The organism is Actinocorallia aurea, from assembly GCF_054783995.1.
Window position 1 is genome coordinate 1 of sequence record NZ_BAAGPQ010000018.1, and the last position, 99,317, is coordinate 99,317.

Here is a 99,317-nt window from a genome sequence, read left to right on the forward strand (position 1 = left end):
TTTGTGAGTGTCAAACCGGCGCGTTTTCCGTGCCCATTCCACACTTCGGCCCATTTCCACGGACAGCAATAACCCCGAACTTCGAAGAGTTCGCGCTTTTCTTGCTGGAGTGGAGTCCCACCGGGGCCGGCCGCCTTCCGGCGTCCTGCATCCCCTCAACGGACCGATCCTGATCAGGATAACCCAGGAGCATGTCGCTCGCACGGGATTTTCCGAACCCGGAATCGCCAAGTTTACGCACCACGGCCCGCTGGGTCAAACCGGCGGCGACGTTATCCGGCGAAATGCCGTCTGACCTGCGGATTCACGACACCCGTCACCTACCCGGGAGTGGCGCGACGGCGGAGCGCACCCGTCGGGGGCTTCGGTGGCAGGCTTGTCGCGGATCGGAGACGAGGGCGGGGAGGGCCGATGCGAGGCGGGGTCATGTTCGACTTCTCGGGGACGCTCATGCGGGTCGCGTCGGCCGAGGAGGCGCTGCGGGGCGTGCTCGGGCCGGACGGCGAGGTCGGCGCGTGGGCCGAACGCCTTGAGGAGATGGGGGCGATTCCGGGTGGTGCGGCCCCGAGGGAGGTGCCCGCCGGCCTCACCGCGCTCTGGCGAGACCGCGATCTGAGCGCCGCGCACCACCGGTCCTGCTACACGGGCCTGGCGCGCGCGGCAGGGCTGCCCGACCCGGCTCTCGCCGACTCCCTCTACGAGTGGTCCTTCAGCCCCGCGGCCTGGCGCCCCTACCCCGATGCCGAAGTGACCCTCAGAACGCTCCGCGAGCGCGGGATCCGGACCGCGGTCGTCAGCAACATCGGGTGGGACCTGCGGCCCGTCCTGGAGTTCCACGGCCTGGCCCGGTACGTCGACGTGTTCGTGCTCTCCTACGAGGTCGGCTTCCAGAAGCCGGACCTCCGCATCTTCGAGACCGCCTGCGCGGAACTCGGCCTCTCGCCCGCCGAGGTCCTCATGGTCGGCGACGACAAGGTGGCCGACGCGGGGGCGTCCGCCCTGGGCTGCCCGGTGCACCTCGTCGACCACCTGCCGGTCCAGGCCCGTCCCGAGGCGCTCCTCCCCGTCCTCTCCCTCCTCTGACCGCGCCGCCGGGGTCGACAGGGAGCCGCGTCGCCGCGCAGGATGGCGCAATGCGGGCAACGAGCGGGGACGGTGTCGAGATCGCCTTCGAAGTGGTGGGGCAGGGGCCGCCCGTGGTGCTGCTGCACGGATTCTTCGGGGACCGGAGCACGTGGCGGGACGCCGGGTACGTGGCGCGGCTCGGAGGCTTCCGGTTGATCCTCGTCGACGGCCGGGGCCATGGGGAGAGCGGAAGGCCGTATGAACCCGCGGCCTACGACGTCGCCCGCCAGGCCGACGACGTCCTGGCCGTACTCGACGCCCTGGGCCTCGCGAAGGCGTCCGTGTGGGGCTCGTCGATGGGCGGGATCGTCGCGCTGCACCTGCTGGCCGGGAACCCGGAGCGGGTCGACCGGGTGGTCGTGACCGGAGCGCACGGCGAGGAGGTCCCCGTGGAGGAGGACGACGCTCTCGCCGAGACCCTGCGGACGCGCGGGATGGAACCGCTCATCCCCGGGCCGGACACCGTCCCGGAGTGGATGGCCGCGACGATGCGTGCGGCCGATCCTCTTGCGCTCGCCGCCTTGGCCGTCGCGTTGCCCCGGCGTCCCAGCGCGCTGGAGGAACTGGCGAAGGTCCCGAATCCCGTGCTGCTCCTCGCGGGCGGGGACGACGGGGGCCTGCCCGCGATCCGCCGTACCGCCGGCGTTCTTCCCCAGGGCGACCTCGCGGTGCTCCCGGGATGCCACCATTTCGCCGCGTTCGTCCGCGTCGACCTCGCGCTGGCGGAAGTCCTCGGTCGCGGCGCCCTCGGCGACCCAGCGCACTAGCGGCGCTGCGCGCTCGGCAACCGACGCGCACGGGGAGCTCCGGGACGCGGGCGTCGTTCCGCGCTCGTCAACCGACGCGCGCACGGGGAGCACCGGGACACGGGCGGCGTGCCGATGCGCCCCGGTGAGGATGCGGGGTTCGCTCGCGCGCTCCTGGGTGGAGTGCCTGTGCCACGGGTGAGGCGATACCGACGGGACAGGCGCGCAGGGTGGCCGGGTGCGGGCGGTCGAAGGTGACGAGGCAGTGAGGAATAGGTGGCATTTGGTCGGATTCGACGTCGACACGATGGTTCAGGTGCTTATGATGCGGGGTCGGTCGGAGATCCGAGGGGGCTTGGATGGCCTATCCCTATATCGGGGCGTTGAAGCACGGCGGTAAGCAGGGCAGGATCCAGCGGATCGTCATCCACGCCACGGTCTCGCCCTGCGTGAAGGGCGGTGCCCGGAACGTCGCGAAGTACTTCCAGAGCGCCTCCGCCGGAGGCAGCGCCCACTACGTGGTGGACCCGGGCGAGATCATCCAGTGCGTCAAGGACGACGTGGTCGCCTACCACGCGCCGCCCAACACCGGCACGCTCGGCGTCGAGCTGTGCGATCCCCAGGCCGGCTCGCCCAAGCGGTGGAACGACGACGCGCACCAGGCGATGCTCGTCCGCGCGGCCAAGCTCGTGCGGGAGCTCGCGGCCGAGCACGACGTGCCGCTCGTGCGGGTGACCGCGGCGCAGCTCAAGGCCGGCAAGCGCGGCATCTGCTCGCACGTCGCGGTCAGTGACGCCTTCGGGCAGTCCGACCACGGCGATCCCGAGGTCGCGGGGCCGTTCCCCTGGGCGAAGTTCATGCAGCTCATCACGGAGGAGGACGACATGCCGTCGCCGCAGGAGATCTACGACTCGGTCTGGAAGCTCGACCGGATGCCCGCGCCGGACGGGAACCCCAGCGGAAAGAACGCGAACTGGGAGCCGTCCAGCGTCCTCACCGACGTGAACAAGAAGGTCCGCGCCCTCCAGCACCAGGTCAACGACCTCGAAGACCAGCTGGCCAGCACCAACGCCAAGCTCGACCAGGTCCTCACCCTCCTGCGCGCCTCGACCTCCTGAAGCCCGCGACCCCGCCTCCGGTCGGGGCCCTCCCGCGTCCGGGCCGCCGTCCCCGACGGGGCGAGCCGTACCCCTCCGGTGTTCCCGCGCCCTGAGCGGGCCCGCGCCTTACCGGGAGCCGTCGCGTGCGGCCCTTCCCTAGGTCCCGACACGCCGCGCGGTTCAAGATCCTTACTCGGCTCGGCCAAGATTCTTCGGCGTTACGTCCGTTCCGGGCGGTCATGGGCATGACCGGCCTGGAGCGGGAGGGCCGACAGGGATGAGTACGGCGAGAACGGCCGGGGCGCAGCGTGCCCCCGGGGCGATGCTGGCGCTGGCGACCGTCGGGTTCGCCGTCAACTTCTGGGCCTGGTCGCTGCTGAGCCCGCTCGCGTCCCGGTTCAAGGAGAACCTGGGGCTGAGCCCTTTCCAGCAGTCGCTGCTGGTGGCGGTGCCGGTCATCGTGGGTTCGCTCGGCCGGATCCCGGTCGGGCTGCTCACCGACAAGTACGGCGGCAGGGCCATGTTCACGGCCGTGTCGGCGGTGACGATCATCCCGGTGCTGTGCCTGGCCTGGTTCGGGCACTCCTCGCTCGCGGGTCTGCTGGTCTTCGGGTTCCTGCTGGGCGTCGGCGGGACCGCGTTCGCCGTGGGCGTGCCGTTCGTCAACGCCTGGTATCCGCCGGAGCGGCGCGGTACCGCGATCGGCATCTTCGGCATGGGCATGGGCGGCACCGCGATCAGCGCGTTCACGACGGTCCGGCTGGCGGACGCGTGGGGGTTGGCGGCGCCGTTCCTGCTGGTCGCGGCGGTCCTCGCGGTGTACGCGGTGGCGGCTTGGTTCATGCTGCGGGACTCGCCGGCCCGGCCCGTGCCCTCGGGGTCGGCGCTCGCGGGCCTGAAGGCGACGTGCGGGCTCGGCGTCACCTGGCAGGCATCCGCCTTGTACGCGGTGGCCTTCGGCGGGTATGTGGCCTTCTCGGTCTACCTGCCGACCTATCTGGAGAACGCCTACCGCCTGACGGCCTCGGACGCCTCCAACCGGATGGCGGGGTTCGTCATCCTCGCGGTCGTCATGCGTCCGGTCGGCGGCTGGCTGTCGGACCGGATGGGCGCGGTCAGGGTCCTCACGGTGGTGCTGGCCCTCGTGGCGGTCGGCGCGGTCGTCCAGGCGTTCACGCCACCGCTCATCCCGCTCGGCACGTTCGCGTTCCTGCTGATGGCGGCGGCGCTCGGCGCGGGCAGCGGCGCGGTGTTCGCGCTGGTGGCGCTGCTGGCCCCGGCCGGGAAGGTCGGCGGGGTGACGGGCGTGGTCGGCGCGGCGGGCGGTCTCGGCGGTTTCGTCCCGCCCCTGGTGATGGGCGCGGTCTACGAGGCGACGGGCGGGTACGGCATCGGCCTTGCCCTGCTCGCGATCGTGGCCGCCGCGGCCGCAGCCTTCACCGCGACGTACGTCAGCAAACGGGTCGCCCGACGCACGACGGAAGGGGGCCCCGGTGGCCGCTGACGAGAAGGCGGGCCTGGACGGGCCGGTGAGCGACGTCCTGGTGCGCACCCGAAGGTTCTTCACCAAGGGCGAGGTCTCCAAGGACCTCCGGACGCTCCGCAAGGAGGGCGGCCGTGACGCTGACGTCTTCTACCGCGACCGCTGGTCCTACGACAAGATCGTCCGCTCCACGCACGGGGTGAACTGCACGGGCTCGTGCTCGTGGAAGGTCTACGTCAAGGACGGGATCATCACCTGGGAGACGCAGCAGACGGACTACCCTTCGGTCGGCCCGGACAAGCCGGAGTACGAGCCGCGAGGCTGCCCCCGTGGGGCGGCGTTCTCCTGGTACACCTACTCGCCGACGCGGGTGCGCTACCCGTACGTCCGGGGCGTTCTGCTCGACATGTACCGGGAGGCGAAGGCCAGGACGGGCGACCCGGTGACGGCTTGGGCGTCGATCGTGTCCGACGGGGAGGCCGCGCGGCGGTACAAGTCGGCCCGCGGCAAGGGCGGCCTCGCCCGGGCCTCCTGGGAGGAGGCCGTCGAGATCGTCGCCGCGGCCCATGTGCACTCGATCAAGGAGTACGGGCCGGACAGGATCGCGGGGTTCTCGCCGATCCCGGCCATGTCGATCGTGTCGCACGCCTCCGGCGCCCGGTTCCTGTCGCTGATCGGCGGCACGATGCTGTCGTTCTACGACTGGTACGCCGACCTTCCGGTGGCCTCGCCGCAGGTGTTCGGCGACCAGACCGACGTGCCGGAGTCCGGCGACTGGTGGGACGCCTCCTATCTCATCATGTGGGGCTCGAACCTTCCGGTGACGCGTACGCCGGACGCCCACTGGATGGCAGAAGCGCGCTACCGGGGCCAGAAGGTCGTCGCGGTGTCGCCGGACTACGCCGACAACGTGAAGTTCGCCGACGAGTGGCTCGCGGTCGCGCCCGGCACGGACGGCGCGCTGGGCATGGCGATGGGCCATGTGCTGCTGCGGGAGTTCTTCGTCGACCGCCAGGTCCCGTACTTCACGGAGTACGTCACGAAGTACACCGATCTGCCGTTCCTGGTGCGGCTGGACGAGGACGCGACGGGCGGGTACCGGCCGGGCAAGTTCCTCACCGCCGCCGATCTGCCCGGCGACCTGGCGCGCGGTGAGAACGCGGCGTTCAAGACCGTCGTGCTGGACGAGGCGTCGGGCGCTCCGCTGGTCCCGAACGGCTCGCTGGGCTTCCGGTTCGGCGCGGAGGGCGAGGGCCGCTGGAACCTCGACCTCGGCGACGCCCGGCCCGCGCTCAGCCTTCTCGGTGAGGGCGCCGAGCGCGTCGAGGTGGGTCTCGCGCGCTTCGACGCGCCGGGCGAGCTGCGCCGGGGCGTCCCGGCGAGGACCGTCGCCGGGCATCTGGTGACCACCGTGTTCGACCTCCTGCTCGCCCAGTACGGCGTGGGGCGGGAGGGGCTGCCCGGGGTGTGGCCGCAGGGCTACGCGGACGCCTCGGTGCCGTACACGCCCGCCTGGCAGGAACCCATCACGGGCGTCCCCGCGCAGGCCGCGGCGCGGATCGCGCGGGAGTTCGCGGCCAACGCCGAGGACTCGCGTGGCAGGTCGATGATCGTGATGGGCGCGGGCACGAACCACTGGTTCCACTCCGACACCATCTACCGCACGTTCCTCATGCTCACCACGCTGACCGGGTGCCAGGGCGTCAACGGAGGCGGGTGGGCGCACTACGTCGGGCAGGAGAAGTGCCGGCCCATCACGGGCTGGGCGCAGATCGCGAACGGGCTCGACTGGTCGCGGCCCGCCCGTCAGATGGTGCAGACGGCCTACTGGTACCTCAACGCCGACCAGTTCCGCTACGACGCGTTCGGCGCCGACGCGCTCGCCGAGGCCCGTCCCGGAGGCTCCCTCGCGGGCCGGACGACCGCCGACGTGATCGCCCTTTCGGCACGGCTCGGCTGGATGCCGTCGTATCCGACCTTCGACCGCAATCCGCTGGATCTCGCCGACGCCGCCCGCGCCTCGGGCCGACCGGTCGGCGAGTACGTGGTGGACGAGCTGAAGTCGGGACGGTTGCGCTTCGCCTGCGAGGACCCGGATTCGCCCGAGAACTACCCGCGGGTCCTGTCGATCTGGCGGGCGAACCTCTTCGGATCGTCCGGCAAGGGCACCGAGTACTTCCTGCGCCACCTGCTCGGCGCGGCCGACGCGCTGCGGGCCGAGGAGGCTCCGCCGGAGGCACGGCCGAAGGACGTCGTCTGGCGGGAGGACGCCCCGGTCGGCAAGCTCGACCTGCTGCTCACGCTCGACTTCCGGATGACCTCGACGACGCTGCTGTCGGACGTCGTACTGCCCGCCGCGACCTGGTACGAGAAGCACGACCTGAACACCACCGACATGCACCCGTTCGTGCACTCGTTCAATCCGGCGATCGCCCCTCCGTGGCAGACCAGGACGGACTGGCAGGCGTTCCAGACGATCGCGCGTGAGTTCAGCAGGCTCGCCGAAGGCCACCTGGGCGTCCGGGAGGACGTGGTGGCCGCTCCGCTCCTGCACGACACGCCCGACGCGATGGCCAACCCGCACGGCAGGGTCCTGGACTGGAAGGCCGGCGAGTGCGAGCCGGTCCCGGGCAGGACGATGCCGAAGCTCATCGTGGTCGAGCGCGACTACGGCGCGATCGGCGCGAAGATGGCGGCGCTCGGCCCGCTCGTGGAGGAGCAGGGCGCGGCGACCAAGGGCGTGGTGTTCCACCCCGAGCGCGAGGTCGAGTACCTGCGGTCGAAGAACGGGGTGATCCGGGGCGGCCCCGCCGACGGACGGCCCTCCCTGCGCTCGGAGATCGAGGCGTGCGAGGCGGTCCTCGCCCTTTCCGGGACGACGAACGGGCGCCTGGCCGTCCAGGGCTTCACACAGTTGGAGAAGCGGACGGGCGTGCGGCTCGCCGACCTCGCGGCCGAGCGGGAGGGCGAGCGGATCACGTTCGCCGACACCCAGGCGCGGCCGACCCCGGTGATCACCTCGCCCGAGTGGTCGGGCTCGGAGTCGGGCGGGCGCAGGTACTCGCCGTTCACGGTGAACGTCGAGCGGCTGAAGCCCTGGCACACGCTGACCGGCCGTCAGCACCTCTACCTCGACCACGACTGGATGGCGGAGCTGGGCGAGCAGCTCCCGGTGTTCCGGCCGCCGCTGAACGTCGCGGCGCTGCGCGGCGAGCCCGCGATCGGGACGGTCGGGGGCCTGGGGGTGACGGTCCGGTATCTGACCCCGCACAACAAGTGGTCGATCCACTCCGAGTACCAGGACAACCTCCTGATGCTCTCCCTCTCGCGCGGCGGGCCGAACATCTGGATGAGCCCGCAGGACGCGGCGAAGGTCGGCATCCGGGACAACGACTGGATCGAGGCGGTGAACGCCAACGGCGTCGTCGTCGCGCGGGCCGTCGTCTCGCACCGGATGCCGGAGGGGACCGTCTACATGCACCACGCCCAGGACCGGCTGATCGACGTGCCGCTCGCGGAGACGTCCGGCAAGCGCGGCGGGGTGCACAACGCGCTGACGCGGATCCTCGTCAAGCCCAGCCACCTCATCGGCGGGTACGCGCAGCTCGCGTTCGCGTTCAACTACCTCGGCCCGACCGGCAACCAGCGGGACGAGATCACCACCATCCGCCGCAGAAGCCAGGAGGTCACCTACTGATGCGCATCATGGCCCAGATGGCGATGGTGATGAACCTCGACAAGTGCATCGGGTGCCACACCTGCTCGGTCACCTGCAAACAGACCTGGACGAACCGGACAGGCGTCGAGTACGTGTGGTTCAACAACGTCGAGACCAGGCCGGGGCTCGGCTATCCGCGCACGTACGAGGACCAGGACCGCTGGCGCGGGGGCTGGAAGCTCACGAAGAGCGGAAGGCTCACCCTGGTGGCCGGCGGCCGAATAAAGAAGCTGCTCAGCATCTTCGCCAATCCCGTCCTGCCGAGCATCCAGGACTACTACGAGCCTTGGACGTACGACTACGCGACGCTCACGAACGCGCCCCTTCAGGAGCACATGCCCGTCGCGCGGCCGAAGTCGCTGCTCACCGGCGAGGACACCAAGATCGCCTGGTCGGCCAACTGGGACGACGACCTGGGCGGATCGCTGGAGCACGCGCGCGGCGACGTGGTGCTGGCGAAGGTCTCCGAACAGGTGCGGCTGGAGTTCGAGAAGACCTTCATGTTCTACCTGCCGCGGATCTGCGAGCACTGCCTGAATCCGAGCTGCGCCGCCTCCTGCCCCTCCGGGGCGATCTACAAGCGGACCGAGGACGGGATCGTCCTGGTCGACCAGGACAAGTGCCGCGGTTGGCGGATGTGCGTCACAGGCTGTCCGTACAAGAAGGTGTACTTCAACCACCGCACAGGCAAGGCCGAGAAGTGCACGTTCTGCTACCCGCGCGTAGAGGTCGGCCTGCCTACCGTCTGCTCCGAGACGTGCGTAGGGCGGCTGCGCTACATCGGCCTCGTCCTGTACGACGCCGACAAGGTGCTGGAAGCGGCCTGCACGCCTGAGGACACCGACCTGTACGAGGCGCAGCGGAGCGTCTTCCTCGACCCCGAGGACCCGGGCGTCCAGCGCGCCGCGGAGGAGGCGGGGATCCCGCACGACTGGATCGAGGCCGCCCGCCGGTCCCCCGTCCACGCGCTGATCAACACCTACAAGGTGGCGCTGCCGCTGCACCCGGAGTACCGGACGCTGCCCATGGTCTGGTACATCCCGCCGCTGTCGCCCGTGGTGGACGTCGTCCGCGACACCGGGCACGACGCCGAGGACGCCGGCAACCTGTTCGCCGCCCTCGACGCGCTGCGCATCCCGATCGGGTACCTCGCGGAGCTGTTCACCGCGGGCGACGCCGCACCCGTGGAAGCCGCCCTGCGGAAGCTCGCCGCGATGCGGGCGTACATGCGCGACATCAACCTCGGCCGCGCCCCCGACGCGGACATCCCGCGCCAGGTCGGGATGGAGCCGGAGGCCATGTACGAGATGTTCCGGCTGCTGGCGCTGGCCAAGTACGACGAGCGCTATGTCATCCCGGCGGCGCACGCGGAGCAGGCTCACAGCCTTGAGGAGCTGGCCACGGACTGCTCCTTGAACTACGAGGGCGGCCCGGGCATGGGCGGGTCAGGACCCTTCGGGGAGGCGTCGGGCGCGCCGGTGCCGGTCGCGGTGGAGAACTTCCACGTCCTGAAAAACCGGCAGACGAGCGACGCGCCGACGGGATCGTTCGACCGGGCGACCCGGGTCAACCTCCTCAACTGGGACGGCAAGGGCACGCCCGAAGGGCTGTTCCCCGACAGAGGGGACAAGGAATGAGGCCCAAGGGCCCCGCCCCGGCCGCCGCGGCCGCCGCCTGGCAGACGGGTTCGGTGCTGCTGCGCTATCCGGACGGGCTGCATGACCTCGTGCCGGAACTTCGCGACGTCCTCGCGAGCCTGCCGCGCGCGATCGCCCGGCCGTACGGGCGGTTCCTCGACCACGTCTCGGCGACGCCGCCGCAGGAACTGGCCGTCGCCTACGTGGAGACGTTCGACCACCGCAAGCGCGGCTGCCTGTACCTCAGCTACTACGCCTACGGGGACACCCGCAAGCGCGGAATGGCGCTGCTGCGGTTCCAGCAGGCCTACCGGGCCGCCGGGCTCGTCCTCACCGGCGAGGAGATCGCCGACCACCTTCCCGTCGTCCTGGAGTTCGCCGCCTTCGACGCCTCAGGCCGGAACCTTCTCCTGGAGCACAGGGCGGGCCTGGAACTGCTCAGGCGGTCTCTCAAGGAGTGCGGCTCGCCCTGGGCACAGGTCCTCGACGGTGTCCACGCGACCCTGCCTCCGCTGACGGGAAGGGCCGCCGACGCCGTCGTCAGGCTCGCCGCGCAGGGGCCGCCCGAAGAGGAGGTCGGGCTCCCCGGATACGGGCCGGACTCACCGGGCCCGGTGCAAGGACGCCTTGGGAACCCGGTTTCTCCGGGGCACGCCGAGCCCTTCAGAAAGGGAGTCCGCCCGTGAACACCTTCGTCTGGGCGGTCCTGCCGTACGTCGCCATCCTGGTGTTCGTGCTCGGGCACATCTGGCGGTACCGGTACGACAAGTTCGGCTGGACCACCCGCTCGTCGGAACTGTACGAGCGGCGGCTCCTGCGCTGGGGCAGCCCCATGTTCCACTTCGGGATCATCTTCGTGTTCCTCGGACACGTCGGCGGCCTGCTCGTCCCCGAGTCGTGGACCGCCGCGATCGGGCTGAGCGAGACCGCCTACCACTGGATCGCGGTCGTCCTCGGCGCGGTCGCGGGGGTGCTGACCGTCTGCGGCATGGTGATCCTGATCTACCGGCGGCGCACCACCGGGCCGGTCTTCATCGCCACGACCTGGAACGACAAGCTCATGTACCTTGTCCTCGCGGTGACGATCCTGCTCGGCCTCGCCGCGACGGCGCTGGCCAACGTGGCTGCGGGCGGCTACGACTACCGGCACACGGTGTCTCCGTGGTTCCGGTCGATCTACCTGCTGCGGCCCGAGCCCGATCTGATGGCGCATGTTCCGCTGCTCTACAAGGCGCACGCGCTGAGCGCGATCACCCTGTTCGTCATCTGGCCGTTCACCCGGCTCGTCCACGTGCTGACCGCCCCGGTCGGCTACCTGACCAGGCCGTACATCGTGTACCGGTCGCGGACGGCGCGACCCGCCGCGCGCGGATGGGCGCCTTCGCGTGAACCGGGCAGGGGCCCGCGAGTATGATTTGAGTACAGCGGTCTCATAATGTGCGCCAGCTCACACCGGCTGGCCGGGCATCCGATGCCCCTTCCCCCGGAGGTGACGGCCATGGCCATCGTCGAAACGGAACGTTCCCCGCGGACACTGCGCTTCTCCGGCGCGTCCGGCAACGAGCTCGTCGGCGATCTCTGGGGACCCGAGGAAGGGCCTCTGGTGGTGCTCATGCACGGCGGCGGGCAGACCCGGCACTCCTGGCGGCGCGCGGGCGCGGCCCTGGCCGCCGAGGGCGTGCGGGCGCTGGCGCTGGACGCGCGCGGCCACGGCGACAGCGAGTGGGTCTCCGACGGGGACTACCGGGGCGTCTCCATGGTCGAGGACGTCCTGCGGGTGCTCGACTCGGTGCCGGGGCGTCCGGTCATCGTGGGCGCGTCCATGGGCGGGCTGACCGGCCTGATGGTCGCCGATCGGCTCGGCGCGGAAGGCGCCGCCGGCCTCGTCCTGGTCGACATCGTGCCCGGGTTCGACAACGCGGGCGGCGAGCGCGTGGTGGCGTTCATGAACAGCCGCCCGGACGGCTTCGCCAGCCTGGAGGAGGCCGCCGACGCCGTCTCGGCCTACCTGCCGCACCAGGAGCGCCCCAAGAGCGCCAACGGCCTGCGCCGCAACCTGCGGCAGCGTGAGGACGGCCGCTGGTACTGGCACTGGGACCCGGCGTTCCTCACCCCGCACGACGGCGACGTCCAGTCCTACCGGGCCTATGTGGCCGACATGGACCGGGCGGCCCGTGATCTTCCCATCCCGCTCGCCGTCATCCGGGGCGCGCTGTCGGACGTGGTCGGCGAGGACGCCCTCGCCCGGTTCCGCGGGATCGCCCCGCAGGCCGAGGTGGTGGAACTGTCCGACGCCGGGCACACCGCCGCGGGCTCGGACAACTACACCTTCACCCAGGCCGTCGTGGCCCTCGCCACCGGCATGCTGGGGTGACACACTGTGGGTATGAGCGATGAGTCGCGTTTCGCCCGGCTTCCCGAGCGCGTCCGCCCCGAGGACATGACCGCCTCCCAGCCCGTCCTGGAGCACGGCGAGCCCCTGCCGGACCAGGTCGAGTTGGACCGCGAGTGGGCGGGCCGCTGGTACGGCTGACGGCCGGGCAAGGGTAGCCCGGACACTTGGCCGGAGGCGGATTCCGCGCTCCGGCCGTGTCCGGGCCGTGTCGGTTCCGGCGCCCTGAGGGCCTCGCCGGATTCGGCTCAGCCCACCAGGTCCACCCGGCGCAGCCGCAGAACGCCGAGGTAGGCCGCCACGATGAGCAGGCCGATGTAGACGTCGTTCTCGAACCAGCCGAAGACGGTCTGCTGGTGCGGTTCGAACGTCTGCGGATAGTAGAAGACGCCGATGATGAGGACCAGCACGAGGAAGGCCTGGACCGACCAGCGCGCCCAGGTCCGCTCGCTCAGGGACAGGCCGGTCATCGCGACGGCCACCGCGTAGAAGATCCAGGTGAGCGGTGTGCGGACGGTGAAGTCGGGGTTCTCCAGGTCGGCGGCCCACGCGTAGAGCGTGTGCCCGATGGAGAGGGTGAAGGCCGCGGCGAGGACCGCGAACATCTGGCGGGAGAAGGTGGCCTGGCGACGGGCCCGGGAGACGGTCGGCGTGTCGGTTGCGAGGTGCATGGTGGTTCCTGTCGAGATTCGTCGGTGCCGGTGGATCGAGTGCCGGTGGATCGAGTGTCGATCGGCGCCGCCCGGCCCGACACCCACAGCGGACCCACACCGCGTCCACATCGTGTGCCCTCCGGTCCCGGCATGAGGTCCGCGGGCGCGTTCGCCGCGCATCTCCGCAGGTTCCGCCAGGCGGCGGCGCTCAGCCAGGAGGAGCTCGCCGAGCGCGCGGGCCTGACCGCCAAGGCGATCGGCGCCTTGGAGCGCGGCGAGCGGAGGCGCCCCTACCCCACCACCGTCCGCGCGCTCGCCGACGCGCTCGGGCTGGACGAGGCGGACCGCGGCCTGCTCGCCGAAGCCGCACAGGACAGGCCGGCACCGCCCGCCCCGACACCGGCAGCGCCGCCGTCGGGCCCGGTGCCCGGCCGGTCCCCGATCCCCCTCCCTCCGACCCCGCTCCTCGGACGGGACAGGGAACTCGCCGAGGTCGTGGCCCTGCTGCGGTCCGGTCCTGCCCGCCTCGTCACCATCACCGGACCAGGCGGCGTGGGCAAGACCCGGCTCGCGTGGGAGGTGGCCGCGGCGCTGCGCGGGGACGGAGGCGCTGAGGCGGCGGTCGCCGAACTGGCCGCCGTGCCCTCCCCCGACCTGGTGCTGCCGACGGTCGCCAGGGCGATCGGGCTGCACGCCCCCACCGGTGACCTCGCCGCGGCCGTCGCGGGGTTCGTCGGGGATCGCGCGCAGGTGATCGTGCTGGACAACCTCGAACACCTGCTGGAGATCGCGCCGGACATCGCCGACCTGCTCAGCCGCTGCCCCGGGCTGGTGCTCCTGGCGACGAGCCGGGCCCCACTGCGCATCCGGGCCGAGCAGGAGTACCCCCTCGCGCCCCTCGGACTGCCGCGGGAGACCGAGGTGAACGCCGTCACCTGGTCGGCCGCGGCGCAGCTGTTCGCCGACCGGGCCCGCGCGGTCGCACCGGGCTTCGCGATCGACCACCGCAACGCCGCCGCGGTGGCGGCGATCTGCCGTCGGCTCGACGGGCTGCCGCTCGCTCTCGAACTCGCCGCGTCGCATCTCCGGTACGTGCCTCCCGCGCAGCTCCTCACCAGGCTCGACAAGGCTCTCAGCACCGCCGGGCCGCGCGACCTCCCGGCGCGGCAGCGCACTATGGGCGCGACGCTGGACTGGAGCTACCAGCTGCTCACCGGTGCCGAACAGACGCTGCTGCGGGGCCTGTCGGTCTTCCGCGGCGGATTCGACCTCGAAGCCGTCGAGTTGATCCTGGGCGCCGACGGCACCGACGTGTTCGCCGCCCTGGACGGCCTGGTCGAGCAGTCGCTGGTGGCCCACAGCGACCCCGTCGGGCGGCGCGCTCCGGCCCGCTACCGGCTGCTGGAGCCGATCCGGCTCTACGCCGCGGCGCTGGTGGATTCCGGCGAGACGGCCCACCTGGCCGAGCGGCACGCCCGGTATCACGGGGCGCTCGGCCGGGACGCCAGGGCGGGGCTGCGTGGGCCCGACCAGGGCGCGTGGCTGGACCGGTTGGAGGGGGCGCACGCGAACCTCCGCACGGCGCTGCGCTTCCTGATCGGGTCCGGCGAACTCGGCGCGGCGGCACGACTCGGCGGCGACACCTGGCTGTACTGGGCGCTGCGCGGGCACGCCGGCGAGGGGATCACGTGGTGGGAGCGGATCCTCGCCCTGGGCGGCGAGGATCGGCTCGACCGGCGCGGGCGCGCCGCGGCGCGGGTCGCCCTGGCGGGGCTGCGGCTCGCGACGGGCGATGTCGGCGGGGTACCGGCCCTGGCGGAGGCGGCCATCACCGACGCGCGCGCGGCCGGGGACCGGGAACTGCTGGCCGACGCGCTCATCCTGGGGTCCACGGGATCGGTCTTCGCCGACGACCAGGCCGAGGCCGGCGCCCGGGTGGAGGAGCTGCTCACGCTGGTCGGAGCGATGGACGACCCGTGGGTGACGGCGCACGCGGGCATCGCCCGGGCTCAGCTCCTCCTCCTGCGCGGCGACCGCGACGCGAGTGCCGCCGCGCTGGACGCGGCCGAGGCGGTCGCGCGCGGCGCCGGGGCGTCGTTCACGCTGGCCACCGCTCTCAACATGCAGGCCACGCTGGCCCTGCAGGCCGGCGACGACGCAGCGGCCCTGCGGCACCTGACGGAGTCCACCCGGCTGGCCGCCGAGGTCGGAACGACGTGGACCCTGGTCTACTCGCTGTCCGCCCTCGCCGGCGTGGCCGCGCGCCACGGGGACCCGTCGCTCGCGGCCTCCCTCTTCGCGGCGGCTTCGGCGACCGCCGAGGCGACGCTGCTCGCCGTGTCCTACGGCCCCGACGCCGAGGCCGCCGGCGCGCAATTGGACGCCGTGCGCCGGCGGCTGCCGGAGGAGGAGTTCCGCCGCGCGTGGGAGCACGGCAGGACCCTCCGCGTCGACCAGGTGCTCGACCTGATCTCCCGGGTCAGCCCCGGACCCGGCTGACGTACCGCCGGTAGGAGCGGGCGCCCCACGTCCGTAGCAGCAGCCGCACCGGCAGGGGCAGGACGCCGAGCATCTCCTTGCGCTCGTCGGGCGTCGCGTCCTCCAGGACCATGCCGAACATGATCGGCAGCTCGGCCTTGGTCATCTTGGCGACCCCGGCCTGCCCGACCGCCGCCCATTCCTCCTGGCTCATGCAGCGCGCGGCGAGCGGCAGGACCGCCCGCTCCTCCTCGTCGAGGTGTTCCAGCACCGCCGTGTCCAGCCGGTGCAGGAGGGCGGCGACCTCCTCGCCGACCGCGGGACGGGCCTCGGCCTCCCACCGCGCGAGCGGCGGCTCGATCCGGGTGACCAGGGCCTCGACCGCCCCGTGCTGCGCCTCCATCCGGGCGATCAGCTCCGCGGACGGCGCGGCCCGCTCCCGGAGCAGCGGCCACAGGAGGTCGTCCTCGCTGGTGTGGTGCAGGGTCAGGCCGGTGAGCACGAGCCGGACGTGGGCGCCGAGAACGGCGGCACGGTCCAGGTCACCGGCCGGAGCGGCGCGCAGGAGCTCCGCCGCGAGCCGCAGCTCGCGCCGGAACGCGCGGTGGACCACGACCATGTCGTGGACGTCGATGAGAGCCGATCCGGAAGTCACTGTGGTGTCCATGCCGCAAGCCTGCGCGCGCCGGCCCGCCCCGGGAACCCACAGCACCACCCCATCACACCCACAGCTCGTGGGTTCGTCGTCGCCGGTCGACGGGCCATGATCAGGGGTCCGTCGACCGGGTATTGACGCCCGCCCTGCTGGCACGGTCCAATGAGCCGCCACAGCTACGGGAGAAATAGTAACTAACTGGTACTATTTTCTCCTGGTCAGGGCGAGAAGCGGGGTCCGGTGGGCGTAGGGAACGGGGGGCTCACCAGAGATGGCGCCACCTGGCTGTTGTATCTGCAGGTCGGCGTCTACGCGACGATGCTGTACGGGTTGAGCGCGGCGCTGCCCATGCTGCGCGCCGAGCAGGAGACGTCCCAGGCCGTCGCCGGGCTGCACGGCACCGCGCTCGCGGTCGGGACGATCCTGTGCGGGGCGTCCCTCGGCCGGCTCACCCGGCGGTTCGGGCGGCGCAGGGTCGTGTGGGCGGGCCTCGCGGGCATGAACGCGGCGGTCCTGATGATCGCCGCGCTGCCGCTGCTCCCGGTCACCCTCGCGGGATACTGCCTCGCCAACGCCGCGGGCTCCTTCGTCCTGTATGCGGGCATGGCCGCGCTCACCGAGCACCACGGACCGGGCCGCGGCGCGGCGGCCATCAGCGAGGCCAACGCCGTCGCCGTCACCATCGGGATCGGCTCGACCTTCCTGCTCAGCATGCTCGCCCAGTCGGCCTTCGGCTGGCGGGCCGGACTGCTCGTGCCGCCGATCGCCTCCGTGGCGCTGGCGCTCGCGCTCGGCCGGCACTGGGCGCACGAGCGGCCCGCCGCGAAGACCGCGGCACGGACGGGCGGAACCGCGCTCGGCGCGCGCTTCCAGATCATGGGCATGGTGCTGCTCTGCATCGCCGCCGTCGAGTTCTGCTTCAACCTGTGGGGCGCGGAACTGTTCGCGCGGCGCACCGGACTCACCCTGGAAGCCGCCGCCACCGGGCTGACCGCGTTCACCGCGGGCCTCGCCGTCGGGAGGTTCGCCGGCGCGCGGCTCGCGCTGCGGTACTCCCCCGCCGTCCTGCTGGTCGCCGCGCTGGGCGTCACCGGGGCGGGCTGGCTGGTCTTCTGGCTGGCGACCGATCCCGTCGCCGGATACGCCGGGCTGGCGCTGTCCGGGCTGGGCGTCTCGGTGCACTTCCCGATGTGCGTGGCCATGCTCGTCGAGGCGTCCGGCGGGCGGACCGACCTCGCCAACGCGAGGGCGTCGCTCTTCGCGGGCGTCGGCGTGGGCGCGGGCCCCTTCGTCCTCGGCGCCCTCTCCGACGGCTTCGGGCCCCACCCCGCCTTCCTCATCGTCCCCTTCCTCCTGGCGCTGGCCATCGCAGGCGTCGTCTGGCAGCACCGCGTGCACGCCGCCTCCGCGACGAGCCCCGCGATGCCCTGAACGCTCAGTTCTCCAGGGCTCTGCGGGCGTAGGCCCTGACGTCGGCGTCGGAGTCGGCGAGGGCGCCGGTGAGGGCCGCGTCGCGGGCTTCGGCGGCCGGATGGGCGGCGAGCGCGATCACCGCGGCCTTGCGAACGTCCAGGTGCGGGTCCGCGAGCGCGCCGGCCAGATCCCCGCCTCGGGCGGGGGCCGCGGCGAGCGCCGCGGCGGCTCCGGCCCTGACCTCCCACGACGGATCGGCGAGCGCGTCGACGGAGATCTCGGGCGCCCCGTCATAGGCGGCGAACGCCTTCAGAGCCGCCGCGCGCACGAGCGGATCGGCGTCCGCGGCCAGGGTGCGCAGGGCCTCGCGCGCGGCGGGAGCGGCGAGCTGGCCCAGCCCGGCCGCCACAGTGATCCGCACCTCCCTTGACGGGTCCGCGGCGGCCTGCGCGACGCCCCCTGCCGCGTCCAGTGACACAAGACCGCGCACCGCCTGGAGACGGACCCGCTGGTCCTGGTCGGTGAGTGCGTCCTGGAACAGGCCGGGGTCGCCCAGGCGCAGCGCGCGCAGCACGTCCAGGCACGCGGCGCGGGCCACCGGGTCGGCGTGCGGGGCGCACAGCGCGGCGGCGAGATCCGGGCCGGGCGGGACCACCTCGACGAGCTCGCGCAGCGCGGCGGCGGCCGCGTGCCGGACCGAGGCGTGCGCGTCGTCGAGCGCCCCGGCGAGGACGGGCGCGAACCCCTCCGGGACGGTCTCGGTGAGGGTCGCGACGGCGGCGCGCCGGACCTTCGGGTCGGGGTCGGCCAGGTAGGGCGTGAAGGACGCGACGCCCGGTGCGGTCTCGGCGAGGGCGAGGAGTTCGAGGATGCGGGGCGAGCGCGCCGCCGCCGGCGCGCCCCCGCCCGCCGGGATGCGGGAGGACGGGGCGAACTCCATGGGTGCGAAGCTCTCCAGGACGGTCCGGTCGCCCTGGCTCGGCACGGTGAAGCCGTCGACCTCGACGAGGTAGTCGGCCACCGGGACGCGGACGAACTCCATCCGTCCGTCGGCAGCCCGTCGCACGTTCAGATGGGCGAACCAGGCGGCGTCGTCGCGACCGGGCAGGTCGGCGCGGTCGTTCGATGTAGACGGCCGGCCCGCCTTCGGGCAGGCCGAGGCGGGCGCTGATCGCGGCGGGCGGCGTGATGACGCCGCCCGCCCGCAGCTCGTTGACGATCTCGCCGTGTTCGCGCAGGGTCTCGTTGAGGCCGAGCAGCCGGTGCAGCCCGTGCGGGACCTTGACCGCGGTCACGAGCGTGCCGACGCCGGGCAGGCGCTCCACGAGCCCTTCGGCACGCAGGAGGTCGAGGGCGTCGCGGACGGCGTTGCGGGTCGTGCCGAACTCGGCGACGATCCGCTCCTCCTTGGGCAGCACGCCGCTCTCGAAGGCGCCGCGCTGGATCTGGCACCGAAGCAGATCCGCCACCTGCCGGGCCCGGTCCGCCCGCAACCGCCGTGCGTCATTGAGATCAAGTGCGCTGGTCACGCCGTTAACCTACCGACCAAGTAGGGAAACTTGTATAACGGCGAAGTCACGCCACCCCCGCCCCAGCGCACCCCTGCGCAAACCCCAGAAACCCGCCCACTTCCGCCACCCCGCGCACCTCGTACTCGTCCGAGCAGTTCAACCAGACGCCTTCCGGGCTGAACTCCCAGAAGTAGACCCGGAAGTCCGACGCCTTGAGCACCGGCCCCTCCGGCACGGGCGCCACCTCGAAACGCACCACCTGCCCAGTCCCGTCATCTACGGCAGGTCTCCGCTCGCCCGCGCCGACCGTAGCGTCCGCTTACGACCCTCCCACCCGAATATGCGCGCCGACTTCCGATCACGGAGGCGCCGCCGCGGGGAAGATCGCGCGCGGCCGGGCACAGGCCCGTCAGCCGCCCTCGCGACGGGGCGCGCCGTCCGCGCGCTCGTGGACGCGGGGCTCAAGACGGTCAGGGTGTGGTGAGGGCGGTGTGGAGGGCTGCGGCCTCCTTGGCGGTGCGGGAGGTGCGGGAGGGCGGGGTCCAGGTGGCGAGGGCGGGGAGGGCGGCGCGGACGCGGTGGGTCTCGGCGGTGCGGGTGGCGAGGGCGAGGAGGTCGTTGAGGCCGCGGACGGGTGGGTCGCCGGGGGACGGCAGGAGGGCCGGGACCGCCTCGGCGAACAGGGGCCACAGGGGGACCCCCGCGCGGAATGCTTCGGTGAGGGCTCCGACGATCCGGGGGAGCACGACCTGGTCGGACGCGGCGAACATCCCCAGGAGGACGCCGATGTCGGCGGCCGGAAGGGCGTCCTGGGCGGCGAAGGAGACGACGGCGTCAAGGGCTCCGGCGCGCTCCGCCGCATGCCTGGACGACAGGGCGAACAGCAGGACCGCCGCCGTCGCCCGGCCGGTGGGGCCCGTCGCGTCGGCCAGGCCGAGGGCGACGGCGCCCTGGCCGTGGCGTTCGTCGGGCCAGCGCCCGATCTGCCCGATGAGGTGCGCGGCCGTCAGCTCGCGGTGCGAGGGCAGCATCGACGGCCACCAGGAGGTCGTGGCCTGATCGCCGAACAGCCAGGGCCTGGCCTCCAGCAGCACGGACGCCTCGGGCAGCGGCTCGGGCGCTGCGGGATGCCGGACGGCCTCGGCGAAGCGCCCGCCGGGCCGCGCCGTCAAACCCGCGACACGGCGGGCGATCGCGGCGCAGAACGCGGCGTCCGGCTCCGGTGGGCCGCCGGAGGCGAGCCAGGAGCGGGCCTTCTTCGCGGCGGGTGAGCCGAGGCCGGCGAGGGCGGGCAGCGGGCCGGTGCCGTGCGGGAGCCGCAGCAGCGCCTGTGCCAGGTCCGTCGGGCCGGGCTCGGTGCCCGCCTCTTCCAAGGTGCGCAGCCGGGCGGCGAACACCTCAGGATCGAGGTGGCCCGTGGAACTCGTCGGGGTGGCGAGCAGGAGAGGGTCGCCCAGGTGCAAGGCGGCTTCCACGAAGCGCCCGCGCAGGAACGCCGCGGGCGCGGGCCGGGAGGACGGGCGCGCGGCGTTCGCGCGACGGGTCGTGAGCTCCTCGTCGAGTGAGCCGCGCGGTCTGTCCCGGACGAGCGCGTTGAAGACGATCTCGACGCCCTCCATGTGGCCGTAAGGGTCCCCGCGCAGGAGCCAGGGATGCTTCTCGGCGTGTGCGCGCGCTTCACGGAAGACTCCCCTGCCGTGCGCGACGAGCCCGGCGACCAGGCGCTCGACCTCGGCCCAGGGGGCGGCGTCGGGCTCGCGCAGGTGGGCGAGCACCTCGGGCAGGAGCGCGGCCGGTGAGGCGATCGGAGGGTCGAGCTCCCGTGGCGCCACCGGGTGCGGCGCCGGGAGAGCGTCGCGGACGGGCCCGGCCGCCCCGCCGTACGCGGCGGCGACCTTGGCGCGCAGGGCGCCGGGCAGGTGGCGAGCGGCCTCCCGGACCGCTTCTGCGGTGCGGGGATCGACCGCGCCGCGGTGGCGCACGGCGAGCCGCACGGCGCGTTCGCGCGTGTCGGCGTGGTCGATCGCGAAGGCGTCCGCGGCGGCGGAGACCGCGGCGCTCTCCCGTCCCGAGGCGGTCCTGTCGAGCCAGCCGAGGACCGATCTGAGCAGTTTGCGCTCGGGACGGAACAGCAGTGCGCCCGCGGCCTCGGCGAAAGCCTCCTCGGTGAGGCCTACCGCGGCGTCGACCGCCTTGACCTGGGCGAACGCTGCCTCGACGACGGGCGGCGCGGCGTTCGGCAGCAGCCTGAGGTAGTCGCGCAGGCGGGCTGCCGACTCCGCAGCGGTGGGCGCGAGGCGGGCGTGCAGCGTGACGTACCAGGCGATGCGCATCCCGTCGCCGCCGCGCAGCAGCCTGCGCACGCATCCTTCGAGGAGGTCCTCCCGCGGCGTGTGCGCGACGATCTGCTCGGCGAAGGCCGACGACGCGGAGGCCTCCGGGACCCGCGGGCGTGCGAACGGCGCCTGCTCGAAGAGGATCCGGCCCAGGCCGTCCTCGGCGAAGAGGACCGGCGCCAGGGTGGGGAAGAACGGGTCCGCCGAGGCGGGCTCGTCCGGCCGGAAGAGCACCCAGCCCGCGGCGAAGGCCGCCGTCGCCGGCGGTGGCTCGCCCTCCGCGCGCAGGAGGCCGGCCGCGACGTCCCACAGGATCCGGTCGGCGTCGTGGTCCTCCATCTCGGACAGGCGCAGGCGTGCCGCCAGCCGCCCGGCCAGGTCGAGCCGCCAAGGACGCGGCCGGTCTTCCAGCACGGAAAGGATCGCGTGCGCGGTGTCCTCATCGGCGTCGCGCCAGGACGGCATCCGCAGTTCCCTGCGGTTCAGCCACGCGGCCACGGCCGCCGCCCCGCCCAGGCATCCCGCCCCCGCCACCCGGAACGCCCCGGACCTGCGGTCGCCGCCCCAGGAGTCGAGGCCGAGTTCCCGCACCAGGACCGGCAGCCTCGCCCCGGCCTCTTTGCGCGCCCCCGCGTCGAGCCCGCCCACGATCGCGACCACGTCCGCCGTCCTACCCGCCCTGACCGTTCGCGCGACCCGCTCCCACACGTGGTCCACCCCCGCTCCGTCTCGGAACCGCACGCTAGTGCGCGGCACCGACAGAACCGCGGGACCCGGCGGCTCCGTGTCCGACCCGCACCGGCGCGATGCTCACCCGCCCTGGATCAGCCGGGTGAGCGTGGCGGCGAAGGCGTCGGGGGCCGCCTGGTGGGCGGTGTGGCCCTGGCCGTCGAGGAGCGTCGTGGTGAGGCGCGGGACACGGGTGAGGACGGCCTCGGCCGTGCGGGCGGTCGGCGGGCTCTCGGCGCCCACGAGGAGGTCGACGGGCATCGCCAGGTGCCGGTACCGGGCCGGGTCCGGCGGGATCTCGTGCACGGCGGCGGCCTCCTCGATGACGTGGCGGGCCATCCCGACGAGACGTCCCCAGACGCGCAGGTCGTCGCGGGTGCGCTGCGGGACGGCGACGCCGGGCATCGAGGCGAGCAGGAGGGTGAGCGCCTGTTCCAGGCGGCCTTCCTCTTCCAGCGCGGACGCCCGGGCGAGGACCTGCCGGGGAATCGAGGAGAACGCGGGCTCGTACAGCATCAGGCGGCCGATCGCGCCGGGTCGGGCGCGGACCGCCGCCTCCAAGGCGACGCGCCCGCCGTAGGAGTGCCCGAGGAGGGCGACGGGGCCGTCGAGATGGTCGATGACCGCGAGGAGGTCGGCCGCCTCGCACTCCAGATCGCGGACCCGACCGGAGTCGGAACGGCCGTAGCCCCGCCTGTCGGGCAGCACGACGCGGAAGCGGTCCCGGAGCAGGGCGGCGACCGCGCCCCATTCCAGCCCGTCGCTCATCGTGCCGTGCACCACCACCAGCGTCGCCCCAGCCCCCACGGCCAGATACGCCACCCCGATCCCGCCGGCCCCGGCGACCCGCCCGCCCTCGATCACGCCCCTGCCCGTCCCCTCTCAGCCTTGCGCATTCGGCCTGGCTGACCCTGCCCGCGACATGCCGTCGCGCGCCCCGGACACCGGCGGTCCGCCCGCGTCGCCGCGCAGAACCCGGTGGCGACCACCGGGAAGGCCGGCGGCCCCATCCTCCGAACCACCGGGGACCCTGTCAATGCGCTTCCGGGGCGAGGTGCGGGTTCTGCGGTGAGGATCATGGAATTGGGGGATGTCGGCACGGATGCGCGGGCGGGATCGTCGTGGGATGGGACGGGATGCGCGAGCGGGAAGAGGGCGGGTCCTGGGCCCTTGGCGGCGGCCCCGGCCCGGGCGGCCGCCGGGGGTTCGTCCGGGGTCGGTGCGGCCCGGGAACGCGTGACGGGCGGACGCTGGTCCGGAAGGTGCGCGATGAGGCGAGATCGGCGAGGGAGGAGGCCGGTCTGCGCCGCGTTCGGGTCCTTCATGAAGAATGGGATGATCCGCGCCGAGGGTGCCGAGTTCGGCGAGGTCGAGTGCGTCACGATGGGGACGGCATGGTCGGCTGGTGCGGAGCGAGCGCTAGGCGAGGAGTGGGCGTGGGGGCGATCGGTACGGGTGAGGGCGCGGTGGAGTTCACCAGCGCGGCGGAGATGTTCGAGGCGGCGGTGCGGCGGGGGCCGGAGGAGCCGATCGTGCGGTACTTCGACGGGGTGCTGACGCGGCGCGGGCTCGACGAGCTGTCCGACGCGTTCGCCTGCGGGCTCCTCGACGCGGGAGTGCGGCGCGGCGACCGGGTCGCGCTCCACCTCCAGAACGTGCCGCAGTTCGTGGTCGCGCTGCTCGGCGTGTGGAAGGCCGGGGCCATCGCCGTGGCGGTGAACCCGATGTGCAAGCCGCGGGAGGTGGACGGGCTGCTGCGCGACAGCGGCGCGAAGGCGGTCGTCTGCCTGGAGGGCCTGTACGCGGGCGTCAGGGAGGTCTTCGACGGGACGGTCTTCACCACCTCGGAGCTGCGGTACCAGAGCCGGGACGACCCGCGTGCCTTCGCCGGTTCGGAGCGCCTCGCCTGTCCCGGCGCGCTCGACCTGGAAGAGGTGATCGAGCGGTGCGCGGGCCGACGGCCGCCGAAGGCGCGGCTCGTGCCTGACGACGTCGCGGTGCTCACCTACACCTCCGGGACGACCGGCCCGCCCAAGGGCGCGCTGAACACCCACGGCAACATCGTCTTCACCGCCGCGGTCTACCGCGACTGGACGGGGACCGGCTCGGCCGACGTGATCCTGGGGGTGGCCCCGCTCTTCCACGTCACGGGGCTGATCGGGCACATCGCGCTCTCCCTGCTGACCGGCGCGCCCCTGGTGCTCTTCCACCGGTTCGAGCCCTCCCTGGCCGTCGACGTGATCCGCGCGTCGGGCGCGACGTTCACGGTCGGCTCGATCACCGTCTTCCGGGCGCTGATGGGCGCCGCGAACGCCGACGGCGAGGCGCTGCGCACGCTAAGGACCGTCTACTCCGGCGGGGCCCCGATCCCGCCCTCCGTCGTCGAGGAGTTCGCCGACAGGTTCGGGGCGTACATCCACAACATCTACGGCCTCACCGAGACCACGTCGCCGGCGCTGGCCGTCCCGCTGGGGTCGGCCGCGCCCGTCGACGCGGCGAGCGGGGCGCTGTCGGTCGGCGTCCCGGTCCACGGCACCGTCGTCCGGGTCGTCGGCGACGACGGCGCGGCGCTGCCCGCCGGGGAGGTCGGCGAGATCGTCGTCTCCGGGCCGCAGGTGGTGCCGGGGTACTGGGAGAAGCCCGAGGCGACCGCCGCGACCTTCCGCGACGGCGCGCTGCACACCGGCGACGTCGGCTACCGGGACGCCGAAGGCTGGTTCTACATCGTCGACCGCAAGAAGGACCAGATCAACGCGGGCGGCTACAAGGTCTGGCCCAGGGAGGTCGAGGACGTCCTCTACGAGCACGCCGCCGTGCACGAGGCCGCCGTCGTAGGCGTCCCCGACCCTTACCGGGGCGAGACGGTGCAGGCCTTCGTCAGCCTCCGCCCGGGCCGCCATGTGACGGAGGGCGAACTCATCGCCTTCTGCAAGGAGCGCCTCGCCGCCTACAAGTACCCGAGGCAGATCGCCTTCCTTCCCGAGCTGCCCAAGACCGGCAGCGGCAAGCTGCTGCGCCGCGAACTGCGGGGAATCCGACCTTCGTGATCTAGATCGCCCTAGAATTGCAGACCATGACCGACTGGGGCTCGTATTCTCGGGCGTTGAGTGAATATCTGCGGACCATGCCGCAGGACGCCGTTCTCATCCTGTACGCGCCCGGCGACCGGCATGTCAACCTCGGCCTGATCGACGGGAAGCTGATCGCGACGCTGACCGACCAGCACTGCCGGGACGAGCGGCTCAAGCTCGACGAGGCGGGCCGGAACGCGCTCCGGGAGATCGGCTGGTTCGACACGAATCCCTCCTGGGGGATGTCGATCGCGCATCCGTCGCCGGAACAGATCGCCGACATCGCCGACCGCGTCGTCCGGTCGCTGACCGACGCGTTCCGGCTGGGCGCGCCGCACGAGGTGAACGCGCGCTGCCGGATGGGCGGAGGCGGGTCCGAGGGCTGGGACGTCGACGCGTCGGCGCTGCTGTTCCCCGCGCCGGAGCCAAGCTTCGCGCAGCCGCAGGGGCACGGCGGCTACCAGGCGCCGCTCCAGCAGCCCCCCTCGCCCTTCCAGCAGCAGCCTCCGGTCCTTCCCTACCAGCAGGCAGCGCCGCCTTACGGCGCACCCCAGCAGCACACTCCCCCGCCCTATCCCCAGCCGTACCCTCCGGCCCCCGCCTATGGCACCCCGCAGTACCCGCCGCCCTACCAGGCCGCGCCGCCGCCGCAGTACCCCGCGCAGTATCCGCCGGCTCCGTCCTACCAGGGGGTGCAGCCGCCGTACCTGACGCCTCCGTACCCCGCCGCCCCCTACCCCGCCGGGCCGCCGCAGCAGGCCGCTCCCCAGTACCCGGCGGCCCCGCCGCAGTACCCGAGCACGCCGCCGCAGTACCCGAGCCCTCCCGGCCCGCCCCAGTACGCGGCCCCGCCCCCGCAGTACCCCGGCGCGCCCGCGCCGTCCCCGCAGTACTCCGGCGCGCCCGCGCCGTCCGCGCAGCCCTACCCCGCGCCGCCCGCGGCCGCCGCGCAGCAGTACCCCGCGGCTCCCGCGCCGTCCGGGGACGCCGCGACGCTCAGCACAGCAGGGCTCCAGGACGGCGGCGGCGGGATGTGGATCGATCCCGCGACGGGCGCGAAGTCGGGGCTGAAGCTCCAGGACTTCCCGCTCACCGAGCCCCACTGGCTCGACGCGCTGGACCAGGCGCGCCGCAAGCTCGCCGAGGACTACGGCCAGACCGGGTGCCTCATCGAGGCGAACGAGGCCCGGGTCGGCGGGAACCGCGGCATGGCGCAGGTCTTCAAGGTGCCCCACCCTGCGGGCAGGGGCCTCATCTTCGCCGTCTCGGTGTTCTTCGCGAAGGCGACGCAGACCGTCGTCGTCACGTACATGCAGGACGAGGGCCCGGTGACGGGCATGCGCGAGGCCATGGTGATGGCCCAGACGGGCATGTCGTTCGAGCCGCACCCGTACGCCCCCGACCTCAACGGCAAGCTCCCCGCCAACCGCGCGGACTCGCCCCAGTACGACGCCCAGTTCCCCGACCACCCCTTGACGCAGGCCCGCGCCTGGCTCCGCACCCTGGACCAGCGCCTCACCTTCAGCCCCGCCTTCACCGCCCTGCCCGACTACCGGCCCGGAACGTAGCGCGAGCGGCTCCCCGGCACGGAAGCCGGGGAGCCGCTCGGGTCAGGCCATCACACGGGTCAGGCCGGTACGCGGATCAGACCATGTACTGGTCGTGCCGCCGGCACAGGTCGGTCCATTCCTCGGCGGTGAGGTTCCGGCCGGTCTCGGCTATCTCGGCAAGTTCCTCGAAATAGCCTTCGCGGGGTGCGCCGGGCGCGAAGAGCAGAAGCATGCTGGCCGGGCCGTCGGGGTTGCGGAACGCGTGGACGCCGCCGGGCGGGACGAACAGGAACTCGCCCGGTGACGCGGTGTGCCAGGTCTCTCCGTTGTAGAGGGCGACGGTCCCGTCGAGGACGTAGAAGGCCTCGGAGATCGTCTTGTGGAAGTGGGCTCCGGGCCCTGAGGGCGCCTCGCCCATCTCCCACCGGTAGAGCCCGTACTGGCCTCCGGTGCTCGCCCCGGTGGCCAGGTAGTGGACGCCGGTCGTGCCGGCGATCGACAGGTCCGCCGCCGCGTCGGCGGCCCTGAGCACCGCGCTGACCTCACCCGTGTCCGCCGGGTACAGGGTCTCTGGATAGGACATCTCGCATCCCCTCGTCGGAGCCGGGCCGATGTCAAGGCCCGGCTTTCACCCACCTACGATCATCACGGCACCGGGAAGGTTCGGCCCGCGCCCCGGGAAGATGATCAGAGGTCGGGGATGCCCATGTCGAGCGGGGGCGCGCCGATGCCTCCGTCGACCTCGAGGACCTTGCCGGTGAGGTAGGAGCCCGCGGGCGAGGCGAGGTAGAGGACCGCCGCGGCGATGTCCTCGGGGTCGGCGATCCGGCCGAGCGGGGTGCCGGCCTCCATCGCGGTGCGCAGTTCGTCGCTGGACATGACGATGTCGAGCGCGGAGGTGGCGACGGAGCCCGCGGCGACGGCGTTGATCCGGATCTTCGGCGCCAGGTCGAGGGCGGCGAGCCGGGTGTAGTGGGCGAGCGCGGCCTTGGCGGTGCCGTAGGCGAGGTAGCCGCGCCCGGCGATCCTGCCGACGGCCGAGGAGATGTTGATGACGCTCCCCCGGGTCTCCAGCAGGTGCGGCACCGCGGCGCGGGTGAGCGCGTGCGCGGTCGACACGTTGAAGTGGAACGCGTTCTTGAGCGCCCGGTCGCTGGTGGCCGTGAAGGCGTTCGGCATGGCGCCGCCGACGTTGTTGACGACGATGTCGATCCGGCCGAACTCGGCGGCGGCGGCCTCGGCCAGCCCCGCGGCGGCGGCGAGGTCGCTGAGGTCGGCCGGGACGACGAGGGCGCGCCTGCCCAGCGCCTCGATTTCGGCCGCCACCTTGCGCAACTGCTCTTCGGTCCGGGCGGACAGGACCACGTCCGCCCCGGCCTGCGCCAGCCCCAGGGCGCTCGCCGCCCCGATGCCCCGTCCCGCTCCGGTCACCACCGCGACCTTGCCCGCCACCGAAAACCGCTCAAGGATCATGCCGCCAACCTAGGCCAAACTAGAACACGTTTCAATCGAAGGTTTCAGCGCGGCAGGCCGAGGACGCGCTGGGCGACGATGGTGCGCTGGATCTGCTGGGTGCCGCCGAAGAGGGACTGGGCGCGGGACCAGAGGTAGGCGTCCAGGACGGGGTCCTCCTCGACGAGTGCCGACGCGCCCCGGACGTTCACGATCACGTGCCCCAGGAGCTGGTCGGCCTCGGTGAGCAGGAGCTTGTCGATGGAGCCTTCGGGGCCGGGCGGGGAGCCGTCCAGGCGGGCGGACAGGGTGCGCCGAACGTGCAGTTCGAGCGTGCGCAGGGACACCCAGGCGCGCGCCACCGCGATCCGCGCGGGCCGGTCGGCCGCGACGGCGCCGGTGCGGATGTCGCGCTCCAGGAGGGTGAGCATGCGCCCGAGCCTGGCGACCCAGCCGATGTCGGCGGGGCCGCGCTCGTAGCCGAGCAGCCGCATGGCGATGGCCCAGCCCTGGCCGGGCTCCCCCAGCACGTTCTCGGCGGGGACCCGCGCGCCGTCGAAGACGACCTCGGCGAACTCCCGGGTGCCCGACGCGGTGGTGATCGCGTCGCGCGAGACGCCCGGGGCGTCGAAGGGCACGAGCAGCATCGACAGGCCGCCGTGGCCCGCGCCGCCGGTCCGGCACAGCAGCAGGCACCAGTCGGACCACATCGCCTCGCTCGTCCAGATCTTCCGCCCGGTCACCCGGTAGTCGGCGCCGTCGAGGACCGCCCTGGTGCGCACGGAGGCGAGGTCGCTGCCCGCGTCGGGCTCGCTGAAGCCCTGGCACCACCGCTCGGTGCAGGCGAGCATCCCGGGCAGGTGCCGAGCGCGCTGGGCGTCGGTGCCGAAGATCCGCAGCGCGTGGGTGAGATGGCCGATGGCGGGCGGCGGGAGGTGCCCGCCCGCGCCCAGTTCGTCGTTGAGGATCGCCTCGTGGGTGGGCGGCAGGCCGCGGCCTCCGTAGCCCTCGGGGAAGGAGAGGCCGACGTATCCGGCGGCGGCCAGTTCCCGGTGCCAGCGGTGCAGGGCGGCGGCCCGCTCGTCGGGATCGCGGGGCAGGTCGGCAGGCTCGCGCGCGGCCAGCCAGGCGCGCAGTTCGGCGCGGAACGCGGCTTCGCCCGGGGTGTCGTGGAAGTCCATCAGCCCGCCAGGCGGTGGTCGGCGATGGCGGCGTACTGGGCGTTCTCGTCGCCGAGCAGGGCCCGCGAGAGCAGGACCCGGCGCAACCGGACGTGGCCGGGGTGCTCGCGGGTGAGGGCGATGCCTCCGAGCATCTGCACGGCGGTCTCCGCGACCTCAAGGGCCGCCTCCGAGCAGTAGGCCTTGGCCTGGCGGGCGGCCAGGAGCGCCTCGGCGGGCGGCAGGCGCGTCGCGGCCCAGGCGGCGTGCCACATCGCGGCGCGCGAGCCCTCGGTGCGGGTCGCGGCGTGCGCGGCCATGTGCTGGACCGCCTGGAACGACCCGACGGGCACCCCGAACTGCTCCCTCCTCGCGACGTGCGCGACCGCCTCGTCGAGGGCCTGCCGCATCGTCCCGAGCAGATCGGCGGACAGGACGGCCAGGGCCGTCGCCTGGACGCGCACCGCGTCCGCCTCGGTGATCGGACGGCCCAGCGGCAGGCCGAGGTCGATCTCGGCGGCGTCCGGGGCGACCGGGCGCAGGGTCCGGGTGAGGTCGGCTCCGCGCGTCGGCGGGCCGAGGGCCACCGCGCGCAGGTCGCCGTCCGCTCCGCTCAGCAGCCCGGCGACCGCGCCCCGGGCGTCGACGGCGATCCCGGCTTCCCCGGCGACGGCGGGCGCCGACAGGTCGGGCCGCAGCACCGGCGCGAGCCGCAGCCCGCCCCGGTTGACGGCCAGGAGCGCCGCGTCGGCGCCCGCCGCGGTGAGCAGGGCGGCGCTCCACGAGGCCGCCAGGTACGGCGCGGGCGACAGCGCGGCGGCGAGCTGTTCGGCGACCAGGGCGGTCTCGACGGCTCCGGCCCCGCCTCCCCCGCACGCCTCGGGCGTGTGCAGGCCGAGGAGGCCGGTCTCGGCGAGGTCCGCCCAGGCCCGCGCGTCGTCGTCCGGGCCCGGCTCCCGGGTGTGCCCGGCCGCCAGCCGTCCGGCGACCTCGCGCAGCATCCGCTGCTCCTCGGTGAGGCGCACGTCCACGGGTCTAGGTCGCCTGGAACGGGCCGCGGCCCATCTGGTCGCGGACGGGCACGACGGGCGGATTGGTGAGGCTGCGCCGCTGCCAGTTCGCGCCGTCCACCACGAGGGTGTGACCGGAGACGAACCGCGCGTACGGGGAGGCGAGGAAGGTCGCGGCCCAGCCGAGTTCGCGCAGCCGGCCGACGCGCAGCGCGGGCTGGCAGGCGTCCTTGGCGCTCGTCCTGTCGAGGTTGCCCCTGATGTCGGCGGTCATGTCCTCGTGCGGGAACATGCCCGGCACCAGGCCGTTGACCTGGATGCCGTACGGGCCCCATTCGACGGCGAGGGTCTCCACGAGGTTCTTCACGCCGGCCTTGGCGGCGGCGCTGTGCGCGAACCCGGGGCCGCCGGTCCAGGCGTAGGACGCGCCCACGTTGACGATCGAGCCGGGCGTCCCGGCCTCCAGATGGCGGCGGGCGAACTCGCGGGCGCAGAAGAACGTCCCGTTCAGGGTGATGTCCACGACCGTGCGCCACGCGTTGGGCGACATGTCCTCGGCGGGGACGGGGAAGTTGGCCGCCGCGTTGTTGACGAGCACGCCCGCGAGCCCGAACGCCTCGGTCGCCGCGTCGAAGGCCGCCGCGATCCGCTCGGGGTCGCGGATGTCGCAGGGGACAGCGAGCACCCGCCCGCCGAGGGCGCGGAGCGCCTCCGCGCCCTGGTCCAGGTGCTCCTGCTTGCGGCTGGCGATGACGAGGTCGGCGCCCAGCCGCGCGAACTCGGCGGCGATCGCGCGGCCCAGCCCGGTGCCGCCGCCGGTGACGAACACGCTCGTGCCCTCGAAGGTGCCCGGCGGCAGCGCGCTGGCTCCGGCGGGAGGGGGCTCGGGCAGGCCCTGCGGGGTCTCGGTCATGGTCAGCTCCCGGTGTAGTGCGGCGGACGGTTCTCGGCACGGGCCCTGCGCATCTCGGCCAGGTCGTGGGACGTGCTGAGGAACGTCTGGGCGATGAGCTCCTCGGCCATCGACGCCCTGACCTGCGGCTCGGCCAGGTGGGCGAGGGTGCGGCGGGCCATGTTCACCGTCGCCTTGGGCGCGGCGGCGATCTTCTCGGCCATCTCGCGCACGACGGCGTCGAGTTCGGCCTCGGGGACGACCCGGGAGACGACGCCGTGGCCGAGCGCCTCGGCGGCGGGCATGACGCGTCCGGTGAGCACCATGTCGGCGGCCACCCCGTGCCCGCAGATCTGGAACAGCCGGGCCGTCCCGCCGGTGTCGGGGACGACCCCGTGGCCGACTTCGGGCAGCATCATCCGCGCGCCCTCGGCCGCCACGCGGAGGTCGCAGAGCAGCGCCCGTTGGAACGAAGCGCCGATCGACCAGCCCTTCATCGCGACGATGACCGGTGCCTCCAGCTCGAAGAGCCGCTGGATGCCGCGGTGGCCGCGTTTCATCAGCTCGTGGTGGGTCAGGGCGACCCCGCCGCCGCCGATCGCCGCGACGTCCCGGCCCGAGGAGAAGGACTTGCCTTCGCCCCGCCAGATGACGGCCCGGATTCCGGGGTCGCCGCCGAGTTCCGCCAGGATCGCGAAGAGCCTCGCGTCCATCTCGTCGTCGAACGCGTTGTGCTTGGCCGGGTTGTCATTGGTGATCGTGGCGATGGGTCCGTCGACGTCCAGCCGCACCCGCTCGGTCACAGCGACCTCCTATTGAATACTTTATACAAATAGGAGTTCTAACATCACGTGCCGCGTCCCGCAACCGCACCGTCAGGGGGCGTCGGGGGCGAGGACGACGGTCGTGGGGATGCCGTGCTCCGCGAGCTTCGCGTAGGGGCAGCGCGCGACCGCCCGGGCGAGGAGGCGGGCCGCCGCGTCGCGGGCGACACCCGGCCAGGCGACCTCGACGGACGCCCGGAGGACGTGGCCGGGGGCGGACGGGTCCGGGCCCACGGCGACGGTCGCCTCGACCGTGATCGGGGCGGGGTCGAGCAGGTGGCCGCGGGCGAGCAGGGCGAGTTCGGCGTGCAGGGAGGCGGCGAAAGCCGCCGCGAGGAGCTGCTCGGGGTTCGGGCCCGCGGCGTCGCCGCCCAGTTCGGCGGGCATGCGCAGGTCGAAGGCGAGCGTCCCGTCGGCGGAGCGTGCTTCGCCGCTCGCGCGGCCGTGCGCGAGATCGCCGCCGCCCACCGCGACGCGGGCCGTGTGCAGCGTCCGGAACCCGGCGTCCCCTGGCGGATCGCTCAAGTCCCCGTCTCCTCTCGCGGGACGGCGCGCTGCCAGTGCCGCAGCTTGTCCGGGTTCAGCATGATCCATACGGCGATGACGGTGTCGCCCGCGACGCTGGCGCTGACCACCGCCACGGTCCGGTCCGCCGCGCGCAGCACCACGCCCGCCCGGCCGTTGACGGAACCGACGGAGGCCGCGGGCCTCGGTTCCCCGGCCAGCAGTTCGGTGACGAACCCCGCCACCGCCGCCGCTCCCCGGACCGGTTCGACCGCCGCACGCACCTTGCCGCCGCCGTCGGTCACCGCGATCGCGTCCTCGGCGAGGAGCCTGCGCACAGCCGCCGCGTCCCCCACGGCGCAGGCCCCGGCGAACCTGCGCACGGCGGCGTCGTGCCCGGCGAGCAGGCGCGGGTCGGTGTGCTCCCGCTGGGGGTTGCACCGCAGCCACTCGGCGACGGGATCGGGGCCGGGCGGGCGCGGCGGCGCCGGATCGTCGGGGAGGACCGGCGGCACGCCGCCCGGGGCGGTCGCGGCGAGCAGGTCGAGGCAGATGCCTCCGGCGGTCCTGGCGAGCCAGGCCCGGGGCGCCGCGATGCCCGCGCGGTCCCGTGCGGCGAGCGCGTACCAGCGCCGGTAGGTCGCCTGGACGATCTCGTCGGCCGCCGCCGGGTCGAACATCCAGGTGGCGATCTCCAGCAGGTGCCGCCGCTCGTCGAGCATCTCCGCGAGCGAGAGCGTTCCTGCCGTCGGACTCGTGGGCACGTCGTTCTCCTTCGTTCGCCCACTATGACCGGGCACCCTGTCGCGGTGTGACCCACCGCAGGTGAGCGGGCTCATACGGCGGCCGAGGCCGCGCTGATCTTGGCAGGGTCGACCATCCACAGGATTCGGTCGATGCCTTGGGCCGAGGCGCCGACGGCCAGGACCGTCACCACCGCGCCGTCGTGCCGCAGCAGCGCGGCGAGTTCCCCGTTCACCTCACCCCAGCCGACGTCGAGATTCTGCCACTTGCGCCGGGCGACCACCTCGGTGAACCTGGCCACGCGGGCCGCGCCGATGACGGGCACCCGGGCCGCGTGGAAGCCGCCGCCTCCGTCGGAGTAGCTGACGACGTCGGCGGCGAGCAGCTTCTCCAGGCCCGCGAGGTCCCCGGCCCGCGCGGCGGCGACGAAGGCGGTGAGCAGGGCCCGGTGTTCGGCGTCGGGCACCGGGGCCCTGCGCTCGGACCACAGGTGCCTGCGGGCCCTGCTGACGAGCTTTCTGGCCGTGGCCGGGTTCACCCGGACGATCTCGGCGATCTGTGGATACGGGTACTCGAAGGCCTCCCGCAGGACGAACGCGGCCCGCTCGGTGGGCGTCAGGCGCTCCAGGACCAGCAGGACCGCCAGGCTGAGCGCCTCGCCGCGCTCCGCGCCGAGGAACGGATCGGCGGCGGTGTCGACGGGTTCGGGCAGCCAGGGCCCGACATAGGACTCCCGGCGGACCCGCGCCGACTGCAGGACGTTGATCGCGAGCCTGGTCGTCGCCGTGGTCAGGAAGGCGGCGGGGCTGGCCACGGACCCGCGGTCGTAGGCCTGCCAGCGCAGCCACACGTCCTGGATCACGTCCTCGGCCTCGCCTGCGCTGCCGAGCATCCGGTAGGCGATGCCGAACAGGCGCGGCCGTGCGGCGGTGAAGACCGCCGCGGCCTCGTCGAGATCCTCCGGTCCGCCGCTCCCGCGCGGCCGTCCGGCCTCCGCCATGTGATCGTCTCCCTCGTCGCGTCGGTCAAGGAATGACCGGACAGCACCGCGATCTGTGACGGGGTCGCCGGCTCAGGCCGTCCAGGGCTCCCGCGGGCTGGTGCGCAGGAACCTGTCGATCTTCGGCCCCACGTACCACAGGAGCTGGTGGACGCCCAGGTGTGAGGCCTCGAAGGTGAAGAGCACAAGGTCGCGCCCGGGCCGGTCGATGAGCGCGCCCGCGCGGCCGTTGACCTCGACCAGCTCGATCTTCGAGCGCTTCAGGATCGGGCCCTCCATGCCGGCGACGAACCTGGCCACCCGGTCGGCGCCCAGCAGCGGGAAGCGGGCCGCGCCCCTGCGCCCGTCGCCGTCGGTGCGGCTGGCGATGTCGGCGGCGAACAGGCTCTTGAGCGCGCCGACGTCGCCGTCGTGGGCCGCCGCGAGGAAGGCCAGGGTGAGGCGGCGGTGCGCGCCGGCGTCGATCGCCGCGTGCCGCTCGGCGGCCAGACGGGTGCGGGCGCGCCGGACGAGTTGGCGGGCGTTCTCCGGCGTCAGCTCCAGGATCTCGGCGATCTGCTCGTAGGGGTGGTCGAACGCCTCGCGGAGGATGTAGGCGGCGCGCTGGGTCGGGGTCAGCCTCTCCAGCAGCAGGAGCAGGGCGAGTTCGAGCGCCTCGCCGCGCTCGGCGCCGAGGGCCGGGTCGGCGCTGGTGTCGACGGGTTCGGGCAGCCACGGGCCGACGTAGGTCTCGCGGCGCGCTTTGGCGGCCCGCAGGGCGTTGAGGGACAGCCGGGTGGCGATCATCGCGAGGAACGCGGGCGGGTTGTCGACGGCGGACCGCTCGCAGTCCTGCCAGCGCAGCCAGACCTCCTGGACGACGTCGTCGGCTTCCGCGGCGCCGCCGAGCACCCGGTAGGCGATGCCGAAGAGGCGCGGTCGTAGCTCGACGAACGTGGAGGCCGCTTCGTCGAGGGAGCCGTCGGGCTCCGCGCCTTCTGTCCGCTTGCTCACCAGGGGCACCTTCGCTGTGGGGGATCGGTCCGCGAACCGATGCGCGCCGCGCGGATCGGATCCGCGCGGCGCCCGCCTTCTTCTGCCTACTCGGACTTTGTCCGATATGACGGCTTCGTCAGGCTATCGGCTTTCGCCCGCCGCCTCCAAGATCATGGCGACGATCGCGTCCGGCTGGGACGTGCCGACCGCGTGGGAGGCCCCCGCGACCTCGCGGACGCCCTTGGCGGAGGCCCGCTCGGCCATGAAGCGCAGCACCGCGGCCGGGATGTTGAGATCCTTCTCACCGTGCACGAACCACGACGGGATCGTGCGCCACGCCGGCTCGGTGGTGCTCAGGCCGTCGGTCAGGGCCCGCTCGGTCACCGGACGCTGGGTGGCGGACATCAGCCCGGCCTCCTCGGCGCCCAGGTCGGCGCAGAACTGGTGGTGGAACTTGGCCGGGTCGATGCGGAACTCGTCGCCGCCGACGGAGAGCGGGTAGGCGACCAGCGCCCCGCCGAGGGTGCTGCCGGGGAACTTGTCGGACAGCGCGAACGCGCTCTCCCCGGTCTCGGGCGCGAACGCGCCGACGTACACCAGCGACCGGACGGGGGCGAGACCCGCCGCGGCCTCGGTGATCACCACGCCGCCGTAGGAGTGGCCGACGAGGACGACCGGACGGCCGAGCCCGTTGATCACGTCGCGCACGTAGGCGGCGTCGCCGGCCAGGTCGCGCAGCGGGTTCGCCACCGCGACCGACTGGTATCCGCGCTCGTGCAGGAGCCGGATGACGCCGTTCCAGCTCGCCGACTCGGCGAAGGCGCCGTGGACGAGGACGATGACGGGCTTGTCTTCGGGGGTGCTCACGCGTGGTCCTTTCCGGAGTGCAGGGCGCTCTTCAGGACGTCGATCGCCTGGGCGACCGCGCCGCGCACGGCCTGGGTGCCGCTGAGCGGGTTGAGCATCATGAAGTCGTGCAGCGTGCCGTTGTAGCGAACGCTCGTGGTCGGGACCCCGGCCTCGGTGAGGCGGCGGGCGTAGGCCTCGCCCTCGTCGCGCAGCACGTCGTTCTCGTCGACGATGAGGAACGCCGGCGGCAGCCCCTCCAGCTCGTCGAGGGTGGCGCGCAGCGGGGACGCGGTGATCTCGGCCCGCTGGGCGGGGTCGGTGGTGTAGGCGTCCCAGAACCAGGCCATGGCCTTGGCGGTCAGGTAGGGGCCGTCGGCGAACTCGCGGTAGCTGTCGGTGTCCTGCCCCGCGTCGGTCACGGGGTAGTACATCGACTGGTGCACGAACTTCACGTCGCCGCGCCGCTTGGCCATCAGGGTGAGGGCCGCGGTCATGGCGCCGCCGACGGAGTCGCCCGCGATCGCCATCCGGGAGACGTCGAGGTTGCCCTTGGCGCCGTTGGCGGTGAGGAACCGCGCGGCGGCGTAGGCCTGCTCGATCGCGACCGGGTACTTGGCCTCGGGCGAGCGGTCGTACTCCACGAACGCGACGGCGGTGTGCGCGCCGACGGCCAGCTCGCGGACGAGCCGGTCGTGGGTGCCGGCATTGCCGATGACCCAGCCGCCGCCGTGCACGTACAGCACGACCGGCAGGACCTCGTCGGCCGTCCCCTTCGGCTTGACGATGCGGACCTTCACCTCGCCGACCTCGGCCGGGACGGTGAGCCACTTGTCGTCGACGTCGAGCAGGGTGACGCCGGCGTTCGCCTGGAGGTCGTCCAGGACCTTGCGGGCGCCCTCCGCGCCCAGCTCGTAGAGGAACGGGGGCTTGGAGGTCGCGTCGGCGAGCTCCTGCGCCGCCGGCTCCAAGATGTGCTTGCCCATTGCGGTGTTTCCTTCCGTCATGGCCGGGACTCCGATGGCCCGGCCCGATACGCCGACCGGCTACTCGTGGAAGCCGATCATCCGGTGGGTTCCGTCGCAGAGAGGTTTGTTGGAGGAGTGGCCGCACCGGCACAGGGTCATCCGGTTGCGGGTCTCCAGGGGCTGTCCGTCCGACCGCCGCACCTGTACGCCTCCGGTGACCCAGAGCGCGCTGCCCAGGCCGTCCTCTTCTTCGAGGACGGAGATGGCCTCTGGGGCGTCGACCTCGACGGTCTCGCCGCCGCGTTCCAGGGCGAAGGTGTAGGAGCCGGACGGGCAGTGGTCGACGCGGCTCATGATGTTCGCGCGCATGTCCGGGTCGTCGGTGTCGTCGAGCATCTTGGCGATCGGCCGGGTGTGCCCGATGCAGAAGGCCGCGTGGATGCAGAGTTCGCCGACGCGCTGGAGGGAGACGCCGATCCCGTCGTGGACGTGCTGCAGGTCCTTGTACGGGGTGGTGATCGCGTTCTCGGAGCCGTCGAAGGCGACGACGGCGTGGGTGCCGTCGCAGAAGGGCTTGGACGAGGAGCGGCCGCAGCGGCAGAGCGCGTAGGTCTCCTCGGTCTCCAGGTCCTCGCCCGTCCTCCAGGTGAGGGCGTCCTTGTTCTCCGGACTGACGATCTTGGTCTTGCGGCGGAGCGGGACCTTGCCGTAGACGAGGTAGGGCCCGTCGGGCAGGACCGTGATCCTGCGGTGGTCGGTCTGGCTCCAGCCGCGCTGCTCCGGCGGGACGTAGTCGAACGTCGGGCCCGCCGTCAGGCCGTCGCCGTCGGGCATCCGCATCAGCGCCTCGGCCTGCTCCTGGAGCCCGTACATGGTGCCGGTCGCGACGGCCAGGAGCCTGGGGCTGCCGTTGAAGGCCTGCTCCAGCAGGTGCAGGAGGCCCGAGTACGCGTGGTTGAACTCCTCCTGGGCGTCCCGGATCGGGTGGCCGGGCTCGTGGTCGTCCAGGCGCGGGTCGCGCCGCATCCGGTGCACGCCCGCGGGATCCACCCGGATCGGATCGCCGGTCGGGCCGGACGCGGGGGTGTCGCCGCGCCGGTAGCGGCGGCCGACCTTGAGCTCGTGGAAGCGGTAGTAGTGCGCGACCTCGTCCCGCTCGGGGTGGTGGACGTCGCGGTCGCCGTCCCAGACCTCGTCGCGGAGCAGGCCCTCGCCCTGCTCGACGATCTCGGCGAGGGCGGTCAGCGCCGACGCGAGATCCGTGACCGCGACGATCCGTCCCGCGGTGTGCCGGAAGTGGCGGTTCTGCACCTGGCGTTCCGGATCGCCGGCGAAGACCGCCTCCTCGCCGAGTCCGGCGCACAGGTCCTTCAGGCCGTCCTCGATCGCGGCGTAGAACTGGCCGATCGTCGTGTAGCCCTCGGGCTGGGCCGGGGAGTCGACGGGCGCGGGCTGCTCCAGGCGGAGGAACATGTCGAGCGCGTCCGGGCCGAACGGGAGCAGCGACAGCTCCAGCGACGGGTCGCCGTGCGGCAGCCGGCGGGGGTGCCGCGGCAGCATCCGGGGCGTGTCCAGCAGCGGGCTGCCGCCGACCGCGTTCAGCAGGTTCGCGGCGAGGGCCAGGTGGAGCATCTCCTCGACGAAGACGCCCGCGACGAGCTGGGCGGCCTCGGGGTTGCGCTCGGGGTCCAGCGAGTAGAGCGCGCACAGGTACGGCGGCAGCGTCGCGTGTTCCAGCTCGATCGCCCACTGGAGGTGCTCGCGCAGGTCGTCGAGACCGTTGATGCGCCTGGCCTGCGCGGGCGCGGAGAGCTGCTGTACGGGGACGTTCACGGGAGTCTCGTTTCACCGGTCGAAGGGTCGGGGTGCGCCGGGGGGTCCGCCGGCTCGGGCGCGTGCTTCAGCTCCCGGACCGCGCCGAGGAGGCTGCGCAGCTCGACCTCGTAGGCCTGCTCCTCGGCCGGGTCGAACAGCCACCGCTCGGGCGGCTGCGTCACGGCCTCCTGCGCGTGGCTCGCCCGCGCCTCGCGCAGTTCCACCTCGACCTCGATCTCGAGATCGAACCCGACCTCGTCGTCGCCGGGCTGCGTGCTCATCTGTCCTCCTCGGGGGGTCGGGTCGGGCGCCGCCCGGCGCCGGACCGCGTGGATCAGCTGCATAGAGGCCTGTCCGGACGCGAACAGGCGGGTGAAGCTCGCGCTCTGGTCGGCCGCCAGCGCGTAGGCGCGCTCGGCCCGGTGCCGGAGCGCGACCACCGCGGCGACCCGCTCGGCGCGCCGCGACCACGACAGCGGCACGTCGCCCGGCCGCTCGGTCTGCTCGACGAGCTCGAAGCCCGTCCGGCCGAGCACCGCGGCGAGTTCGGCTTGCGTGGGGAAGTGGTTGCCTTCGGGCACCGGGGAGATCCACGGGTCCCGGGCGACCACCACCAGCAGCCCCAGCGAGGCGCCGGGCTTCAGCACCCGGTGGATCTCGCGGAGCAGCGCGGTCTTGTCCTGGACGGTGTCCAGCACGCCCAGGCACCAGGCCGCGTCGATCGACTCCGGCGGCAGCGGCATGTCGCGGCCGTCGGCGTTGATGACGGGCAGCCCGAACAGGCGGGAGGCGGCCCGGCACGCGGCGGGCATCGGCTCCACCAGGATCGGCCGGACGCCGAACCGGCGGGCGGCCCAGGCCGCGGGGCCGCCCGCGCCCGCGCCCACGTCGAGCAGCACGGTGCCGGGCGACAGCTCGCAGGCCTCGGCGAGCCAGGCGAGCGCGGCGGGGTTCGCGCTGCCGCGGCAGGCCGCCGGGATCGCGTAGTGCTCCCCCAGCTGCGCGACCGCGTCGGCGGTCCAGCCCGCCACGTCGTCGAACTCGGCTTCCATCGCCATCGCGGTCATGCGGGCCTTCCTCCGGTCTCCGGCGCCGCTTCGTCTGCGGGCCGCGGGGTTGCGGTAGAGGTGGGTCTCAGGAGGGGTAGGGGACGCGGCGGCGTTGATGCGCGCCAGGCATTCCGCCGCGTCCCCTGCTCAAAGGGGCACCGGGGTGCCCTGGGTCAGGCGGTCTTGAGCCAGTCCTTGTAGGTGATCTGACCGAGGATCGCGCCGTCGCCGGGGACGAGATCCAGCTCGGTGAGCTCGGCGCCGAAGTAGGGCGCGTGCGGGTCGGCGACGACCTCGCGCGGGTCGCCCCAGGCGCCGAGCGCCTTACGGAAGAACTCGTCCATCTGGTAGCGCGTCGGGCCGGCGATCTCGATCGCGCCGTTCAGCGGAGTGCCGACCGCGGTACGGCCGACGGTCTGAGCCACCTCGTCGCCCGCGATGGGCTGGAACGCCACCGGGGCGATGTGCACTTCGTTGCCCGTCGTGGCGCCGTCGGCGATCCGCTGGCCGAACTCGAAGAACTGGGTGGCGTGCACGATCGAGAAGGGGATCCCCGACTCCTTGATCAGGTTCTCCTGGGCGATCTTCGCCGCGAAGTAGCCGATGTCGGGACGCCGTGAGGTGCCCACGACCGAGAGCGCGACGTGGTGGCCGACCCCCGCCTCCTTCTCCGCGGCCAGCAGGTTGCGGGTGGAGGTGGTGAAGAACTCCAGCACGGCCGCGTCCTCGAACGACGGCGAGTTGGAGACGTCGATGACGGTGTCGGTGCCCTTCAGGACCTCGGCGAGGCCCTCACCGGTGAGCGTGTTCACGCCGGTGTTCGGAGCCGCGGCGACGGCCTCGTGTCCGTGTTCGCCGAGCTTCTTGACCAGCTTCGAGCCGATCAGGCCGGTGCCGCCGATGATCACGATCCTCATGTGAGGCCCTTCTGTCCGCCGGGGCTTCTTCGTCGCCCGGTCGACAGCTATGACCGGGCACTGCGCACGGCTGTGACAGGTCGGCCGAAAATCCGCGTCCCGTTCGTGCGCATCCCTGCGAATCCATGCGGATCCGCGGCGGATGTCACAGGAGCGAGCGCCGCCTTGTCTTCACGGCATACGGGGTCCGCCGGGACCCCGCGGACAGAAGGAGCGACCATGCCCCCGGCAGGCGCCGAGTACCGGATCCGGGTGCGGATGACCGCGCGCGCCATCGACGAGCCGCACCGCACCTCAAGCCAGCTGGAACTCCTCTTCGACCTCACGTTCGTGGTCGCGGTGGCGGCGGTCACCGTCCAGTTGGCCCACCAAGTGGCCGAAGGCCATGCCCTGAGCGGGATCGTCCCGTTCCTGCAGGTTTTCTTCGCCGTGTGGTGGGCGTGGATGAACTTCACCTGGTTCGCCTCGTCGTACGACACCGACGACGCCGCCTACCGGCTGCTGACGATGGTGCAGATGGGCGGCGTGCTGGTCCTCGCCGCGGGCGTGCCCGCCGCGTCCGACCGCGGCGACTACCTGCTCATCACGGTCGGGTACCTCATCATGCGCCTCGCCCTCTTCGCGCAGTGGCTGCGGGCCGCCGCCGAGCATCCGGCGAGCCGCCGCACCGCGCTGCGCTACGCCGCGGGCATCGGGCTGCTGGAGGTCGGCTGGCTCCTGCGGCTCCTGCTGGCCGAGACCGGCCTCCTGCCGTCGGGGGCGCAGCTCCCGGCGTTCGCGCTGCTCGCCGCCCTGGAACTCGCCGTGCCCTGGTGGGCCGAGCGGACGAAGGCGACGACCTGGCATCCGCACCACATCGCCGAGCGCTACGGGCTGTTCACCATGATCCTCTTCGGGGAGAGCGTGCTGGCCGCGTCCAACGGCGTCCGGTCGGCGCTCGAAGCCGCCCACGTCAGCGGGACGCTCGTGGTCATGGGGGTGTCCGGGCTCATCCTGCTGTTCGCGCTGTGGTGGCTGTACTCGCTGCTGCCTTCCGGACACGGGCTGAGCACGCACAGGCAGGGCTCCTACCTGTGGGGCTACGGGCACTACGGGGTCTTCGCGGCCCTCGCGGCGCTCGGCGCGGGCCTGGAGGTCGCGGTCGAGCAGACCGGGCACGACCTCGCGGCCTCGCCCCTCGCGATCGGGTACGCCGTGGCCGTCCCGACCGCCGTGTTCGTCGCGCTGCTGTGGCTGGCCCACCTGCCGATCCTGGCCGACCGGGTCCTGCACCCCGCCGTCGTGCTGGGCGGCGTCGCGGCGGTCCTGCTGCTGCCGCTGGCTGCGCCGGGCGCGGGGCTCGCGTTCGTCGTCGCGGGACTCGCGGCCGTCGCGGTCCTGATGGTCCTGCTCACCATGCCCGCCGTGTCCCGGTTCTGCTTCGGCGACGGACCGGTCGGCCGCGGCACGGACGGACGTTCGTGAGCGCTTCCGTGCCGAGTCGTCGGCGGGGCGAAAGGGCGGGGCGGCACGGGGCCGTCCCGGCGGAGGGAAGAAGGGAAGGCCGCATGCGGTCGGTGGAGGAAGGGTCTCCGTGGGAGCCTGCGTTCCGAGGGCGCGACGCCGAGGTCGCCGACCTCGACGGGCTGATCTCGCGGCTGTGCGAAGGGCACGGAGGCGTCGTCGTGGTCGAGGGCGCGCCGGGCGTCGGCAAGAGCCGCCTCGCCCGGGAGGCACGGACGCTCGCCGAGGCCTCCGGAGCGCGCGTCCTCAGCGGGGCGGGCGAACGCGACCACCAGATCGTCCCGTTCGGAGCGCTGCTCCAGGCGCTGGTGTCCGACGGGCGGCCGGTGGTCGACGCGGGCGTCCTGCGCACCCTGTCCGAGGCGGCCGACCAGCGATTCTGGCTGTTCCGGGCGGTGCAGGACCAGATCGGGCGCGCGGCGCTGGACCTGCCGCTGCTCATCGTCGTCGACGACCTCCAGTGGTGCGACGCCGGCACGCTCCTCGCGCTGCGCACCCTTCCCGAACGGCTGTCCGCGCAGCCGATCCTCTGGCTCGTCACCGTCCGGACCGGCTCGGCGGACCCCGACCTGCGGGCCACCCTCACCCGGCTCACCGGCGGAGGCGCCCGCACGGTGCGCCTCATGCCGCTGCCCGACGACGCGATCGCGCTGATCGCCCGCGACCTGCTCGGCGCCGAACCCGACGCGGACCTGCTCGCCCTGCTCCGGCAGGCCGGAGGCCGCCCGCTCCAGGTCACCGAGACCGTGCGGGGGCTCGTCGGCGAAGGCGCCGTCACCCGGACGGACGCCGTCGCGCACCTCAGCGGACGGCACTCGCCCATCCATTCCTACGGCTCCGCGCAGCGGTTCCTCGGGCATCTCTCGCCGCTCGCCCGCGAGGTGCTCCAGCTCGCCGCGGTGCTCGGCCGCGAACTGGAGGCCGACCGGCTCGCCGACCTCAGCGGGCGCGGCATCGCCGAGGTGGTCGCGGCGCTCCAGGAGGCGGTCGACGCCGACGTCGTCCGGCCCACGGACCCGCTCTCCTTCCGCGACGACATGGTCCGCGAGGCCGTCCGGGAGACCGTGCCCGTCTCGCTGCGCAGGGCGCTGCGCAAGCAGGCCGCCGAACTCGGCCTCGCGCGGGGAGCGTCCCTCGGGCAGGTGGCCATGGCCATGGCCCGCACCGCCGAGCCCGGCGACGCCGACGCCGCCGCGCTGCTCCGCCGAGCACTCGGCGAACTCGCCGAAGGGGACCCCGAGGCCGCCGTGCCGATCGCCTTGCAGGCCGTGGCGCTCGCGTGCGAGGGGTCGGCGGAACGCGCCGAGGCCGTCGCGGACGCCCTTCCCCTGCTCGCCCGGACCGGACGCGGCGGCGAGGGCCTCGCCCTGGCGGATTCCGTGCTGGGAGAGACCGGTTTGGACGGGAACGGCTTGGAAGAGGTGGTTTTGGGCGGGGCGCTGCCTGCGGAGGTCGAGGCGCGGGTCCGGCTCGGCGCGGCGAGCGCGGCGCTGCGGGGCTCGCCCTGCGCGGCGCTGCGGCACAGCCGGGCGGGCGCCGCGCTCGCCGGCGCGCCGCAGGAGCTGCGGTCGCCGCTCGCCGCGCTCCACTGCCTCGCGACGGTGCTGACCGGCGACCTCGCCGCCGCCGAACGCCTCCTCGCCGCGTCCGCTGACGACGCCACCGTGCCGGGATCCGGGCGGCCCGACGCGCCCGCGCCGCGGCTGCGGGTGGTGCGGGCTCGGGACGACGGCGCGGAGTCGGCGCTGCTGCGGACCGCCGCCTCGCTCGTCCGGGCGTCGCAGGGGGACTTCCGGACCGCCGAAGGGCTCGCCGCGGAGGCCGTCGAGGCGGCGGCCGGGGCTGCGGACGGGACCGCGCTGTTCGTCGCGCCGGTCTGGAGCGCGGCGCTGAACGGGGCCATGGGCGCGGTCGAGGACGGGCTGCGGGAAGCCGAGGAGGGCGTCGCGGCCGGCCGGCGGCCGGGGCACGCGCACGGGCTCGGGCTGTGGCTCGCCGTGCGGGCGCGGCTGCTCCTCGCCGCAGGACGGCCCACTGAGGCGCGGGAGGCCGCCGAATCCGCGCTCGCGGAGGCCGAAGGGTCAGGCGCTGGCGAAGCCGTCGTCTTGGAGAGCCTCGCCGTGCTCGGGCGGGTCGCGGTGCTGATGGGCGACCGCGCGGAGGTGAAGCGCGCGGTCGCCCCGCTGCGCGCGAACGAGGGGCCCCTGCGCCGGGCGGCGCTGCGGGCCGCCGCGTGCCTCTCCGACGCCGACGCGGCCTGCGCGCTCCTCGACGAGGCCGACGCTGCGGCAGGGCCCCCGACCGCGCTGGGCTTCCCGGCGTACCCCGCGGACGACCCGGCTCTCGTGCGGACCGCGCTGGCCGGAGGCCGGACCGATCGGGCCGCCGCCGTCACGGCCGAGGCCGAGCGCAGGGCCGGACTCAACCCCGGCGTCCCCTTCTTCGCGGCGATCGCCGCGCACGCGCGCGGGCTCCTCGACGGGGACGCCGCGGCCGTGCTGCGGGCCGTCGCCGTCTTCGACACGACCGGTTGCCCGCCCTCCCTCGCCGCCGCCCTGGAGGACGCCGGAGGGCTGCTCCTCGAATCCGACCGGGCCGAGGCGGTCCAGCAGCTCACCCGTGCCGAGGCCTGCTACGCCGGGGCGGGCGCCGAAGCCGAGGCCGCGCGGGTCCGGCGGCGGCTCAGCGCCGCGGGGCACCGGCGGCGCAAACGCCGCCGCGCGGAACGGGGCTGGGCCGCGCTCACCCCGGCCGAGCGGCGGGTCCTCGCCCTCGTCGCCGAAGGCGCCACCAACCGGCAGGCCGCCGAACGGCTGTTCCTGTCCCCCGCGACCGTCGGCACCCATGTCATGCACATCTTCCACAAAATCGGCGTGAATTCCCGGGTCGAACTCGCCCGCGCCTATCTGGAGCGTGACGAGACCATCGACTGACCACTGAAGTCTGACGCCTGACGCATAAGGACCGGGACCATTCCGTCGGATGGTCCCGGCCTTTCGCATGCCCGCCGACCGCCGTTCCCGCAGGCCGCACAGGCTCTTCGAACCCCGCCGCGATATCTCATTCGTTCACGTCATGCCCTTTTCCGGAAGGCACGGGAAGGTGAGATCACAAGCCCGGGAGGTCCGGGTGGCGAACCCGGTCCCAAGGAGGCGGAAATGCCACATGTGAAAGTCGGCGAAGAGAACGGGAAGGCGATTCACCTCTTCTATGAGGACCACGGATCGGGGACCCCGGTGGTCCTCGTCCACGGATTCCCGCTGAGCGGGGTCGCCTGGGAGAAGCAGACGACGGCGCTGCTGGCCGAAGGACACCGCGTCATCACCTATGACCGGCGCGGATTCGGCAAGTCCGACCAGCCCTCCACCGGCTACGACTACGACACGTTCGCCGCCGACCTCAACGTCCTCATGGAGGCGCTCGATCTGCGCGGCAGCGTCCTGGTCGGGAACTGCATGGGCACCGGCGAAGTCGCCCGCTACATCGGCTTCTACAGCTCGGAGCGGGTCGCCAAGGCCGTCATGATCGCGCCGCTGCCGCCCTGCCTCGGCTGGGACGACGACAACCCCGAAGGCATCGACTGGTCGATCTTCGCCGACATGCGCAAGGAGATCCGGGCCGACCGGTTCGCGTTCCTCAAGGGCTTCCTCGAAGAGTCCTTCAACGCCGACGTCCTCGGCGGCACCCGCATCGGCTTCGACGCGCTGCGGGCGTTCTTCGCCATCGCCGCCACGGCCGGCGCCACCGCCACCCACGACAGCGTCGCCGCCTGGACCGCCGACTTCCGCGACGACCTCGCGAAGTTCGACATCCCCGTCCTGGTCGTCCAAGGCGACGAGGACCGCATCCTGCCGATCGCGGTCACCGGCGACCGGCTCAAGGGCCACCTCCGCGACCTGCGCTACGAGGTCGTCGAAGGCGGGCCGCACGCCATCTGCTGGACCCACGCCGAGGAGGTCAACGCCACCCTCCTCGACTTCCTGCGCTGACCGCACCCACACGAGAAAAGGAAACCTCATGAGCTCCTCCCGCCACTCCGCGCGGCGCTTCGCCGGGATCATCACCGGCCTCGCGCTGACCGCGACGTCCCTGACGTTCTCGGGCGCGCCCGCCACCGCCGGCCCCAAGGCCGCCAAGCCGACCATCCTGCTCGTGCACGGCTCCTTCGCCGACTCCTCCGGCTGGAGCGGCGTCATCGAACGCCTCCAGAAGGACGGCTACACCGCCCTCGCCGTCGCCAACCCGCTGCGCGGGCTCGCCTCCGACGCCGCCTACCTCGACTCCGTCATCGACGGGATCGACGGCCCCGTGGTCCTCGTCGGCCACTCCTACGCGGGCTCCGTCATCACCGAGACCGCGCCCGACCCCGACGTGAAGTCGCTCGTCTACGTCTCGGCCTTCCTCCCGGAAGAGGGCGAGACCGCCTTCGGCATCGCCGGGCTCTTCCCCGGCAGCAAGATCACCCCCGAGGCCATCCGGACCGTCCCGCTGCCCACGGGCGGCGACGACGTCTACCTCCGCACCGACTCCTTCGGCTCGGTCTTCGGGCCCGGCGTCTCCGGCTCGACCCTCCGGGTCCTCGCCGCCACCCAGCGCCCCATCGCCTACGGCGCGCTGACCGAGCCCGCCACCGCCGATCCCGCCTGGCGGCGGGTGCCGTCCTGGGTCGTCGTCTCCAAGACCGACCAGGCGATCCCGGCGGCGGCCCAGCGCTTCATGGCCGCCCGCGCCGGAGCCCGCCCGGTCGAGCTCGACGCCTCGCACTCGGCGTTTCTGACCCGTCCGGGCGCCGTCGCCGACGTCATCGAGAAGGCCGCGCGCTGATCCGTGCCCGATGACGCGCCCGCTCGTCCCCGGCTCGGGGGCGGGGACGAGCGGGCTCCCCGCGGCCGGGACGGCCGCCACCTCAGCGAGAGACCTCCAGAAAGGGCAGTGACCGTGGCGAACGCCGAACCGCGTAAGGAAGCCGCCGGACCCGACGATCTCCACGACGCCGTGCGGATCTTCGACGACCTCCGTCCGCGCCTCTTCGGCATCGCCTACCGGATGCTGGGCAGCGTCCACGAGGCCGAGGACATCGTGCAGGACGCCTGGCTGCGCTGGCAGACCTGCGACCGGGCCGCCGTCGCCAACCCGGCGGCCTTCCTCGCGACGGCCACGACCCGGCTGGCCATCAACACCGCCCAGTCGGCCCGGCTCCGCCGCGAGACCTACATCGGCCCCTGGCTGCCGGAGCCCGTCGACACCTCGGCCGACCCCCACCTGGGCGCCGAGCGCGCCGAGGCCCTGGAGACCGCCGTCCTCCTCATCCTGGAGCGCCTGTCCCCCAACGAACGCGCCGCCTACCTCCTGCGCGAAGCCTTCGACTACCCCTACGCCGACATCGCCGCCATCCTCCACCTCTCCGAACCCGCCACCCGCCAGCTCGTCAGCCGCGCCCGCAAGCGCCTGACGGCCCCGCCCCGCACCCCTCGCGCGACCCCCGACCCCCGCCCCCTCCTCTCGGCCTTCCGCACCGCCACCCGAACCGGCGACCTCACCCCCCTCGAATGCCTCCTCACCCCAGCCGCCCCCGTCACCGCCCTGCGCCCCGCGGCCCCCGGCAAACCCCCCGTCTCCGCCAAGGCGGCCTGACCCCGGCTGCACCGGACCCTCACAGCAGAATCCCGGATTCTTCGGGTCGGCTGACCGTCATGGACCCGTCCCCGTGGAACCGCCTGCCGCCGAAGGCACACGCCCGGATCGACCGGCACGTCCAGGCCGAGCAGCGATCCCAGGCGATCGCCGAGGTGCGGAACGCGCTCTCCCCCAACCCCGCCCCGCACGAGTGCCTCGCGCTCGTGGCGCCGACCACCTGCGGTGCGACCGCGTCAGCGGGCCGCGACCGTTGTGGCGGCAGACGTCGCGCCCGCGGCCGTGGTGCGCCACCAGGGGCGGGAGGCCAGGGCGGCGAAAGCGGCGCCGGAGGCGTTGAGGAGGATGTCGTCGATCGACGAGACACGGCCCAGCCCCAGGACGTACTGGGCGGTCTCGACCAGCAGTGACGACGCGGCGGCGAGGGCGAGGACGCGCGGGACGGAGGCCAGGGCGGGGAACCGGAGCGGGGCCAGCGCGCCCAGGGCGGCGAAGACCAGCAGGTTGCCGACGATCTGGACCGTCGCCGTGGCGGGCGCGGCGGCGAGGACGTCGAGGAGATCGCGCAGCGGGACCGGGCTCACCTGGCGCGGGACGTCGCCGCCGCCCGGCAACAGGATCATCCACACCCACGGCACGGTTCCGTAGACGACGCCGACCTCCGCGAGCGACCGCCGCCACACCGCCGGGACGCCCGCGGCGCGCCGGCGGCGGGCCAGGCCCCAGACCGCGAGCACCGCGACCGGCAGCCCGGCCGCCGTCAGCAGCACCACCCCGGTGATCGTGCCCGACCAGAAGTGCCACCCGTCGATCCGCATCCGCCCAGTGTCCCGGCCTCAGCCGTCAGCCGTCCATGCCCGGCCTTCGGGGACGGAGTCAGCGGGGATCGGCGGCCGTCGGGAGCAGGTGCGCGAGGATCTCCTCGGACCGGCCGACGATGGAGTGGGCGACGCCGGGGAGGAGGCGGACGTCGGCGTCGGGGAGGGTGTCGGCCAGGCGGCGGGCGGTCTCCCGGGAGTCGAGCATGGCGTCCCGCTCGCCCGCGATGACGAGGAGGGGGGCCTTCAGGGAGCGGAGGGATTCGTCGGGGAAGGTCGGGAGGGGGCCTTTGCGGGGAAGGAAGTGGGTGAAGGTGAGGGCCATGCCTTCGAGGAAGTCCTCCGCGCCGGCCATGTCGAGGCCCGCGACGACCTCGACGGTCTTGCGCTGACCCCACGCGCCGAAGGGCTTCAGCATGAGGGCCTTGAGGATCCATCCCCACTTCTGGCGGCCGATGCCGCCGGGGCACAGGAGGGCCAGGCGGGTGACGCGGCCGGGACGGCGGAGCGCGTAGTCGAGGGCCAGCCAGCCGCCCAGGGAGGCGCCGACGAGGGACGCCTGGGCGACTCCGAGGCCGTCGAGGACGTCGTCGAGCCAGCGGGCGTAGGCGTCGGAGTCCAGAGGCGGGCGGGCCGGGGCGCTCAGGCCGGGTTCGCCGATCATGTCTATCGCGTGGACGCGGAAGTGGTCGGCGAAGGCGGCGACGTCGCCGCTCCACATCGCGGTGTTCGTGCCGGAGCCGTGCAGGAGCAGGAGGGCTGGGGCGTCCGCGGGGCCTGAGGCCACCACGAAGGTCTCACCCGCGCGGGTCGGCACCCGCAGGTGCTCGCACGGGACGGGCCAGGCGCGCAGATCCGCGAGGTAGCGCCCGCGGACGGCCTCGCCGCCAGCCTCCGTCTTGTAGATACGCGTCGATCGATAGCACTCATCTTCCATAAACACACCTTAACGCACCTATTTGAGGGAACGATACGTATGTTTAGGTAATCTTGACGAGCATCAGGAGTGCCGGACGTAGCGTCCCTTCCCTGGGTGAGTGCGGATGAGGCCGGTGCCCTCCAGCGTCGCGAGGGCCTGCCGGGCCGTGCTGCGCGAGACGCGGTGCGCGGCCATCAGGGCGGATTCGCTGGGCAGCAGCGCCCCTGGTGGCAGCGTCCCGTCGAGGATCTGACGGTGCAGCGCGTCGGCTATGCGGCGGTAGGCCGGGGCAGGTGGCGCGGCGGGGTCGTCCGGGTGCCGGACGGTCCGGCCGGTCCCGGGCGTCACCACGACGAGCCCCGCCCGCTCCAGCAGGGAGAGCGCGCGCCGGACGGTGCCCCGGGTGACGCCGAACTCCGCGCGGAGCGCGGACTCGGAGGGGAGCTTCGCGCCGGGGGCGTAGACGCCGTCGGCGATGCGGAGGTTGAGTGCGTCGGCGATCTGGGAGTGGGAACCGGATGCGGGCGACGTCATGCGTCCTCCTGCGCGGATCGTGCGTCAGTGGTTCGTCAGGCGGGACGGCTCGGGGGCCTCGTCGTCGGAGAGGACGGACAGGAGGGCCAGGCGGCTTTCGGTGTCGGGCGAGGCCGGGGTGAAGACGGTGAGGAGGTGGGCGTGCGCCGGGTCGAGGAGGCTCTGGCCGTACAGCTCCATGGGCCCGACGACCGGGTGGTCGATCCGCTTGGCCGGGCAGTACGGCCCGACGACGGGCCGGTCCTCCCAGAGGGCGGCGAACTCCGGGCTCGCCGCGAGCAGCGCGTCGACGAGGGCCGCCGTCCGGGTGTCCTTGGGGTCGCGGGTCCTGGCGTCCAGGAGGTGGGCGACGAGGGTGCGACTGTGTCCGTCGCGCTCGGCGGCCGGGGTGAGGAGGCGTTCGGCGGGGTCGGTGAACCAGCGGTAGGCGAACGAGCGGGCGAGGCCGGTGTACCGGGTCTGGTCGCCCAGCAGCAGCCGGGACAGCCGGTTCTGCGCGAGGACCTCGCCGCGCTGGTCGGTGATCTGCGCGGGCGAGCCCTCCAGTTTCTCGAAGATGGAGAGGATGCCCGCGTCGACGGGCTCGGCCGCGCCGCGCACCGGCACGGCATGCCCGGCGAGCCGGAACATGTGGTCCTGCTCCTGCGGGGTGAGCCGCAGCGCTCGGGCGATCGACGCCAGCACCCCCTCCGACGGACGGGGCCCGCGCTGCTGCTCGATCCGGCTGTAGTAGTCGGTGGAGATGGCGGCGAGTTCGGCGACCTCTTCGCGGCGCAGCCCGCTCGCCCGGCGCTGCCTGCGGCGCGGCAGCCCTACGTCCTCGGGCTGCAGGGCCTCGCGCCTACTGCGCAGGAAGCCGGCGAGTTCGCCGCGGTCCATGCCGTATCCCTCCGAAGTGCCGTCCGGATCACGGACAACACCGACGATACGGCGTCTGTTCCGCGCCCGCCGGTCGTTCTCCGAATCGGCGGGCGCGCGGGGGTCAGCGGCTGATGGCCTTGGTCTCCAGGAACTCCGAGAGTCCCTCGTGGCCCAGTTCCCTGCCGTTGCCGGACTGCTTGTAGCCGCCGAACGGGGCGAGGAAGTTGATCGCGCCGTCGTTGACGTCGACCTGGCCGACCCGCAGCCGCCTGGCGACGGCCATGGCCTGCTCCTCTCCCCCGGTGACCGCCGCGTTCAGCCCGTAGATCGTGCTGTTGGCGATCTCGACCGCCTCGTCCTCGTCGGTGTAGGGGATGAGCATGAGGACCGGGCCGAAGATCTCCTCCTGGGCGATCACCGAGTACGGGTCGACGTTCGCGAAGATCGTCGGCTTGACGTAGGCGCCGGTGTCCAGCCCGTCGGGCCTGCCGGTTCCGCCGACGACGAGGGTCGCGCCGTCCGCGATGCCCTTCGCGATGTAGCCCTCGACGCGCTCGCGCTGGGTCTCCGACGCCAGGGGGCCGATGACCGTCGCCGGGTCGGTCGGGGCGCCGACCGTGTAGCCCTTGGCGGCCTCGCGGAGGATCTCCACCGCCTCGTCGTGCAGGTCGGCCGGGACGAGCATCCGCGACCACGCGCCGCAGGCCTGGCCGCCGTTGATCCAGGCGTAGGACAGGCCCCGCACGGCGGCCTCTGCGAGGTCGGCGTCCGGCAGGATGATGTGGGCCGCCTTGCCGCCGAGCTCCAGCGCGACGCGCTTGACGTTCCCGGCCGCCGCTGCCGTGATCCGCTTGCCGGCCGCGGTGGAGCCGGTGAAGGAGATCATGTCGATCTTCGGGTGCGCCGAGATCGCCTCGCCGACGACCGGGCCCGTCCCGTTGACGAGGTTGAGGACGCCGTCCGGCAGCCCCGCCTCGGTGGTGATCTCGGCGAAGACCCGGGCGCTCAGCGGCGCGACCTCCGACGGCTTCAGCACCACGGTGTTCCCGGCGAGCAGGGCCGGCACGACCTTCGTCACGAGCTGCTGGAGCGGGAAGTTCCACGGGGTGATCGCGCCGACGACCCCGATGGCCTCGCGCACGATCAGCGAGTTGGCTCGCTGCTCGGTCCACGGGAAGTCGGCGGCCGCGGTGATGCTCGCCTCGGTGGCGAGGACGGGCAGCGCCGCCTGGGCGTTGCGGGCGAGAGAGATGGGCGCGCCCATCTCGGCGCTGATGGTGGTGGCGATCTCCTCGGCGTGCGCCTTCATCCCGTCGGCGACCCGCTGGAGGACCGCGGCGCGCTCCTCGGGGGCGGTGGCCGACCAGGCGGGGAACGCGGCGCGCGCGGCCTCGACGGCGGCGTCGACGTCCGCGGCGGTGCCCTCGGGAATCTGCGCGACGACCTCACCGGTGGCCGGGTCGGTGACGTCGATCAGCGCGCCGGAGGCGGGGACCGCCTTGCCGTCGATCCAGTGGGACGGGGCGGGGAACCCCTTGGTCTTCGTGTCTGCGATCTTCGTGTCTGCGGTCTTTGTCTCTGTCATGAGTACATGTCACCTCGCGCGCACACCCTCTACCAGGGACGACATGTCCCGTGATCGCCGCCACACACCGAACCGCCCCGTTCAGGCTGATCGGTCACAAACCGCCCGGTCCACCGGTCTGAGTGGGTGACTCCGAGACGAACCGGGATGTGGGGGCGGAATGCAGACGATCGTGGTGGTGGGGGGCGGCTACGCGGGGTTCACCGCGGCCCGCAGGCTGGAGCGGCGCCTGCGCCCGGACGAGGCCCGGATCGTCCTCGTCGACTCCCGGCCCTACATGACGTACCAGCCGTTCCTGCCCGAGGTGATCGCCGGTTCGGTCGAGGCCCGGCACGCCGCGGTCTCGCACCGCGCCCATCTGCGCCGCACCGCGCTGGTCGCCGGGAGCGTCACCGCGATCGACCACGCGCGCAAGGCGGTCTCCGTGCGTCCCGCGCTGGGCCCCGAGTTCGACCTGTCCTATGACGTCGTCGTCGTCACCGCGGGCGCCGTGACGCGCACCCTTCCCGTGCCGGGGATCGCCGAGCAGGCGATCGGCCTCAAGCACGTCGAGGAGGCCGTGGCGATCCGGGACCGGCTGCTCACCGCGTTCGACGAGGCCGCGCGGCTCCCGCAGGGCTCGCCCCTGCGGGAGCGGCTGCTCACCGTGACGTTCGTGGGCGGCGGCTTCACCGGCGTCGAGGGCTTCGGCGAGCTGCTGTCGCTGGCGGCGTCACTGGTCCGGCGCTACCCCGAACTCGACGCGACCGAGCCGAGCTTCCGGCTCATCGAGGCGAGCGACCGGATCCTGCCCGAGGTGACCGACGGGCCCGGCGCATGGGTGGTGCGCGAGCTGGAGCGGCGGGGCGGGTGTGTCCACCTCGGCACCCGGGTCGTCTCGGCGGAGGACGGCCATGTGGTCCTTTCGACGGGCGAGCAGTTCGACTCCGAGCTGATCGTCTGGACGGCGGGCAACGCCGCGACCCCGCTCGTGCACCGGCACACCGATCTGCCGATCGACTCGCGCGGGCTGCTCACCGTGCGGGCCGACCTGCGCGTGGGCACCGGCCTCGCGCCCGTGCCCGACGCCTGGGCCGCCGGGGACGACGCCGCGATCCCCGACCTCGCCCGCCCGGGGGCGAGCACCGTGCCCAACGCCCAGCACGCGGTCCGGCAGGGCAGGCTGCTCGCCGACAACCTCGTCGCCCACCTGCGCGGCCTCCAGACCCGGCCCTACCTGCACCGCAGCCTCGGCGCGATCGCGACGCTGGGCCTCGGCCGGGGCGTCTTCCAGTACCGGCGTCTCCTGATCCGGGGCCTGCTCGCCTGGCTCATGCACCGCGGCTACCACGTCCTGGCGATCCCTACCTGGGAGCGCAAGGTCCGCGTCGCCGTCGTCTGGCTGACGGCCGCCTTGTTCGGCCGCGACATCGTCTCGCTTGCCTCGGTCCAGCATCCGCGCGCCGCGTTCGTCTCCGAGGCCGAACGCACCCCAGAGCGCACCACGTCCTGATCCGCCGCATCCCGCCGCATCTCTCCGAAGGGAACCCACCATGACCGAACCGAACGCCCGACCGCGGTCGGAAGCCTGGAAGACGGCGCTGACCGTGCTCCAGGAGGCACGACCCCCCGCAGTCCCCGACGCGCCCGACGTGATGACGGTGCTCATCGAGTACCCGCCCGGCGACCCCGGGACGCCCCCGCACCGCCACCCGGGACCTGCCTTCGGGTACGTGCTGGAAGGCGAGATGCGGCTCGAACTGCAAGGGGAGCCGGTCCGCGTCGTCAAGGCGGGGGAGGCGTTCTGGGAGCCCGGCGGCCCCGTCATCCACTTCCAGGACGGCAACAACCGCGAGGACGTCCCGCTGCGCTTCCTGGTCACCATGCTGTGCGCGCCGGGCCGGCCGATGCTCACGCTGGTCGAGGAGTCCGAGCTGGCCGAGCTGGCCTGGTCGGCCGCGTCGGCGCCTCCGTCCGCGCGCGGCGAAGGGCGGGACGCATGAGGGTCGCGGTCATCGGGGGCACCGGGATCATCGGCGCCAAGGTGGTGGACCGGCTGCGCGCGCACGGGCACGAGACGGTGACCGTCTCCCCCGGGCCCGGCGTGGACCCGATCACCGGGAAGGGGCTGCCCGACGCGCTCGCGGGGGCGCGCGTCGTCGTCGACGTCATCGGCTTCCCCTGCACCGAGGACGACGAGGTGCTGGACCTCCTCAGCGCCTCCACGCGGAACGTCCTCGCGGCGGAGGAGGCCGCGGGGGTGGGCCACCACGTCGCCCTGTCGATGGTCGGCGTCGGGCGGCTGCCCGGCGGCGGCTGGTTCCGGGCCAAGGTGGCGCAGGAGGACCTCGTCCGCCGCAGTGCCGTGCCGCACTCGATCGTGCGGGCCACCCAGTTCTTCGAGTCCGCGCCGGACGTCGCCGACGCCGCCACCGAGGGCCGCACCGTGCGGGTCGCGCCCGTGCCGTGCCAGCCGGTGGCGGCCGACGACGTCGCGGCGGAGCTGTGCCGGACCGTCGAAGGCGACCCGCTGGACGAGCCCGTCGAGGTGGCCGGGCCCGAGCGGTTCCGGCTCGACCAGCTCGTCGCCCGGGCGCTGAACGCGCGCGACGATCCCCGGCTCGTCGTCACCGACCCGTACGCCACCTACCTGGGCGCGGCGGCGCGCGGCCGGGGCCTCATCCCCGACGCCGCACGCGCCCGCATCGCCCCGACCCGGTTCGAGAGCTGGCTCCGGCTTCCGCGCTGAAACCCCCTGACCGAAGGAGAGAGACCATGAACGTTTCCGAGCGGCGGCTGTCCACCCCCGTCCTGGTGATCGGCACCGGCGGCGCGGGCCTGCGCGCGTCGATCGAGCTGGCCGAGCGCGGCATCGGCGTGCTCGCCGTCGGCAAACGGCCCAGAACCGACGCGCACACGACGCTCGCCGCGGGCGGCATCAACGCGGCGCTCGGCACGATGGACCCTGAGGACAGCTGGCTTCAGCACGCGGCCGACACGATCAAGGAGAGCTACCTGCTGGCCCATCCCGACGTCGTGCGGATCGTCACCGAGAACGCCGCGCGCGGCATCGACGACCTCGTCCGATACGGGATGCCGTTCGCGCGCGAGGCCGACGGACGGCTCTCGCAGCGGTTCTTCGGCGCGCACACCTGGCGGCGCACCGCGTTCAGCGGCGACTACACCGGTCTGGAGATCCAGCGGACCCTGATCCACCGGGCCACCGAACTCGCCGTCCCGATCCTCGACACCGTCTACATCACCCGGCTGCTCGTGCGCGACGACGTCGTGTTCGGCGCGTACGGCTTCGACCTGAACGACGGCACCCGCTACGTCATCCACGCCGACGCGGTGATCCTCGCGACCGGCGGGCACACCCGGATCTGGCGGCGGACCTCCTCACGGCGGGACGAGAACACCGGCGACACGTTCCGGCTCGCCGTCCTCGCCGGGGCCCGCGTCCGCGACGCCGAACTCGTCCAGTTCCACCCGTCCGGGCTGATCGAGCCGGAGGAGGCGGCGGGCACGCTCGTCTCGGAGGCCGCGCGCGGCGAGGGCGGGCACCTGCTCAACGCCCGGGGCGAGCGGTTCATGCGGCGGTACGACCCCGAGCGCATGGAGCTGTCCACGCGGGACCGGGTGGCGCTGGCCGCCTTCACCGAGATCCGGGAGGGGCGCGGGACGGCGAAGGGCGGGGTCTGGCTCGACGTGTCCCACCTGCCCCGCGAGACGATCATGGAGCGGCTGCCGCGCGTCCACCAGACGCTGCTGGAGCTGCAGATGCTCGACATCACCGAGAAGCCGATCGAGATCGCGCCGACCGCGCACTACTCGATGGGCGGCGTCTGGGTCCGTCCGGAGGACCACGGCACGGGTGTCGAGGGCCTCTACGCGATCGGTGAGGCGGCCAGCGGCCTGCACGGCGCGAACCGGCTGGGCGGCAACTCCCTCATCGAACTGCTCGTGTACGGGCGGATCACGGGTCAGGCGGCGGCCGAGTACTCGGCCTCCCTGCCGGCGCAGCAGCGGTCGGCGTGGGCGGTCGAGGAGGCGCGGCGCGAGGTCGACGAGCTCCTGGCCAGCGACGGGCGGGAGAACGTCCGGGTCCTCCAGCGCGGGATCCGCGACATCATGACCGAGCACGCGGGCGTCGTCCGCGACGAGACCGGCCTGCTGAAGGGCCTCGCCGAACTCGACGCCGTCGAGGACCGGTTCGGCTCCCTCGGCGTCCACCCCGACATCGCCGGCTACCAGGACCTCGCGCACGCCTTCGACCTCAAGGGCACCGCCTTGGCCGCCCGCGCCACCTTGGAGGCCGCCCTGGAGCGCCGCGAGACCCGCGGCTGCCACAACCGCGCCGATCATCCGGCACTCGACCCGTCACTGCGCGTGAACCTGGTGTGGGCGGGCCCCGGCAAGATCGAACACGAGGCGATCCCCCCGGTCCCCGCCGAGATCGCCGCCCTCATGCGCGACGTCGACCCCAGCGCCGACCACCTCGTCGAGTAGCGCTTCCGGACTCCGGAGGCGTGCGGCCGCCCGTGCCCCGGCCGCACGCCTCCGGGAACTCAAGCGATCTTCAGCGTGTATCTCTCGGTGGCGCAGGCGGTGAGACGGTAGCCGCCTTCGATCTCGGTGAGGTGGAGGTCGGTGATGTTCTCGGCGGCGGTGATCTCGGGACGGGCCGGGTACCAGGCCTCCAGGAGGCAGGAGCCGGTCTTGTGGAGGCCGGAGAGCTCGGTGGGGGTGGTCTTCAGGGCGGTGCCGGGGAGGGCGCGGGCGTAGGCGCGCGCCAGGGAGGCGGCGCGGTCGGGGGCGACGCCCAGGGGGGCGCCGGAGGGGCAGTCGATGCGGAAGAGGTTGTTCTGTGGGCGGTGGGTGTTGCCGTCGCGGACGGCGTGGGGATCGCCGCAGGCCTGCTTCCACGACCACCAGGCGCCCCCGATGTGGCGGGAGTCCAGGGCGGTCATGAAGCGCTCGACCTTCGGGGCCTCCGTCGCCGGGTCGCCGAACCAGCCCCACTCGCCCGTCCAGAGGGCCGCGCCGAGGAACGCGGCCGAGAGGTCGGCGAGGGCGAAGCCCGTCTCGATCGACGGGAAGGACGGCGCGACGGTGATGGACTCGGCGTACAGGTGCGGGGAGAACACCGCTAGCGGGTCGGCGACGGACGCGCGGGGAGGCAGCGCGTCCAGGCCGAAGCCCGACCAGACGACGGACGGCTCGAAGATGACCAGGTGGGGGAAGCCGCCCGCTTCGGCGGCGCGGATCTCGTCGATGGTGCGCCGGTAGTAGGCGCCGATCTGGCGGGCCGCGGCGACCGGGGTGCGCAGGCCCGGGTTCGGCTCGTTCATGAGGTCGTAGCCCGCGACGGCCGGGTCGTCGCGGAACTCGGCGGCCAGCCTGCCCCAGGTGCGCACGAGATGGGTCTGGACGCCGTCGGTGTCGTTCCAGAAGTGCTGGAACGCCCTGGCGACGGCCGGTGACACCTCCCGGACGAGCACCGTGCACGTCGACCAGCCGTCGGTGCGGGTCGCCCACTGCGGGGCCCCGTCCCAGCCGATGCCCCGGGTGGTCCCGGACGGGCACGTCTCGCCCTGCGGCGTCCCGACCGTCTTGCCCCAGGCGTCCTGATGCATGTCGAGCACGGTGTAGAGGCCGTGGTCGGCGGCGTCGGCGACGGCCTGCCTGATCCGGGCCACATAGGCCTGGTCGAACGCGCCCGGGGTAGGCTCCAGCGCCGACCAGGCGAGGTTCAGCCGCACCACGTCGAAGCCCAGCGCGGCGATGCCCGCGAAGTCCGTCCGGTCGAGCGGCGCGACCGTGGGCAGGTCCTGGCCGTTGGCCGCGTAGTCGTTCAACTGGTTGACGTTGACGCCGCGCAGCAGCACGGTCCGTCCCGTCACGTCCTTGATGACACGGTTCTCGACGGTCAGCCTCGGCAGCGTCCAGCCGCCGTCGGCCTCCGCAGGCGCGGACACAGCCGCGTCCGCGGGCGCGGACGTCCACAGGGCCGACAGGACCATCACACCCGTCGCGAACAGAGCCCGCAGTGCCATGTCACCTCTACCGTCGCAGGGCCGGGGGCCGCTCATTGTGCCGCGCGTCACAGCGTGCGGGAAGGGCCCTGTCCCCTGTCGGCCGGTGCCCGCGGACCCGTCAGGGCACGTCGGCGAGCTGGTGGCGGGAGGTGACACCGAGCTTCGCGAACACCTTGCGCAGGTGGTACTCGACCGTGCGCGGGCTGACGTACAGGCGCGCGGCGATCTCCTTGTTGGTCAGGCCGGTGCGGGCGAGGCGCGCGATCTGGGACTCCTGCGGGGTGAGCTCGGCGGTCGTCTCGGCGTCGCGCTTGCGGGCCGTCTCGCCGGTGGCGAGCAGCTCGCGCTCGGTCCGCGCCGCGAAGGCCCGCATGCCGATCTCGGTGAACATCTCGAAGGCGGTGCGGAGCTGGTCGCGCGCCTCGATCCGGCGGCGCTCGCGGCGCAGCCACTCGCCGTACAGCAGGTGCGCGCGGGCGAGGTCGGGCCGCATCCCGGTACGGCCCAGCCGCTCGACCGCCTCGCGGTAGAGCCGGTCGGCCTCGTCGCCCTCGGCAAGCAGCGCCCGGCAGCGCGCCTCAAGGCCGAGTCCCCAGTCCGCGTCGCCCGCCCGCGCGGCGCCGGCGAACCGCTCCAGCACCTCGGCCGCCAGTTCGGTGCGGCCGGTGCGCACGGCGGCCTCGATGACCTCCAGCGGCGCCCAGAGGACCCCGCTGCCGCCGGGCGCCCGTTCGTGCAGGGTGGGGAGCACGGACTCCAGCGCCTCGTCGTACCGGCCGAGGCCGTTGTAGAGGACGGAGCGCACCCAGCGGCAGATGTCCAGCGTCCGGCCCCCGCCGCGGACCGCGCTCTCCTTGGCGATGGCCTCCGCGATGCGCTCGGTCTCGATCTCGTCGCCCCGCCACGCGGCGAGGCCGAGGTCCCCTCCGGTCTGCACCATGGCGCCCGAGGTGGTCCACACGTCGGCGGCGATCGCGAGCGCCTTCGCCTCCTCGTTCAGCGCCTCGGCGTCGGCGAGGTCGCCCTCGAACAGGCGCTGCATCGTGGTGATGCTGAGGATGAGCGGCAGCAGCGCGAACGCGCCCGCGCCGCGGACCAGCCGCAGGTAGTACTCCGGCAGGTCGTGGCACCGCTCGGAGTCCCACAGCGCCATGGCGAAGAAGTTGATCGGCCAGGCCCACCTGAGCCGCTCACCGGTGCCGGTGCCGTCGCCCATGAGGACCGCCATGCCGCTGCGCAGCGCGGGTCCGGCGGCCTCCACGCCCTTGGCGTACACCAGGGAGAGCCCGTCGAGGATCAGGTCCGTCGCGCGGGGTTCCCCGCGCGCGGGGGGCGCGGCGTGAGCTGCCTCGGCGACGGCGGCGATGTCCGGCCACGCGGGCAGGACGCCGATCGCCGCGAGCAGCGCCTGGAGGTAGGCGTCGCGGGCCGGCTCGACGTCGAGCGCCTCCAGTTGCTCGGCGGCCTTCAGCAGGATCGCCGAGGCCGAGCTGCCCCGGTTGGACGTCATGGCGATCTCGGCGCGCAGGATGTCGACCTTGGCGCGGCGCAGCGGGTCCGGAGGGCCTGCCTCGGCCGCCGCCAGCAGGGCCAGTGCGGGCTCCGGGGCGCCGGCCATGAGCTTGGCCCGGGCCGCGTCCAGCGCGCGGTCGGCGCGGTCGCCCGGATCGGGGGTGAGCCCCACCGCCCGCTCGCGGAACGCCGCGGCGGCGACCAGCCCGCCACGGGACATGGCGCGCCCGGCCGAGCGCTCCAGCTCCGCGGCGATGTCCTCGTCGGGGTGCGCGGCGCTCTGCGCCCGGTGCCAGGCCCGCCGGTCGGGGTCGGTCCCGGCGTCGGTCGCCTCCGCCAGCGCCCGGTGCGCCTCCCGGCGCTCCATCGGAGCCGCCGCGTTGTAGACCGCGGAGCGGACGAGGGGGTGGCGGAACCGCACCCGGTCGCCGAAGTCGATGAGCTCGTCGGCCGCGTCGACGGCCGCGGTGTCGACGCCGAGCACCGCCGCGGCGCGCCACAGCAGGATCGGGTCGCCGAGCGGCTCGGCGGCGGCCAGCAGCAGCGTCTTGCGGGTGTCGGCGGGCAGGTCCATCAGCCGCCGCTGGAACCCGTCCTCCAGGCGGCCGGACAGGGACCGGCCGGTCGAGGCGGCCACGAACCCGCCCGCGGGCGCGGCTTTCGGCAGCTCCAGCAGGGCGAGGGGGTTGCCGCGCGACTCGAAGACGATCCTGTCGCGGACCTCCTCGTCCAGCGGTCCGGGGACCACCCGGCGCACGAGCGCGCGGGCCTCGGCGTCCTTGAGCCCGCCGACCTCCAGCACGGGCAGGCCGGGCAGCGCGTGGTCGTCGCCGGACTCGCGGACGGCGAAGACGCAGGCGACGCTCTCGGCCATGAGGCGGCGGGCGACGAACATCAGGACCTGCGCCGAGGCCCGGTCGAGCCACTGGGCGTCGTCGATCACGCAGACGAGGGGGCGCTCCTCGGCCGCGGCGGCCAGCAGGTTGAGCACGGCGAGGCTGATGAGGAACGGATCGGGCGCGGGCCCGGAACGCATCCCGAACGCGGTGCCGAGCGCGTCGTGCTGCGGCTCCGGCAGGGTGTCGAGGAGGCCGAGCATCGACACGCAGAGCTGGTGGACGGCGGAGAAGGCCAGCTCCATCTCGGACTGGACGCCGGTGGCCGTGACGACCCGGCAGCCCTCCGCCCGGGCGACGAGATGGTCGAGCAGCGCCGACTTGCCGACGCCTGCCTCGCCGCGCAGCACCAGGACCCGGCTCTCACCGCCGCGGACGTCCGCCAGCAGGACGTCCAGCGCCTCGCATTCGACCGCCCGCCCCAGCAGCTCCCCCGACCGCCCCGCACCGGACATCGCAGATCCCCCGCCACTTCACCCGTCGTCGATCACACCGTGACCGCTTTCATCCAATGCAATATCTCATCCGAACCCCCAGCTCAGCGACCCTGCGCTCAAAGTTCATGCGTTCCGCCGCGAACCACCCGGCACCGCCGCGAACCGCCCGAAGGCGGTCCCGCAGCTCAGCGCGTCGGAAGATCAGCATGTGAGAAGACGGGGCGGCAGAGCGGATCAGAGGTCGTCGACGATCGAGCGGGCGGGAGCAGCCCATTGAGGATCTCCGCCTGCTGGAGCGGAAGGCCGCCCAGGAGCCTGGCGCGTGTCCGCGCGGGCGTCATGCCGACGATGGAGCGGTTCGGAGAAGGTGCGGGCCGCCGCCACGGGGCAGAAGGCGGCGCGGCCCCGCTCAGGTCGGCGGCGGGACGGGAGGTCGCCTTGAGGGTGCGGGTGTCGGGGATCGGCGCATGTCGCGGGCGGTGCTCGACTGGCCGCGACCGTCCCATGCGCGTTCGCCGGCCCGGCAGGCGGCCTGCGGCGGCTCCGCGCGGTGCCCGGCGTGCGCGGCTTCGGGGTGGGGCGCGTGCTCGTCTACCGGGAAGGGATCCTCACGCGATGATGTCCACGGGCGTCACCCAGCGGGGCGTCCGTCGTCGTGCGCTCTCTGCTCGTCGCAGGCCCGCATGGCGTCTTCCACGGGACGTCCGGTGGGAGGCGGGCCTCTTCAAGTGGCGGTGCTCGTCGCCGCCCTCACGCTGCCGGTCGGGAGACGCCGACCCGGTCCGCGCGCCCCGGGCGCCGTTGCCTCGGGGCACGCGTTCCTCGACCGGGGCGCGGTCCTCGCGCGGGGTTCCCCGGTGCCGCGGGGGGACCGCGCCCGCAGGAACCATGGTGGCCTCGGGAGCGGAAGCCGGCATCGCGTGAAGGGATGAGCTTTCACGCGGCCTCGTGCCCCAGGACGTGGCGGGCCAGGTCGACGCGCGAGGTGATGTTCCACTTGGTGAAGATGTGGCGGAGGTGCGAGCCGACGGTGTGCGGCGAGAGGAAGAGCCGCTCGGCCACCTGCCGGTTGGTGGCCCCCTGCGCGACGAGGAGAGCCACCTTGAGTTCGGCGGGGGTGAGGCCCCAGCGGGTCTCGTCCGCGGTGTCCCGCGCGGCCCGGCGGACGCCCAGCGCGCGCAGGCGGCGGCGCACGCGGGCGGCGTCCCGGCCCGCCCCGCACTCCTCGTAGAGGTCGAGCGCGGTGTCCAGCAGCTCCCGCGCGCCGGGGTCGCCCTGCGCGCCGAGGACGCGGCCCGCGTCTTCGGCGGCCGAGGCCCGGACGAGGGGGCGTTCGGCGTCGCCGAGCAGCGCGGCGGCGCGCCGGAGCAGGTCGGGATCGTCGGTGAGGAGGCCCCGCGCGTGATCGGCGACACCGCGCAGGAAGGGGATCTCGGCGTCGAGGTCCGCGGCCCGGGCGGCGGCCTCGGCGGCGAGACCGGGCAGCCCGGCGCGCAGCGCGAGGCGGGTCAGCACGACGAGATCGGCGGGATCGGGTGTCATGCCGGGGGCGCCGCAGCCCTCCCATGCGCGCTGGATCAGCTCGGCCACGCGCGCGGTGTCGCCCGCGGCGTCGGCGGCGAGGGCGGCGAGCCAGGCGCCGGTGCGGCGGACCGCGGGGGCCTCGGCGGCCGCCATCCGCGCGCCGTCGGCGGCGCAGCGGCGGACGCCCTCCTCGTCTCCCGCGTGGACCGCGGCCCTGTCGAGCGCGTACCGGGCGGTGGTGTCGGCGAAGTCGCCCGAGCCCAGGTCCCCGGCGGCGGCGAGGGCCGCGTCGGCCTCGGCGCGCGCGGTGTCGAGCCGGCCCGCGTCCAGCAGGACCCGAGCCCGGCTCATCGACCACAGGGCCTCGGCGGCGCGGTGCCCCGCCTCGCGGGCCGCGCGGACGCCTCCGTCGGCCTCCCGCAGGGCCTCCTCGATCCGTCCGGAGGCGGTGAGGGTGAAGGCCCGTCCGCAGTCCTCAAGGGCCCGGGGCGTGCGCGCGCGGGCGACACGGGCTTCGGCCTCGTCCTGGAACGCGAGGGCGCGGCCCGGGTTCAGCCGGGAGAGCTCGGCTCTGGCGCGAGCGGCGAGCGCCGTCGCCCCGGCGGTGTCATCGGCGTCCTGCGCGACCCGGCCCGCCGCGGCGATGGACCGGGCGGCGTCCCCGGCCCGGGACAGGTGCAGCGCCTCGGCGGCCACGAGGCGGGCGCGCAGCTCTGCGGGGACGCCCGGCAGCCCGAGCCCGAGCCGGCACTGGCGGACCGCCTCGGCGGAGGAGGCGTGGCCCACCAGGCGTGCCATCACCCACCGCAGGCGGGCTTCGGCCTCGGGCGCGAGGAAGCCCCCGAGCGCGTCCTCGGCCTTGGCCCTCGCCTCGGCGTACTGCCCGTCGCGCCAAAGCAGCTCGACGGTCTCGGCGATGATCTCGGCCGTGTCCGTTCCGTCCTGCGGGGCCAGCTCCCACGCCCTGCGGCTCAACGCCGCCGCCCGCGCGGGCTCGGTCGCGGCGAGATCCGCCGCGGCCTCGCGCAGCAGCGCCACGGCCCGGTGGTCGCCGCGCGCCGCGGTCTCGGCCAGCTCCCCGGCGACGTCGACGGCCCGGCCGCCGTGCGCCAGCCTGACGTCCACGGCCTGCCGCCGCAGGCACCGGCGCAGCGCGGCGGGCAGAGTCGCGGCGATCGCCTGCCGGACGAGGTCGTGCCGGAAGCCGAGCAGGCCGCCCGCCCCGACGAGGAACCCCGCGCCGACCGCCTCGCCGGCGACCGCCGCGGCCTCCTCTGCGGGCACCCCGGTGAGCCCGGCCAGCTCCGCGACGGTCACGGGCCGGTCGAGCACCGCGACCACCTGGAGGCACTGGCGGGCCGACGCCGACATCTGGTCGAGGCGGCCGCGGACGAGGACGCGGAGCCTGCGCGGGACCGCGTCCCCGCCGGTCGCGGCGACCCCGTCCCGCACGGTGATCCGGCCCTCCTCCGCGAGGCCCGCGAGCAGTTCGACGATCAGGCGCGGCGCACCCTGGGCCCGTCCCGCCGCGCGCAGCACCGCGGGGCCCGGCTCGGCCCGGAGCACGTCGCCGGCCAGCGCCGCGACCGCCGCGTCGGCCAGCGGCCCAAGGACGATCCGGTGCCCGCCCGTCGCCGGGCAGCCGCCGGGGTGCGCCGACAGGATCCACAGGATCGGCGCGTCGGCCAGGTCGGCGAGGAGCGCGGGCAAAGCGGCCCGCGTGGCGGGATCGCACCACTGCACGTCGTCGAGGCAGATCGCCAGGGGCCCCCGCGCCGCGCCGCGCGCGAGCCGGGCGCGGACCTCCCGCAGCGTCCAGGACCGCAACTCGTCCGCGGGCACGTCGCGGGGCGCCGAGGCGTCCAGGAGCGGGGCCGGGCCCGAGCACAGGGCCTCCAGCAGCGGGCCGAACGGCACGGGAAGCCTGCCGAGCGCGGCCGATCCGCGCAGGCAGGGCAGCCCCGCCGCGTCGGCGAGCGCCTGGACCTCGGTGAGCAGCCGCGTCCTGCCCGCGCCGGGCGGGCCCTCGACCACGACGACCCCGCCCCGCCCCTGGGCGAGGGCGGTGAGCCGCTCGGCCAGCAGCGCCGCCTCGGCCTCCCGGCCGCGCAGCGGCAGCCCGGTCCCGCCGCCGGACACCGCCTGGACGCGCCTTCTGCCGACCTGCCGCTTGCGCGTCATCTCCTTGACCGGCATGGCCCCTCCGTTCGTCCCGCCGGCGAACGTCCCGCCGGTCACCGCTCACTGTGGCCGTGCGGGTGCTCCCGTCGCATCAGGGAAGGACCGGGTCGGTGTCCCTAGGGACGGGCCGCAGAAGGCGACCGGGGATGCCCGGTGCACTGGGCATCCGGCGGGCGTCACTCGCGGGCGCGGCGGACGTTCCGGGCCGGGAGCGGCTCGATCAGGTCGTCCATGGCGCACCCGAGGACGTGCAGCAGGGCCATCAGGGTGCGCAGGCTCAGCCGCTCGGGCTTGTCCACGACCAGGCGGTACACCTGGCTGGGCGACAGCTCGACCCCGCGTTCGGCCAGCAGGGGGCGCAGTTCCGTCGTGGAGTGCATGCCGCGGTCGGCCATGACCTCCCGTAGGTGCCACGCGTAATCCAACTCGACCATGCCCGTCCGTCCCCTTCCGTCTCCGCCCGCCCGGGCAGACGTCCGAAGACCCGGGGGTGGGCGTGCCCGGACCAGGGTGCTGCCCTGGGCGCCGCGTTCGCATCCGTGACGTCCCTAGCCGAGTGCCCATGACATGCGGAAACGACCGGTGGTCCCGGCCCGCGTGACCGCCTCCGGCCGGGTGCGGGCGCCCCCTCGCCGTTGACCGGAGACGGGCGGGGCCGGAGGATGACCTTGCCCGATCCGTACACGTACGGGAAGGGGCCGCCGGATGGCAGCTCGGACAGGTGCGCAGGCCTTCGCCGTCACGATCGGGTGCTCGCTGATGCCGCTGGGCTTCGGCGGCGCGGCCGTCCTGGTGCTCCTGCTGGAGTGGCTGGCGCCCGACGTCATCCCGTTCACGCTGACGGCCTTCTGGACCGTCCCCGAGGATCCGGTGGCCGCGTTCGGCGCCGCGGTGGAGTCGGCGTGGCCTATCCTGCTGGCCGGGATCGCGCTGTCCCTGCTGGGCATACCGGGGTCGATCCCGCTCCAGCGGCGGCTCGCGCGGATGCCGCCGGACGACAGGGTCCTCGTGCTGACACCGGGCCGGGTCCTGGCGCACAGCGCGTTCGAGGAGGTCTTCAACCGCTGGCTGCTGTTCTTCGCCGCCATCGCGGGCGCCGCCTTCCTCGACTTCGTGGTGCTCGGCTTCGCCGACGCGCACCCGGTGCAGTGGCTCTTCCGGGACGTCCTCATCCCGGTGGCCGACTTCGCCACCTGGCACCAGGCCCACGAGATCCTCACCGGCTCCTCGTGGACGGTCGGGGCCGCGCTGCTGTCCAGCAACGCCAGGTTCCGCAACGGCCACGCCTACCAGGGCTGCTTCGGCTTCGTCTGGTCGTGGTACCTCGGCGTCGCCCTCTTCGTCATCACCTTCGCGCACGGGCTGCCCGTCGCGATCGCCGTCCACGTCGCCTACAACCTGTTCCTGATGTGCGTCCACCTCCTGGTGGTCGGCACCTACCCGCGCATCGTCGCCGTCCAGGACCCTCCCCCGCTGGACCCCCCGCACCACGATCCGTTCTTCCCCGACCCTCCTCGCCTCTGACCGCGACCGGCCGCTCAGGGGGCTCCGGGACGGGTGAGCGCCTCCAGCGCGGGCCGCAGGGCCTCGGCGATCCGGTCCTCGGACGCTTCACGCAGCACCGGCAGCCCCAGGAACCGGTGCCCGATGGTGATGCCGACGAGGGCCATCGTGAGCAGGGCCGCGCGCAGTTCCGCGTCGTCGTCGCGGGGCAGGGCCGCGGCCAGGCCGGCGATCTGCCGATGCAGGGCGGCGCGGGCCTGGTCGGCGGCGCCGGGGTCGGTGAGCATCGACCGGAGCGTCGCGGCGGCCCCCTCGGGCAGACCGCCCAGCTTCAGGCCGAGGCTGGTGAGCAGTTCCTCGGTGACGGCCTCGGGATCTCCCGCGCCCTGCGCGGCCGGCGGGGCCTGGACGGCCCGGGTGAACAGCTCGCGCTTGGACCCGAAGTACTGGATGACCAGCGACGGGTCGACCCCTGCCGCGGCGGCGATGGCACGCACCGTGGCGCGCTGGTAGCCGTGCTCGGCGAACAGGCCGCGCGCCCGGTCCAGGATGCGGGCCTCGGTGGCGCGGCGGCGCTCGGCACGTGAGACGGGCCCGGGGCCCGCGGTGGTCGCCACCCGCTCACTCTACAAGCGTTGACCGGCGGCTCGCCCGCGGCGTAATCTCACTCAACAAGTGTTGAGCGAAGGAGGGTTCATGACCGGGGCCGTGGACGTGCTGGAGCGCTACTACCAGGCGATGCTCGACAAGTCGGCGGACGCGCTGGCCGACCTCTACGCGGTGGACGCGGTGCACGAGTTCCCGTTCTCGGTGCCGTTCCCGCCCCGGCTCGAAGGGCGCGAGGCCGTCCGGGCGCTGTACCGCGCGGTGTGGGGCGCGAGTCCGCTGCGCATCCGGGAGATCCGCCGGACCGGCCTGCACCCGGCGGCCGACCCCGAGGTGGTCGTCGCCGAGCAGGTGGTCACGGGCGCACTGCCGACGGGCGAGACCGTGGAGGTCCCGGGGCTGCTCGTCCTGCGCGTGCGCGACGGGCTGCTGGTCCACGTCCGGGACTACATGGACACGGCGGGACTCGCGGGCGCACGGGCGGGAGGCGAGGCATGAGGGCCGCCGGTCCCGGTCTGGGCCGCAGGTTCCGCTTGAACGCGCATTGCCCGGAAAGGACGATTAGTCTTGGCCCATAAGGGGCGCAGCGGGCGCCCGAGAAGGGGGCGGTGTGGAGTACAGGTCTCTGGGACGGTCCGGGCTGAAGGTGTCGGTGCTGTCGATGGGCGCGATGACGTTCGGCGGGCAGGACGAGATCTTCCGCAGATTCGGCAGCACCGACATCGCGGGTGCGCGCCGGCAGATCGACCTGTGCCTCGACGCGGGCGTGAACCTCGTCGACACCGCGAACGTGTACTCGTTCGGGCTCTCGGAGGAGATCGTCGGCCGGGCCGTCGCGGGGCGGCGCGACAGGGTGCTGCTGTCGACGAAGGCGCGGGTCGGGTTCGGCGGGCCCAACGCCGAGGGCCTGTCCCGCCACCACCTCCTGACCGAGGTCGAGGAGAGCCTCCGCCGCCTCGGCACCGATTACATCGACGTCTATCACGTGCACGGATGGGACGGGCAGACACCGCTCGAGGAGACGATGGGCACCCTCGACGGGCTCGTCCGCTCGGGCAAGGTCCGCTACCTGGGCGTGTCGAACTTCGCGGGCTGGCAGCTCATGAAGGCGCTCGCCGCCGCCGACTCCCGCGGCTACGAGCGGTTCGTGGCGAACCAGGTCTACTACTCCCTCGAATGCCGCGACGCCGAGTACGAACTCATCCCCGCCTCGATCGACCAGGGCCTCGGCGTCGTCGCGTTCAGCCCGCTCGCCCGGGGCCTGCTGTCGGGCAAGCACCGCCGCGGCGACCTGTCCGAGGAGGAGATCGCCGCCTGGCCCGAGCTGTCCGTGCGCGACCCCGCCAAGCTCCTGGACACGATCGACAGAACGGTCGAGATCGCCGAGGCGCACGGCGCGACCCCCGCCCAGGTCGCCCTCGCCTACCTGCTGGCCAAACCGGGCGTCACCTCCCTCATCGTCGGCGCCCGCACCGACGCCCAGCTCACCGAGAACCTCGCCGCGGCGCACCTGGCGCTGACGCCCGACGACATCGCCGCCCTCGACCGCGTCAGCGCCCCCGACCTCCTCTACCCGCACTGGCACCAGCACCGCCTGGCCGCCGCCCGCTTCAGCACCCCCGACCTGGCCCTCCACCGCCCCGCCCGCTGACCCGGAGCCTGATGCGCGCGGGCGAGCGGAGGCCGTGGACGCCGCCCGCCGCGTCGCCTCCTCCTGACGCCGCCGTTCAGTCCCGTCTGACGAGACCGACGACGAGCAGGACCGCCGCCCACGGGACGCAGAGCGCGAGAAACCACGGGACGGGTTCGCCGCCGCGCAGGAAGGCGACGAACCACATCAGCCCCAGCACCGCGGTGACGGCGGCGCAGGCGCTCCAGGAGGAGCGCAGCAGACTCCCCTCCGGCAGGTCGGCCGTGAGGTCCTCGAGTTCGCCCAGGGTGCGGGCCGTCTCGGCCGTGGCCAGCCGCACGCTCAGCTCGTCGGCGTCGAAGCGGGACCTGGCGTGGGCGTGCCGCAGGATCTCGACGCAGCGCTCCCGGTCGGCGTCCGTGGCGTTCCTCTCCGGGTCGGACGGCATTCCGCTCCTCCAGACGACGGCGCAACCGCGCGGGTGCGCCCAACCTACCCGGGCCTTCCCGGATCAAGGTCGCGAAAGGCGCGAAGCCGTCAGGCGCAGTGGGTGAGGGCGAGGGCGGTGAGGGTCTGGGCGGCGGTCACCACCTCGGCGAGGGGCACCGACTCGTCGGGGGCGTGGGCGTCCTCGATGTCGCCGGGGCCGTACTGGACGGCGGGGATGCCGCCCAGGCCGGTGAGGAGGCGGAGGTCGCTGCCGAAGGGCGCGCCCCAGGCCTTCGGGGTGCTTCCGGTGACCGCGGTGTGCGCCTCGGTGAGGTGGTGGAGCAGACCGCCGTCGTCGGCGGGGAGCCGGCCGGAGGCGAACTGGCCGCCCCACCACTCGACGCGGACGGGATGTCCGGCCAGCCACGGGTCGGCGGCGCAGGCCGCGGCGACCGCCTCCTCCAACGCGCGGCGCGCCTCATCCGGGGACTCGCCGAGGGCGACGCCGACGCGTCCTTCGGCGACGAGATCACCCGGCACCGAGGACGACCAGTCCCCCGCGCGCACCGTGCCGACCTCGATCGCGTAGGGCAGCGGCCAGCGTCGCATCAGCGGATCCACGTCCGCGTTGCGGTGGGCCTCAAGCGCGCGCAGAGCCGCGAACACAGGCCAGAACTTCTCTACCGCGCTCACCCCGGTCTCCCGGCGCGCGGCGTGGGCGGCCCGGCCCGTCACGTGCAGCCGGAAGGTGAGCGCGCCCGCGTTCGCGGGCACCACGTCGAGGCCGGTCGGCTCGCCGATGACGCACGCGTCGGCGCGCCAGCCCCGCTCCAGCAGCCCGTACGCGCCGACTCCCCCGTCCTCCTCACCGGCGACGCAGGCGAGGAGGACGTCGCCGCGCAGGCCCGCCCCGCGCAGCGCGCCGAGCGCGAAGAGCTGGGCGACGAGGCCGCCCTTCATGTCGCAGGAGCCGCGCCCGTACAGGCGCCCGTCGCGGACGCGGGCGCTGAACGGCGGATCCGTCCAGGCCGCGAGGTCGCCGGGCGGCACGACGTCCACGTGCGCGTTGAACATGAGCGAGCGCCCGCCGCCCGTGCCGGGCAGCCGCGCGACGAGGCCCCACGCCCGCTCGCGCGGGGCCTCCATGCCGGGGAAGTCCGGCGCGGCGCGCAGCGCGTCCAGGGGCAGCGGCCAGTGGTCGACCTCCAGCCCCAGGCCGCGCAGCCGCTCGGCGAGGAATCCCTGGATCGCCCCCTCCGCCGCGGACCCGCCGACGCTGGGGATGCGCACGAGGTCGGCCAGCAGGGCCGCCATGGCGTCCGCCCGGCCGGCGAGGGCCGCCACGGCAGCGGGTGGTGCGCTCACGGCTGCCTGGTGAGGTAGCCGCCCATCTTCTGGAACAGGGCGTCGGCGGGCAGGTCGGTGCCGTCCTCGGTGCGGACCCGCTCGATCACGAGACCGCGGCTGCGCCCCCGGCGGGCCTCGGCGCCCGCGACGATGACGATGCCGTCGCCCTCCTTGATGAAGACCCGGCCCGGCGTGCCGCCGTAGACGCCCTCGGAGACGGAGGCCTTCAGGACGCGGACGCGTTCGCCCTTGTAGTAGGTGAAGGCGTTCGGGTACGGGTCGGACTGGGCCCGGATGAGACGTTCGATCTCCTCGGCCGTCCAGGTCCAGTCGATGTTGCCGTCCTCGATCGAGCGCTTGTGGAAGAAGCTCGCCTGGGAGCGGTCCTGGGGCGTCCAGTCGGTGCGGCCGGACGCGATGAGCGCCAGCGCCTCCTGGACGATGGGCGTGATGAGGTCGACGGTGCGGTGGAAGAGGTCGGTGACGGTGTCGGCGGGCCCGACGGGGATCGCGCGCTGGACGACGATGTCGCCCGCGTCGAGCTCGGCGTCCATCATGTGCGCGGTGACGCCCACCTCGTCCTCGCCGTTGATGAGGGCCCAGATGAGCGGGGAGAAGCCGGCGTACTTCGGCAGGAGCGAGTCGTGCACGTTGAGGATGCCGTGGGTGGGCAGCTCGATGATCTCCGGCGGGATCCAGGTGCGCCAGTTGTTGGCGACGATGAGGTCGGGCCCCGCCTCCTTGAGCGCCCGCAGGACGTCGTCGTCGGGCCTGCCCCGGAGCAGGACCGGAACGCCGTGCTCGGCCGCGAGGTCGGCGACGGAGTCGCTCCAGATCTTCTCGTAGGCGTGGTCGCTCTGTGGGTGCGTCACCACGAGGACCACTTCGTGCCCGGAGTCCAGCAGGGCCTGGAGGGTCCGGTGGCCCCAGGTCTGGTAACCGAACATCACGACCCGCATCGGCGCTCTCCTTGTAGGGGGTGGGAGAAAAGACTAGGCTCCATACTTAGGTGAGCCTAACCTAAGCGCTTTGCGGTCTCCACCCCTGACCCGCACGACCGAACCTCAGAAAGGCCCCGGATGCCTCCCACCGAGCAGCGTGCTCCGTCCGCCCGCGTGAGGCCGCGCGCATGAAGCACACCTTCGGCGACTTCGGCCTTCCCGCGGAGCCCGGCACCGAAGCCTTCTGGGCGGCGTTCTCCGGCCCCGTCTCACTGCCCGCCGACGATGGCTGGGCGACCCTCTTCCTGTGGCGCGGCTCCCCCGCGGTCCTCGCGTTCGAGAGCGGGTCCGACCCGGTGCCGCTCACCCGCTGGGGCGACACCGACTGCTGGTACGCCGAACTCGCGATGCCGGCCCGCCTCCGCCTCACCTACCAGTTCCGGGCCGACGACGGCGCCTACGCCGACCCGTTCAATCCGGCCGGCGCGGGCCCCGACCGCTCCGTCACCGCCACCCCGGACGTCCTGCCCTCCCCGTACTGGCCCGTCCTCGGCCCCGACGACGTCCTGCCCCTGCCCCGCACCCGCATCCGCTGGACCAGCCCGCTGCTGGGCGCCCGCCGCACCGTCCGCGTCCACCCCGTGGGCGGCGGCGGCCCTGTGGTGCTGCTGCTCGACGGCGACGACTGGCTCCACCTCCACCCCGCGATGGCCGCGTTCGACGCGGCAGGCACCGCGGGCGCCCTGCCCCCCGCCACGCTCGTCTTCGTCCCCGCGAAAGACCGCGCCGCCGAGTTCTGCGCCAACCGCGTCTTCTGGCAGGCCGTCCGCGACGAGTTGCTCCCCCTCGTCGCCGCGGGCGACACCCCGGCCGACCTCGGCCGCCTGGTGGTCGCGGGCCAGAGCCTGGGCGGCCTCAGCGCGCTGTACGCCGCCCTGGAGTTCCCCGGCCTCATCTCCGGCATCGCCTGCCAGTCCGGCGCCTTCTGGTGGACCCCCGAAGCGGTCTCCTCCCCCGACCCCCTCTCCGGTCCCGCGGGCGGCGCCATCGCCGCCCGGCTCCGCGCCGAACGCCCCGACCTCACCGGCCTGCGCATCGGCTTCGACGTGGGCGAACACGAGCAACCGATGCACCGCCACTGCGCGGAGGTCGAGTCCCTCGCCGCCCAGGCCGGGGCCGTCGTCCGCAGCACCCGGTCCCCCGGGGGCCACGACCGCGCCGCCTGGCGCACTCCCCTGCTCGACCACACGGCCTGGCTCCTGGGCTGAGCGCGCGATCCGGACGCCCGCGTTCCGCCCTGCCGAGCCGCCGCAAAATGATCACGATCGGGGTGGAATGTCGACGCGCGGGAGTTGCGCGTGGTCGGATGCGTCCCGTGGGCGAAGATCTTCTGGCGGGCCGCTACCGATGGGCGGAGCCCGCCGAGGCCACGGGGACGGGCCGGCGGGCCTGGGACGAGCGGGCCTACTGCGAGGTGGTCGTCGACAGGGCGGTGCCGCCGCCCGGACAGGACCGGACCGACGCGTCGGGCTGGAAGGCGCGGGCGGTGCACGGGGTCGGCGTCGTCGCGGGGCTGCGGCATCCCGGCATCGCGCCGATCCGCGAGTGCTTCTCCGACGGGGACGGCGTGTGGATCGTCCGCGAGGCCGTCTCCGGACGGACCCTCGCCCAGGTCGTCGCGGACGCGGGAGGGCTCCCGGTCGACGCGGCCGGGCGGCTCGGCGCCGAGATCGCCGACGTCCTCGCGGCGGTCCATGAGGCGGGCGTCGTCCACGGTTCGCTCGGGCCGGCGAGCGTCCTGCTGACCGAGGACCGCGCCGTGCTGACCGGCTTCGGCACCGCCGCGGCCTCGCCCGGATCGGACGCCGCCGAAGATCTGCGCGCGCTGGGCGCGACCCTGGCTTACGCGCTCGGTGGAGACTCCTACCTTCCGGGGGCGGAAGCGGGTCCGCTGTTCGCCGTGGTGCACGACCTCCTGTCCGGCGACCCCGAACGCCGCCCCGCGGCCACGCGGGCCGCGGCGCTCTTCCGCGGCGACACCGCCCCGCCCCCTCCTTCCTCCTGGGCCGCCCCGTCCGAGCCCCTCTCACCTCCCGCGCAGGCGGCGCCGCCGCCCGGCCCGCCGATGCCCCCGCAGCCCGTCGGCGCGCCCGTCCCCGCGCGGCAGGGCCGCGGCATCACCCGGCGCGCGCTCCTCACCGGCACGGGCATCGGGGTCGGCGTCGGGGTCCTGGGGCTGACCGGGCTGGTCACGGTCCGGCAGGGGCTGACCTCGCTCGGCCAGGCGGTCACCGCGCTCCGCGCCCCCAAACCGGCCAGGACGCTCACCTACCCCGGCGTCGAATGGCTCGAAGGCTTCGGCTTCAGCCCCGACTCCGCCCACCTGGTGATCGGCGTGGACGACGAGCTGCGGATCTGGGACGTCCGGCAGGACAAGGAGTTCGCGGTCATCCCCCTCGACGCGGCCTGCCTCGACGCGGCCTTCACCCCCGACGGCGGGTCCCTGGCCTGGGTCGAGACGGACGGCGTCGTCCGCCTCTGGGATCTCGCGGCCAGGACCACGAAGACCGTGCCGCTCGCCGGTCGCCGCGCTGTCTTCCAGGCCGAGTTCAGCGCCGACGGAGGCGTCCTGGTGACGGTCTCGGAGGAGAACGACGTCGAGGTGTGGGAGATGCCCGGCGGGCGGGCCGTGGGATCGTTCACCGCCGAGCACGGCGTCGTCGTCGAGGCCGCGCCGAGCGCCGACGGACGCCTCCTGGCCATCGGCGGCGACGACAGGACCATCCGGCTGTGGGACGTCGCCGGAGGGGCCCTCCTGGGGACCCAGGCCTCCGGGCACAAGCTCAACATCTCGTCCCTGACCTTCAGTCCCACGGCGCCGATCCTCGTCTCGGGCGGATACGACGGCTACGTCCGGATGTGGAGCACCGCCGATCTCACCCCTCTCGGCGAGCCCGTGCCCTCGCGCACCGGCGGCGTCTACTCCGCCGCGTTCAGCCCCGATGGACAGATTCTCGCCTGCGCCGGGATCTTCTCCACCGTCGCGCTGTGGAACGTCGAACGCCGCGTCCTGGCCCATCCCCCGCTGGCGACCGAGAACACCGACATCTACCAGTTGGCCTTGAGCCCCGACGGCTCCTTCCTCGCCAGCGCCGGCCTGTCCTACGACTTCAGTCCGAACAGCAGCAAGGCCTTCGTCAACCTGTGGCGGCTGTGACCCCCGTCCCGGGCGGCTCCGGGGAGCCGCCCGTGGCGGGTCAGCGGGCCACGGAGAGGCGGTAGGACTCGTCGGTGGTGAGGAGGTTGCGGTGGGTGTCGTCGGCGGTGACGACGCCGTCGTCGAGGATGAGGACGCGGTCTGCGGCGTCCAGGAGGGACGGGCTGCTGGTGAGGACGAGGGTGGTGCGGCCTCGGCGGAAGTCGGCGAGGTTGCGGGCGATGAGCTGCTCGGTCACCGCGTCGACGGCGGTCGTCGGATCGTGCAGCACCAGGACCTCGGTGTCGGCGGCGAGGGCGCGGGCCAGGGACAGGCGCTGGCGCTGGCCGCCGGAGAGGTTCGCGCCCCTGTCCCGGACCGCGTAGTCGAGGCCGTCCCGGTGGAGTTCGACGACATCGGTCAGCAGGGACGCCTCGACCGCCTCGGCGATCCGCCGCCCGGTGCCCGAAGGGTCGATGTTCGTGCCGAGTGTTCCGGCGAAGATCTCCGCGTCGTACGGGTTCACCAGCAGGTGCTCGCGCAGCGCCGTCACGTCCAGGTCGGCGGCCTCCGCGCCGCCGACCCGCACGACGCCCTCGTAGGCGTCGGGCGGGACGCGTCCGGCGAGCACCGCCGCGAGGTCGGCCGCCGCGTTTCCCTGGTAGGAGGCGATGGCGACGAACTCGCCCGCCGCCACCGCGAACTTCACCCCGTTCAGCGCTCCGTACCGCACCCCGTCGACCTCGACGCCCCCGGCGGACGACGGCGCGCCGTCGCCCCAGGCCGTGACGGGCGGCGCGGCCAGGACCAGCGCCATCCGGTCGGCCGAGGCGCGCGCCATCATCACGTACTTGGGCATCTCGGAGAACAGCTTCAGCGGCTCCATGATGAACTGGGCGAGCCCGACGGCCATGACGAGTTCGCCGATGGTGATCCGCCCGTCGAAGGCCAGCCAGCCCGCCGTCAGCGTGACGGCGGCGGCGAGCACCGCGTTCAGCGCCATCGCCATGCCCGCGTAGGCGCCGTTGACGCGGGCAACGGTGATCGCCTGCTGCTTCGCCTCGGTGCTGACCTTCCGGTAGGAGAGGTAGGCCGCCTGGTTGCCGCCGAAGCCGTGCAGGGGCCGCAGGCCGGAGATGAGGTCGGCGACCTTCGCGCCGGCCCGCGCGACCCGGGCCTGCTGCTCCCGGGTGCTCTCGCCGATCCGCCGGGACATCACGCTGAGGATCGACAGGATCGCGACGGTCCCGGCGATCACCAGCAGGCCGAGCCGCAGGTCGGCGATGCCGAGCGCGATCGCCGCGACGGCCACCGCGACCATCGAGCTGACGAGCATCGGCACGACCTCGACGATGTCGGCGGTCGAGTCGGCGTCCTCGGTGGCGATGGTGAGGACCTCGCCGGACTTGAGGTCGCTGCCCCGGTCGACGGGCTGGAGGCCGACGGCCGCGACCCGCACCCGCCAGCGGTGCGCCTCGGTCGTGTTGGCCTTCTGGAGGATCCGCATGCCGAACCGCCAGGAGTACGACACCGTCGTGATGATGACGGCCAGCGCGGCGATCGACACCGCGAGCGCGCCCAGGCTCCGGTCACGCATGGTGTGCTCGACGATGAGCCCGAGCGCGATCGGGAAGGCGGTCTCGCCCGCCTGGTACATCCCCATGAGCAGGGTGCCCCAGGTCATCGCGCCGACGTTGCGGCGCACGGCGATGCGCAGGATCTGCGAGCCCGTGCGGGCCTCCGCCTCAGGCGCGGTCATCGAGGTGCCGCGCGATCGCTTCGGGGGTGCGCAGGGCGACGAGATCACGGACGGTGATCGCGGGGCCGAACTCGCGGCGGAGCAGCCCGACGAGCCGCACCGCCAGCATGGAATGGCCCCCCAGGGCCGTGAAGTCGCTCACCGCGCTCACCTCGTCTTCCTCCAGGTCCAGTGCTTCGGCGAAGTACTCGCACACGATCGCCTCGGTCTCGGTTTCCGGGCCGCGCTCCCCCGCCGTCGTCAGCGCGCCCAGCGGACGCGCCTCGGGCAGGGCCTTGGTGTCGGCCTTGCCGTTGACGGTGAGGGGGATGGCGCCGACCTCGGCGTAATGCGACGGCCGCAGGTAGTCGGGCAGTCCCGCGCCCACTTCGGCGGCGACGGACGCGAGGTCGGCGCCGTCGAGCACGAGATAGGCGGCGAGCCGGTGGCCGCCCTGCGGGTCGGGCTGGGCGACGGCGGCGGCGAACCGGACGGCCGGGTGCGCCGCGAACGCCGCCTCGACCTCGCCCGGCTCGACCCGGTGCCCGCGGATCTTCACCTGCTGGTCGGTGCGGCCGAGGTACACGAGGTTCCCGTCGGGCCGCCGCACCACGAGGTCGCCGGTGCGGTACATCCGCTCTCCGGGCGCGCCGAACGGGCAGGCGACGAACCGGTGCGCGGTCTGCGCGGCCTGCCCGAGGTAGCCGCGCGCGATGCCGACGCCCGCGACGTACAGCTCGCCGGGCACCCCGTCGGGGACGGGCCGCAGCCACGGGTCGAGCGCGTACACGTCGGTGTTGTCGATGGCGACGCCGACCACCGGGTCGGTGCAGTCGAAGGTCCCGACGCCGAGGGTGTTGATGGTGTATTCGGTGGGTCCGTACAGGTTGTATCCGACGGTGCCCTCGGTGGTCGCGAGCCGCTGCCACAGCGCCGGGGTGACCGCCTCGCCGCCGAGCAGCACCAGCGCGGGCCGCCGCGCGGGATCGTCCAGCAGGCCCTCGGCGACGAGCTGGTGGGCGTACGTCGGCGTCACGTTGATGACGTCGATGCCGTGCTCCAGGCAGTAGGCGACGAGCCGGGGCGCGTCGCGGCGCAGTTCCTCGTCGCAGATGTGCACCTCGTGGCCGTCGGCGAGCCAGAGCAGTTCCTCCCACGACATGTCGAACGCGAACGACACGGTGTGCGCGATCTTGAAGACGCGGTGCCCGCGCTCGGCCAGCACCGGCTCGAAGATCCGGTGCCGGTGGTTGACGAGCATGTTCGTGAGCCCGGCGTACTCGGTGACGACGCCCTTGGGCCTGCCGGTCGAGCCCGACGTGTAGATCGTGTAGGCGGGGTGCCGGAGCCGGTCCGGATCGTCCGGGTCGAACGTGCCGAACGGCGCGGCTTCGGGCAGCGGCCGGTCCAGCTCGATCAGCTCCCCGGTGAGCCGCGGGGCGACCGCGCCGACGGTCAGCACGACCTCCGGGCGGGCGTCCTCGACGATCGCCGCGATCCGCTCGTCGGGATGGTCGAGCTCCAGCGGCACGTAGGCGGCGCCCACGCGGAGCACCGCGAACAGCGCGACGATCGAGTCGAGCGAGCGCGGGATCGCCAGGCCCACGGTCGTCTCCGGGCCGAGGCCGCGCGCGGCGAGCACGCCCGCGACGGCCCGGCTGCGGTCGCGCAACTCGGCGAACGTCATGGCCGCGCCGTCCGCGACGAGCGCGGTTCTCTCCGGGGTGCGGTCGGCCGCCCGGTCGAAGCGGTCGACGACGGTGTCCGTGCCGAAATCGGTCCGCTCGCCCGGGACGGGCTCGGGCCCGAAGCCCCGCAGCGTCCCGACCGGCCCGGTGGCCGTCGCGATCTCGTCGAGGAGGTCGAGGTAGTCGTCGAGGAGGCTCGCGGCGCGGACGCCGTCGCCGTCCCGGTACTCCAGCTTCACGGTGAGCCGCTCGCCCGGCGTGACCACCCAGGTGTAGGGGTAGTGCGTCGAGTCGTCGGCCCGCACCGAGGTGATCCCGTGCCTGGCGTTCATCGCGGCGAACGCGTCGAGGTCGAGGAAGTTCTGGAGGACGAAGAGGGTGTCGAACAGCGTGTCGTGGCCGCCGGCGCGCTGGATCTCGCCGAGCCCGAGGTGTTCGTGCTCCATCGCCGCGACCCTGGCCTCCTGCACGCCCGCGAGGTACTCCCCTACGGTGGCATCGGCGCGCGCCCGTGTCCACTGGGGGACGGTGTTGAGCAGGACGCCGACGATGCCGTCGAGTCCGGGGCCCTCACGGCCGGAGACGGTGACGCCGAAGACCGCGTCGGCGCGGCCGGTGTGCCCGCCGAGCAGCAGCCCGAAAGCGCCGGTGAGCAGCGCGTTGAGGGTGACGCCGTGCGTCTTGGCCGCCTCCCGCAGCAGCACCGAGCGCTCGTCCGACAGCTCCCGGACGAGGGCGCGCGGCAGCCCCTCGACGAGCTTCGGCGCGGGACCGGCCAGGAGCGTCGGGCCTGGCAGTCCGGCCAGGTGCTCCGCCCAGAACCGCGCCGACGCCGCGGCGTCCCTGGCCGCCAGCGCCCGCGCGTGCTCCTCGAAGCCCGGCACGGCCGGGGACGCGTCGGGCACACCCCCGGCGAGGATCGTCTCGTAGGCGGCGAAGAGGTCGCGCAGCACGATCTCGCGGGACCAGCCGTCCCACAGGATCAGGTGGTAGCTGAGCAGGAGGCCGTCGCGGCCGCCGGGCCTGCGGACGACGGTGAGCCGGATCAGCGGCGGGTCCTCGGCGTCGAAGCCCGTGTCGCGGTCCCGGACGCGGCGCGCCTCCACCTCGGCGTCCGTCGCCGCCTCGACGGTGGTGACGGGGACGCGGCGGCCCGCCTTCAGCACCTGGACGGGGATGCCGTCGTCGTCGGTCGTGAAGCCCGCGCCGACGACCGGGTGCTTCGCGATCACGTGGGCCATCGCCTCGGCGAGGGCTTCGGTGTCCAGGCGGCGGTCGAACTCGAAGTGGCTCTGCGCGACATAGTGGCCGGCCGTGCCCGCCAGCTGGGCCTGGAAGTAGAGGCCCTGCTGGAGCGGGGTCGTGGGGGCCGTCCGCTCGGCTGTCGCGGCGGCCTCGGCGAGTTCCCCCAGCGCGCTCAGCCAGTGGTCGGTGAGCACGTCCGGGACGCCCTCGGCGAGGGTGAAGGCCGCCCGGAGGCTTCCGGTGCCCTCGTCGATCCAGGCGTTGACCTCGACGGCGTACGGGCTGCCCTGGTCGCCGCCGGTGATCGCCAGGGCCTGCGCCTCGCTGCCCCGGCCGAGGTAGTTGAACAGGACCTGCGGCCGGGCCGTCAGCAGCGGGGCGGTCTGCGGGTTGAGGTACCGCAGCCTGCCGTAGGCGGTGTGCCCCGCCTCGTCGGGCTGGCGTTCGGCGAGTTCCCGGGCCGCCGCGAGGGGATCGGTGCGCGGGGTGAGCCGGACCGGCGCGATCGCGGTGAACCAGCCGACCGTCCGGGTGTAGTCGTGGTGCGGCAGCACCGGGACGCGGCCGTGCCGCTCGATCTCGATCGCGAGGTCCGTCGGGGAAGGCTGGATCCGGGTCAGCGCGCTGCGGAGCGCGCCGCCCAGCAGCTCGGTGAGGCCGACGCCCAGGGCCGCCGGCGCGGTGTGCACGAGGTGCCCTGTGGTCTCGGGCGCGAGATCGACGGTGGTCCCGCGCAGGCCGGCGAGCGCGGCGGTCAGCGGGGGTGCGGCGAGGGTCTCGGTCCAGTGGCCGAGGCCTTCGACGTCCTGGGCCGCCTGGACCGTCAGCGCTTCGGCGTACTCGGCGTAGGACGTCGTCGGCGGCGCCAGGGGTTCGCCGCGCAGGGCGGTGGCCAGATCCTCCAGCAGGATGAGCCAGGACACCGCGTCCACGGCCAGGTGGTGTGCGGTGACGACCAGGGTCCGCGCGTCCTCCAGCCACGAGAACGCGACGACGTCACCGGATTCCGGATCGAGCCGTCCTGCCGCCTCGTTCGCGGCCGCGTCGGCCGACTCCGCGCGCCGGACCGCGACGGGGCGGGCCGGCTCGGTGCGCGGCGTCCAGATCCCGTGCGCGACGGAGAGCCTGAGCCGCAAGGCGGGATGCGCGGCCACCACGGCGTCGGCGGCGCGCTGGACGTCGGCGAACCCGGCCCCCTCGGGCACGTCCAGCGCCCTGGCCTGGGCGAACCGGGCGAGCGAGCCGCCGAGTTCGCGCTGGCGCAGCATGATCGGCGTCGGCGGCAGCGGACCGTCGGCGCGGCGCGCCGGGGCGGCGACGGCCGGTGCGCCCGCGCCTGGCTGCGCGGACAGGTGCGCGGCCAGCGTGCGGGGCGTCCGGTGCAGGAACACGTCCTTCGGCGTGACGTTCACCCCGCGGGTCCGCGCCCGGTTGACCAGGGTGATCGCGACGATGCTGTCGCCCCCGGCCCGGAAGAAGTCGGTGTCCGCGTCGATCGCGCCGCCCGGCAGGGTCTCGGCGAAGAGGTCCACCAGCGCGCTGAGCGAGGCACCGCCTTCGACGGACGCCGGGGCGTCGTCCTCGGCGGCGGCCCGCGCGCTCAGCGCCTTGCGGTCCAGCTTGCCGTTCACGGTCAGCGGTAGCGCCTCCAGGTGAAGCACCCGGCCCGGCACCATGTGCGCGGGCAGCTTCGCCGCCAGGAGTCCGGCCAGGTCGCCGGGCGCCCGGCCCGCGATGTGCGCGACGAGGTGGTCCCCGCTGCCCGCGACGGTCACCGCCGCGTCCACCACACCGGGAAGGTCCCGGATCGCCGTCTCGACCTCGCCGAGTTCGATCCGGAAGCCCTTGAGCTGCACCTGGTCGTCGGCGCGCCCGACGAACTCCAGTTCGCCGTCGAGGGTCCGGCGGGCGAGGTCGCCCGTGTGGTACATCCGGGAGCCGTCCCCCGCGAACGGGTCGGCGACGAAGCGGCCCGCGGTCAGCCCCGGCCTGCCCAGGTAGCCGAGCGACACCTGGTCGCCCGCGACGTAGATCGCGCCGACCCGGCCCGGCGGCACCGGCCGCAGCGCGTCGTCCAGCAGATGGGCGGTGAGGCCCGGGATCGGGCCGCCGATCGGGCTGCGGTCGCGGGCGAGGTCGGCCTCGGTCAGCACCCGGTGCGTGACGTGCACGGTCGTCTCGGTGATCCCGTACATGTTGACCAGCTCGGGCGCGCCCGTGCCGTACCGCTCGACCCAGCCGCGCAGCCTGGCCGGGTCGAGGGCCTCGCCGCCGAAGATGATGCGGCGCAGCGCGGTGACGGGCTCGGCGGCGGCCTTGTCGGCCTCCGCGAACTGGTAGAAGGCCGAGGGGGTCTGGTTCAGCACGGTGACGCCGCGCTCGCGCACGAGCCTGTGGAAGTCGACGGGCGAGCGCGTCAGCCCGTACTCCGGCACGAGCAGCTCACCGCCGTGCGCGAGCGCGCCCCACAGCTCCCAGACGGCGAAGTCGAACGAGTAGGAGTGGAACTGCACCCACACGTCGTCGGGGCCGAAGCCCATGTCGGCGCGGGTGTTCGCGAGCAGGGCGACCACGCTGGAATGCGGGACCGCGACACCCTTGGGCCGCCCCGTCGACCCGGACGTGTAGATGACGTAGGCGGCGTCGTGCCAGCCGGGTTCGGGCCCCTGCGCGGTCTCCTGCGGCAGTTCGCCGAGCACGAGCACGCGAGCAGCGACCCCCGCCTCGGCCAGCAGCCGGGTGAACCGCTCCCGCTCGCCCCCCTCCACCAGAACGGCCTGGGGGGCGGCGTCGGCGAGCACGTAGGCGAGCCGCTCGTCCGGATAGGCGAGGTCGAGCGGCACGTACGCGCCGCCGGCCGAGACGATCCCGACGAGCGCGACGACCTGCTCCAGCGAGCGCGGGACGGCCACGGCGACCCGCTTCCCCGGTCCGACGCCCGCGGCCCGCAGCGCACCGGCGAGGGCGTTCTTCGCCTCGGCCAGCTCGCCGTAGGTCAGCGACCGCGTCGCGCCGTCGAGGCCGCACCGGGTGACCGCCGTCGCCGCCGGATCCCGCTCGGCGGCCGCGTCGAACAGGGCGCCCAGGGTGGTCCGCGCGACCGGTTCCAGGACCGGATCCGGCGCGCCGACCGGGGCGTCCGGCCGGGTGAGCAGCCCGGACAGGGTGGCGGTGAACGCGTCGAGGATCTTCCGGGCGCCCCGCTCGCCCAGCAGGACCCCGTCGTAGATGAGGTTGAAGCGCGGGCCGCCGTCGAGGCCGCGCTCGACCACGAGGGTCAGCGGGTAGTGCGGGGCGCCCTCGTTGGTGATCGCGGTGATGGCCACCTCGTCGCCCCGCAGGTCGGCGACGTCGGTGGCGACGTCGAAGACCACGAGGGTGTCGAAGAGGGTGCCGTGCCCGGCGCGGCGGCCGATCCTGGCGAGGGAGACGTGCTGGTGCGGCAGCGTCGCGCTCTGGTGGTCGCGCACGGCGGCGAGCAGTTCGCGCGCCGTCGTCGTCCGGGTCCAGCGGGCGCGGACCGGGATCGTGTTGATGAAGAGGCCGACCATGTCCGCGATGCCGGGCACGTCGGCGTCGCGGCCGGAGACCGTCGAGCCGAACACGACGTCTTCGGCATGCAGGATGCCGCCCAGCGTCACCGCCCAGGCCGCGTGCACGGCGACGCTCAGCGGCACCCCTGCCGCGCGGGACTCCGCGGCGATGTCGAGAGCCGGCGCGGCGGCGACGTCGGCGAACTCCTCGGACGGGACGTGTCCCTCGGCGACCAGCGACGGACCGGGCAGCCCCGCGAGCTGCTCCGCCCAGACCCGATCGCCTTCGGCCTCATCGCGCCCGGCGAGCCAGCGCGCGTAGTCGGCGAAGCCGCCGCGCGGATAGACGCTCCCGGGCGCGTGGTACTCGGCCATGAGCGCGCGCAGCATCGGCGGCACGGACCAGCCGTCGGCGATGATGTGGTGCACGGTCTGCACGAGAACGTGCCTTGCGCCGTCCCGGACCAGCGTGTACCGCATGAGCGGGCCGGTCGCGAGATCGAACCCGGCGCGGCGGTCCCGCTCGGCGAGGTCGCGCAGTTCGGCGTCGGTGATGCCGGGTCGCTCCAGCACCGTGAACGGCGCCGCGACGCCGCTCTCCAGCACCGAGACGACCCTGCCGTCTTCCAGCGAGGTGAAGCGGGCGGCGAGGTTCGGGAAGAGGGCGAGGAGCCGGGTCGCGGCAGCGGCGAGCCGGTCGGGGTCCACGGGCCCGGACAGCTCCAGCAGCTGCTGCTCGACGTAGGAGCCCGAGGCATCGTCGTCGAACACCGAGTGGAAGTACAGGCCTTCCTGCAGCGGGGTCAGCGGCAGGACGTCGCGTACCCATGGGCCCGGTGACCGGCTCTTGGAGATCCCGGCTGCGCCGGGGAGCCGGCCACCGGGCCGGAGCGCGGGCCCGTCGAGGGCGTCCACGTCGGCCTGGGTGAGGGAGACCAGCGGGAAGTCGCTCGGCGAGTGGCCACCGGCGTCGAGCGCGGCGAGGCCTTCGAGCGCGGCCTTGAAGTAGCCTCCTAGCGCGCTGATGTCGGCGTCGGTGAACACGCCGGCGGGCCAGGAGATCGTGGTGACCAGCTCGGGCGCGCCCGTCGGGCCTGGCTCGGCGATCGCGTTGAACTCCAGCGCGCGCGGCAGCCGCATCCGCGGGTCGCGCTTCTCGCCGAGCTGCCCGGCGGCCCCGGCGAACTGCCACTCCCGCGACGAGCCCGCCTCGAACCTGCCCAGGTAGTTGAACAGCACCTGCGGGGCGGGCGCGGTGAACTCCACGCCGCCGAGATAGCGCAGCACGCCGTAGCCGAGGCCATTGCCCGGCACCCGGGCGAGGTCCTCCTTGACGGACTTCAGCGCGGCTGCCAGATACCCGGGGTCGGCGGGGTCGACCGCCGCGCCGGGATCCACGACGACCGGGAACAGCGTCGTGAACCAGCCGACGGTCCGCGACAGCTCGGGCTCGAAGCCGACGGCGCCGGCCACGAACCTGGCCTCGCGGCCGTGTCCTTCGAGTTCGAGATGCAGGAACGTCTGGTCCTGCCCGAGGTCGCGCCGCCACCGGGCGAGGGCGACGGCCAGGGCCGTCACCAGGACGTCGTTGACGCCCGCGTGGAAGCGCGCGGGCACGTCGCCGAGGAGGGCGGCGGTCACGCCGGGGTCGACGGAGACGTTCCGGGTCAGCTCCCGCGCCACGGTGTCGGCGCCGGTCGGCGAGCGCCTGCCGAGGAGTCCGTCCGGGCCGGGAAGGGGGCGCTCGAAGTGGGCGCGGTCGGCCTCGAATCCGGCGCGTTCCAGCAGCTGCGTCCAGCGCCGGAAGGAGGTGCCCGCCTTGGGCAGCTCGATGGGCGCGCCCTCGGTGTGCTGCCGCCACGCCGTCGCGAGGTCGTCCATGAGGACGCGCCAGGACACGCCGTCGATGACCACGTGGTGGACGACCAGGACGAGCTGGCGCGCGGTCCGCCGCCAGACGGCGCGGACCATCACCCCGGCGTCCGGGTCCAGGCCGTCGGTGGCGATCCCGACGCACGCCTCCAGCGGGAGGTCGCTCGCCTGCCATCCGACGGAGGACCCGTCGGCCTCGGGGATCTCGAAGCTCCAGCGGTCGCCGCGCACCAGCCGCGCGCGCAGCATCGGATGCCGGGCGACGAGCGCGGCGAGCAGCGCGTCGAGGGCGTCGGCGGTGAGCTGCGCGGGCACGTTGAGGACGACGGACTGTACGAATCCGTCGATCGCGCCGGTCGTCTCGCCGAGCCATCGCACGATCGGCGAGCCCGCGACGGGACCCGTCGCGACGTCGTCGCGGTCCACGGGCGCGGCGGCCTCGCGGCTCGCCACCGCGGCGAGCGCGCCGACGGTCTCGCTCGTGAAGATCTGTGTCGCGGTGACGTACAGGCCCGCCTCGCGCAGCGCGCTGAGCAGCGAGATCGCCAGGATGCTGTCGCCGCCGAGGGTGAAGAAGTTCTGGTCCACGCCGACCGCGTCCAGCCGCAGCACCGCGGCGACTGCCGCGCACACCGCGCGCTCGGCCTCGGTGGCGGGCTCCCGCAGCGGACCCGCGTCGAGGACGGGTTCGGGCAGCGCCCGCCGGTCCAGCTTGCCGTTCGCGGTGAGCGGGAACGCGTCCATGACGACGATGTGCGCGGGCACCATGTACTCGACGAGGTTCTCCGCGGCCCAAGCCTTCACTTCGGCGGCCCGCAGGTCAGCGCCGCCCGCCGGGATCACGTACCCGACGAGATAGGTGCCGCCCGCGGAGTTCTTCTTGGCGACGACGCAGGTGTGCCGGACGCGCGGATGCTCGGCGAGGCCCGCCTCGACGTCCTCCAGCTCCAGCCGCATGCCGCGGATCTTGATCTGGTTGTCGGCGCGGCCGAGGAAGTCCAGGGAGCCGTCGGGCTGGTACCGGGCGAGGTCGCCGGTGCGGTAGAGCCGGGAGCCGTCCGAGGCGAACGGGTCGGCGACGAAGCGGGAGGCCGTCAGACCTGGCGCATTGACGTAGCCGCGGCCGAGGAGGAACCCGCCCACGTACAGTTCGCCGCCGACGCCGACGGGGACGGGCCGCAGCTCGTCGTCCAGCACGTACAGCCGGGTGTTCGGGTTGGCCTTCCCGATCGACGTGGACAGCCGTTCCGCCTCGCCCCGGTAGACGACGTGGGAGACGCCGATCGTCGTCTCGGCAGGGCCGTAGCCGTGGTACATCGGAATGTCGAGCCTGGTGCGGAACCGCTCGTACAGCTCGGGCGTGAGCACCTCGCCGCCGCACCACACGTGCCGGAGGCTGTCCAGGCGGCCTGAGTCGCCGGCCATCTCCAGCAGCACGTCGAGCATCGACGACACCAGGTAGACGAAGGTGACGCGCTGGGCGTCGATGACGTCGAGGAGGTGGTGCGGGTCGCGTTCGCCGCCGGGCCGCAGGACCACCAGCCTGCCGCCGCAGACCAGCGGCAGGAAGATCTCGTTGATGGAGATGTCGAACGACAGCGGGGCCTTGAAGAGCGAGGCGTCGTCCGGGCCGAAGCCGAGGATCTGGTGGACCTGCCACAGCAGGCGCTCGCTGATGGCCTCGTGCCGGATCATCGCGCCCTTGGGGCGTCCGGTCGAGCCGGAGGTGAAGATGACGTACGCGAGCGCGGAGCCGGGCAGGACGACGTCGGTCGGCTCGGCCGGGTATCCGCCGAACCGCCAGTCGTCGAGGTCGACCGCGACGGCGGGGGGCTCGGCCGGGTGGTCCTCGCCGGACGCGCTGAGCTGCAGGACGACCCGGGCGTCCTCGATCACGACGGCGCGGCGCGCGGCGGGCCACTGCGGGTCGAGCGGCACGAACGCGCCCCCGGCCTGGAGCACCGCGAGCAGCCCGATCACCATCTCGGCGGAGCGCCCGAGCGAGATGCCGACGACCTCCTCGGCCGCCAGCCCGCGCTCCCGGAGGTGCCGGGCGAGCTGGTTGGACAGCGCGGCGGCCTCTCCGTAGGTGAGCGACCGCCTCTCGTCGACGATGGCGACGGCGTCCGGGCGGGTCCGCGCCTGCTCGCGGAACAGCTCCACGAGGCTCGGCCGGTCCCGCTCGACGGCGTTGTCGTGCCATCCGGCGAGGGCTTCGAGGCGGGCCGCGACGCTGGACGGGCCTACGGTGCCGAGCGGCCGGTCGGGGAAGTCCGCGAGGTCGTCCAAGGCGAGCCGGGCGTCGGCGAGTGCGACTCCCTCGGGAAGAGGGACGCGCCCGCCTTCCGCGCCCGCTCCCTCTCCGTCGTCGGCTCTGCCGTTGTCGACCCAGCCGAGGACGTCGGCGAAGAGGGTGTCGGGCGTGAGCGCGAGGCCTTCGGGGCTCTGCCCGGTCGCCCAGAACGCCAGGGCGATGGCGCTCGCTTCGGTGATGGTCCTGTCGGAGTACGCGCCGATCCTTGCGCGCACTCCGTTCAGGCGAGCGGGAGAAAGCAGGGCATGACGAGGGGTGGGGAGTTCCGTCATCGAGGACACAGCCGTCCCTTCCTGAGACTTAGGTTAGCCTAACCTAAATACGGATCAGCTAACCAGTCTCGACCGGGGGTCGCCTAACCGGCCTCCCGCCAAGCGCTCCACAACCGTGCGTACCTACCGTCAAGGGCGACGAGTTGCTCGTGGGTGCCCTCTTCGACGACGCGTCCGGCGTCCAGGACGGCGATCCTGTCGGCGGCCATGGCCTGGGTGAGCCGGTGCGCGACGAACAGCGTCGTGCGGCCCCGGCACGCGGCCAGCACGGCCCGCTCCAGCTCCGCGGCGCCCTGGCTGCCCGCCTCGGCGGTGGACTCGTCCAGCACCACCACCGGCGCCCTGCCCAGCACCAGGCGGGCCAGCGCGACCTGGGCGACCTTCGTGCCGTCCAGGCGCTCGCCGCCCTCGCCGACCGCCGTCGCCAGGCCCTCGGGCAGCGCCTCGACCCATGCGGCGGCCCCCACGGTGCGCAGCGCCTCCATCAGCTCGGCGTCGGTCGCGGTCGGCGCGGCGAGCCGCAGGTCGTCGGCGAGCGGGCCGGAGAACACGTGCGTCTCCTGCGTCAGGATGCTCACCAGCGCGCGGGTGCCCGCCTCGTCGAGTCCGGCGAGATCGGTCTCCCCGATCCGGACCGTCCCGGACTGCGGCGTCCCGATGCCCGCGATCAGCGCCGCGAGGGTCGTCTTGCCCGCGCCCGTCGCTCCGACGAGCGCGAGCGAACCGCCCGCGGGGATCGCCAGATCGACGTCCGTCAGCACGGGCCCCTCGGAATCGGGGTAGGCGAAGGTCAGTCCCCGCACCTCCACCGGGTAGTGCCCGACGGCGGCGGGCTTCACCTCCGCGTCGCCGACCAGGCGCTCCTCGGCGGACTCGCCCAGCACGCCGACGAGCCGGGTCAGGCTCGCGCCCGACTTCTGCGCCTCGTCGAAGGTGAACATGATGGCGCCGAGCGGGGCGAACAGCCGGTGGAACAGCAGCGGCGCCGCCGACACCTCGCCCAGCGACGCCGCGTCGTTCTCCAGCAGGGCGTAGCCGACGAGCAGGATCAGGACGAGCCCGATGAACTCGGCCCGGTTCTCCCGGCCGACGAACCTGCCGAAGAACCGGAACACCTCGATGCCGAGGTTGCGCACCCGCCACGACTCCGCGTCGACCTTCTCCCGGAAGGACTCCTCGAGCCGGTAGGCGCGGACCGTCTCGATCCCGTCCAGGCCGCTGATGAAGGCCTGCGCGCGGTCGGCCTGCGCCACCGCGCGCTTCTGGTAGAGCGGCGCGGACCGCGGCAGATACCAGCGCAGCGCCAGCGCGTACGCCGGCAGCGCGCCCGCGCCCGCGAGACCGAGCCGCCAGTCGAGCCCGAACATGCCGAGCGTGGCGACGACGACGAGGACGCCCGCGGAGAACACCGTCGGCACGGCCGTGCGGATGCCCTTGGACACCACGGCCACGTCGTCGCCGACCCGGGACAGCACGTCGCCGCGGCCCACCTCCTCGATCCGGGCGCTCGGCATCCCCAGCACCGTCCGGACCGCGCCCTCGCGCAGCCGGGCGAGCAGATCGGCGCCGAGCCGTCCGATGAGATAGGCGGACGCGGCAGTGGCCGCCGTGCCCAGGAGCGCGGCGGCCACGAGAAGCGTGCCGATGGTGAGGAGGATGGAGCGCGGCTCTCCCGCGTCGACCCCGTCGACCACCCGGCCGAGCAGGAGCACCGGAAGCACCTGGAGCGCCGCCCCGGCCACCGTCGTGAGCACGGCGGAGACCGTCAGCCAAGGCACCGCGCGGCAATGCGCCACGACCCATCGGGTGGCCTCACGTCCGGTCGCCGTACGCAGAATGGCGGGCGCGACCCGCGCCTCGACGGCACTCATCCCCGGACCCTGCCCATCGGGTCCGAGGACAGGACGCTTCGAGAACCCGGCCCCCGGACCGGGGAGGTCCGGGGGCGGGACACGTGCGGAGCCTTCGTCACTTGACCGACTTGACGATCTCGTCGACCGCGTACGGCATCGACGGCAGGGTGCCCTGCGAGACCGCCGCGCCGACCGCCGGGCCCTCGCTGTCGAGCAGGTACGAGACGTTGCCGGCCTTGACGGCGGGCAGGTTCGCGAACAGCTCGAACTTCTTGATGGCGTCGATGTCGGCCTGGTCGTTGATGACGAAGATGTGGTCGACGTCGATCAGGTCGATGCGCTCAGGGGACAGCGTGGTGTAGAAGCTGCCGTCGGCGAGTTCGTCGATCTCGGTGGTGCCCTTGAAGCCGATGCCGGTCACGATGCGGCCGCGGACGTCGGTGGTGGTGAAGGGCGCGACGGCGTCCTTGTACCAGGACAGCGCGACGGCGGTCTTGTCGGCCCACTCGGGGTGCGCCTGCTTGGCGGCGTCGATCTGGCCCTGGATCGCGGCGATCTTCTCCTTCGCGGCGGCCTCCTGGCCGACGGCCTTGGAGATCTGGAGGACGTTGTCCTGCCACGGGGCGCTGAACGGCTCGGTCTCGGTCTTGGTGCGGCCGACCGTCGGGGCGATCTTCGACAGCTTGTCGTAGGCGGCCTGGTCGATCTCGGAGTACACCGCGATGATCAGGTCGGGGCGCAGCGAGGCGATCTTCTCGTAGTTCGGGCCCGCGTCGCCGTTGGCCATGATGACCTCGGGCTTGGTGTCGCCCCACAGGTCCTTCACCCACGGCCACTGGGTGTTGATGTCCGGCGACTGCCCGGCCGGGTTCGGGTACTGGTCGACCATGCCGACCGGCTTGATGCCCCAGGCGAGCACCGTCTGGTCATCGGTGTAGCCCACGGTGACGACGCGCTCGGGCGCCTTGGCGACCTCGGTCGAGCCGAAGAAGTGCTCCACGGTGACCGGGAAGGCACCGCCGGCGGCGGACGACGAGGGGGCCGTGCCGGGCTCCTCCTTCTCGTCGGAGCCGCAGGCCGCGAGCAGGCCCAGGCTGAGGACGGCGGCGGACAGGGCCGCGGCGACCCTGCGCAAGCTGAAGGTCGGAGGACGCATGCAAGTTCCTTTGCCTGAAAGGGGGATGAGGCAGGGATGACCTTAACACGCCTACTTAGGATAGGCTAACCTTACTCATTGTCGAGGTCGGCGTGGACGTGCGTGCGGCCTATCGGAACGATGAGCGGACGGTCGCTCACCGGATCGTCGATCACCCGCGCACGCAGGCCGAACGCCTCGTGCAGCAGCTCAGCGGTGACGACGTCCCGGGGATGGCCCTGCGCGAGGATCGCCCCCGCCTTCATGACGACGAGGTTGTCGCTGTAGCGGATCGCCAGGTTGAGATCGTGCAGCACCATGACGACCGTGCAACCCGACTCGTGCAGGTCGTCCACCAGGTCGATGACGTCGAGCGCGTGGGCGAGGTCCAGGTAGGTCGTCGGCTCGTCGAGCAGAAGCAGGTCGGTCCCCTGCGCCAGCGTCATCGAGATCCACACCCGCTGGCGCTGCCCACCGGACAGCGAGTCCACCGGACGGTCGGCCAGATCGGCCACGCCCGTCAGCTCCAGCGCGCGCTCCACCACCTCGGCGTCGTCCGACGACCACTGGCGCATCCAGCTCTGATGCGGATGGCGGCCGCGCGCGACGAGATCCGACACCGTCAGCCCCTCCGGGGCGACCGGCGTCTGCGGAAGGAGGCCGAGTTTCTTCGCGACCTCCTTCGTCTTCAACCTGACGATGTCCTCGCCGTCCAGTACGACCGTGCCCTTGGACGGCTTCAGCAGCCGCGCGAGGGTCCGCAGCAGGGTGGACTTCCCGCAGCCGTTCGGGCCGATGATGGTGGTGATGACCCCGGGCGGGATCGCGACGTCCAGGCCGTCGATGACGGCCCGTCCGCCGTAGCCGACGGTGACGCGTTCGGCGGAGAGCCGCACGGCGTCCGGGGAGGCTGTTTCGGGGGCGTACTGAGCGGTCACAGGACCACTCTATTTAGGTAAGGCTATCCTTTTTAAGCCCTCTTCTTGAGATTTGCTCGAACCAGCAGGTAGACGAGGAACGGCCCGCCGATCATCGCGGTGACCACGCCCACCGGAAGCGTCATGGGCAGGGCGGTGCGCGCGACGAGGTCCGCGCCGATCAGCAGCAGCGCGCCGACCAGCCCGGAGGCGACGAGCGGCGGCGTCGGGAACCGCGACAGGCGCATCGCGACCTGCGGCGCGACCAGTGCCACGAACGGCACCGGGCCCGCCGCGCTCACCGCGAACCCGGCCAGCAGCACCGCGCACAGCATCAGCACGGCGCGCACAGCTGAGAACCGAACGCCGAGGCCCGCCGCGACGTCGTCGCCGAAGTGCATCGGCTTCAGATGGAACGCCGCGTAAGCCACCACGAGCAGGATCGCGAGCGTGCCCCACAGCGCTATCCACACCTCGCTCCACGACCGCGCCTCCAGCGAGCCGACCCGCCACGCCTGCGACAGCGCCACGTCGCGGATGTCGGCCTTCACCAGGAGCCACGTGGTGATCGCGTCCATGACGGCGCTCACCGAGATGCCGATGAGGATGAGGCGGAAGCCGTTGACGCCCCGCCGCCACGCCATGAAGTACACGAGCAGGCCGGTGCCGAGACCGCCCGCGAGCGCCGCCGTGGACAGGCCGACCGTGCCGAGGATCGCCGAGGCGGCCCCGCCGGAGACCGTGATGAGGAAGACCGCCGCCGCGCTCGCGCCCGCGGTGACGCCGAGGATGTCCGGGCTGGCCAGGGGGTTGCGCGCGATCGACTGGGTGAGCGCCCCCGAGACGCCGAGCGCGATCCCCACGACGAGGCCGACGAGGGCGCGCGGCATCCGCAGGTCCATGATGATGAACTCGTCGACCGGCTCGCCCCGCCCGAAGATCGTCGCGATCACTTGCGGCAGGGCGATGGGGAAGTCGCCGACGCCGATCGACACGCAGAACACCAGGAACGTCGCGCCCGCCAGGACCAGCGCGACGAGCAGCACCCATGGGCGCCACACGAAGGACACCGGGCCCAGGCGCACACCCGGCGTCATCGGCCGCTTCACCGCTGTCTCGCTCATGCGTTCTTCAACTTCCCTCGCCAGACCAGAACCGCGAAGAAGGGCGCGCCGACCAGCGCGACCACGATGCCCGCCGCCAACTCGCCGGGCCGCGCCACCACCCGTCCGACGACATCGCAGACCAGCAGGACGACCGCGCCGAGCAGGCCCGCGTACGGCACCAGCCAGCGGTAGTCCGGGCCGGTCAGGTAGCGGGCGACGTGCGCGACCATGAGCCCGAGGAACGCGATGGGGCCGCACGCCGCGGTCGCCGCGCCCGCGAGCAGGGTGATGGACAGGATGCCGACGGTCCGGCTGAACGCGATGTTCACGCCGAGGCCGCGGGCCACGTCGTCACCGAGATTGAGCAGGTTGATCGCGGGCAGCGTCGTCAGCGCGAGGACCAGGCCGACCACGATGAATCCGGTCACCGGCCAGATGACGCCGAAGCCGACCCCGGCGACCGAACCCGCCTCCCAGAAGCGCTGCGCGTTGAGGGCCGCCTGGTCCGAGAGGGCGACCGCGGTCGTCATCGCCAGGAGGAACACCGTGACGCCCTGGCCCGCCAGCGCGAGCGTCAGCGGATTGCCCGCCCCCCTGCCGATGCTCGACAGCCCGAAGACGACGACGCCCGCGAGCCCCGCCCCCGCGAAGGCGAACCAGACGTACTGGAACGGACTGGTGAGGCCGAAGAACATGACGGCCGACACCACCGCGAACGACGCCCCCGTGTTCAGCCCGAGCAGCCCGGTGTCGGCGATGGGGTTGCGCGTGTGCCCCTGGATCAGCGCACCGCTCACCCCCAGCGCGATCCCCGCGACGACCGCGAGCACCGTCCGCGGCACCCGCACCGTCTGCACGATGAGCCTGATCTCCGAAAGCCGCTGATCGGCCTCCGGCGCCGCCCATAGCCCGTACCAGACCTCCGAAAGACTCAGCGCCCGAGCCCCCACCACCAGCGAGGCGACCCCCGCCACCACCAGCAGACCGGCGAGCGCCCCCAGCCCCGCCACCCGTCGGCGCCGGGCCCCGGCGACCCCGACCACCCGGCCCTTCGCCTCAATCACCCTCATGCCGCCGTACGCTATCCCCAATCCCCCATTTCCCTAGTACCCCCGCCCCTGCCGACCGACCGGCGCAGACGACTCGAGCCGCCCTTCGAACTGGTCGGTGCGGGGCCGGTCGCCCCGGGAGGATCAGCCGGGTCGTGTCCCGTCGGCGGTGACGTTGAGCGGCAGGTACTCGAAGGTGACGGCGCCGAAGCCCGTGGTGATGCGCGGCTCTCCGGCGAGCTCGACGTGCTTCCAGCGGCGGGTGAGCACTTCGAGGAAAGCGCCCAGTTCCATGCGGGCGAGCGCCGCGCCGACGCACAGGTGTGCTCCGCTGCCGTAGTTGAGGTTGTGCGCGGCGGGGAAGGCACGGCCGGGGTCGAAGCGCAGCGGATCGGGGAAGGCCGCCGGGTCGCGCAGCGCGCTGGGCACGGCCACGTGCACCTCGGTCCCGGCGGGCAGGCTCAGACCGCGCCACTCGACGTCGACCTGCGCCGTCCGCGAGGTGTGCACGATCCGCGGCCAGACCCGCCCGACCTCCTCGACGAACGCGGGGATCCGGCTCGGATCCTCGCGCAGGTCGCGCCAGCTCTCGGGGTGCAGCGCCGCCGCGTACAGGAGCGCCGACATGGCGCTCGCGGTGCTGTCGGCGCTCGCCTTGAGCACCTCGACGACGACGGCGCGCAGTTCCTCCGGCGACAGCCGGTCCCCGGCCTCCTCCGCCGCGAGCAGCGCGGACACCATGTCCTCCCCGCCCGGGGCGGCCCTGCGCGCCTCGACGAACGCGTCCACGTAGCCGCCGAGTTCGCGCTCGGCCGCCTCGATCTCCCCCGCGAGGGCGGGATCTCGGGCGAAGACCCGCACGATCGTCGCGGACCAGCGGGCGATCCTGCCCGCGTCCTTCTCAGGGGCGCCGATCAGCCGTGCGAAGACCACGGGCGGGATCCTCTCGGTGAGCTCCGCCACGACGTCCACCGCGCCCGCCCCGGGGAGCGGCTCCGCGAGCCGCTCGATGAGTTCCACGACGTACTCGCGCAGGTACGTCACCACCCGCCGGCTGAAGTAGGGCGCGACGAGTCTGCGCAGCCTGTCGTGCACGTCGGGCGGCGACGACAGCAGCGCCGAAAGCCACCCGGCGCGCACCGCCGGATCGGTGATCTCCGCCGCGTCGAGCACACTCGTGACGTCGATCTCGAACCTGCGGTCCCGCAGCAGCTCGACGGCCGCGTCCAGGGTCAGCACGTGCAACCCGAACGGGCTCCTGCCGACCCAGCCCTTCTCCCGCTCGGGGCCGAGCGCCGCCCACGGCTCGGCGGCCCCGAGCACCCTCCCGAGATCGAGTTCGAACGGCACCGTCATGTCCAGCACCCTAGGTTGCGCCTTTTACAGCATGATGAACGCGACCTCCGCCGAATCGACCGATCCCGGCCTGCCACAGCCCTTGCCCTCCCCCACCGAAGCCTGCCGAGCGGGCGTGCGAATACTGGCACAGCGGAGAACCCGGGCACGCCGGGCGGCCGATGGACCGGGTGGTCACCTCGATGCACGTCTACCTGTCCCTGGCGGTCTTCCTTGAGCTGGCCGGCGCGAAGGCGAAGAACAGGTCGGACATCCCTGAGGATGTTCCCGGCCCTGAGCGTCAACGCGGATAGGCGACCCTCTCGCACCCGAAACCCGCAGGTCGGCAGCCCGCCCGCAACGCCAGAGAGCGGCCCCGAACCTTCCGGGGCCGCTCCGGCCTACCTCGTTGACGCTCGGGTGACCGGTTCCAGTAGGGGCGGGGCGTTTCCGGGCACGGGAATCTCCTTTCACCGATGGTGACGGTGGCGGTTCTCGGAGGGACCTAGTGCTGTTCGTCGCCGCCGTCGGCGAACAGTTCGCTGCCTGTGACGAAGCTGCTCTGGTCGGAGGCGAGGAAGAGCACCGCGCTGGCGACTTCCTCCGGCCGTCCCGGGCGGCCGAGCGGCACGGAGTCGCCGAGCTGGCGGACGAGGGCGTCGGCCGAGGCCTTGTCCGGAGCCAGCCCGCGCAGGCCCTCGGTCTCGATCGGGCCCGGCACGATCGTGTTCACCCGGATGCCCCGGTCGGCCAGTTCCACCGCCCAGGTGCGGGCGAACGACCGAATGGCTGCCTTGCTCGCGGCGTAGACGCCGAACGCCGCCGTGCCGCTGGTGGCCGCGGTCGAACCGGCCAGGATGACCGACGCTCCCGGGTTGAGCAGCTCAAGGGACTTCTGCACGGTGAACAGCGTGCCGCGCACGTTGATCGAGAAGGTCACGTCGAAGTGTTCGGGGGTGACGTCGGCCAGAGTGGCGAACGACCCGCCGCCCGCGTTGGCGAACAGCACGTCGAGGCCGCGTCCGTGCTCGCGGATCCGTGCGAAGATCTCCGCGAGGTCCTCGGGGCGGGAGATGTCCCCGCGCACTCCCCGGCCGTTGTCACCCAGCGTCTCGACGGTCGCGTCGAGTTCGGCCTGGCGGCGGCCGGTGACGAAGACGAACGCGCCCTCTTCGGCGAAACGCTGTGCCGTCGCCCGGCCGATCCCCGAGGTGCCACCGGTGACCAGGGCGACCTTGTTGTCCAGCTGACCCATGATGATGCTCCTGTCGATTGTCTCAGCCCTGCGTGGACAGCAGGACTTTGGTCCGCAGCCCGCCCGTCTCCAGTTCGCGGTGGACCCGTGCGGCGTCGGCCAGCGGGGCGACGGTCCGGGACCGCAGCGTGAGCCCGCCCGCGACCAGGGCCGTCATGACGACGCGCAGCCGTGCGTTGACGCGCGGGCCGTCCGGGCCCGACAGCCGGACGCCGAAGTCGGCGGCGCGCGGGTCGGACAGCGTGACCACCCGTCCGGGTCCGCCGGCCAGCTCGACCGCGGCGGCCAACACGCCGGCGCCGGATGTGTCGATGACCGCGTCCACCGACCCGGCGGCCGCGCGGGCGTTCACCGCCAGGCCGGAGCCGTAGGCGACCGGGGTGGCCCCTGCCCGTTCCAGGAGGGCGAAGTCCTCCTCGCGGACCGCGGCCAGCACCCGGGCGCCGCGGGCGACCGCGAGCCGGGTGGCGATCAGCCCGACCGAACCCGCCGCCCCGACGATCAGCACCGTCTCGCCGGAGGCGACGCCGACCGCATCGACCACACGCGCCGCCGCCTCTCCCGAGGCCGGTAGAGCCGCGGCGTCCCGCATGTCGACCTGCTCCGGCACGCGCACCCAGTGACGGGCCAGGACCTGTGCGGCGTAGCCGCCCAGGTCGGGCAGGAAGACCGCGACCGGGTCTCCCGGCCGTACGTCGACGACCGACGCGCCGACCGCATCGACCGTGCCGGCCGCCTCAAAACCGAGAACCGATCCCGGCTGCGCGCCGAACGCGCCCTTCAGCCGGCCCGACCTGATCGCCAGATCCGTCGGGCCCACCCCGGCGAACGCGACGTCCACCCGGATCTGCCCCGGCCCCGGCGAGCCGACCTCGATCTCTCCTGGAACCAGCACCTCCGGGGCTCCGTAGTCGCTGAGCAGGACCGCGTTCGTCATCGCCGCCTCCATCCGCCGTTCTCCCCCACCCTGTCCATTGCATGATGTTTCACGCTTCGTCTAACGTGATGTGTCATGTAAATAATTCCGTTGCACCTCGGCGCTCCTGGTCGACCGGGAGCACGGCGCCGGTGAACTCATGGAGGGGCGGGCAGGTCGCATGACGAAGTCGAAGGGCCGGCGGGACCGCGCGGAGGAGCAGACAGCCCGCCAGGCCGACGGCGGGCTGACGGCCGAGCAGGAAGCGACCTGGTTCGCCTACATGAGGGTGACGCTACGACTCAACTACGAGATCAACCGCGCGCTGCAAGCCGACGGCAGCCTCTCCCACCAGGACTTTCACGTCCTCAACGCGCTGGCCGACTCCCCCGGCCGACGGCTGCAGCTCACCGACCTGGCGATCCGGATCGGCTGGGAGCGCAGCCGGGTCTCTCACCAGATGCTGCGCATGGAGGCGCGCGGACTGGTCGAACGCCGCCCATCGAGGGACGACGCACGGGCGACGGACGCCGTGCTGACCCCGCTCGGCGTCGCAGCGCTGCGCAAGGCCTCCCCCGGGCACGCCGCCCTGGTGAAGCAGATGTTCTTCGACGGGCTCGACCCCGACCTGCTGGCGCCCCTGCACACCGCCCTGGACCAGATACACGAGCAGATCCTCGCCCACGGCACCCTCCCCCGCCCCTCCGGCCGCCAGACACGCTGGACCACCACCGACGAGAACTGAAAGGCGAAAGCCGCATCGGAGCACCACGGGACGTGGCCGGGCGAAGGGTTTCGAGCGGAGTGGGAGATCCAGAGGGTGCGCAGGCCGGCGACGCGCCGACCGCCGTCAGCAGCCCGATCGGCGACCGCTCGGCGGTCACCACGAGGAACATGCCGAACCGGATCAGCTCTCTGCGGAGTGTCCGAATCGTCCCCGCCGTCGGCCGCACCACCCCACCCGACGTCCACGACCGCCGCTGCGCCGAGTCCCTCGCCTCCCTCCTCCACGACCCTGTAGAACGCCCCTGTCCCGACACGCTCGGCCCTGCCCGATCAAAGCCCAGCACCCCTTATGCACGCCGGAGAAGGCCACCCCGCTCCGGGTGAGTGGCCGAGGACTTCACCGGGAGGCCAACACCGCCGACGAAATGCCCGCCTCAGCACTGGCACCCGCCGAACTCGCCCCGGGGAGCACGCGAGTCCGACCAGACGATCCATCCTTCCGCGGGCTGAACAACCAGGCCGTAATGTCAGTGCCCGCCCGTTACCTCTCGGCGGGCGATGCAGTCGGTGGCCCCGCCCTCCTCTGGATCGCGGACGACGAGTGCTGACACGTGCCGGCCACGGTCGCGGATACGGGTGCACCGTGGAGGACGACAAGCCGACTCGGTACCTGTTCAGGATGCGGGCGGCTGCCGCGCCCGCATCCGGAGCTGGGGAACGAGGACCGGGTGGTGGCGCGGTCATTGCTAGCTTCGGGAGTCATGCGGTACTCGCGGCGGCGCCCACGCGGTCAGAAGCTTCGTCGGCGCAGACCTGATTTCCTGACGGTCTTCGATCCAAGGGAAGTGATCGACGGGAGCGGCGTGGTCATCGCCGGGCTGTTCTCCGCGAAGCGGAAGGACCATCACGAGGTCATGGACTCGCTTGCCGCCGAGGTGGCGCGGCTAGGTGGGCGCACCGTGGGGCGGTTCGTGCAGCGGCGCGGGATCTCGGGGCACCGCAAAGACGGTTCTTCGGGAGGGCGGGCGAACATGGACCGCCCTTATTCCGCGCGGACCCTCATGACCACCGGCAAGGTGCGAGAGATAGCCACCTGCCTAGCCGACGCGGACGCCGACACAGTGGTCTTCGCCAACGAGTTGACCGGCCGTCAGCGCCGAGCCCTGTCAGAGGCACTCGGCTGCCCTGTCTTCAGCAGAACAGACCTCCCTGTTCAGCGCATGCCGGGCCCGGACGAGACGAACCCTCGACGACCTGCACGACCCGGTCCGGACAAGTGACCAAGGGGGCGGCGGCCCCGGGGATGGAGGCGGACCGCTGGGGACGGGCAAAGAAGCTGGGTAGGGGCGGATCAGGCGCGGGTGGTCCAAGCGGTAGGCCGCCCAGAGTGTCGACGAAGAAGAGTTCCTTGGGGGTACGTCCGTGGCCTGAGCGCGAGCCGGACGTGTCGGTCGGTCATGGCTTCGTCAGGCGGGTGAGGAGGGTGGGGAGGTAGTCGGGGTGGGGGGTGGGGAGGGGGGTCGGGAAGTCGGAGGCC

At 73.5% G+C, this 99,317-nt stretch carries 74 protein-coding genes and 1 pseudogene; 30 read left to right on the plus strand and 45 right to left on the minus strand.

Features of this window, described 5'->3' with window-relative positions; translation table 11 throughout:
* Positions 1–411 precede the first annotated feature (411 nt).
* The 10 genes from ACYVOM_RS22790 (at position 412) to ACYVOM_RS22835 (ending at position 12,342) form a co-directional block, all read left to right on the plus strand.
* Positions 412–1,083 carry an HAD family hydrolase gene (locus tag ACYVOM_RS22790; protein WP_460305491.1) on the plus strand — a complete coding sequence of 224 codons (672 nt, stop codon included), beginning with the start codon at positions 412–414 and terminating at the stop codon, positions 1,081–1,083.
* A 50-nt stretch (positions 1,084–1,133) separates the two neighbouring features.
* Positions 1,134–1,892: an alpha/beta fold hydrolase gene (locus ACYVOM_RS22795; protein ID WP_460305492.1), complete on the plus strand. Its 759-nt coding sequence runs from the start codon at positions 1,134–1,136 to the stop codon at positions 1,890–1,892.
* 338 nt (positions 1,893–2,230) lie between these two features.
* Complete coding sequence (locus tag ACYVOM_RS22800) at positions 2,231–2,989, plus strand: N-acetylmuramoyl-L-alanine amidase (protein ID WP_460305493.1); 759 nt, start codon at positions 2,231–2,233, stop codon at positions 2,987–2,989.
* 259 nt (positions 2,990–3,248) lie between these two features.
* Entirely contained in the window at positions 3,249–4,475 is a 1,227-nt protein-coding gene (locus ACYVOM_RS22805; protein WP_460305494.1) for an MFS transporter, read from the plus strand.
* Complete coding sequence (locus tag ACYVOM_RS22810; RefSeq protein ID WP_460305495.1) at positions 4,465–8,151, plus strand: nitrate reductase subunit alpha; 3,687 nt, start codon at positions 4,465–4,467, stop codon at positions 8,149–8,151. The genes ACYVOM_RS22805 and ACYVOM_RS22810 overlap by 11 nt, the downstream gene beginning before the upstream one ends.
* On the plus strand, positions 8,151–9,809 hold the full coding sequence (gene narH / locus ACYVOM_RS22815; protein ID WP_460305496.1) for a nitrate reductase subunit beta: 1,659 nt from the start codon (positions 8,151–8,153) through the stop codon (positions 9,807–9,809). The genes ACYVOM_RS22810 and narH overlap by 1 nt, the downstream gene beginning before the upstream one ends.
* Entirely contained in the window at positions 9,806–10,495 is a 690-nt protein-coding gene (narJ, locus tag ACYVOM_RS22820) for a nitrate reductase molybdenum cofactor assembly chaperone (protein ID WP_460305497.1), read from the plus strand. The genes narH and narJ overlap by 4 nt, the downstream gene beginning before the upstream one ends.
* Positions 10,492–11,223, plus strand: a complete 732-nt coding sequence (narI, locus tag ACYVOM_RS22825; RefSeq protein ID WP_460305498.1) for a respiratory nitrate reductase subunit gamma — start codon at positions 10,492–10,494, stop codon at positions 11,221–11,223. The genes narJ and narI overlap by 4 nt, the downstream gene beginning before the upstream one ends.
* 84 nt (positions 11,224–11,307) lie before the next feature.
* On the plus strand, positions 11,308–12,183 hold the full coding sequence (locus ACYVOM_RS22830; RefSeq protein ID WP_460305499.1) for an alpha/beta fold hydrolase: 876 nt from the start codon (positions 11,308–11,310) through the stop codon (positions 12,181–12,183).
* A gap of 12 nt (positions 12,184–12,195) precedes the next feature.
* On the plus strand, positions 12,196–12,342 hold the full coding sequence (locus ACYVOM_RS22835; protein ID WP_460305500.1) for a hypothetical protein: 147 nt from the start codon (positions 12,196–12,198) through the stop codon (positions 12,340–12,342).
* Positions 12,343–12,449: 107 nt separating this feature from the next.
* Here ACYVOM_RS22835 and ACYVOM_RS22840 read toward each other — a convergent pair whose 3' ends face one another.
* Complete coding sequence (locus ACYVOM_RS22840; protein ID WP_460305501.1) at positions 12,450–12,872, minus strand: hypothetical protein; 423 nt, start codon at positions 12,870–12,872, stop codon at positions 12,450–12,452.
* Between the two features lie 132 nt (positions 12,873–13,004).
* Between ACYVOM_RS22840 and ACYVOM_RS22845 the strand changes: the two genes are divergently transcribed.
* A complete protein-coding gene (locus ACYVOM_RS22845) occupies positions 13,005–15,353 on the plus strand; it encodes an ATP-binding protein (RefSeq protein WP_460305502.1) in 2,349 nt (782 codons plus the stop codon).
* On the opposite strand, the gene ACYVOM_RS22850 is transcribed toward ACYVOM_RS22845, so the two are convergent.
* Positions 15,334–15,999 carry a hemerythrin domain-containing protein gene (locus ACYVOM_RS22850; protein WP_460305503.1) on the minus strand — a complete coding sequence of 222 codons (666 nt, stop codon included), beginning with the start codon at positions 15,997–15,999 and terminating at the stop codon, positions 15,334–15,336. The two genes, ACYVOM_RS22845 and ACYVOM_RS22850, sit on opposite strands and share 20 nt — an antisense overlap.
* A gap of 276 nt (positions 16,000–16,275) precedes the next feature.
* Between ACYVOM_RS22850 and ACYVOM_RS22855 the strand changes: the two genes are divergently transcribed.
* Positions 16,276–17,418: an MFS transporter gene (locus tag ACYVOM_RS22855; RefSeq protein ID WP_460305504.1), complete on the plus strand. Its 1,143-nt coding sequence runs from the start codon at positions 16,276–16,278 to the stop codon at positions 17,416–17,418.
* Between the two features lie 4 nt (positions 17,419–17,422).
* Here ACYVOM_RS22855 and ACYVOM_RS22860 read toward each other — a convergent pair whose 3' ends face one another.
* From ACYVOM_RS22860 to ACYVOM_RS22880, 5 genes and pseudogenes are all read right to left on the minus strand, one after another.
* On the minus strand, positions 17,423–18,466 hold the full coding sequence (locus ACYVOM_RS22860; protein ID WP_460305505.1) for a HEAT repeat domain-containing protein: 1,044 nt from the start codon (positions 18,464–18,466) through the stop codon (positions 17,423–17,425).
* Positions 18,467–18,752: 286 nt separating this feature from the next.
* Positions 18,753–18,929, minus strand: a pseudogene (locus tag ACYVOM_RS22865) (GntR family transcriptional regulator); the annotation flags it as partial.
* Positions 18,930–18,975: 46 nt separating this feature from the next.
* Positions 18,976–19,170, minus strand: a complete 195-nt coding sequence (locus tag ACYVOM_RS22870; protein ID WP_460305506.1) for a hypothetical protein — start codon at positions 19,168–19,170, stop codon at positions 18,976–18,978.
* A gap of 211 nt (positions 19,171–19,381) precedes the next feature.
* Complete coding sequence (locus ACYVOM_RS22875) at positions 19,382–21,964, minus strand: hypothetical protein (protein ID WP_460305507.1); 2,583 nt, start codon at positions 21,962–21,964, stop codon at positions 19,382–19,384.
* Positions 21,965–22,057: 93 nt separating this feature from the next.
* The gene (locus ACYVOM_RS22880) at positions 22,058–22,840 is read right to left on the minus strand and encodes an alpha/beta fold hydrolase (RefSeq protein WP_460305508.1); all 783 of its coding nucleotides are present in this window, start codon (positions 22,838–22,840) and stop codon (positions 22,058–22,060) included.
* A gap of 572 nt (positions 22,841–23,412) precedes the next feature.
* Between ACYVOM_RS22880 and ACYVOM_RS22885 the strand changes: the two genes are divergently transcribed.
* Complete coding sequence (locus tag ACYVOM_RS22885) at positions 23,413–25,023, plus strand: AMP-binding protein (RefSeq protein ID WP_460305509.1); 1,611 nt, start codon at positions 23,413–23,415, stop codon at positions 25,021–25,023.
* A 26-nt stretch (positions 25,024–25,049) separates the two neighbouring features.
* Positions 25,050–26,615, plus strand: coding sequence for a TY-Chap domain-containing protein (locus tag ACYVOM_RS22890; RefSeq protein WP_460305510.1), 1,566 nt, complete (start codon positions 25,050–25,052; stop codon positions 26,613–26,615).
* Between the two features lie 76 nt (positions 26,616–26,691).
* Here ACYVOM_RS22890 and ACYVOM_RS22895 read toward each other — a convergent pair whose 3' ends face one another.
* From ACYVOM_RS22895 to ACYVOM_RS22965, 15 genes are all read right to left on the minus strand, one after another.
* Entirely contained in the window at positions 26,692–27,180 is a 489-nt protein-coding gene (locus tag ACYVOM_RS22895) for a cupin domain-containing protein (RefSeq protein WP_460305511.1), read from the minus strand.
* A gap of 104 nt (positions 27,181–27,284) precedes the next feature.
* On the minus strand, positions 27,285–28,070 hold the full coding sequence (locus ACYVOM_RS22900; protein ID WP_460305512.1) for an SDR family oxidoreductase: 786 nt from the start codon (positions 28,068–28,070) through the stop codon (positions 27,285–27,287).
* Positions 28,071–28,114: 44 nt separating this feature from the next.
* Entirely contained in the window at positions 28,115–29,230 is a 1,116-nt protein-coding gene (locus ACYVOM_RS22905; RefSeq protein ID WP_460305513.1) for an acyl-CoA dehydrogenase family protein, read from the minus strand.
* On the minus strand, positions 29,230–30,234 hold the full coding sequence (locus ACYVOM_RS22910; protein WP_460305514.1) for an acyl-CoA dehydrogenase family protein: 1,005 nt from the start codon (positions 30,232–30,234) through the stop codon (positions 29,230–29,232). The genes ACYVOM_RS22905 and ACYVOM_RS22910 overlap by 1 nt, the downstream gene beginning before the upstream one ends.
* A 10-nt stretch (positions 30,235–30,244) precedes the next feature.
* Positions 30,245–31,132: an SDR family oxidoreductase gene (locus tag ACYVOM_RS22915; protein ID WP_460305515.1), complete on the minus strand. Its 888-nt coding sequence runs from the start codon at positions 31,130–31,132 to the stop codon at positions 30,245–30,247.
* Between the two features lie 2 nt (positions 31,133–31,134).
* A complete protein-coding gene (locus ACYVOM_RS22920) occupies positions 31,135–31,914 on the minus strand; it encodes an enoyl-CoA hydratase/isomerase family protein (RefSeq protein WP_460305516.1) in 780 nt (259 codons plus the stop codon).
* A 72-nt stretch (positions 31,915–31,986) separates the two neighbouring features.
* A complete protein-coding gene (locus ACYVOM_RS22925; protein ID WP_460305517.1) occupies positions 31,987–32,460 on the minus strand; it encodes an OsmC family protein in 474 nt (157 codons plus the stop codon).
* Complete coding sequence (locus ACYVOM_RS22930; RefSeq protein WP_460305518.1) at positions 32,457–33,203, minus strand: sigma-70 family RNA polymerase sigma factor family protein; 747 nt, start codon at positions 33,201–33,203, stop codon at positions 32,457–32,459. Before ACYVOM_RS22930 ends, ACYVOM_RS22925 begins: the two co-directional genes overlap by 4 nt.
* Positions 33,204–33,274: 71 nt before the next feature.
* Positions 33,275–34,183, minus strand: coding sequence for an RNA polymerase sigma-70 factor (locus tag ACYVOM_RS22935; protein WP_460305519.1), 909 nt, complete (start codon positions 34,181–34,183; stop codon positions 33,275–33,277).
* A gap of 72 nt (positions 34,184–34,255) precedes the next feature.
* Positions 34,256–35,176, minus strand: a complete 921-nt coding sequence (locus ACYVOM_RS22940; protein WP_460305520.1) for a sigma-70 family RNA polymerase sigma factor — start codon at positions 35,174–35,176, stop codon at positions 34,256–34,258.
* A gap of 123 nt (positions 35,177–35,299) precedes the next feature.
* On the minus strand, positions 35,300–36,025 hold the full coding sequence (locus tag ACYVOM_RS22945; RefSeq protein WP_460305521.1) for an alpha/beta fold hydrolase: 726 nt from the start codon (positions 36,023–36,025) through the stop codon (positions 35,300–35,302).
* On the minus strand, positions 36,022–36,990 hold the full coding sequence (locus ACYVOM_RS22950; RefSeq protein ID WP_460305522.1) for an alpha/beta hydrolase: 969 nt from the start codon (positions 36,988–36,990) through the stop codon (positions 36,022–36,024). The genes ACYVOM_RS22945 and ACYVOM_RS22950 overlap by 4 nt, the downstream gene beginning before the upstream one ends.
* A 60-nt stretch (positions 36,991–37,050) precedes the next feature.
* Complete coding sequence (locus tag ACYVOM_RS22955; RefSeq protein WP_460305523.1) at positions 37,051–38,805, minus strand: ferritin-like domain-containing protein; 1,755 nt, start codon at positions 38,803–38,805, stop codon at positions 37,051–37,053.
* On the minus strand, positions 38,802–39,854 hold the full coding sequence (locus ACYVOM_RS22960) for a methyltransferase domain-containing protein (protein ID WP_460305524.1): 1,053 nt from the start codon (positions 39,852–39,854) through the stop codon (positions 38,802–38,804). Before ACYVOM_RS22960 ends, ACYVOM_RS22955 begins: the two co-directional genes overlap by 4 nt.
* A 155-nt stretch (positions 39,855–40,009) precedes the next feature.
* The gene (locus tag ACYVOM_RS22965) at positions 40,010–40,753 is read right to left on the minus strand and encodes an SDR family oxidoreductase (RefSeq protein WP_460305525.1); all 744 of its coding nucleotides are present in this window, start codon (positions 40,751–40,753) and stop codon (positions 40,010–40,012) included.
* Between the two features lie 219 nt (positions 40,754–40,972).
* Between ACYVOM_RS22965 and ACYVOM_RS22970 the strand changes: the two genes are divergently transcribed.
* From ACYVOM_RS22970 to ACYVOM_RS22990, 5 genes are all read left to right on the plus strand, one after another.
* Positions 40,973–42,217 carry a low temperature requirement protein A gene (locus ACYVOM_RS22970; protein WP_460305526.1) on the plus strand — a complete coding sequence of 415 codons (1,245 nt, stop codon included), beginning with the start codon at positions 40,973–40,975 and terminating at the stop codon, positions 42,215–42,217.
* An 83-nt stretch (positions 42,218–42,300) separates the two neighbouring features.
* A complete protein-coding gene (locus ACYVOM_RS22975) occupies positions 42,301–45,189 on the plus strand; it encodes a helix-turn-helix transcriptional regulator (protein ID WP_460305527.1) in 2,889 nt (962 codons plus the stop codon).
* Positions 45,190–45,414: 225 nt separating this feature from the next.
* Complete coding sequence (locus ACYVOM_RS22980; protein ID WP_460305528.1) at positions 45,415–46,245, plus strand: alpha/beta fold hydrolase; 831 nt, start codon at positions 45,415–45,417, stop codon at positions 46,243–46,245.
* Between the two features lie 28 nt (positions 46,246–46,273).
* A complete protein-coding gene (locus ACYVOM_RS22985) occupies positions 46,274–47,080 on the plus strand; it encodes an alpha/beta fold hydrolase (protein ID WP_460305529.1) in 807 nt (268 codons plus the stop codon).
* 108 nt (positions 47,081–47,188) lie between these two features.
* Positions 47,189–47,890, plus strand: a complete 702-nt coding sequence (locus tag ACYVOM_RS22990; RefSeq protein WP_460305530.1) for a sigma-70 family RNA polymerase sigma factor — start codon at positions 47,189–47,191, stop codon at positions 47,888–47,890.
* A 236-nt stretch (positions 47,891–48,126) separates the two neighbouring features.
* Here the strand turns inward: ACYVOM_RS22990 and ACYVOM_RS22995 are convergent, their stop codons facing one another.
* The 5 genes from ACYVOM_RS22995 to ACYVOM_RS23015 all read right to left on the minus strand — a co-directional run bounded on the left by ACYVOM_RS22995 (position 48,127) and on the right by ACYVOM_RS23015 (position 52,607).
* Complete coding sequence (locus tag ACYVOM_RS22995) at positions 48,127–48,708, minus strand: VanZ family protein (protein ID WP_460305531.1); 582 nt, start codon at positions 48,706–48,708, stop codon at positions 48,127–48,129.
* A gap of 58 nt (positions 48,709–48,766) precedes the next feature.
* The gene (locus tag ACYVOM_RS23000) at positions 48,767–49,645 is read right to left on the minus strand and encodes an alpha/beta fold hydrolase (protein ID WP_460305532.1); all 879 of its coding nucleotides are present in this window, start codon (positions 49,643–49,645) and stop codon (positions 48,767–48,769) included.
* 63 nt (positions 49,646–49,708) lie between these two features.
* Positions 49,709–50,161: a winged helix-turn-helix domain-containing protein gene (locus ACYVOM_RS23005; protein ID WP_460305533.1), complete on the minus strand. Its 453-nt coding sequence runs from the start codon at positions 50,159–50,161 to the stop codon at positions 49,709–49,711.
* A gap of 24 nt (positions 50,162–50,185) precedes the next feature.
* A complete protein-coding gene (locus ACYVOM_RS23010) occupies positions 50,186–51,040 on the minus strand; it encodes a helix-turn-helix transcriptional regulator (RefSeq protein ID WP_460305534.1) in 855 nt (284 codons plus the stop codon).
* Between the two features lie 103 nt (positions 51,041–51,143).
* Complete coding sequence (locus ACYVOM_RS23015; RefSeq protein WP_460305535.1) at positions 51,144–52,607, minus strand: aldehyde dehydrogenase family protein; 1,464 nt, start codon at positions 52,605–52,607, stop codon at positions 51,144–51,146.
* A gap of 160 nt (positions 52,608–52,767) precedes the next feature.
* Between ACYVOM_RS23015 and ACYVOM_RS23020 the strand changes: the two genes are divergently transcribed.
* The 4 genes from ACYVOM_RS23020 to ACYVOM_RS23035 are packed head-to-tail and all read left to right on the plus strand — an operon-like array spanning position 52,768 to position 57,095.
* On the plus strand, positions 52,768–54,099 hold the full coding sequence (locus tag ACYVOM_RS23020) for an NAD(P)/FAD-dependent oxidoreductase (RefSeq protein ID WP_460305536.1): 1,332 nt from the start codon (positions 52,768–52,770) through the stop codon (positions 54,097–54,099).
* A gap of 40 nt (positions 54,100–54,139) precedes the next feature.
* Positions 54,140–54,589: a cupin domain-containing protein gene (locus ACYVOM_RS23025; RefSeq protein ID WP_460305537.1), complete on the plus strand. Its 450-nt coding sequence runs from the start codon at positions 54,140–54,142 to the stop codon at positions 54,587–54,589.
* The gene (locus tag ACYVOM_RS23030; RefSeq protein WP_460305538.1) at positions 54,586–55,335 is read left to right on the plus strand and encodes an SDR family oxidoreductase; all 750 of its coding nucleotides are present in this window, start codon (positions 54,586–54,588) and stop codon (positions 55,333–55,335) included. The genes ACYVOM_RS23025 and ACYVOM_RS23030 overlap by 4 nt, the downstream gene beginning before the upstream one ends.
* Positions 55,336–55,361: 26 nt before the next feature.
* Positions 55,362–57,095, plus strand: coding sequence for an L-aspartate oxidase (locus ACYVOM_RS23035; RefSeq protein ID WP_460305539.1), 1,734 nt, complete (start codon positions 55,362–55,364; stop codon positions 57,093–57,095).
* A gap of 59 nt (positions 57,096–57,154) precedes the next feature.
* On the opposite strand, the gene ACYVOM_RS23040 is transcribed toward ACYVOM_RS23035, so the two are convergent.
* The 4 genes from ACYVOM_RS23040 to ACYVOM_RS23055 all read right to left on the minus strand — a co-directional run bounded on the left by ACYVOM_RS23040 (position 57,155) and on the right by ACYVOM_RS23055 (position 65,608).
* Positions 57,155–58,642 carry a glycoside hydrolase family 5 protein gene (locus ACYVOM_RS23040; protein ID WP_460305540.1) on the minus strand — a complete coding sequence of 496 codons (1,488 nt, stop codon included), beginning with the start codon at positions 58,640–58,642 and terminating at the stop codon, positions 57,155–57,157.
* Positions 58,643–58,742: 100 nt separating this feature from the next.
* Positions 58,743–61,487 (minus strand): helix-turn-helix transcriptional regulator, encoded by a 2,745-nt coding sequence (locus tag ACYVOM_RS23045; RefSeq protein ID WP_460305541.1) that lies wholly within the window; start codon positions 61,485–61,487, stop codon positions 58,743–58,745.
* Positions 61,488–62,405: 918 nt separating this feature from the next.
* Positions 62,406–65,189, minus strand: coding sequence for a helix-turn-helix transcriptional regulator (locus ACYVOM_RS23050; RefSeq protein ID WP_460305542.1), 2,784 nt, complete (start codon positions 65,187–65,189; stop codon positions 62,406–62,408).
* A 161-nt stretch (positions 65,190–65,350) separates the two neighbouring features.
* Positions 65,351–65,608 (minus strand): helix-turn-helix domain-containing protein, encoded by a 258-nt coding sequence (locus ACYVOM_RS23055; protein WP_460305543.1) that lies wholly within the window; start codon positions 65,606–65,608, stop codon positions 65,351–65,353.
* A gap of 271 nt (positions 65,609–65,879) precedes the next feature.
* On the opposite strand from ACYVOM_RS23055, the gene ACYVOM_RS23060 reads away from it, so the two are divergent.
* Complete coding sequence (locus tag ACYVOM_RS23060) at positions 65,880–66,698, plus strand: hypothetical protein (RefSeq protein ID WP_460305544.1); 819 nt, start codon at positions 65,880–65,882, stop codon at positions 66,696–66,698.
* Positions 66,699–66,712: 14 nt separating this feature from the next.
* On the opposite strand, the gene ACYVOM_RS23065 is transcribed toward ACYVOM_RS23060, so the two are convergent.
* A complete protein-coding gene (locus tag ACYVOM_RS23065; RefSeq protein WP_460305545.1) occupies positions 66,713–67,294 on the minus strand; it encodes a TetR/AcrR family transcriptional regulator in 582 nt (193 codons plus the stop codon).
* A 79-nt stretch (positions 67,295–67,373) separates the two neighbouring features.
* Between ACYVOM_RS23065 and ACYVOM_RS23070 the strand changes: the two genes are divergently transcribed.
* Together ACYVOM_RS23070 and ACYVOM_RS23075 are read left to right on the plus strand one after the other, a co-directional pair.
* On the plus strand, positions 67,374–67,781 hold the full coding sequence (locus tag ACYVOM_RS23070; RefSeq protein ID WP_460305546.1) for a nuclear transport factor 2 family protein: 408 nt from the start codon (positions 67,374–67,376) through the stop codon (positions 67,779–67,781).
* A 112-nt stretch (positions 67,782–67,893) separates the two neighbouring features.
* Complete coding sequence (locus tag ACYVOM_RS23075) at positions 67,894–68,934, plus strand: aldo/keto reductase (RefSeq protein ID WP_460305547.1); 1,041 nt, start codon at positions 67,894–67,896, stop codon at positions 68,932–68,934.
* A gap of 76 nt (positions 68,935–69,010) precedes the next feature.
* On the opposite strand, the gene ACYVOM_RS23080 is transcribed toward ACYVOM_RS23075, so the two are convergent.
* The 3 genes from ACYVOM_RS23080 to ACYVOM_RS23090 all read right to left on the minus strand — a co-directional run bounded on the left by ACYVOM_RS23080 (position 69,011) and on the right by ACYVOM_RS23090 (position 71,648).
* Entirely contained in the window at positions 69,011–69,361 is a 351-nt protein-coding gene (locus tag ACYVOM_RS23080; protein ID WP_460305548.1) for a DUF1707 SHOCT-like domain-containing protein, read from the minus strand.
* A gap of 89 nt (positions 69,362–69,450) precedes the next feature.
* A complete protein-coding gene (locus tag ACYVOM_RS23085; RefSeq protein WP_460305549.1) occupies positions 69,451–70,707 on the minus strand; it encodes an ArgE/DapE family deacylase in 1,257 nt (418 codons plus the stop codon).
* The gene (locus ACYVOM_RS23090) at positions 70,704–71,648 is read right to left on the minus strand and encodes a methionyl-tRNA formyltransferase (RefSeq protein WP_460305550.1); all 945 of its coding nucleotides are present in this window, start codon (positions 71,646–71,648) and stop codon (positions 70,704–70,706) included. The genes ACYVOM_RS23085 and ACYVOM_RS23090 overlap by 4 nt, the downstream gene beginning before the upstream one ends.
* Positions 71,649–71,818: 170 nt before the next feature.
* Between ACYVOM_RS23090 and ACYVOM_RS23095 the strand changes: the two genes are divergently transcribed.
* Positions 71,819–72,898 carry an alpha/beta hydrolase-fold protein gene (locus ACYVOM_RS23095; protein WP_460305551.1) on the plus strand — a complete coding sequence of 360 codons (1,080 nt, stop codon included), beginning with the start codon at positions 71,819–71,821 and terminating at the stop codon, positions 72,896–72,898.
* Between the two features lie 107 nt (positions 72,899–73,005).
* Entirely contained in the window at positions 73,006–74,847 is a 1,842-nt protein-coding gene (locus ACYVOM_RS23100; RefSeq protein ID WP_460305552.1) for a protein kinase family protein, read from the plus strand.
* A 40-nt stretch (positions 74,848–74,887) separates the two neighbouring features.
* Here ACYVOM_RS23100 and ACYVOM_RS23105 read toward each other — a convergent pair whose 3' ends face one another.
* The 10 genes from ACYVOM_RS23105 to ACYVOM_RS23150 all read right to left on the minus strand — a co-directional run bounded on the left by ACYVOM_RS23105 (position 74,888) and on the right by ACYVOM_RS23150 (position 97,075).
* Positions 74,888–76,585 carry an ABC transporter ATP-binding protein gene (locus tag ACYVOM_RS23105; protein WP_460305553.1) on the minus strand — a complete coding sequence of 566 codons (1,698 nt, stop codon included), beginning with the start codon at positions 76,583–76,585 and terminating at the stop codon, positions 74,888–74,890.
* Positions 76,572–87,431 carry an amino acid adenylation domain-containing protein gene (locus ACYVOM_RS23110; protein WP_460305554.1) on the minus strand — a complete coding sequence of 3,620 codons (10,860 nt, stop codon included), beginning with the start codon at positions 87,429–87,431 and terminating at the stop codon, positions 76,572–76,574. The genes ACYVOM_RS23105 and ACYVOM_RS23110 overlap by 14 nt, the downstream gene beginning before the upstream one ends.
* A 140-nt stretch (positions 87,432–87,571) precedes the next feature.
* The gene (locus tag ACYVOM_RS23115; RefSeq protein WP_460305555.1) at positions 87,572–89,359 is read right to left on the minus strand and encodes an ABC transporter ATP-binding protein; all 1,788 of its coding nucleotides are present in this window, start codon (positions 89,357–89,359) and stop codon (positions 87,572–87,574) included.
* Positions 89,360–89,456: 97 nt separating this feature from the next.
* Positions 89,457–90,497 carry an iron-siderophore ABC transporter substrate-binding protein gene (locus tag ACYVOM_RS23120; protein ID WP_460305556.1) on the minus strand — a complete coding sequence of 347 codons (1,041 nt, stop codon included), beginning with the start codon at positions 90,495–90,497 and terminating at the stop codon, positions 89,457–89,459.
* Positions 90,498–90,568: 71 nt separating this feature from the next.
* Complete coding sequence (locus tag ACYVOM_RS23125) at positions 90,569–91,414, minus strand: ABC transporter ATP-binding protein (protein WP_460305557.1); 846 nt, start codon at positions 91,412–91,414, stop codon at positions 90,569–90,571.
* 32 nt (positions 91,415–91,446) lie between these two features.
* Positions 91,447–92,517: a FecCD family ABC transporter permease gene (locus tag ACYVOM_RS23130; protein ID WP_460305558.1), complete on the minus strand. Its 1,071-nt coding sequence runs from the start codon at positions 92,515–92,517 to the stop codon at positions 91,447–91,449.
* The gene (locus ACYVOM_RS23135; RefSeq protein ID WP_460305559.1) at positions 92,514–93,569 is read right to left on the minus strand and encodes a FecCD family ABC transporter permease; all 1,056 of its coding nucleotides are present in this window, start codon (positions 93,567–93,569) and stop codon (positions 92,514–92,516) included. The genes ACYVOM_RS23130 and ACYVOM_RS23135 overlap by 4 nt, the downstream gene beginning before the upstream one ends.
* A 123-nt stretch (positions 93,570–93,692) precedes the next feature.
* Complete coding sequence (locus ACYVOM_RS23140; protein WP_460305560.1) at positions 93,693–94,904, minus strand: cytochrome P450; 1,212 nt, start codon at positions 94,902–94,904, stop codon at positions 93,693–93,695.
* Between the two features lie 484 nt (positions 94,905–95,388).
* A complete protein-coding gene (locus tag ACYVOM_RS23145; protein ID WP_460305561.1) occupies positions 95,389–96,138 on the minus strand; it encodes an SDR family NAD(P)-dependent oxidoreductase in 750 nt (249 codons plus the stop codon).
* Between the two features lie 22 nt (positions 96,139–96,160).
* Positions 96,161–97,075: an NADP-dependent oxidoreductase gene (locus ACYVOM_RS23150; protein WP_460305562.1), complete on the minus strand. Its 915-nt coding sequence runs from the start codon at positions 97,073–97,075 to the stop codon at positions 96,161–96,163.
* Positions 97,076–97,235: 160 nt separating this feature from the next.
* On the opposite strand from ACYVOM_RS23150, the gene ACYVOM_RS23155 reads away from it, so the two are divergent.
* Together ACYVOM_RS23155 and ACYVOM_RS23160 are read left to right on the plus strand one after the other, a co-directional pair.
* Entirely contained in the window at positions 97,236–97,799 is a 564-nt protein-coding gene (locus ACYVOM_RS23155; RefSeq protein ID WP_460305563.1) for a MarR family winged helix-turn-helix transcriptional regulator, read from the plus strand.
* A gap of 742 nt (positions 97,800–98,541) precedes the next feature.
* A complete protein-coding gene (locus tag ACYVOM_RS23160; protein ID WP_460305564.1) occupies positions 98,542–99,060 on the plus strand; it encodes an HflX-like GTP-binding protein in 519 nt (172 codons plus the stop codon).
* Positions 99,061–99,317 lie beyond the last annotated feature (257 nt).

Coding starts and splice junctions, on each gene's coding strand:
- ACYVOM_RS23050 (WP_460305542.1), bottom strand. CDS start 65,189: ATGCCGGTCAAGGAGATGACGCGCAAGCGGCAGGTCGGCAGAAGGCGC.
- ACYVOM_RS23090 (WP_460305550.1), bottom strand. CDS start 71,648: ATGCGGGTCGTGATGTTCGGTTACCAGACCTGGGGCCACCGGACCCTC.
- ACYVOM_RS22830 (WP_460305499.1), top strand. CDS start 11,308: ATGGCCATCGTCGAAACGGAACGTTCCCCGCGGACACTGCGCTTCTCC.
- ACYVOM_RS22975 (WP_460305527.1), top strand. CDS start 42,301: ATGCGGTCGGTGGAGGAAGGGTCTCCGTGGGAGCCTGCGTTCCGAGGG.
- ACYVOM_RS22850 (WP_460305503.1), bottom strand. CDS start 15,999: ATGGACACCACAGTGACTTCCGGATCGGCTCTCATCGACGTCCACGAC.
- ACYVOM_RS22800 (WP_460305493.1), top strand. CDS start 2,231: ATGGCCTATCCCTATATCGGGGCGTTGAAGCACGGCGGTAAGCAGGGC.
- ACYVOM_RS23130 (WP_460305558.1), bottom strand. CDS start 92,517: ATGAGCGAGACAGCGGTGAAGCGGCCGATGACGCCGGGTGTGCGCCTG.
- ACYVOM_RS23020 (WP_460305536.1), top strand. CDS start 52,768: ATGCAGACGATCGTGGTGGTGGGGGGCGGCTACGCGGGGTTCACCGCG.
- ACYVOM_RS23060 (WP_460305544.1), top strand. CDS start 65,880: ATGGCAGCTCGGACAGGTGCGCAGGCCTTCGCCGTCACGATCGGGTGC.
- ACYVOM_RS22960 (WP_460305524.1), bottom strand. CDS start 39,854: ATGACCGCGATGGCGATGGAAGCCGAGTTCGACGACGTGGCGGGCTGG.
- ACYVOM_RS22835 (WP_460305500.1), top strand. CDS start 12,196: ATGAGCGATGAGTCGCGTTTCGCCCGGCTTCCCGAGCGCGTCCGCCCC.
- ACYVOM_RS23070 (WP_460305546.1), top strand. CDS start 67,374: ATGACCGGGGCCGTGGACGTGCTGGAGCGCTACTACCAGGCGATGCTC.
- ACYVOM_RS22840 (WP_460305501.1), bottom strand. CDS start 12,872: ATGCACCTCGCAACCGACACGCCGACCGTCTCCCGGGCCCGTCGCCAG.
- ACYVOM_RS23045 (WP_460305541.1), bottom strand. CDS start 61,487: ATGTCCGGTGCGGGGCGGTCGGGGGAGCTGCTGGGGCGGGCGGTCGAA.
- ACYVOM_RS22900 (WP_460305512.1), bottom strand. CDS start 28,070: ATGATCCTTGAGCGGTTTTCGGTGGCGGGCAAGGTCGCGGTGGTGACC.
- ACYVOM_RS22905 (WP_460305513.1), bottom strand. CDS start 29,230: ATGGACTTCCACGACACCCCGGGCGAAGCCGCGTTCCGCGCCGAACTG.
- ACYVOM_RS22995 (WP_460305531.1), bottom strand. CDS start 48,708: ATGCGGATCGACGGGTGGCACTTCTGGTCGGGCACGATCACCGGGGTG.
- ACYVOM_RS22805 (WP_460305494.1), top strand. CDS start 3,249: ATGAGTACGGCGAGAACGGCCGGGGCGCAGCGTGCCCCCGGGGCGATG.
- narH (WP_460305496.1), top strand. CDS start 8,151: ATGCGCATCATGGCCCAGATGGCGATGGTGATGAACCTCGACAAGTGC.
- ACYVOM_RS22915 (WP_460305515.1), bottom strand. CDS start 31,132: ATGACCGAGACCCCGCAGGGCCTGCCCGAGCCCCCTCCCGCCGGAGCC.
- ACYVOM_RS22980 (WP_460305528.1), top strand. CDS start 45,415: ATGCCACATGTGAAAGTCGGCGAAGAGAACGGGAAGGCGATTCACCTC.
- ACYVOM_RS22965 (WP_460305525.1), bottom strand. CDS start 40,753: ATGAGGATCGTGATCATCGGCGGCACCGGCCTGATCGGCTCGAAGCTG.
- ACYVOM_RS23140 (WP_460305560.1), bottom strand. CDS start 94,904: ATGACGGTGCCGTTCGAACTCGATCTCGGGAGGGTGCTCGGGGCCGCC.
- ACYVOM_RS23055 (WP_460305543.1), bottom strand. CDS start 65,608: ATGGTCGAGTTGGATTACGCGTGGCACCTACGGGAGGTCATGGCCGAC.
- ACYVOM_RS23000 (WP_460305532.1), bottom strand. CDS start 49,645: ATGGAAGATGAGTGCTATCGATCGACGCGTATCTACAAGACGGAGGCT.
- ACYVOM_RS22895 (WP_460305511.1), bottom strand. CDS start 27,180: ATGTCCTATCCAGAGACCCTGTACCCGGCGGACACGGGTGAGGTCAGC.
- ACYVOM_RS23145 (WP_460305561.1), bottom strand. CDS start 96,138: ATGGGTCAGCTGGACAACAAGGTCGCCCTGGTCACCGGTGGCACCTCG.
- ACYVOM_RS22795 (WP_460305492.1), top strand. CDS start 1,134: ATGCGGGCAACGAGCGGGGACGGTGTCGAGATCGCCTTCGAAGTGGTG.
- ACYVOM_RS23135 (WP_460305559.1), bottom strand. CDS start 93,569: ATGAGGGTGATTGAGGCGAAGGGCCGGGTGGTCGGGGTCGCCGGGGCC.
- narJ (WP_460305497.1), top strand. CDS start 9,806: ATGAGGCCCAAGGGCCCCGCCCCGGCCGCCGCGGCCGCCGCCTGGCAG.
- ACYVOM_RS23040 (WP_460305540.1), bottom strand. CDS start 58,642: ATGGCACTGCGGGCTCTGTTCGCGACGGGTGTGATGGTCCTGTCGGCC.
- ACYVOM_RS23030 (WP_460305538.1), top strand. CDS start 54,586: ATGAGGGTCGCGGTCATCGGGGGCACCGGGATCATCGGCGCCAAGGTG.
- ACYVOM_RS23015 (WP_460305535.1), bottom strand. CDS start 52,607: ATGACAGAGACAAAGACCGCAGACACGAAGATCGCAGACACGAAGACC.
- ACYVOM_RS22845 (WP_460305502.1), top strand. CDS start 13,005: ATGAGGTCCGCGGGCGCGTTCGCCGCGCATCTCCGCAGGTTCCGCCAG.
- ACYVOM_RS22970 (WP_460305526.1), top strand. CDS start 40,973: ATGCCCCCGGCAGGCGCCGAGTACCGGATCCGGGTGCGGATGACCGCG.
- ACYVOM_RS23095 (WP_460305551.1), top strand. CDS start 71,819: ATGAAGCACACCTTCGGCGACTTCGGCCTTCCCGCGGAGCCCGGCACC.
- ACYVOM_RS23105 (WP_460305553.1), bottom strand. CDS start 76,585: ATGACCGCGCCTGAGGCGGAGGCCCGCACGGGCTCGCAGATCCTGCGC.
- ACYVOM_RS23005 (WP_460305533.1), bottom strand. CDS start 50,161: ATGACGTCGCCCGCATCCGGTTCCCACTCCCAGATCGCCGACGCACTC.
- ACYVOM_RS22950 (WP_460305522.1), bottom strand. CDS start 36,990: ATGGGCAAGCACATCTTGGAGCCGGCGGCGCAGGAGCTCGCCGACGCG.
- ACYVOM_RS23160 (WP_460305564.1), top strand. CDS start 98,542: ATGCGGTACTCGCGGCGGCGCCCACGCGGTCAGAAGCTTCGTCGGCGC.
- ACYVOM_RS23080 (WP_460305548.1), bottom strand. CDS start 69,361: ATGCCGTCCGACCCGGAGAGGAACGCCACGGACGCCGACCGGGAGCGC.
- ACYVOM_RS22890 (WP_460305510.1), top strand. CDS start 25,050: ATGACCGACTGGGGCTCGTATTCTCGGGCGTTGAGTGAATATCTGCGG.
- ACYVOM_RS23155 (WP_460305563.1), top strand. CDS start 97,236: ATGACGAAGTCGAAGGGCCGGCGGGACCGCGCGGAGGAGCAGACAGCC.
- ACYVOM_RS23010 (WP_460305534.1), bottom strand. CDS start 51,040: ATGGACCGCGGCGAACTCGCCGGCTTCCTGCGCAGTAGGCGCGAGGCC.
- ACYVOM_RS23025 (WP_460305537.1), top strand. CDS start 54,140: ATGACCGAACCGAACGCCCGACCGCGGTCGGAAGCCTGGAAGACGGCG.
- ACYVOM_RS23150 (WP_460305562.1), bottom strand. CDS start 97,075: ATGACGAACGCGGTCCTGCTCAGCGACTACGGAGCCCCGGAGGTGCTG.
- ACYVOM_RS22790 (WP_460305491.1), top strand. CDS start 412: ATGCGAGGCGGGGTCATGTTCGACTTCTCGGGGACGCTCATGCGGGTC.
- ACYVOM_RS23035 (WP_460305539.1), top strand. CDS start 55,362: ATGAACGTTTCCGAGCGGCGGCTGTCCACCCCCGTCCTGGTGATCGGC.
- ACYVOM_RS23120 (WP_460305556.1), bottom strand. CDS start 90,497: ATGCGTCCTCCGACCTTCAGCTTGCGCAGGGTCGCCGCGGCCCTGTCC.
- ACYVOM_RS22985 (WP_460305529.1), top strand. CDS start 46,274: ATGAGCTCCTCCCGCCACTCCGCGCGGCGCTTCGCCGGGATCATCACC.
- ACYVOM_RS23115 (WP_460305555.1), bottom strand. CDS start 89,359: ATGAGTGCCGTCGAGGCGCGGGTCGCGCCCGCCATTCTGCGTACGGCG.
- ACYVOM_RS22935 (WP_460305519.1), bottom strand. CDS start 34,183: ATGGCGGAGGCCGGACGGCCGCGCGGGAGCGGCGGACCGGAGGATCTC.